The following is a 99,635-nucleotide window of genomic DNA, read 5'->3' on the forward strand; positions in this document are numbered from 1 at the left end:
GCCTATGCCGGAATCTCTCCCACAGAAACCACCGAAGAGCCAAATCTTATCAGACCCGAAGCCGGACATGCTCGCCATGCCGCGGTTCGACGACGGTGCCATCGACATGCAGGAGCTGCTCAGGCGCCTCGCCGAGCAGGTCGTAAACGCCGTGATGGACGCCGAGGCCGACCAGCTGTGCGGCGGCGGGGCGAACAGCCGCAACGGCTACCGGGAGCGCGGCCTCGCCACCTGCGTCGGCACGCTGACGCTGCGGATCCCCAAACTGCGCTCCGGCAGCTTCTTCCCGGAGGACGTGCTCGAGCGCTACCAGCGCGTCGACCGCGCCCTCGTTGCCGCCGTCGCCGAGATGTACGCCACGGGCACGAGCACCCGCAAGGTGCGGAGGGTGGCCGAGAAGATGGGCGTGTCCAGGCTCTCCAAGGACCAGGTGAGCGCCATCGCGTCGAGCCTTGACGCCGACATCGAGGAGCTCTGCGCGAGGCCCCTCGACGGCTCGCCGGTGCCCTACGTCTGGCTCGACGCGACCTACGTCAAGTGCCGCCGCGAGGGGCGCGTCGCCTCCACCGCCGTGGTCACCGCCATCGGCTGCGATGCGGGCGGCTGGAGGCGCGTCCTGGGCGTCGACGTGGTTGACACCGAGTCTTACGACTCGTGGCTCGCCTTCCTGCGGGCTATCCGCTCGCGCGGGGCGGCGGGCGTGCGGCTCATCGTCTCGGACGCCCACCCGGGGCTCGTCCGGGCGCTCGGCGAGGTCTTCCAGGGCGCCGCGTGGCAGCGCTGCGCCGTCCACCTCATGCGCGACTGCATGCGCGAGGCGGGCTCCTGGCAGCTCAGGCGCCGCGTGGGTAGGATCGTCTCGCAGGTGTTCCGCGGGCGCGACGCCGCCACCGTGACCGCCATGTACCACGTGGCGTGCGACATGCTGGAGGGGTGCTGCCCGAGGGCGGCGGCGATCCTCGAGGAGGCCGAGCCGGACGCCCTGGCATACCTCGACTTCCCGCCGTCGCACTGGAAGCGCCTGCGCACCAACAACGTCCAGGAGCGGACGAACCGCGAGATAAAGCGCAGGTCGAGGGTGGTGCAGGCGTTCCCCTCGACGGCGTCGCTGGTGCGGCTGGCAGGCGCGGTCATGTGCGAGCAGGACGAGACATGGCAGGAATCCAGGTACTTCTCGGAGGCGAAGATGAGGGAGCTCTACGACGAGGGCCGCACGCGCGGGCTCGACGGGACGGTCGACTGGTCGCGGCTGGAGGCTGAGGCCAGGAAGATGATCGAATCCGGCCTCGAGCTTGCGGACAGGATCGAGGCGGCATAGGATATCAACCGTATTCCAGGTTCCTGGACGCCGGGCCGACTCGCTTCGGATCGGACGCTACACCAACTTTCGCGACACTACCGATGTGATGACGTCGGGAACCGAATGGACGGACTTTATCGGCTTTGATTCGGGCAAGGGGTCCGCGCTTGCCGATTATGGCCGTGCGCTGGGGATCTCACCCAACGAGATGATGGCATTTGGCGACAATGAAAACGACCGCGACATGCTCAACGTGGTGGGTCATCCCTGCCTGATGGAGAACTGCAACCCCACTATGCGCGGTATCAATGACCGCGTCCGCTATGTGCGTACGGTCGAAGAAGAGCTGCATCGCTTGCTTGCTGAGTAGATATTTGGGACATGCCTAGAAATCTACTTTTGCCGTAATCGGTGGAAAGGTAGATTTTAAGGCATGTCCCAAAAACTACCTACAGTTAGGGCAGAGGCCCTCGAAGATCGTGTAGTGCGAGGTGACGTTCCAACCGATTTGTTCGGATGCCTTGGTATCGAGCTGGGCATCGAAGGGGAGCGGCACATCGATGACGCGGCCGCACGAGGTGCAGATGATATGCGCATGCGGCTCGATGGTGCGATCGAAACGGCTGCCGCCCGGCGTCTTGATGGAGAGAATCTCCCCGGCATCGGCCAAGAGGTTGAGGTTGCGGTACACCGTGCCGCGGCTGATCTTGTCGTCCTGTTCGCGCACGGCGTTGTAGATCTCATCGGCGGTGGGATGGTTATAGCTTTGGCGCACGGCATCAAGAACCAGCTTCCGCTGCTTGGTGTTTCTTCTTTGCACGGCCATGCGCCTCACCTCTTTTCCGTCACGGTAGGTAAGTAAATGATACCGTATTTAGCACACAATACTAATAGTGAGGGTCGAAACCATCTTCACCGGTAAGCGTGGCGCGGGCTTGTGCGTCCTCGAGGCGAAAACGAATGCCCATTCGCTCGTAGGAGGCGTGGAGTGCTTCGAGGTGAGACAGGATATTCGCAGGCGCGCCTTGTACCTCCATTTCGACCGAACCGTCTTCCATATTGCGTACCCAGCCGGTGAGTGCGTGTGCCTGTGCGAGATTGGTGTTGGTAAAGCGAAAGCCGACGCCCTGGACTTGGCCCTCCCACCGAAGAAAATAGCGCTGAGGGGCGTTTTGAGTGGCCGTGTCGCTTACCAACACCGTAAGCCTGCGCCGCAGTTCGAGCTCAACGCCGGACGGTTTTTGAGGCTCTCGATTGACGCCGGAGAAGAACTTGTCAAGAAAGCCCATCGCTAGGCCTGCTTCTCAGAGTCTGCGGGGAAGGCGATGCCGGCCTGCTGGCGCACGGCATCCATGATACGCAGCGAGACAAGCGTGACATCGCGATAGTGGCCAAGTTCATGGCGCCCGGCCGGCGTTTCCCAAATCTCTTCGTTGACGTTGTCGATGCCGCTGATGGCGGTGATAAAGTCGGCGAGCTCGTACTCCATGGTGTTATTCGATTTGGGCAGGTCGAGCACAATGCCGCTGTCATCCTGCTCGCGTGGGGCCTCGGTCGCCGATCCGCGCACGACGTCACCGCGATAGTCGATGCGTACGTTGCGGGGCGTGGACAGATGGTCGATCTGGATGGTGCCTCGCTCGCCTTCGATTTGCGAGGGCAGCAGGTCATTCGTGATCTTGGAATGCGCGAGTTCAACCGAGATGCGACCGCCGCCGTAACTGGCAAGGATGGAGCCGCAGCCGTCAATGGGCCCGTGCGTGAGCTTTTGCGTGGCAGGGTCGAGCAGCGTGGTCATGCTGGCGATGCCGGAGGGCATGCCGAAGATCTCGACCATGGGCTCGACGGTATAGACGCCGATGTCCATAAGGGAACCCGATGCCATGTGGCAGTCGAAGATATTGGTGGCGCGTCCTGCGAGAATCTCGTTGTAGCGCGAGGAGTACTTACCAAAGCGCAGCGAGGCGCGGCGAATGGGCGCGATTTCGCCCAGGGCGTCCTCGATGGCATGGAAGGCGGGGTCGTGGAGCGGGCGCATAGCCTCGAGGGCAACGACGCCGGCGGCCTCGGCGGCACGGAAGACCTCGAGCGCCTGTGCCTCGGTGGCGCAGAAGGGCTTTTCGACGATGACGTGCTTGCCACCGGCGATGCAGGCGAGCGCCTGTTTGTGGTGAAGTGCGTTGGGACTGCCAATATAGACGGCGTCGACGTCGTCGGCGGACGCAAGCTCGTCAAGTGCGGTGAAGTTACGCTCGCCGCCGTGCTTAGTGGTGAAGGCGGCGCCGCGATCTGCATCGCGCGAAAGCGTGCCCACAAACGCGGCTTGGTCGTTGGCGTTGACGACCTGGATAAAGTCGTCGGTAATCATGGATGTGCCGATGGTCGCTATACGCAGCATGTATCCCCCTCGTGCCGTTCGGTTTACAGGATGAGTGTAGCGCGAGGGGGCAGGAAATAGCGTGCGAAAACGCCGTTACAGGTCGCTCTCGATAAAGCCGGCGTCGATATCGAGGTTGCTGCCGTCGGCCGCCGTGGTGGCAAGCTCGTCGCAGCGCTCATTGAGCTCATGGCCGGCGTGGCCCTTAACCCAGATGAACTCCACTTTGTGCTTGCTCTTTGCGGTGAGCAGGCGCTCCCACAGATCGCGGTTCTTGACAGGCTGCTTGTTGGCGGTCTTCCAGCCGCGTTTTTTCCAGCCGTCGATCCAGTGCTTGTTAAAGGCGTTGACGACGTACTGCGAATCGGAATGGACTTCGACGTCGCAGGGGCGGTTGAGCGCCTCGAGTGCCACGATGACTGCCATGAGCTCCATGCGGTTGTTGGTGGTCTTGGCGTAGCCGCGTGAAAGCTCGGAGGTGAAGGTCTTGCCGGCGGGGTTGGTGTATTTGAGCACGGCGCCGTAGCCGCCGCGTCCCGGATTTGATCGGGCCGAGCCGTCGGTATGGATGATGACCTTCACATGGTTCCTTTCGTTAGGCGCTTCTCGCGTGGGTGTCCATTGTAGCGCCGCGTTCGGCGAGGGCTAGCAATCTATGATATCTATCCCGTCTCCAGATGGCTGGCTTTCGTGGATGATGCGGCCGAGCTCGTTGAGGTATTGCTGCAAGAGGGGAGAGGGCTTGCGCTCGTCGTGCATGATATAGCCCACATGCATCGTCGGGGCGTCTGCCAACGGGATCGATGCCATGCCCCATTGCATTTCATTGGAGAGGACGCCGGTCGACAAGGTGTAGCCGTTCGACGTGATGAGCAGGTTGGTGAGCGTTCCGCGGTCCGAGATGCGAATGTTTCGATCGCAGGGGATATAGCTAAACGGTTCCTCGGCGTAATAGAAGGAATTTGAGGTTCCCTGCTCAAAGCTGTAGCGCGTGTAGGGCGTGAGGTCGGCAAGCGATAGCTGGGCACGACGTGCGAGTGGGTGGCGTTCGCTCACGAAGACGTGGACTGTTGCATCGAAGAGGGGATGGAAGCTCGCGCGGGCGTCGGTAAAGGTCTTCTGCAGGACGCGGGCATTAAAGTCATCCAGATACAGAATGCCGATATCGCTGCGAAATGCGCGGACGTCGTCGATGATTTGCGACGTGGTGGTTTCGCGCATGATGAACTCGAACTTGCTGTCGCGGCAGCGCTCGACGACGTTGATAAAGGCCTCGACCGAAAAAGCGTAGTGCTGGGCCGAGATGGCAAGGCGCGCCTGGGGTGTGCCGCCGTCCTCGTAGCGGGCCTCGAGCATATCGGCCTGCTCTACGACCTGGCGCGCATAGCCCAAAAGCTCGGTGCCGTCGTTGGTGAGCGTGACGCCGCGGCTGGAGCGCGTGAAGATCTCCAGATGGAGCTCCTGCTCTAGGCTTTTGACGGCGTTGGAGATATTGGACTGCGCGGTATAGAGGCGCTGGGCTGCGGCGTTAATTGAGCCAGACTCCGCCACGGCGATAAGAAAACGAAGCTGCTGGAGGGTCATCGGCGCCCGTCCTTTCGATAGCTATCTAAAAAACCGATAACAGGTTAGCGCTTTTAAGTGATTGACCGAGCGATGCAACGCTCGTACTATTCAAAACACACAAATGCGGTAGGTAATTAAGACGACCACGGAACCGGGACGTCAAAAAGGGGGACCGCATATGCACTGCTTACCAAGACGAATGCCGGGCTCCTGTTTGCGCCCGTTGGCGTGATCAGGAGGCAGCGACTAACTTCTCTCACTCTTAGTTACTTTTTATTCGATCAAGGAGATCGTCATGAGCCAGTTCATCAACAACCCCGAGCACACCTTTGGTTTCGACACCCTGCAGCTTCATGTTGGCCAGGAGAGCGCCGACCCCGCATCCGACGCCCGCGCTGTGCCTATCTACCAGACCACGAGCTATGTGTTCCGTAACTCCCAGCACGCCGCTGACCGCTTTGGTCTTGCCGACGCCGGTAACATCTACGGCCGTCTGACCAACTCCACTCAGGGCGTCTTTGAGGATCGCATCGCCGCGCTCGAGGGTGGCGTGGCTGGTCTCGCTGTCGCTTCGGGTGCTGCCGCCATCACCTATGCCCTGCAGGCCCTCGCCCAGGCCGGTGACCACGTGGTCGCCCAGAAGACCATCTACGGCGGTTCCTATAACCTGCTGGAGCACACGCTCTCCCAGTTTGGTGTCGAGACCACCTTTGTCGACGCCCACAACCTGGACGAGGTCGAGGGTGCCATTAAGGACAACACCACGGTTATCTACCTCGAGACGCTCGGCAACCCCAACTCCGATATCCCCAACATCGACGCCATCTCCGAGATCGCCAAGAAGCATGGCCTTCCGGTCGTCGTCGATAACACCTTCGGCACCCCGTATCTGTTCCGTCCGCTGGAGCACGGCGCCAACATCGTCGTTCACTCTGCGACCAAGTTTATCGGCGGCCACGGCACCTCGCTGGGCGGCGTGATCGTCGACGGTGGCAACTTTGACTGGAAGGCGAGCGGCAAGTATACACAGATTGCCGAGCCCAACCCCTCCTACCATGGCGTTTCGTTTGCCGAGGCTGCCGGCCCTGCCGCCTTCGCGACCTATGTCCGCGCCATCTTGCTGCGTGACGAGGGCGCCTGCATTAGCCCGTTTAACGCCTGGGTCCTGCTCCAGGGCACCGAGACCCTGTCGCTGCGCGTTGACCGTCATGTCGAGAACACCAAGAAGGTCGTTGAGTTCCTGGCTGGTGACAGCCACGTCGCCAAGGTAAACCACCCGAGCCTGCCTGAGCACCCCGATCACGAGCTCTATCAGAAGTACTTCCCCAACGGCGGCGCTTCGATCTTCACCTTTGAGATTAAGGGCGGCCAGGAGGCCGCCTGGAAGTTCATCGATCATCTGCAGGTGTTCTCGCTGCTCGCCAACGTGGCCGACGTTAAGTCGCTCGTCGTGCACCCGGCTACCACCACGCACTCCCAGCTCTCTGCCGAGGAGCTCGCCGAACAGAACATCACGCCCTCCACGATCCGTCTTTCCATCGGTACCGAGAACGCCGAGGATATCATTTGGGATCTGAAGCAGGCTTTCGCCGCGCTGGACGAGTAAGGCGACTTGTGCAAGGACCCCTTGCGACTCGATAGGTATAACTGCATAAAATGCCTGCTCAAGGCGCCTGCGCAAGCAATGGTTGCGCAGGCGCCTTTTTTGCATAGGGAAGGCGATATTACAGGGTTTTTGGCATGCTTTATGCATTCGAGTTGTGGAAAACTCCTGTTGAGAGGATGTGAGTTTTACGCAATTGACGTGCGCCTTTTGAGTAAAACCGCAGGTCGCGATTTGCTCGGGGTACTATGCAGCGCGATCGAATCACACACAGCTCAAACGCAGCAAAAACGCACTACGGAGGTTTCCAGCTACATGAGGATCGATTCACGAAAACCGAAAGCCGCCGCCCTTTCCGCCGCTCTGACCGTGGCACTTTTGGTGGGCGCCGGCGCAACCGATGCCCACGCCGCAACACTGTCCGATACGGTTGGATCTACGCCGTCCGAGACGACACTGGTACAGCCCGTTGACTATCGCGGCGATGGTTATGGCTCTATGCAGGAGTGGAACGCCTCGATGGAGGCCAAGCGCGATTCCTTGGAGATGCGCGCTCAGATCATTATGAATATGTATGGCGACTATGCTACCGATGACGAGCGCGCTGTGCTGCAGGGTTGCATCGACGGTGCGGGTAGCCTTTTGACGATGGGGGAGGTCGACGCCAGGTCGACCGAGCTCGATGAGCTGCGCACTGCGCTTGAGGATGCCAAGTGCGAAGCGCTCGAGGCTGCCGCGGCCGAAGCCGAGGCTGCCGAGGTCGCCCAGGCTTCGTACTACAACGCCGGTTACAATCCGTCCTACGCGTCTGCCGCGTCTTACGCGAACGGATCGGGCCTGACGCGCTCTGCGGGTGTAAATTACTACAACGGGCGTCGTGAGACCTATTACAGCAGCAACGTGCTTTATCACTATCGCACGGGCGAATGGACTCAGGATTCTGAGGGCTTTTGGCGCGATTCCGACGGCTATTACGTTGTTGCCGCGGGCGATATGGCCCAGGGCTCGACCTTTACGGGCTCCAAGGGTGATTGCAAGGTCTATGACTCCGGCTGCGCTGCCGGAACCACCGACTACTACACCGGTTGGTAATTATTCTGCATCACGGATATTTGGCGGATGGGCGTCTTTACCGAGCTTTAGGGCAACGTAAGGACGCCCGTTTTTTTGTGCGTGCTTGAGTTAACAGAGCGCTTACCGTGGCAGTACACCGCGCATATGGGAGCGGGGCACACTAAGTCATGAGAAGCAAGGTCTTTCCCGTGGAGGAAGTGGTCTCATGAACGCTCGAGATATCGCTATTGCCGCCGTTGCACTTGCGCTGGGTTGTCTTGGTCCTACAGCCGCGCTTGTCGCGGGCATGCAGGGCTTGTGCGGAGCTGCTCCTATCGTTGTGGGGGCCCTGATTGCTGTCGCTGCGCTGGGAAGCGCCGGCGTCGTCCTTTGCCGTGAGGATGAGGACGAGATGCGGGGCTCGCAACTCTAACAGCCGTGAAGCTGGTTTTAGCTATAGATGAAGCAGGAAACCGCCGCAAGTGGAATGTCCCTTGCGGCGGTTTTGCCGTTGAGTCTGTTGGCTGCGGTATGTCGAGCGCTACCAGCTGGCCTCGATTTCGCGGATGCGCGAATAGAGCCATTCGTTTTGCGGCACTTGGATATCATGCTTGGCCGCGAGGTGACAGATGGTACCCGCAAACTCCTCGACCTCGGTCTTGCGTCGTGCGATGCGGTCCTGCGCCATCGAGGGCATGCCGACGGGATCGAGCCCTTCGATGAGGTGCACCATCTGCGTCAGATCCGCTTCGGTGAGCTCGATGCCCTCGGCGTTGGCGACCGCAAGCGTCTCGCGCATGGCGGAGACAAAACTGCGGAGCTGCTCGGATCCCTTCTCCGTGGCGCTTCCGTAGGTGCCGCCGTAGGCCATGCAGGTTTGGTTGATGCCGTCGTTCAGCATGAGCTTGGCCCACATACGATGTGATATGTCGTGCTCGACGGTGTGGGCGATACTGCAACGCGTGTAGAGCTCGTCGATGGCGGTGACGGTTGCGAGCTCGGTGCCTGCTGCCGCGCCAAAGCAGATTTCGCCGGCATTGGCATAGGTGAGCTCTCCGTTGAGGAATACGGCGTCCATGCCCTGGCAGATGCCCAGGACGGTGTGCTTCCAGCCAAAGCGTTCGGCAATCTTTTGTTCGCTCGTGATGCCGTTGCACAGTGACGCAATCAGCGTGTCGGGACCCACGACGCTTTCCATGGTTTTGAGTGCCATATCGAGCCCGGTTGTCTTGACAGTGAGAATGACCAGGTCGACGGGCGTCGCCTCGCTCGCGCGGACGGACTTGAGCGCGCAGGGCTTGCCGTTGATATTGAGCGCATCGCCCGCGTGGCGCTCAAAGCGTGCGTCGTCCATGACATATTCAACAGCGTCGTTGCCGAGCGCTTGGGCGATCATGCTGCCGTAGAGTAGGCCGACACCGCCCTTGCCGATGAAGGCGACCTTGTTGATCTGCATATGAATCATCTCCCCATAAAAAGGCGCCCACGTACGGGGCGCCTGATGGATTGTATGCTGTCGGGGTATGTTGTGTGCGCCGGATAGCGGTATTTAGAAGAACGAACGCATGGGAACACGGGAACTTATGACGCGGGGCAGACCGCAAAGACGCGTGCGGGGTATCCGACGCCATCACGCACTTTGGGGAAGGTGCAGAAGATGACAGCACCCGTGGCGGGAAGCTCATCCAGATGATCCATGACTTCGATTTGGTAACGGTCGACCGAAAGGATGTATTGCTCGCCCGGGTAAGGGTAGGCGTCCTCGCGCGTGGTCACGGTCGCGGGGTCGGTGTCTGCCGGTTCGTGGCCGATGGCGCCGATGTTGCGCTCTCCCACGAGCCATTTGATGGCGTCGAGGTCCCAGCCGGGGTAGTGAGGCTGGCCAGCTTCGTCCTTGTTTTCGAGGTCGGCGAGCTTGGACCAGTCGGAGCGGAAGGCGACAAAAGCGTCCTCGGGAATGCGGCCGTGCTCGGCCTCCCAAGCCTTGAGGTCATCGACGGTCAGGATAAAGTCGGGGTTTGCGGCGCACTCCTCGTGCTTGTCGATTACGCAGAGCGGATGCATAAACTCGATAGGTTTAATCTCGCCAAGGGAACGGCCATCGACATGGAAGTGGCGCGGTGCGTCGACGTGGGTGCCGTACTGCGAGGCGACCGAATACTGGAAGCATCGCATGGGCGCGAGCATGTCTTCGGGCGTATCGGGCAGGTAGTCGAAGAGCTTGGTGGACTCAAACGGCTTAAAGCCAAACCAGTGTGGGGTGTCGCACGAGAGCGTGTGGGTGAGGTCGACCCAGCGATAATCGGTGCTTTTGAGCTGGGATGCGAGGTTCCAAAGGTCGAGCGCGGGCATGGGTGGCTCCTTTCATCGGGCTTTTTGCTGATGTTAAAGCGGTGCCGTGACGGCTCGATTTCTGCTGCGTTACGATACGTTCTCGATTGCGATTCCACGATGTTTCGGCTGCGTGACCATTGTGTTTCTCCTTGCCGGGGCGCTTATGGCGAAGGGAGGGTCTGTGCAATACCGCGTTGACCCCAAAAGTGGTAACCGATTATCCGCTCTCGGTCTGGGCTGTATGAGATTTCCCGGTACACCGGGTCATCCGGACGCGAAGGCGGCCGACGCCATCATTTCCCGTGCGGTGGGGCAGGGGATTAATTACCTGGATACCGCATATCTCTATCCCGGCAACGAGACATGCGTGGGCGCTTCGCTTGAGCGTTTGGGGCTGCGTGACCAGGTGCTGCTGGCGACCAAGCTGCCGCACGCTTCGTGTGCATGCACCGGGGATTTCGACCGTTTCTTTGACGAGCAGCTGCGTCGTCTGCGGACCGACCATATCGACTATTACCTTATGCATAACATCACCTCGCCCGTCCAGTGGGAACGTGTGGTGGCGTTGGGCGTCGAGGATTGGATCGCGCGCCAAAAGGCGTCGGGGCGCATTCGCCAGATTGGTTTTTCGTATCACGGCAGCGCGGCGGATTTCTTGACGATGCTCGACGCATACGATTGGGATTTTTGCCAGATACAGTACAACTATGCCGGCGAGCGCTACCAAGCGGGAACGGCAGGACTCATGGCGGCTGCGGAGCGCGGGCTCGCGGTGTTTGTGATGGAGCCGCTGCTAGGCGGGCGTCTGGCGGGCAAGCTGCCGCCGCGGGCCCGCGCTGTGCTCGAGAGCGTCCGTGATCCGCATTTGCGCACCCCTGCCGCCTGGGGGCTTTCGTGGGTGTGGAACCATCCTCAGGTGACGATGCTGCTATCGGGTATGACCGATACCGCGCAGGTGGATGAGAACGCGGCGTTGGCGGATCGCGCACTGCCGGATTCGATGACAGCTACTCAGCTCGATGCCATCGCGCACGTGCTGACGGAGTTTGAAAAATCGAATCGCGTGCCCTGCACGGGATGTGGCTATTGCATGCCGTGTCCTAAAGGCATCAATATCCCTGGATGTTTTGCCGCCTACAACGCAAGCTATGCGCACAGCTGGTTTACGGGTCTATCGCAGTACTTTACGGCGAGCGCGGTGCGCACAAGCGAGCCCAAGTTGGTGAGCAATTGCGTCAAATGCGGCAAATGCGCGCGGCATTGTCCGCAGCACATCGATATCCCCGGGCGCTTGGACGCCGTACGCCGCCGTTTTCAGCCCGGCCCCGTGACGGCGGCGCTTAGGGCCTTCGGCAAAACGCGCTCCTCATGACCCTTTTATAACGTGCGGTGGAATACGGTCTGTTTGCGCCAAAATAAGGCATCAATAGACCGTATTTCACCGCAACTGATGAGGGGGAGCTGGGGATGCTGACGATCGGGTGTCACCTATCCACGACGAAGGGCTATCGGGCAATGGGGGAGACGGCGCTGTCCATTGGCGCCAATACCTTTGCATTCTTTACGCGCAACCCGCGCGGCGGCAAGGCGAAAGACCTTGACATGGATGACGTGGCAGCCCTGCGCGAGCTTATGGAGCAAAACGATTTTGGTCCGCTCGTGGCACACGCCCCGTATACCTATAACCCCTGTTCTGCCAAAGAGCGGGCGCGCGAGTTTGCCTTGGAGGCAATGGCCGAGGATTTGCAGCGCCTGGAAGCGCTGCCCGGCAACTACTACAACTTCCACCCCGGCGCGCATGTGGGGCAGGGGACTGATGCCGGCATTCAGATGATCGTCGACACCTTGTGTCAGGTGATGTTTGAGGGGCAGCAGACGACGGTGCTGCTCGAGACCATGGCGGGAAAGGGTACCGAGGTGGGCCGTAGCTTTGAGGAGCTGGCGCTCATCATCCAGGGCGTTGCCGGCAAACGCCCCGAGCTGTCGGTCAAGTTGGGCGTTTGCCTAGACACCTGCCATGTGAGCGATGCCGGCTACGACATCATCCATGATCTGGACGGCGTACTCGACGAGTTCGACCGCGTGGTGGGTATCGACCGCTTGCGTGCCGTACACATCAACGATTCGAAGAACCCCTGTGGCGCCCATAAAGATCGTCACGAGTGCATCGGTAAGGGCTACCTTGGTAGCGAGGAGCTTGGCGGCGGTATGCAGGTTATGCAGAATATTGTATCGAATGACCGTCTGCGTGCGTTGCCTTTCATTTTGGAGACACCGAACGAACTTGCAGGTTATGCGGCTGAAATAAAACTCTTAAGGTCTTTGCGCAGTAATTAACAGCCACAAAGTGGGTGTTTCATTCACGTTATGGGCTTGTTTCAATCAGTTTTCTCATTGCAGATTCCTACAAGCGGGTGCATAATAGCCAACAGTTTTTGCAGACCTCTGAATCAAACGGGGTCACTGGAAGGAGACTGATTATGAAGCTCAAGAAGCTTGGCGCGTTTGCAGCCACGGGCGCCATGGCGCTCGCTCTTGCACTGACGGGCTGTGGTTCGTCCAACGCCACCTCTGGTTCCGATGCCGGTTCCAGCAGCCCTGACAACGCGAAGGTCGAGAAGGTCGACGGCTCCAAGGAGTATGCGCTCGTCAAGGACGGCACGCTGACCGTCGGCACCTCTGCCGAATACGCTCCGTTTGAGTATAAGGACGACAACGGCGACTATCAGGGCTTTGACCTTGAGCTCATCAAGGCTATCGCCGACAAGCTGGGTCTGGATGTCGAGTACGTCAACAACGACTTCGACACGCTCGTCCCCGGCGTTGCTTCGGGCGCCAAGTACGACGTCGCCATTGCGGCTATCACTGACACACCCGAGCGTGAGAAGGAAGTCGCTTTCTCCGACTCCTACTACATGGATGACCAGGCTATCGTGACCAAGGTCGATAACACCGACATTACGGCCGATAACTACAGCGAGAAGCTCAACAACGCCGACGCTACCATCATCGTCCAGTCCGGCTCGACCGCCGAGGCCTTTGCCCAGGAGAACTTCCCCAAGGCCAAGATTGTTCCCTACAAGGACGCCACCGAGTGCTTCAGCGCCCTGCAGTCTGATAAGGGCGATGCCGTAGTCACCAACCGCTCCGTCGCCAGCCAGCTGACCGCCGAGCAGTTCAACACCTGCCAGACCATCAAGCAGATCAGCACTGGCGAGGAGTACGCCATCGCCGTCAATCAGGGCAACACCAAGCTCAAGGACGACATCAACCAGGCCATCAAGGACCTGACCGATGACGGTACCGTTGACGCCCTCATGGCTAAGTACAACATCAAGTAAATTAATGCTTGATTGCGTGCGGGCCCTTTCCGTTTTGCGGAGAGGGCCTTTGCGCTTCTCTCGACGGAGAGCGTTTCCGTCTTGTTTTGCAGGCAACTTCTACGATAGGAGCCACCTTGTCTCGATTGAACAAAGGGACCGCGGAGCAGCGTTCTCCACGGTCCGCCTTGCTCCAAAAGCTAGCCTGCGCCATGGCCGTGGCGCTCGCGCTGGTGTGTGCGGGGACATATGCACCCTCGACCGCCCAGGCGCTTGAGACCGCAAAGATCACTGCCCGACCCAACACCGGCTCGGGCAGCGATGTGGTCGGCGGCACCGAGACGCGCATTACCTGGGAAGTCCAGGCCGATGCCGACGAGGAGCTGAGCGGTCTTTCGCTGACGTTTGTCGATGGCACGACGTTTAGTGCCGACGATACGCGCCTGACGATGCTTTCGGGCGAGGACCTTATGGACCGTACCCCCATGAAGCCCACGTGCAAGGCGGATGGCCAGACGCTCAAGATCGACTTTGGCGAGACGGCGCCTGCCGGCGGCTTTTTCCGTGTCGAGGTTTACGGCGTGACCTTCCCCCTCGAGGGCGGCGACGAGGCCTTTAGCGGAACCTATACCCTGGCCGACGGCTCAACCAAGAAGATTTCCAAGATGTCCTCGGTGGAGATCAAGAGTGTGACGGCTTTCGATAACTTCCTGGCCGACCTTAAAGAGCAGCCGTGGGTCGAGGCTTGGAACTCCAATATGTTCCTGCGCCTGTTCCTGAACCCGGTCATTTTGGTCCAGAGCCTGCCGATCGTCTTTAAGGGCTTCCTCATGTCGCTCTCGATCGTGCTTGTGGCGTTTCCGTTGGCAATTCCCTTTGGCTTCGCCCTGTCGCTCATGCGCATCTCCAAGTCGCGCATCCTGCGTTGCCTTGCCGGCATCTACGTGAATATCATCCGCGGTACGCCGGCGTTCCTGCAGATCTATATCGCGTTCTTTGGCCTGCCGCTGGCCGGCGTCAAGGTAGATGATTATGCCCTGGGCGTCATCGTCATGGCCATGAACTCGTCTGCGTACCTGTGCGAGATCTTCCGTGCCGGTATTCAGTCGATCCCCAAGGGTCAAAACGAGGCTGCTCGCTCGCTGGGCATGAATGCCTTCCAGACGTTGCTCTACGTTATGATTCCGCAGACGTTCCGCAATGTCCTGCCTACGCTGACCAGCGAGTTTATCCTGCTTTACAAGGATACGTCGCTGCTTGCCGCCGTGGGCGTGGTCGAGATCGTCATGAACGCCCGCACCATCGTGGCTACGACGGGATCCATTACGCCGTATGTGGTTGCCGCCCTGTTCTATCTGGTCATCACCCTGCCGCTTGCCCGCTTGGTGAGCGGTCTTGAGGCGAGGCTTTTGGGTACGGCCGAAGTCAAGAAGAAGCGTCCCGCCAAGAGCGCCGGACAGGTCGTCGCGACGCCCGCCGATCACATCGCCGGTCTGTAAGGAGGTCCTATCATGAGCGAAACCAATAACTCGAACGAGGTCGTCGTCAGCATCAAGAATCTCCAGAAGGCCTTTGGCGATAACGTGGTCCTGCGCGACATCGATCTGGATGTGCACAAGGGTGAGGTCGTCGTGGTCCTGGGCCCCTCGGGCTCGGGTAAGTCGACGATGCTTCGCTGCATCAATCGCCTGGAGCATCCCACGAGCGGCTCGATTGTCGTTGAGGGCGTGGATGTGTGTGCCAAGGGCGTCGACCTCAATAAGGTACGCACGCACTTGGGCATGGTGTTTCAGCAGTTCAATCTGTTCCCGCACCTGTCGGTCAAAAAGAACGTCATGCTTGCGCAGCAAAAGGTGCTCAAGCGCAGTAAGGAAGAGGCCGAGAAGATCGCCATCGAAGAGTTGACCAAGGTCGGTCTTGCCGAGCGCATCGACTTTATGCCGAGCCAGCTGTCGGGCGGTCAGCAGCAGCGCGTTGCCATCGCCCGCGCCCTGTCGATGAACCCGCACGTGATGCTCTTTGACGAGGCGACGTCGGCACTCGACCCCGAGCTCGTCCGCGATGTATTGGGCGTTATGCGCGACCTGGCCCGCGACGGCATGACCATGATCGTCGTGACGCACGAGATGGGCTTTGCCCGCGATGTTGCCGACCGCGTCGTCTTTATGGACGGCGGCGTTATCGTGGAAGAGGGCACGCCGAGTGAGGTCTTCGACCATCCCAAGAGCGAGCGTACCAAGGCGTTTTTGGGCAATATCTCGTAGTCGGTTAAACGCAATTTTCGTTACAGGAAACGGGGGCTGGATGTGGATTCAGTCCCCGTTTTTGTTAGGACACGTATGCGTATTGTCATGACTCGGCTTTGTCGGCCCGTGGCGTGTTAAGCCAGCTCGGCTCCAAGGGCGCGACAGGCGGCCTCGCCCTCGTCATCGGGGGCGTCGAAGCAGATTACGGAATCGACGACGTTGACACCCGCCTCGTCGGCGTCTGCCTTCCAGTTGTCCATCCATTCGCCCTCGGCCCACGAGTAGGAACCAAATAGGACGACCTTCTTGTCGCCGAGAATTTCCTTGACTTCGTCCCACATCGGCTGGAACTCGTCGTACTCAAGCTCTTCGGAGCCCATGGCGGGGCAGCCGAAGGCGAAGGCGTCATAGTTGGCGACCTTGTCGGCGGAGAAGTCGGCGCAGGGGACGACCTCGGCCTCGGCTCCGCCTGACCTCGCGCCCTCGGCGACAAAGTTGGCCATGGCTTCGGTGTTGCCCGTGCCGCTCCAGTAGACGACGGCGATCTTGCTCATGTTGTTTCCTTTCGAATGTGCGGCGTGTGGCCGCGGTTTGTACGTTCTATCGGGCCGCCTGGGCAAGTTGTGCCAGGCTGTAGCCCTGCTGATAGACATGGGTGAGGTATTGCGTGCAAGCGCGGTAGGACTCGAACGTCGTAAGCGCTTGCTCGACATTTGTGTAGACCTTCCAAGCCCCAAAGACCTTGTAGTTCTCGCCATGATGGACGATGAACTGATGGAGGTCGTCGTAGGGGTATCCCAAAAAGTAGCCAATTTCGTGGGGGAACTCACAGGTGCAGCTGTTATTGCAGCGGGCTTGATGGTCCAATGCACACCGTGCCTGGTCACAGGCGCATTCCGCGGCGTTAGTGCTCGCGAGCGCGATGCGTGATGCCAGGTGTGCGAGACATATTGGCAGATTGTCGGTGTCGTAGCCCTCCTTGGCGAGCGCCGTTTTGGCGCGCGGGTCCGCAAGGTATGTGGCGAGGCTATGGGGCCGATATGCGTACACAAGCGCCCCGCAGGGGTGCCAGACCAAAACACTCAGGTGGATGCCGAGCGGGTCGAGTTTGTGGTTGCACTGGGCGATGACGTTGAGCAGGCGTGCGCGTTGATCGGCGATCGGCGCGGTCGCACTCGAGCCATCCTGATGGGCATAGATGCCGGGATAGGTAAAGAGCGATGCCGGTTTGATGCCTGCGAGGGTGGGGGAGCGGTTGCGCACGACTGCTGCCTGAAGCGTTGGAATGTCTATGGTTCGAGTCATGGTTCCCCTTTTGAGTCCTCACTTGTTAATCTAGGAAAACTTATACACGAAAGTAAGTATAGGTAAACTAAAAAGTAAGAAATAGGAAACTATTTGATTGAACTGACATGAGCATGGGGTAAGATGGGCCCACCCCATGGGGGTATCTCTGATGTGGACTATAAGGAAAGGGGAGCGCATGGAAGATCTGCTTAACCCTGCGAATATCATCGTACTGGCCGTAATTGCCGTCGGTATGTTCTTTGGACTGCGCCGCATTGTCGCATCGACGCGCGGCAAAAGCTGCTGCAGCGATGGTTCGAGTGGCAAAAAAGTTAAAAGGGCCGTGGTGGCCGATACCGACAAATCTCACTACCCCTACTGCGATGAGCTGCTCATTGGCGGCATGAGTTGTGATGGCTGCGCGCACAACGTTGAGAATGCCCTTAATGCGCTGCATGGCGTGTGGGCAACGGTGACGTTTGCGGACCACACAGCGCGCGTGCGCTCGAAGTATCCGATTGGCCGCGAGACGCTTGAGGCCGTGGTAAGGGGCGCGGGTTATTACGTCATGAGGCTCTAGTCGCTCGCATCGAGGCCGAGGCGTTCGATTGGGCTCGGCCGCGCAGCTCCACGTCTTGGATATCGTCGAAGTTAATGGCGATATCCTTAAGTTTGAGCAGCTTGAATGCGGGGAGCACTTCATCGAGAATGCCGGTACGGCTACGATAACCGTACGTATCGTAATAGGTGACGCGAACCAAGTCGCCGCGTTTGAGGCCCTCGAGCTTTTTCGAAAGCTCGAGGGCTTTTTCTTCCGTGAGTTCGCATTTGGGCTCGACAGTGATTTCTTGCTTGCGTACGAGCTCGTAGTATCCCGTGAGAGCGGCGAAGGGCATAAACTGCGCGGCGCGCCCGGCGCGAACGGCGCCGTTGGCGGTGAGTTTGGGGTCGGCGGAACGACGTCTTCCCTCGGGGTCCGCCAGGCGCTCAAATGGTGTCGGCGGCCGCATCGGTTGTTGTTGGGGCTTAGGCACGATGTCCTCCTACCTGATCGTTGCGCTCGCGTGCGGTGGCGCCGGCGGTAAAGCTCAATCCTTTGACCAGGGCGTTCTTGCCGTACTTGCCTTTCACGGCCAACACGGCGCGCGCCAGATCGCGTTCGCGCTCGTCGGCCTCGACGTCGCTGAACAGATCGACGGTAGCGAATTCCTCGGGCATGAGATTGCCAAAGCCCAGGTTGATGCGCTTGATCGGTCGTTTGGGGTCGACAGTCTGCGCCCAGAGCTCATCGAAGTAACCCATGATCTTCTTAAATGAATTGGTGCGCTCGGGCAGTTTTCGCGAGGCGTTGGAGTGCGCGAAGAGTGCGGCATAGCCACCGCGCGGTTTGCCGCCGTGTTCCCCCACAAAGATGCCGTCGATTGCCTGCGCCTCGCGCACCAGGCGACGCCGTTCGTCATCGCGCTGGACGGGCTTGGGCGCACGGGGCGCGAGTTCGGGGCCGGCGGTCGCGGTAGGCTCGATACCTGACGTGCTCGAGCGCAGGTGTCCGCATCCGTCTACATATTGCGCCGTGCCGCTGGCATCGAGTCGGCGTATGTCGGCTCGCTCGCTCGCGTAGCCCACGAAGAGCGAGATGCTGTCACACACCACGTGCTTATCGACCAAGTCCAGTACGGCGTTGTCGACCATCTCGCGCAAGACGGTGTAGGCCTGCTCGTAGGCATAGCCCTTTGAGAGCACCTGTCCTGTGGTGGTTGAGGTTGCCTGCGGGCGATAGGCTTGGATATCGGCGATGGTTGTCGGCTCGCGCCCGAAGGCGTGGTCGATGAGATATTCGGCATTGACGCCGAGTTCATCGTAAAGCAGGTTTTCGTCGAGCGCGGCTACGCCCATCAGGTCGTAGACGCCGTACTTTTCGAGCCGGGCCGCCACGCCGGGGCCGATACCCCAGATATCGGTGATGGGTCGATGCGGCCAGATCTCCTTGCGAAAGGTTTCGTTATCGAGTATGCCGATGCGGCTGGGTACGTGCTTTGCGGTAATATCGAGCGCCACCTTAGCCTGGAATAGGTTGGGGCCGATACCGACGGTGGCCGTGATGCCGGTGCGCGCGAGGACCTCGTCGCGCAACATGCAGGCGAACCCTTCGGCATCGGTGTGGTAGAGGTCTAGATAGGGCGTCACGTCGATAAAGCACTCGTCGATTGAATAGACGTGAATGTCTTGCGGGCTCACGTATTCCAGATAGATGCCGTAGATTTTCGCCGACACCTCCATGTAGTGCTGCATGCGCGGTACGGCCTTGATGTAGTCGATGCCGTCGGGAATCTCGAACAGACGGCAGCGGTTGTGTATCCCGAGGTCTTTCATGGCCTGCGTGATGGCAAGACAGATGGTCGTGCGTCCGCGCGATTCGTCGGCAACGACCAGGCACGTGGTGAGTGGGTCGAGCCCGCGGTCGACACACTCGACGCTGGCGTAGAACGTCTTAAGGTCGATGCAGATATAGGTATGCTGCTCGTGCTCCACGCGTGCCCTCCCATCAAACACATGTTCTTATCGAATACCTGTTCGATAATACCTGCTTGCGCGGACATCGTCAAAACCTGCCAAAAAGGGACTGGTTTGTTTTGGTAGGTATGGTCGTGCGGCTGCATCGGGTTTTTAACGCGGCTCTAAAGAGTGCGAAACAGCTCGGAAAACCTCGCTTCGTAGCATGGGCCTAACGATTGATACCGCCTATACGCACGGAGGGGTTGTGGGAAAGATGGTCAATTATGGGTTTGGTATGCCGACGCGCCTTGTTGCGGATGGAGACGTGGCTCGCTGGTGCGGACGATTGGTCGCTCACTACGGTGGCACCAAGGCGTTGGTCGTGCTGGGTGGCGACAAGCATACGCGCGATGAGCTTGTCTCGGCGGCACTCGGCTCGCTTGATCGAGCTCTGCTCGAGCGCGTGCTTTTCCGCTGCGGCTCGGTTGAGGGCGACGGGGGAGACGAGCCGATCGACGAAGCCGTGGCCCTGGCGACCGACGAAGGCGTGGACTTTGTCTTGGCGATTGGCGATGCCGATACTGCCGGCTTTGCACGCGAACTCGCCCGTCGCATGGCGACGCTCGATGCCGGCGAAGACGGCTTTGTGCCTTATGGATGCATTGTCTCGGAGGGCAAGGTGCCTGCTGTCGTGGGCACCGGTGAGGTTCCGGTTTTTGCCATTATCGCGCCCGAACTGCTGGAGGGCATTGGGTCTCCTCTGCGCGAGCTGCTCGGCAGTGTGTGCGCCGCGGCCTAATATTTGCCATAAAGGGACGGGTTATTTTTGGTTGATAAAGCGTTTGACCTGCCAAAATAAACCTGTCCCTTTTTGGTCGGTTGCCGTTTGGGGGCCGATTGGCAACGCTCGCTGATTGTAGTCTTGACCTGCGTTAGAATAGTGGAATCTGAATGTCCGGGCGCATGGAGGCGTGCGCCCGTATGCCGAGGAGGACTTTATGGCAACTGTTGCCGCACCTATCGATGCTACGTCGACTGACGCTTGGAAGGCGCTCGAGGCTCATCAGGAGAAGCTCGAGGCCGAGGGTATCGACCTCAAGGCCTGGTTCGCCGCCGATCCCGAGCGTGTGAACAAGCTGAGCTTTGACGCCGGTGACCTGCACTTCGACCTGTCTAAGAACCTGGTGACCGACGAGACCGTCAAGCTCCTGTGCGACCTTGCCCGCGAGGTGAAACTCGAGGAGCGCCGTGACGCCATGTTCTCCGGCGAGCACATCAACACCACCGAGGACCGTGCCGTCCTGCATACCGCGCTGCGCCGCCCGGCCAGCGAGAAGGGCCAGCTCATCGTCGACGGCCAGGACGTTGTCGCCGACGTGCACGAGGTCCTTGACCGCATGTATGCCTTCGCCGAGCGCGTGCGCTCCGGTGGGTGGAAAGGCGTTACCGGCAAGAAGATCGAGCACCTGGTGTCCATCGGCATCGGCGGCTCCGATCTGGGTCCGGTCATGGCTTACGAGGCCCTGCGTCCCTATGCCGACGCCGGTATCGATTGCCGCTATATCTCCAACATCGACCCCAACGACCAGGCCGAGAAGCTCAAGGGCCTCGATCCCGAGACCACGCTCGTGATCATCGTCTCCAAGACCTTCACCACGCTCGAGACCCTCACCAACGCCCGCGAGGTCAAGACCTGGATGCTCGAGCAGCTCAAGGCTCAGGGCGCCATCGATGGTTCCAATGAACAGAACGCCGAGGCCGTGGCAAAGCACTTCGTCGCCGTTTCCACCGCACTCGAGAAGGTTGAGGCCTTCGGTATCGACCCGGCCAACGCCTTTGGCTTCTGGAACTGGGTCGGCGGCCGCTATTCCGTTGACTCCGCCGTGGGCCTGTCGCTGATCGTCGTGCTCGGCCCCGAGCGTTTCCAGCAGTTCCTCGAGGGCTTCCACGCCATCGACGAGTACTTCTGCAACACCCCGCTCGAGAACAACGCCGTCGCGCTGATGGGCCTGCTCAACGTCTGGTACGTTAACTTCTTTGGTTCCAAGAGCCACGCCGTGCTTCCGTACTGCCAGTACCTGCACCGTTTCCCGGCCTACCTGCAGCAGCTCACTATGGAGTCCAACGGCAAGCATGTCCGCTGGGACGGCAGCGCCGTGACCTCCGACACCGGTGAGATCTTCTGGGGCGAGCCCGGCACCAACGGCCAGCATGCCTTCTACCAGCTGCTGCACCAGGGCACCGTGGTGGTCCCGGCCGACTTCATTGCCTTCGCCAACACTGCCAACCCCGCAACCGACAGCGGTCAGGATGTCCACGAGCTGTTCCTGGGCAACTTCTTGGCCCAGACCAAGGCGCTCGCCTTTGGCAAGACGGCCGACGAGGTGCGCGCCGAGGGCACGCCCGAGCAGATCGTTCCGGCTCGCTGCTTTGAGGGCAATCGCCCGACGACCTCGATCTTCGGCGATACGCTGACCCCGTTCGCACTCGGCGAGCTCATCGCCCTGTACGAGCACATCACGTTTGTCGAGGGCACGGTCTGGGGTATCGACTCCTACGACCAGTGGGGCGTCGAGCTGGGCAAGCAGCTTGCCAAGCAGATCACTCCGGCCTTCCATGACGACGCCGCCAAGGCCGAGCAGGACGCTTCGACTCAGGCGCTTATCGAGTTCTATCGCGCGCATCGCAAGTAGTCGCTGCTGTTAACGCATCGCGTCTTATAGTCAGGGGCCCGTATCCTATCGGATGCGGGCCCCTTTGCTTTGCCGTGGTCCCGGGGCGCACGGCCTTTGTGGAACATCGCCGGGGCGCCGCGCGCCGCGAGAACCCTGCGCCTAGATCTCGGCCTCCGCATGGCCTCGCTGCGCCTCGGGCAGCTCCCCGTAGAGCGGATGGTCTTCGAGCCTAAAGCGCTCGACCTGTTCGGGAGTGCGACCGCGTACAAAGAGCCACGAGCGATCAATCGGCGTCGCCATGAGCGTGCTGGGCAGCGCGTCGGCGCGGTCGGAAAACGCCCGGGCACTCTCGGGATCCTGGAACGCCAGCACCAGATGCGTGTCGCAGTTGCCCATGATGGAGCGTGCGCGTGCCTCGCCATAGAGCGCATCGAGCTGGTTGGTCGACTGCAGCAGCAGCGTTGCCCAGATGTTGCGGCTTCGGATAATCGAGAGCACGTTGTCGATCTGGGGGATCTGCAGATTTGCGAAGTCATCGAGCATAAAGCGCACGGGCACGGGCAGGCTGCCGTCGGGCTGCCTATCGGCCTCACGAATGAGGCCCATAAACGCCTGCGAAATAAAGAGGCCGGTCAGCGGATCGAGATTGCGGTCAATATCGCTCACGGTTACAAACAGGGCGCAGGGGGTGTGTCCCATGGAAGCGAAGTCCACCTGGTGGCACTCACGATAGAGCTGTGCCGCACCGTCGAATCCCAGACACATGACCTTTTCGGCAAGGATGCCGACGATGCTCGCGTGCATGCGCTCGGCATTTTGCGTAATGGCGTAGCGCCGCCATAGCGAGAGGGCATAGCTTTGGGGGTCGGTCGTGATCAGGTCGTCAAACAATCGACCCGTGGCACCGTCCTGCAGGTGCTCGATCAGCTTGATGACCGAGCTGATCGTCTGCTCCTCGGCGGGTAGCTGTTCGGTGACGTAGGCGATAAGACACGACAGCAGGTTTGCCGCCGCATGATCCCAAAAAGGCTGGTTGTTGTCCTCGATGGGGCAGATGGCCTTTGCCACCGAGAGGATGTCCTGCTGGTTGGGCCTGCCGTCCGCCTTGCGGCGAATGTGCCTTAGGGGGTTGTAGCCGCAGCGCTCGATGCCGCATGCAAGGACCGGGACGGTGTTGAGGTCGGCGAAGTTGAGACATTGCACGCGGTAACCGTGGGCTGCCAGCACGGGTCCCACTTCGCGACAGAGCGTGCCTTTGGTGTCGAGCACGATGTAGCTTGCGTTCATTTGCAGCAGGTTGGGCTTGAGGACGTTTCGGGTCTTGCCGGCTCCCGAGGGGCCGATCACAAGTGCATTGTTGTTGAGTCCCGTTTGGCGGGTGTCGCAGGAAAGCGTTCGATCCTTGGCGAGGATGGTGGACGATGCGGACTCAGATGCGGCGAGGCGGCTGGCGAGGTTAGACATGGGCGACCTCCTTGGTGGTCGAGAGGATTTCGTGGGCAAAGCCGAGTTCGACGGCGCGCTCGGCCGAAAGGTAGGTGTCTTTTGCAGTGAGGGACTGGATGCGCTTGGGCGTGAGGCCGCTGCGGTCCGAGAGGATTTGCGTGAGGGTCTTGCGGGTCTGCATGAGACGCCGGCTGGTTTCCTGCAGCGCAAGTGCCGAGCCGCCTGCCCCCTGGGGGATCAGCGGGTCGTGAATCATGAGCTCTGCATGGGGCGCCATACGGCGATCGTCGCCGCCCATAAAAATCACGGCGCCCATGGACGCGGCGAATTCCAGGCAGACGGTGCGGATGGGGCACGATGCGAGGCGCATGGCGTCATAGATAGCAAGACCCGATCGAACGCTTCCCCCGGTGCTGGCGACAAATATGGTGATGGGACGGCTGGGGTCGGTGGCATCGAGCAGGCGGATTTGCTGGCACAGGTCGTGGGCCATCGGGGTTTCGATGTTTCCCATGACGGAGAGCTCGCGACGGGCGAGCATCTCATCGTAAATGCTGGTGAGCGTGATACCTCGGGCGGATTCACGCATGGTGAGGGGACTGATGACGGGGGAATGATTGGTGTCCATGGGGACTCCTTTCTGTTGGTGGTGTTGTGGAATAGGGTCGCTGCCCGCGGAGGGGCTGGCGGGCTACAGGGTTCGTCCGAGCCTAAGATCGAGCTCGGTTGCGGGGCAGACTGCCTGTCCGTGCGGCTCGCAAGCGCCAAGGGCTCCAAAGCGATAGAGCGTTGCGACGGGCGTGGTGTAGGCGAGCTGCAGCTGATGCTCGACGGGGGTGCATCCGTCATTTTTGTAATGAGCCGCGTAGTACTGCGCGATGCTGGCGTTCATCTCGCTGCCATTGCGATGACGCTCAAACTGGCGTCTGCAGGTCTCGATGATCTTTGCTACCGACTTGGGTGCCGTCGCGGGAACAAGGGCGAGATAGCCCTCAAATAGCTCGTTGATGCTCAGGAGGCACAGCAGGTCGATCAGCGTCCTTATGGCTGCTCCCTCGGCGGAAAAGTGCGCGGTCATGCGGTTATATCGGTTGCGGTCGACGACGGCCGCATGGGGTCTTGGAGTTTTCTGCCCCGCGGTGCCGGGCTTTTGCCGTACCTGTGTATTGAGCTCGACGTTGCAGCGCTTGAGGCCGTCCAACGGAAGGAACAGTGCGGTGCGCAGGGTGTTCCGCTTGCTTTCGAGTTCATGACGCTCGTCGGGTTCCCATTCGAGCTTGAGTTTCGTGTCGAGCGCCGTAAGCATATGGGCTAGGCAGCCTACGGTAAGAACGTACGAATCGTTGTCGCGTTTTGGGGCATAGGGGTCTGTCAGCTTGCGAATGTCGGGGTCGCCCATGATCTTTGTGCAGCGCTTCAGCAGTTGAGGGTGGTCGGCCAAGATCGTCGCGAGCGGTAGCGACGCGTAGTTCTTGATGGTCGCGGCGGCAAAGGCAGCGTCATATTCGTTTGCATATGCTCGCTCAATGCGGGCATCCAGAATGCTTTTCTTATCTCCGTCTTCAGCGTGGCGGTTTGTCATAGCTTCTCCAATCGGTTGATGTTCGTGCTGTCTGTTGATGTGTTGGTTGTCGTGAGTGATGTGCTTGCCGTGGGTGATGTGCTGACGTTGGGGTGCTATGCGGTTTTCAATGAGCCCGTGAGGCAGTTGCTGCAGGGGCGGGATGGAACGGCCCATGCAAGGCGGAAGGCATCGTGCTCAAAATCGAGACAGCAATGCCCTAGGTGCCTCACATGTGGCAGTTACCTCATTAAGTTGTCATTGCGTTTGGGGTTGTACTTTGCCGATCTTCCTTCTCTTACACGCTAAAACTCAAACTTCATATGCTCGATCTACTTAAAACCGCAACGGCGGCCTTTTATGAACTTATATGTCGGAACGCGTCTTTGCAAGTACTTTTTTGCGTTTGTTTCAAATGGGGTGGTTTTGCAACCGTCACGCGCCACGCTATGCGAACGTGCCCCGGCTCGGATAAGATGGTGCGATCGAGTTCTACCGCGCTCACCGCAAGTAGTCTTTGTTGCTGAGATAGGTCATGGCCGAAAGGGGCCCGTATCCCAACAGATACAGGCTCCCTTGCTCTTTAAATGGGCATGAGGGTGTATTGAGGGGGATGTCTTGAGGGGGGGTGCCTGGCTGTCGGCATCCGCATGCGGCGCCATTCGCTTTCCGTAGATATACTTCTACAGCTAATTTCATACCGCTTGCCGGAATGCGGACGCTGTCCTTGCGTATCGGGCGTACATTGAACGTGGTATTTCGCGTGAAACCACAAATCGGTTGTCGGTCCTGAACAAGGAGGCCCAGCATGACGCTTGCCAAACCCATCAATAAATACATCGACTATATCGACGCTCCCGAGGACACATTTGAGCAGTATGTCGAGAAGGCGCTAAAGTACAACTTCCGTTGTGTATTTGCGAACCTGCAGGAGTACGAGACGGGTCGCGCAATGCTCGAGGGCTCTGACATTATCCTTGCCGGTGCTATCGACTTTCCCCAGGGCACTATGACGCTTGAGGAGAAGCTTGCGAGGTTTGAGGAATACGCTGCGTGCGGCTTTACCGAGATTGACTACGTTTTGAATCAGGAGTCGGTTGAGAACCGCGATTTTGATGCCATCGAGCGCGAGATGACTGCCATTGCTGATTTTTGTCGCGTGCATGGCATCACTGAGAAGGTGATCGTCGAGATGTGCAAGCTGGACGGCGATGATGCCGCCAAGCACCGTGTGTGTGAGATTGCGCTGGAGGCTAAGCCGGGATTCCTTAAGACATCGACTGGCAGAAGCTTTGGCGGCGCTAAGCTCGAGGACGTGCGGCTGATGCACGAGGTGCTCGGCGATTCCGTGGCAATCAAGGCGGCGGGCGGTATCCATAATTACGAAGAGGCTTGCGCATTCATCGAGGCCGGCGCTAGCGCGTTGGGTGCATCGGCGGGCATTGCGATCGTCGAGGGTGCACCGACGGAGGAGCGTCGTTAGCAGGCGAATTTGACCTGAGCGATAAAGCTTCACGACCACGCGTCGTTCATGTTCGGGACAATATGACTTTTTACCCGTTGCAGACAGAGCTGCCGTGGGTGTTCTGTATGATGGCTCAGACAAGGTTGTTCAATGACAGGGAGGCACATATGGCAATTAAAGCCATCGCAATGGATATCGACGGTACGCTTACCAACGATCAGAAGGTGATCAGCCCGCGTACGCGCGAGAAGCTGCTCGCGGCACAGGAATCGGGCATTAAGCTCATCTTGGCTTCGGGTCGTCCCGCCTGGGGTCTTCGCGCCCTGGGTCAGGAACTCGATCTTCACAACCACGATGGCCTGCTGGTCGCCTTTAACGGTGCGCACGTGGTCGATGCCCAGACCGATGAGGTGCTGTTCGACCAGGCCATGCCGGTCGACGAATTGCATCGCCTAATTGACCATCTTCGCAGCTTTGACGTGATCCCTATGATTTCGCTCGGGCGTGACCTGCATGTAGAGGACTCGTATCGCTGCATGATTACGCTGCCGGACGGCTCGCAGAAGAATATCGTCAAATACGAGCGCGACGCCTGCGATCTTAAGATTCGCGAAGTCGAGAGCCTTCATGAGGTGGCGGATGCCTATCCGGTGGACAAGCTACTCACCGCGGGCGATCCGGCCTATCTGCAGGCGCATCACGAGGAGATGTACGCGCCCTTTACCCAGACGCTGTCGGGTATGTTTACGGCTGACTGGTACTTTGAATATACGGCGCCCGGCATCGACAAGGCTCGTGCGCTCGAGGGTGCCCTGCCCAAGCTCGGCATCGATGCCAGCGAGGTCGTATCGTTTGGCGATGGCCAGAACGACAAGTCCATGATTGAGTGGGCCGGCACCGGTGTTGCCATGGGCAACGCCGTCGATGAGGTTAAGGCTGTAGCCCAGATGGTGACCGCCAATAACAACGAAGACGGTATTGCGGTAGCGCTGGATAAGCTGCTGGGTTAGAATCGCCGATTAATGCATGGTTCGGGCGCCTGCTCGCGGGCGTCCTTTTGTTAGGGAGGGTGCCGTGTCCGCATTTCCGTTCGACGCCGTTATCTTTGACATGGATGGCGTCATCGTCGATACCGAGTATTACTACCTGGGGGAGACTGCCGCGTTTGCCAAGGAGCTTGGGTTGAACCTGACCCAAGAGGAGCTGAACGGGCAGATTGGCACCTCGCATCAGTTCTTCCTGCATATGCTGGTCGATTGGTTTGAACGCGCCGGTAAAGGGCACTTCACTGGCGAGGAAGCGTTGGCCCGTTGGGACGAGTGGGCGCATAAGCGTCCGCGTGACTACCAGGCTTTGATTAACCCGGGCGCTGTGGATACGATTCGAGAGTTGCCGCGCCGCGGCGTTCGCGTGGCGCTGGCGAGTTCGTCTCCCATGGACAGCATCGAGGAAGTGCTCGATGCATGCGGGCTGTCGGATGCCTTTGAGTATGTGGTGAGCGGCGAACAGTTTAAGGAGAGCAAGCCCGAGCCCGACATCTACCTGCATGCGCTGGATCTGTTGGGGCTGCCTGCGGACCGTTGCTGCTGTGTTGAGGATTCGGTGCCTGGTATCACTGCCGGCAAACGCGCGGGGTTAACGGTGATTGCCAAGCGCGAGGAGCGCTTTGGCTTTAGCCAGGATGCCGCGGACAAGATTATCGACCAGCTGCCGGAACTGCTCACGCTTTCTTAGGAGCGCGGTAGTTGCGCGTTTTTCGGGTCTGATGAGTAAATTGCCGACATTTTGGTGCGACACCTAGCATACTTTAAGCTAATGCGGGCTTAAGGACTTGTTGAATGCCCCTAAGCCCGTTTTAGACTTAATTGCGCTTGGAGAGGGTATATGCCACCGACTGAAGGGCTAACTGACGGTAAAGCAGCGATACCGCTGTACCAACAGGTTATCGATATCATCAAAAACGAAATCAACTCCGGTGCCTACAAGGCAGGCACGCGGATACCCAACGAATTCGAATTGGCTGAGAGCTATAAAGTTGGCCGCGTTACCGTGCGACGCGCTATTGAGGAGCTCGTCCAACAGGGCTATCTAACGAAGCGACAGGGGAAAGGCACGTTTGTCAATGCCCCCAAGCTCAAGCGCAAGATTCGCCAGAAGGATGACGTCCAGAGTTTTTCGGACGCATGCCGCGCTAACGGAATGGAACCGGGGGCGCGTGTCATTTCGAGAAAGATACTGCCGGCGGATTCCACCGAAGCACAGTTCTTTGGTGTTCCCGTTGGAACTGACTTGATCTGCGTTGAGCGCGTGCGTACTGCCGATGGCGTCCCTGTCATGCTCGAGAACAACATATATGTTTACGAGGACAACGCCTATCTATCAACGGCACCTCTATCTAACCAATCCATTTTTGAGTTCGTGCGCAACCGGACGGGCCGCACGCCCGCGTTTACCGACCCATGCACGCTTGAGATCGCGTGCGCGTCGCCCGAGGTCGCTCGGTTGTTGGCAGTTCCCGTTGGCGAACCCATGTTTTATATGGAAGCCTTCTTTTTCGATGAGCAGCGGCGGCCGTTTATCATCGGTCGTCAGCGGATCGTTGGGTCTCGCTACGTTTTTGACATCTAGGACATTGCGTATGGAAACGTCCGGCGAATCATCTCACCGGACGTTTCCATACCGTTCACGGCGCAAACGCAACCGTTCAACCGCGTTGCGGCAATCAGTTTGAAATTATCTTGATGACGAGAAAAGCTGCTGGTAATCTATAGAACGTCGTAGAACGTTTGCCTTGTGCAAACGTTGAAGCGAGATGCGATGCAGTCTCGAGTTCTTTGGAGGTATCTATGTCAGATACGAAGGCGAAGAAGACAAACAGACGTTTTAAGTTCAAATTACCGCATGTCTATACGATCATGTTCTTGCTGATCGTTGTCTTTGCGGTCTTGACTTGGATCGTTCCCTCTGGTCAGTATCAGCGCAAGACGATTTCGACAGCGGCGGGCGAGCGTGAAGTCGCCGTTGCTGGAACCTATGAACAGGTCGATAAGAACTACACAGATTCCGAGACCGGCGAGACCATCAATCTGGGTCAGGATATCTTCGCGGTCCTGCAAGCGCCCACTAAGGGCATCCAGGAGGCTGCCGACGTCGTTGCGTTTGTCTTATTGATTGGCGGATCGTTCGCAATTATCACCAAGACCAACGCTTTGAATGCCGGTATGAGCCGTGTGATTAAAAAGCTCAAGAACAAGGACATCCTCATCATTCCCATCACGATGACGTTGCTGTCCATTTGCGGCACCACGTTTGGTATGTCTGAGGAAGCCCTGCCGTTCTATGCCATCTTCATTCCCATCATGATGGGTATCGGTTATGACTCGATGACGGCATTCATCATCTGCTTCCTTGGTCCTAACCTGGGATATTGCGCTTCGACCATCGACCCGTTTAATGTTTTGATCGCCCAAGGCATCATTGGCATCGAGGGCAATCCGCAACTGTGGCTGCGCGCCGTTTCTTGGGTCATCTTCACTGCCGTCGGTATCGCATGGGCCATGCGCTACGCCATGCGCGTCAAGAAAAACCCCGAGTCGTCCATTACGTACGAGGACGATAAGCTCAAGCGTATCGAGTTTTCCGTGATCGATGCCTCCATCGAGGAAGAGTTCACTATCCGTCAGAAGCTCGTGCTTATCGATTTTGCTTGCGGTATGGGCATTATCGTCTGGGGTCTTGTTACCCAGGGTTGGTACATGAATGAGATTTCCGCCGTGTTCCTTGGCATGGGCTTGCTTGCCGGTATCCTGGGCGGTCTTGACCAGCAGACGATTGCTGAGGAGTTCGTTAAAGGCCTCGCCGACTTTGCGTACGCCGCCATCGTTATCGGTATCGCTCGCGGTATTCTGGTCATCGCCGAAGGCGGCATGATCATCGACACCATCCTCCAGGTGCTCGCTACTGCGCTCGCCGGTGCACCCGCCGCCGTCTACACCACGTTTATGTATATCGTCCTTGGCCTGCTCTCTTTGCTGGTTCCCTCGAGTTCTGGCCTGGCGGCACTCACCATGCCCGTTATGGGCCCCCTGACCGAGCTCATGGGCCTCAATCCCGAGGCGGCCGTTACCGCGCTCCAGTTTGCCAACCAGACCATCAACACCATCAGTCCCGTGGCGGGCATGACGGTTGCCGGCCTTGGCGTGGCTAAGATTTCGTTTGGCCAATGGTGGAAGACCATTTGGAAGTTCTTCATCTTCATGGTCGTGTTTGGCTTGGTCATTACTGCCATTTCTGGCATGCTTCCGGCGTAGGTGATTATAATGTCCGATCGTTTGACGGTCCTGACGTCTAAGAGCGTCTTTACCGGTACGGGGGACCTGCCGTTTGAAGGTTTCGTAGCGGTCCGTGACAATCGAATTGAGGCGGTTGGCACCAAGTGTGAGGTAGCTTCGTATTTGACCCAGGCGGACGAGGTAGTTGACCTGGGCGACCGCACTGTCATGCCTGGCCTGATCGATGTGCATACCTTCTATACAGGCTGGGCGCTGCGGACGTTGGGGTCTGATCTGTCCGGCATCGCTGATGCCAAAGAGGCCGTGTCGCTCTTGCGTGCATGGAAAGAAGATCATCCGGATTGCGCGGCGGCTTTTGGCCACAACCTGCCCGAAACGTTGGCATCGGATGCCGAGAACGCAAATACGGCAGCTGTGTTTGACGATTGTTTTGGCGATATCCCTGTCGTCTGCTTTACACCGGGTGCGGAGACCTGCGTTCTCAATGCTGCCGCCAGTGCGCGATACGGCTTCACACCCCAGGCGTGTTATGCCGAGAAGATCTGGCGCATGATGAGCGATTTCCTCTCGCTGCCCGAGGTACGTGCGGGGTATTCGGACTACATGGGCATGCTTAACGAGCGCGGCGTTACCGCCATCAAGGAGATGGCGTTTGATGACTACTACGGTTTTGCCGACGAAATGGCTCGCCGTGAGGAATCTGGTGAGCTGACGGTTCGCGTCTCTATGATGTCGCAGCCGGTGGGTGCCGGTGCAAATCTGTCATATGCTCGCGAGGCACGAGAGCGCTTCCGGGGTCCGTTCGTTCGTTTTTCTGGCTTCAACCGTATGACCGATCGCGGCGTATGGGCGGGGCTTGCCGAGATGATTGACCCCTATGAGGACACGGCCGATGCGGGCGCTGCCGGCAAGACGGTTGTCGAGGAGCCCGAGTGGGATCTGATTGAGAACGAGCTGCGCGCAATTGATGCTGACGGCTTCCGATATTCCTTGCATTGCCAGGGCGATGGCGCCGTTCGTCGCACCGTGGCGCTCTATGCCTCGCTGCCTCGAGACGAGCATGGACGGTTGCTTCGCCGCCATGCGATTACCGATCTCGAGAACTCTGATCCGACCGATCTTGTCGAGTTTGGCAAGTTAGGTGGAATTTGCGAGGTCTATCCGCAGATTTTGACGCTGGACCGGCGCGAGGATTGCCTGTCGATGATGTGTCGACAAATTGGCGAGACGCGACTTTTGCACAGCTGGAATCGCCGCGGCATGGAAGATTCCGGATGCACGGTGTGCTGTGGTACGGATTTGCCGCTGCTGATTCCGAGCCTGGGCGAGTCAATCTACAGCGCGTGCGGCGGATACTTCGACGATGGACTGCCCGTGAATGAGGCCAACGCGCTGACACTTGTCGAGCTCTTGCGCGCTTGGACTGCCGGCGGCGCGTACGATCTGATGCGCGAAGACGAGCTGGGTACGCTCGAGGTCGGCAAGCTTGCCGATATCTGCGTGCTCGATCGGGATGTGTTCGACCTCGATTATCACGACGCACGCAATCTTGCGGTTGATATGACGATGTCGGACGGACAAATCGTGTTCGATAGAAATAGGGAGGCATAAGATGTCTGAATCCAAGCCGACGCTGCGCCGCGAACAGATTGCGGGCATGAATATCCACTACATCATGTGGTCGCTCGATTACTTCCTTGATGTGCAGCAGCGTTTGGGCTTTGAGTCCATTGAGCTGTGGTGTGCAGAGCCGCATGTGACACTCGACCATACGGGCTACTTTGAGGCTGAGGCCCTGGCGAAAAAAGCTGCAGACCGTGGGCTTAGGTATCGTACTCTGTGCCCCGAGAATGTTGTCTATCCTTGGCAGTACTGCGCACGCAAACCGCTGCATGAACAGCGCAGCCTGGCGTACTTTAAGCACGGCATTGAGCTTGCCGGGGTACTTGGGTGCGACCGTATGTCCGTCAACTCGGGCTGGGGCGACTGGGACGAGGACCGCGAGGAAGCCTGGAAGCGCAGCCGCGAGCACTTGTCCATTCTGGCGGAGTATGCCGGCGAGCACGGTCTGGTGCTTACGATGGAAAGCCTGCGTCCCGAGGAGAGCAACCTTGTGACGACGGTTTCCGATGCGAAGCGCATGATTGACGAGGTCGCGAGCCCGTACTTACAGCCCATGGTTGATACAACCGCGATGGGCGTTGCAGGCGAGACGCTTGAGGACTGGTTTGCCGCCTTTGGTGATGGGGCAATTCACGAGATGCACTTTATCGACGGCGACCCGTATGGCCATCTGGTGTGGGGCGATGGCAAGCGCGATATGGACGCCTTCGTCGCCACACTCAACGCCCATGGTTTCGACGGCATGCTGGGCCAGGAAATCACGGACGGCCGTTACTACGATGACCCGGCGGCGGCAGATGCCAAGAACATGGCCGCATTCGAGAAATATCTGATTGACTAAAACAACTATCGGCCACGCAGCCAACGTCATTGATTGCGGACTAAACAAGAAAGGAACTGGATATGAACGCACACGATCTGATCAAAGAGGCAATTGCCGAGAAGGGCAAGTTTGACAGCGTCTACTGGATTGCTTGCGGTGGTTCCATGATCGATTTGATCCCGGCTCATGAGCTTCTGCAGCGCGAGGCAACCACCTTCACTTCGTATATCTATACGGCTCGCGAGTTTGATATCATGCGCCCACGCCGCTTGGGTGAGAAATCCCTGGTCATTGCTTGCAGCCACAGTGGCAACACCCCCGAGGTCGTCGAGGGCTGTGAGATTGCCCTTGCTGCCGGCGCTACGGTAATCGCCCAGACCGACAACGCTGGATCCAAGATTGACTCCGGCAAGTGGACCACGTGGGTCTACCCGTGGGGCGAGGGTGTGCCGCAGGCCGAGGTCCCCGCTGGCATTTCGCTGTCGCTTGCGGCAGAGCTGCTCGATCAGCAGGAGGGCTACGCCGATCTTGCCGATATGTATGCCGGTATCGCCGAGATGGATAAGATTCTTCCCCCGGCACGCGAGAAGGTAAATGCCGAGCTGGGCGATCGTTTTGCCAAGCTTTGCCAGGAGCATGAGTTCTTCTATATTCTGGGCAGCGGTCCCAACTTTAGCCAGACCTACGGTTTCGCTATCTGCTCTCTTATGGAGATGCAGTGGCAGCACTGCAGCTACATCCACTCTGCCGAGTACTTCCATGGCCCCTTCGAGGCTACTCAGGATGGCGTTTTTTACTTCCTGCAGATGGGCTCCAGCGAGTGCCGTGCTATGGACGAGCGCGCCCTGGCGTTCCTTAAGACGCATACCGATACGCTGATGGTGCTCGATGCCAAGGAGTACGGTATGGAAGCCGTGCCGGCGAGCGTCCGTGCCTATCTGGACCCGGTGCTGTTCTACGCCATGAACTGCGAGCTGCGTGCCGCACGCGGCAAGGTGTTTGACCATGATCCCGATTTCCGTCGCTACATGGGCGTCGTCGAGTACTAGAGGGGTAAATACCATGGCATTTAACGTTAACGCGCTCGGATTTGGCGACAACGTCGTCGATCGCTACGAGCATATCCACACCATGTATCCTGGCGGCAACGCGGTGAACTTCGCCGTTTATGCCAAGAAATGCGGTGCCGCACGCTCCGCATACATGGGCATTTTTGGCAATGACGCCGCTGCCGAGCATGTCATTGCAAGCCTCGAGGATGAGGGTATCGAACTTGACAAGTGCGAGCAGATGATTGGCGAGAACGGAGCGGCTCGCGTGACCGTCGTTGACGGTGACCGTGTCTTCCTCGGCTCCAACGAGGGCGGTATCCGTGGCGATGCGCGCTATGTCCTCGATCGCTTTGACCTTTCGTACATGAAGCAGTTCGATGTGGTTCATTCGGGCAACTATTGCTTTACCGAGCGCGAGCTGCCCAAGTTGAAGGCTGCGGGCGTCACGGTCTCTTTTGACTTTTCGGACGACTCCACCGACGAGTACTACGAGCAGATTGCGCCCTACGTCGATTTTGCTTTCTTTAGTGCGGCGGATGCCGCGAGTGAGGACGAGATTCGCGAGCGTCTGGCATGGGTGAAGGGCCTGGGTCCGCGTTTTGTGTCGGCTACGGCGGGTGCCGAGGGCTGCATTGCTTACGACGGCGAGCGTTATTACCGCCAGCTGGCTAAACCGGTAACGGACATGAAGGACACCATGGGGGCGGGCGACTCGTTCCTCACCTCATTTTTGATGTGCTATCTCGATTCCGCCAAGCGTGGTGAGGATGGCGCCGAGGCCATCGAGCGCGCGCTCGATTTTGCTGCCGGGTTTGCCTCGACCGTGTGCGGCATGGAAGGCTCTTGGGGCCACGGAGCACCAATCGTCGAATAGCTTAAGAAAGCGTACGGCGGTCTGGCTATGAGGCCTTGGACAGCCGATGCAAAACAATAAGCGAAACGCAAAAAGGGGGCTCGCCATGTGGTGGGTCCCCTTTTGAACATTGGAGAAGAGTATGGGTATTAAAGCGTGTGCGGCTGGTTTTTGCTGCGCGGACGTCTATCAAAACATCGGCGTGTTCTATCCGACTGGTAACGGCATTGACTGGGGTATCCATCTTGCACGAATGGGCGTTTCGGTATCCGCCGTGTCGGTTGTCGGCAAGGACGAGTACGGAGACAAGATGAGGGAGGCGCTGGCCGCTGAGGGGTTCGATATCTCACACCTGCGGGTGGAGGATGGCGACACTTCGGTGATGCTCATGGCATTGAAAGACGGCGTCGATCGTGTGCATCTCGAGGCAATCGATGGCGTAATGGAGACATATCGACCGAATGAAGACGACCGGGCGTTTATCCTAGAGCATGACATCATTCATACCGACCTGTTTGGCAATTGTTTGGACCTCCTGCCCGAGTGGCATGATGCGGGCAAGACGGTGGTTATGGACTTCTCGGTGTTCAGCCAGGATCCCGAATATGCCTGCGAGAATCATTTTCCCTACGTTGACTACGCATTTATGTCGTTTGAAGATGACACTCCGGAGCTGCGAGACTGGGTACGTCACGCGCAGGAATTGGGGCCGCGCGTTGCGGTTGCCACGCTTGGCGAGAAGGGAAGCATTGCCTATGACGGTGAGCGCTTCTATGAGTGCGGGATCGTGCCGGCGGAGAAGGTCGTTAATACCGTGGGTGCCGGCGACTCGTATATCGCCGGGTTTACCAAGGGCGTGATCGATGGCCTTGATATTCCGGCGTGTATGAAGGCGGGCGCCGAGCTGTCGTCCCGAGTGATTGGTTCTTTTGAGCCGTACTAGGGTCAAATGCCTGGAAAGGAGTACGAAATGGTTATCGACATGTTGGTCCATCCTATGCTCTACGGCGAGATCTGTACGCCGGGTGATGAGCCTGATGGATTCGGTTTTTGGTCACGAGAATTTGGTATGGGGCATATGGGCCCCATGGATTGGGATGAGCTTCAAGTCGAGATGGACGTCTGCGATGTGCAGAAGAGCGTGCTCATGCCGCTCGATGTAACCACGGCATGCGGAGGGCACTTTGGCACCAATGACCAGATTGCCATGCTGGTTGCCGCACATCCCGATCGTCTGTGGGGATTTGCGAGCGTAGACCCGCAGATGAGCGGTGCCGCAGACGAATTGGAGCGCGCTTTTACCGAGTTGGGGGCAAAGGGGCTTTGCCTGCATCCTGCAAAGCAGGGTTTTGCCCCCGATGATGCTGTGGCCGAGCCGCTTTACGAACTGTGCGAGCGCTATAACAAGCCGGTGGTTTTCCATGCCGGTATGTCTTGGGAGCCGGGCGCAGAGCTCTCGCGCAGTAACCCGCTTGCATTTGAGCACACAATCGCAACGCATCCAAATGTGCGTTTTAGTTTGACCCATTTTGGCTGGCCGTGGGTGCGCGAGACCGTGGCGATGCTGCTCAAGTATCCCAACTGCTACGCGGACACCTCTATCACTTACATCGATTCGCCCGAGGAGATGATGCAGCGTCTTTTCACGGTCGATATGGGGCCGCTGTGGTATGAGCGCGCGCTATCGCACCAAGTGATGTTCGCCAGCAATACGCCGCGCTTCCGTGCATTCAAACTCAAGCGGGCGCTCGATACCGTGCCCATGCGCGATGATGCGCGAGAAAGGCTCTACTGGGGTAATGCCCTGCGTTTTCTTGAAGGGGATGAGTGAACATGGTGACGCTCGAGACATTGAGCTATCTATCGACTGCTCCGGACCAGTTCATCGATATTACCGAGGACGTGCACGCTGCCATCGAGCGCAGCTCGGTGACCAATGGCTTGGCGGCGATTATTTTGTCGCATACGACCTGCGGAATCGTGGTAAACGAGGGGCTGCCCTGCGTGGAGACGGATCTTATGGAGACGCTTGATCGCATCGCCCCACTCGATGCCCCCTATGCGCATGCACACTTCCTGCCGAGCTATGGAGCCACCGGTAACAACTCCTGTGGGCATATCAAGAGCATGATTTGTGGAAACAGTTGCTTCTTTCCCGTCCAAGATGGCCACATCGTGTGCGGAGGTGCCCAGAACATCTATCTTGCGGAGTTTGACGGTCCGCAGAAGCGAAAAGTGTACGTCGAGGTGCTGGGGGAGTAACGTCCCTGCAATAATGAGCTGCACCCCAAAACTTGGACGGCTTAAATAAGAACTACGCCGCAAGGGACTGGCTCCGGAACTCCTCCGGGGTCAGTCCCTTCAGTTTAGTCTGCGTCCTCTGTCAGGTGATCCGTTGTATTATCCGGGTGGAATCGTATCGCGGGTCGTGGAGGCCGCCAAGCGCAGTTCACGCGCTGCATTTTTTGCGGTGCCTGGGCCGGTGATCTCGGGCTGATTAACCGAGATTATGCTAACAACATGCGTCGCAAGGCGGCGCTGCGCTTGGACGACCTTAAGCTTTTTCACTTCATCACGAGCGGGGGGGGGGTATCTCAACGACCGCTCGACTGTGGACGTTGCCGATTCACTTCTCCTTAATTGCCTACCGGATGCGATGGTCGTCGGCGGTTCGGCTGCCGGTCGTGGCGCTTCGGGCGAGCTTGCCGATGAGGTCCGCGAGCGTCGCAGCGTGCGGCTGAGGCGACGGGGCTCGCGGCGGGGACACCTGTCTTAGTGGGAACGGGCGACTCTGGTGCCGAGGCCATTTCGACGGGTGTATTCCGTCCCGGCGATATGATGGTTCAGTTGGGGAGCACGGCGTATTTCATCTACTTAGCTGATCATATGGTCGATGATGCCCGCCTGTGGTCAGGGACGTTTATCATTCCCGGAACTTACGGGATCTGCGCGGGGACCAATACGGCGGGTGTGCTCGCATCGTAGCTGCGCCAAGAGCTGTATTGCGACGCCGTAGAGGCCGAGGGCCACGGTGGCCCCGATGCATATTCGGTTATGGCGCATGATGCCGCCGATGTGGCGCCGGGTGCCGATGGGCTCCTGTGTCTGCCGTACTTTACGGGGGAGCGTACTCCGCTCAACGGTCCCGAGGCGCGCGGCGTCTTCTTTGGCCTGACCGGAAGGCATACGCGAGCCCATATGGTTCGCGCCGCCTTGGAAGGCGTCGCGTATACCGTTGCATCCCATGTCGACATTATCGAGCGAGAGCATGGGCTGCCAATTGGGCGCATTATGCTTGTCGGAGGTGGAACCAAGAATCCAGTTTGGATGCAAGCTATCGCCGACGTATGTGGGCGCGAGGTCTCGGTTGCCAAGGTTACAGTGGGCGCATGCTTCGGTGATGCCATCATGGCAGCTCTCGCAGGTGGCGCCCATGCATCATGGGATGAGCTCGCCCAAGTCCTTGGCGTTGCGCAAACAATCGTGCCCGATATGGCTGCCCGCGAGTTATATGCGTCGCGCCGTCATATCTTTGACGAATTGTATGCGCGCAACCGTGATCTCATGCACGAATTGGTGTAATGCTGCCGAATTGTACTGCCTTCCAATAGGGACTGCGTGGTGCGATTCGCATGTCCCTTGGCATTTTTTCCCACAGGGGTTAGCGAAGGTCAAAAACAGAGTGCGCATTTGCTAAAACTGCCGACTCGATGCGCTTTGCGTCACAGTCTTTGAGCGAGGCGATGCGTTCTGAGGTTCTTGTGAGCGATTTGATGAGCGATTGCGCGCTTGTTTCTGCGTTTGGCTCGGCCGGCGCATCGGTCTCGAGCAGTAAACGATCGAGTGGAATCTGCCGGGCATATTCGCGTCCACGTTTAGACGCAAGCATGCGTTCGTTGACGGAAAAATTACAGCCCGCATTACGCGCGCGGGCGAGTTCGTCCGAAGTGCCGCTAAACCAGTGGAAGATGATAGCGGGGGAGTTGGAGTTTGGGATGAGTAGTCCATGCGATTCGAGGACGTCCAGTACGGCTCCTGCCGAACGAACGGCGTGAATTGATATTACGCGCCCGGTAAGAGGATGCTGCACGAGCGCATCGCAGAGTCGGTCAAATGCCTGTATTTGTAGCGGCTCACTTCCAGCAAAGCGCGCGGAAAGGTCGAGTCCGACTTCGCCGATGTAGCGCTCTTGGACGGCAATTTGACAGAGCAGGTCAATTTCTGCGTTGCCGCATCGCCCGTCGGCGAGCCACCAGGGATGGAGGCCGATACCCTTGATGACGGTAGGAGGGCGACGGGTTCGCCCATGTGCGCTAGCGAAGTCGCGTGGATCGACGCCGCAATCAAATAGACCCAAGCCCAGCGCCGTTGCCTCATCGGCAACGGCGTCCGGGTGAGCCATCAAATCAAGATGGCAGTGTGCATCAAATAACCGGGGCTCCATCTCGGCGCACTCCGCTAGTCCAGGCGTTGGCCGTCGGCGCGCACACGCTCGGTGCCGCGTCCACTGATCTGGCGGATAACCTCGCCGGCAATCATCTGACCCATGATGGGCGGCATAAAGCTGGCGGTACCCAACTCGGTACGCTCGTGGATGTTGGACGGGTCGCGGGGTTGGGTCTTAACCGATTCCTCGCAGCTAAACAGCACGTGCAGACTCTTGATTCCGCGCTTCTTACATTCTTTGCGCATGATGCGGCTCATGGGGTCACGTACCGTATCGAAAATGTCGGCAAAGCGGAGGCACTCGGGATGGAGCTTGTTGGCCCCGCCCATGGAGCTAACCAAACGAATGTCGTGGTCCTGAGCATATTTGGCAATGGTGAGCTTGGCCGAGATGGTGTCGATGGCGTCGACGACGTAGTCGAGCTTGCCGTCCGTCTGCTCCAAAACGCTCGCGAAGAACTCGTCGATGTTGTCGCTCAGCAGGTATTCGGTGCGTTTGATAACGGTGGCGGTGGGATTGATGTCGTGGATCATGGCTTCCATAACATCGACCTTGCGCTTGCCGATGGTGCTGTGAAAGGCGATAGCCTGGCGATTGATATTGCTGGGCGCGACGATGTCCTTGTCCAGAATGACGAAATGACCAATGCCGCCGCGGGCGAGTGCCTCGCAGCAGTTGGAGCCCACGCCTCCGCAGCCGAGCACCAACACCGTAGCATCGGCGAGCTTATCGAGTGCCTCGCGGCCCATGATGATCTCGAGCTTGGTGTCGCGTGTCTCGACGAGAGCGGCAGCGGTTTCGGTCATAAACATCCTCCGATGGGGAAGCGAATCGTGTTTTAGCTATCACCATTATAGGTATTATCGCGATTCCATTTGAGCCCTTGGGCTTGTTGAAATGGGATCGGGGTTCGCATAAGATTGAAGCAGATGGCACCCGTTGCAGCGGGTTGGCCAACTCCAAAACACGTTTGTAGCGTGAGAAGTGGCCGTCTTCGCATTACGCGGGGGCGGCTATTTTTTTGAGTGTAAGATTAGATAATTAGACAAACATCTAAATAAACAGTATACTGTGCGCGTCGTGATAGATAGTGAGAGGAGGTCCTATGCCGGGAGAGGGTTTTAAGGCGCTGGCCGATCCTACACGGCGTCACATTTTGGAACTACTACGCGAGGGCAATTGTACGGCCGGAGAGCTTGCCGAGCATTTTGACATCAGCAAGCCGTCGCTCAGCCATCATCTGGCAACGCTTAAAAACGCCGGGCTGGTGACCGATGAGCGCCATGGCCAAAACATCGTTTACAGCTTAAATACCACCGTCATGCAGGACTTGATTGGCTGGTTTATGGGCTTTACAAACACTGAAGGTGATAAGGATGAATAACGAAAACAAGGGCATTCACGCCACGGGGGTATCGTCGCGCGTGTGGATTGCACTGGTCGCTCTGTGCGTTGCCAATGTCGCAGCGCATCTGATAGTGATGCCGAGCCTGCCGGCGCAGATTCCCACGCACTGGGGCGCGAATGGCGCCGTCGACGGTTGGGGCCCTAGCTGGATGGCCTCCGCGCTCGGCGTGTTGCCTCTGGCGCTTCTCGCGATGTTCTACGTCGTGCCACGCATTGACCCCAAGGGCGAGGCGTATCGGACCTCGGGTAAGTTCTATCAGGGCTTCGTAATCGCCTTCACGCTGCTCATGTGTGCCATAAGCTGGCTGGGGGAGCTAACGGTGTGGGGCATCGTGCCGGTGGTAGGAACGGTCAATTTGCTGGTATCAGGCGCTATCGGCTTGCTCTTTATTGGTATGGGCAACTACTTGCCGCGTGTGAAGCAGAACTATACGCTCGGTATCAAGACGCCTTGGGCGCTTGCCGATCCCGAGAACTGGCGCCGTACGCAGCGTTTTGGCGGCGCCTGCTTTATGGTGCTGGGTGTTGGTTTGATTGTGATGGGCGTGGCGGGTAGCGTGCTTTCGAGTGAAGTCGTCGCCGCGGTGATTGCGGTTCTGGCGTTTGGTTCAGCTGGAGCTGCCTACGTCTATTCGTATCTGCTGTGGCGCAAATCGCAGCGAGCCGCTCGCTAAGGTTGCGGAAAACTAGCGTACGCAGTTCATAGTGTGTTAAGGGGGACTTTTCCCAGGTAGTATTAGGGGGTGTGGGCAACCATGCCCCTTTTTCGTTAAGTTTCAGAGCTGGTTTCCTCATTTCGTTTCCACTAAAGCGAATCAAGAATAGGGAAACAGCAGGTAGAAAGGATAAAACAGGCAAATGGCGGAGTTTATCTACCAGATGTATCAGGCTCGCAAGGCCCATGGCGACAAGGTAATCCTTGACGACGTGACCCTGAGCTTCTACCCCGGTGCCAAGATCGGTGTCGTGGGCCCCAACGGCATGGGCAAGTCGACCCTGCTCAAGATTATGGCCGGCATTGAGGAGGTCTCCAACGGCGATGCCAGGCTCACCCCCGGCTACACCGTGGGTATCCTGCAGCAGGAGCCGCCGCTCGACGACGACAAGACCGTCATCGAGAACGTGCGCATGGCGTTTGGCGACATGATCGCCAAGGTCGATCGCTTCAATAAGATCGGCGAGGAGATGTGTGACCCGGACTGCGACATGGACGCCCTCATGGCAGAGATGGGCAAGCTCCAGGACGAGATTGACGCCGCCGACGGCTGGGATATCGATTCCAAACTCGGCCAGGCCATGGACGCCCTGCAGCTGCCCGATTCCGACATGCCGGTCAACGTGCTTTCCGGCGGCGAGCGCCGTCGCGTGGCCCTGTGCAAGCTGCTGCTCGAGGCTCCCGACCTGCTGCTGCTCGACGAGCCCACGAACCACCTGGACGCCGAGTCGATCCTGTGGCTCGAGCACTTCCTGCACAACTACCAGGGCGCGGTGCTTGCCGTCACGCACGATCGCTACTTCCTGGATAACGTTGCCGAGTGGATCTGCGAGGTCGACCGCGGCCACCTTTATCCCTACAAGGGCAACTACTCCACGTATCTGGAGACCAAGGCCGCCCGTATCGAGGCTCAGGGCAACCGCGACGCCAAGCTCGCCAAGCGCATGGAGGCCGAGCTCGAGTGGGTACGCAGCTCGCCCAAGGCTCGCCAGGCCAAGAACAAGGCCCGTCTGGCTCGCTACGAGGAGATGGAGGCCGAGGCCCGCGCCAGCCAGAAACTCGACTGGACCGACATCCGCATCCCTGTGGGCCCGCGTCTGGGCAACAAGGTGCTTGAGGCCCATCACCTGCATAAGGAATTCGACGGTCGCGTGCTCATCGATGATCTGTCGTTCACCCTGCCGCGCAACGGCATTGTGGGCGTGATTGGCCCCAACGGCGTCGGTAAGACCACGCTGTTCAAGACGATCGTGGGCCTGGAGCCGCTCACCTCGGGCGAGCTCGAGATTGGCGAGACCGTCAAGATCAGCTACGTCGATCAGAACCGTTCCGGCATCGACCCCGATAAGAACCTGTGGGAGGTCGTCTCGGACGGCCTGGACCACATGATGGTCGGCGAGACCGAGGTTCCGAGCCGCGCGTACGTGGCGAGCTTTGGCTTTAAGGGCCAGGACCAGCAGAAGCGCGCCGGCGTGCTCTCCGGCGGCGAGCGCAACCGTCTGAACCTGGCACTCACGCTCAAACAGGGCGGCAACCTGCTGCTCCTCGACGAGCCCACGAACGACCTCGATGTCGAGACGCTGTCCTCGCTCGAGGCGGCGCTGCTCGAGTTCCCGGGCTGCTCGGTGGTCATCAGCCACGACCGTATGTTCCTGGATCGCGTGGCCACGCACATTCTGGCGTGGGAGGGCACGGACGAGAACCCCGGCAACTGGTATTGGTTCGAGGGCAACTTTGAGGCCTACCAGGAGAACCGCGTCGCCCGCCTGGGCGAGGACGCAGCCCAGCCGCATCGCGTGCATCGCAAGCTCACGCGCGACTAGATGTGACAAAGGGACAGTCCCTTTGTCACATGGACTTCTGCTCAACCTGAGAAAAAACGCGGCGAACGTTTTTGTGACGTTCGCCGCGTTTTCCTATTCGTTGGCTTCTTCGACCTTGTCGATGGCCCAGGTGGCTCCGAGGCCGCCGGCGGTGTTGCGGCGAATGCGCACGGTAACCTCGCGGCGCTCGCCGGCCTGCGTGTAGCGCAGGGGAAAGCTCGCTCGGTTACGGCCGGCCTCGATGGTGCCGAGCTCGCGGGCGATCCAGTAGTACTCGCCGACGATGCCGAGGGTATCGGCGCCGTAGGGGAGATAGGTCGACAGCTGGTGCAGAAGCGGGCCGGGGCAGAAGACCTCGGTTGCGAAATCGACGGGGAAGTCCTCGGGGATGGCGGACGCTACGGGTGCGGGGGTTGGGGCCGCTATGGGCGCCGAAGCCGGTGCTGGTGCGGGAATTTGGTCGCAAGCAGCGGTGGGCACGGACTCGATGACGGGTGCAGACTCAGGCACCGGTTCCGGCTTAGCTGTGGAATCTGTCGGTTCCACGGAGACGGATGTGCCTTCAGCCTCGGTTGTGGCATCGGTTTGCGGGGCGTCCTCTGCCTCGACAGACGGCTTTGTCTCGACCGGCGTGGATGCCATGGTGGTGATGCCGGCGTTGGCGTTCTCGGGGTCATAGACGACCGTGAGCGAGATGGCGGGCTGCGGCGTCTCGGGCTCCGGTGCCGACTCGGTAGCGCCTTGATCGGCGGGCTCGTCGGACTGATCGTCCTCGGCCTCGTTGCCAAAGACATCGCTGTTTTGGAACGCAGGCGTCTCATGTTGGTCGGCGGCTTCTTCGGTTGTCGACTTGGGAGCCTCGCCGAGCTCCGCAGTGGCTTCCTGCTCAGCCATGACTTCGGGATCGGTCGTGGCGGCGATTTCGGTTTCGGCTTCTGCTGCTACCTCAATAGCGACTTCGATCTCTGTCTCGGGCTCGGGCTCCGGAGCGACTTCGGCCACGGGCTCGGGACGCTTAACGTGCTTGGGGCGCACGGCCTTGAGGTCCTTCTCACCGCGTTTCTTCTTTTTGTAGGACTGCTTGGCGCCCTTGGCAGCCTTGGGCTTGTCCTCGCCCTTGGCAAGGGCGGCATCCCATGCCTCGTTGGCGATGACGGTGGCATACAGGCGACCGCCCTTAAAGACGGTCAGCTTAATGCAGTCGTCGAGTTCCTCGAGCAACTCGCGCGTGGACTCGAAGCCCAGGTCATAAGCAGTCATGTCGCCAGCGGCGAGAGCCTCTTCGACCTGCGTCATAAACGTTTGCTTGCCGCATCCAATCGCATCGCGCAGCAGGCGATACAGATAGATGTGGTTGCCCAGCGAAAGCGTGGGCCTAACTATTGTCTTGCTCATGGCAAATCTCCTCTTTACACATGTAAAGCATCTTACCATCGCATGGCGCTCGCCATGACGGCGCCCAAGGCAAACGGGCGCGAACCGCTGTCGATTCGCGCCCGTTGTACAGGTTGCCTATCTGGGGATGCAGTGCCTAGTTGCCCGATGTCGTGCCTTGGCTTGAACTGTCAGATGCCGTGCCCGATGTGGTGCCACTCGAATTGCTGTTGCTGCTGTTTGCTGTGCCCGTTCCCGACGTGGTGTCGCTCGTCTGGTCGCCCGTGCTCGGCTGAGAACCGTCGGTCGTTTGGCTTGAGTCGGTCGTGCCGGACGGCGTGCCACTGTTGGCCGTAGAGGAATCGGTGCCCTGCGATTGGTTTTGGGTGTTCGAGGACGAATTGGCAGAGGTGGAACTGTCTTGCGTGTCGTCCGTCTGTGCCTGCTGATCCTGCGACTGGGTGTTGCCATTTGCATCGCTCTCGGTCGTGCGCGACGACAGGATTGGCTCGGGACGCTCGCCCAGACCCTCACCGGCGGTGGTGATAAGGATGGCGCCGGCGCAGGCGATGACCGCGACGATGGCGATAGCGATCGAGAAGACGATGACCTTCTTTTGCGTCTGGCTGCGCTCTGCAGCGGCCTTGGCGCGCAGGCTGTTGGGGGCGACGCGCGCCGTGGTCGCGCGCCCCGCAATCTGGCGCATCTCCTGCGTAGTCGCGGCGCCGCCCAGGTGCTCCTCGACATTGGGCTCAACGGGCTCGTAGGCGCCGGCAGGGTAGTCGACAGCGGCGTGCGTGCTCTTGATTGCTTCGGCGCTGGCGGAGATAAAGTGGCGGTAGACCTGCGAGGACACAACGGTGATGACCGAGCTCACGGCGGCACCAATTACTGAACCAGCGATGCCGATCTTGGAAGCAAGCGCGACGCTCGTGGCAGCAGCTGCGGCGCCGGCGATGATTTGGGGAATGGAAATGTCGTCGAACAGGCCCTTTTTGGGCGCGATGGCCATGGTTTGTCCGATGGAATGGTTCTCGTGCACGCCGTTGTTGAGCGCGGCCGGTGTCATGACGCGCGTGCGCGGCGCGTCGGTGTACTTGGTCGTCATACGGGGTCCTCCCGGTGTAAATCTGCTTCGTTTTATGTAGCCATCAGGGTACCCACCAGATGTGAATCGTACGTGTCATTTAACAGATACCATCAACTCATCAAGGGTCCCTGCTGTCTTTGGTGCAATAGCTTGATGCTAAACTGGTTTTATGTTTGCGAGGTGGTTTACGTGATGTACCCGTATATGACATTCGAAGATGGAACCGAGGTCATTCATTCTGACCTGATTACAGATGGCGATATCGAAAAGGTTATCGTGCATTTTGAACGACCGACGGCAGAGGGCTTCGACTCTGCTCGTTGTGAGCTGCCTTCTTACAATTGGACCATGTGGGAGGGGCGTTTCACCGACGAGGAGAAGCGAGGCTTTGAGACTTTTCTGAGCAATAACGCCCATCTGCTGTATCGCTACGCCGCAAGCGGAGGAGCAAAAGTTGCCTAGCCTATTTCTTATTGGCGGCTATCGGGTCTTCTTTTGGTCCAACGAAGCGGGCGAGCCGATACATGTTCATGTTTGCAAGGGGGCGCCTTCAGATAACTCAGCAAAATCTGGCTGACTCGCAGGGGTGGTTGCATTGTCGCTGGTAACAAAGCGAAGATCCCCCGGAGCACGCTAGACGATCTCTGCGAAATTATCGCCGCTCAGCATGAATTGATCTGCTCTAAATGGAAGGCGTTTTTCCTTTTGGACGAGATTTCGTTCTACTGTTAAACGCTATTCTGACTTCTCTTTTTCAATTTTAATCATGAGCCCGCCCCATCAGCACTGATTGAACTTGACAGTACAATGGAGGCGACCGTCGCCCGCGCCCTCTTGGCGCTGTGGGATACCCTGAAAATGAGAATCGAGACTCGCCTTGCAAGGGCTTTTCCTAACGGTGCCTGTTGACCGATTTTGATTCTGCATGAAATAATCAACCACGTGGCACTCCCGTGCCAAGTGGGGAGCAGCATGAAGATTCTTAAGCGAATAAACAACAATACGGTTATCTGCGTCAACGCTAAGGGGCGCGAGCTTGTGGCGCTCGGGCGTGGCATCGGGTTTCCCGACGGCCCCGACGAGGTCACGCTCGACAAGATCGAGCGCACGTTCTACGGCGTCGACTCTCGCTATCTGGCGCTCCTCGACGAAATTGATCCGCAGGTGATGGAGTTTTCCGCTCAGATCGCCGATATCGCGCGCTCCAACATCTCGCGTGAGCTCTCGGCCAACCTGCCCTTTACCATGGCCGACCACATCGCCTTTGCCATCAAGCGCTGCCGCGAGCACATGTTTGTTCAGATGCCGCTTTCCTATGACGTGCAGCAGATGTATCCCATCGAGTACAAAATCGCAAAGTTTGCGCTTGGGGGCATCAATCGCGAGTTCAACATCAAGATGCCGCCGAGCGAGGCGAGCGGCATCGCACTTTGCATTGTCAACAGCGTGGTGGCATCTTCCTCCAAGGCCAAGTCCAACACTGTCCGCAAGGATGAGGCGCTCCTTGAGAAGTTTACCAAGATTATTGAATCTCAGCTTGGTGTGAGCGTCGACCGTGACGGCTTTGACTTCTGCCGTTATGCCACGCACGTGCGTTACCTGCTTGAACGCGTGCAGAGCGGCGAGCCCCTCAATACTGAGAACGGCTCGCTCTATGGGCCGCTCTGCGAGCAACATCCCGATGTGGCCGTGTGCGTGGACCGCATGGCCGAGCTTATCGCCGAGCGCTTTGGTGCCGAGCTCACCGACGAGGAGAAGGTCTACCTGATGCTCCATGTCAACCGCGTCTGCGCGGGATCGCGTATGTAGGGCACCGTTTGCCGCCGTATTTTGACCGTTTGCCGGATTGGACAACCTTTTTGGTGAACGCCTTGGAGATTCCGGCCTTAAAGTAAGCCACACATAAGGTGTTATTCGAGAAGAGTCTCGAAGCATGACGTAGACAGTTCCCTGTCCGTATTGTGCTTCGGGGCTCTTCTGTTTTTGTCATTCTTCCTTCTTTTTGGATCGCCTGGTGTCAGGCCTGTCGTTATTGACGTGCCCCGCAAATGCGCAAACGTGGGGTGCCGGAAAAGCAAGGGAGTTCAGCTATGGCTGACAACAAGAAGATCGCGGCCGATGTGCTCGAGGCCGTCGGCGGCAAGGAAAACGTAACGTTTGTTGCGCACTGCATGACGCGTTTGCGCTTCAATCTCAAGGATATCGATGCCCCCGATATCAAGGAGATCAAAAAGATTAACGGCGTGCTTGGCGCCCAGATTTCGGGAACGCAATTCCAGGTGATCGTGGGACAGAACGTGCCCAAGGTCTACGATGAGCTCTGCAAGCTCGGCGGTTTTGCCAAGCAAGACGCCATCGACGAGAACCTTGATAAGCCCAAGGAAAAGCTTACACCCAAGGTAATCGGCAACAATATCCTTAACTACCTGTCGAGCTCCATGGTCCCCATGATTCCTGTGCTCATGTGTTCCGGTCTCTTCAAAACCATCGCCGTGGTGCTCGGTCCTACGATGGCAAACGCCATTTCCGAAACAAGTGACCTGTATGTTCTGATGAACATGCTCTATAACTCCGCGTTCTACTTCCTGCCGATCTATCTGGGCTATAACGCTGCCAAGAATATCGGCGTGACGCCGGTGCTCGGTGCGTTTATGGGCGGTATTCTCATTAATCCGACGATGATTCAACTGGCTGCGGACGGTGCTCCGTTTTCCGTCTATGGCATTCCCTGCGTTGCGGGCAACTACACACAGTCGGTGATCCCCATCCTGCTCTCCGTTTGGGCAATGAGCTATATCGAGCGCTTGTTCAAGAAGGTCATGCCCGATACTCTCTCCACTGTGTTCACCCCGTTCTTTACAATGCTCGTAACGGTGCCGGTGTCGCTTTGCGCTCTTGCGCCACTTGGCTCTTGGCTCGGTAACGGTTTGGCGGCATTCTTCGAGATGTTCGGTTCCACGGGTGGTGTTGTCGCGATTCTCGGTGCCGGCTTGTTGTCGGCTGCTTGGCTTCCCATGGTAATCTCGGGCATGCACGTGGCTGTCATCATGATCGCCATCGCCAACTTTATGGCCACTGGTGTCGACTCGTTTATCCTGCCTGCCACCACGCTGAGCCTCTGGGCAGCATACGGCGTTGAGGTCGCATCTTGGTTCAAGCTCCGCAACAAAGACGAGAAGGCCCTCTGCCTGGGCTACGTGATTGCCAACATGGTCGGCGGCGTGGGCGAGCCCTTTATCTACGGTGTGATGCTGCGCTATCGCCGCACTTTTGCCATGGCTATCGCTGGCGCGTTTGTCGCGGGCGCCGTGGGCATGTCTCTCGGTGTGAGCGTCTACGTTGCCGGTGCTGCCTCCAATGTTCTCAATCTGCTCGCCTTTGTGGGCGGTGACGTGCAGAACTTCATCAACGCCTGCATCGCCGGTGCTGCAGGGTTTATCGCGGCCTTTGCCCTTACGTTCTTCTTTGGGTTTACCGAGGACGAGCTCGAAAATGGTCCTGTTTCCGAGCGCTAGTATCAACTCAGTGGTGTTTAAACTTGGAAAACGGCCCTGCGGGGTCGTTTTCCACTATCGATAGGAGCGCATATGACCATCAACGATGTTATCGAGGCCGTGAAGGGGTATTGTTCCAGTACGGATGCCTTTACCGGCAAGCCCATCGATCCGGCGACGACGCGCGATCAAGTGACCTTTGGCGCCGGGGCGCTCGGCTGCGACTGCACGGGCGTTGTGACCTGCATCTGGCCTACGGTCGAGGTGGTGCGCCGTGCGAAGGAGCTGGGCGCCAACCTGATTATCTCGCACGAAGCGATCTTCTGGAACCATGGCGATCATCGCGATGTCGTGGCTGGTAATGCCTCTTTTAAGGCTAAGGTTGCTCTGCTTGAAGAGTGGGACGGCGCGGTTTGGCGCTGTCATGACTACATTCATGCCGGTGTGCCGCTCGAGGCGGACGGCTCCCTTGCTGATGGCATCTTCTACGGGCTTGCCGATAAGCTCGGCTGGCTCGATTGTCGCATCGAGCGTGATTGCATGGATTTCGAGATTCCCGAGATGCCGGCGCGCGAGCTAGCGGCATATGTTGTCGAGCGTTTGGGGCTTGCCGGTACGCGTGTGATTGGCGACATGGATGCTCCCGTGCGCCGCGTGCGCATTCCCATGCATATCTTGGGACATCCTGCGGGTGATACCGAGACGCTCAACAAGATGGACGCCGAGGGCATCGATTGCCTGCTTGCCATGGAACTTATCGATTTTACGGCGAGCGAATACGTGCGCGACGCCGCGATGCTCGGCCAGGGCAAGTGCATTATTCACATGGGGCATTTCAACGGCGAGGAACCAGGCATGGAATACATGGCAACCTGGGTGCCGCGTGCGCTCGAGGGGGCGGGATTGGATTCTGCCAAGGTGCCGGTGAGCTTTGTACCCATGGGGGATACCTATCAGTACGTGCTGGCACGCTAGCTGAGAGTGGGGAGGCGGCTTTTGTGGCCACCTCCCGCTGTACGTATTTCAGGTAACTATTCGTGCCCCATCCTGCTGTCCTAGATATGCGCAGCGCGCCTAAAACGACGGCGCGCAGGCAAGGCGCTACAATGGTGCCCATAAGAATCGCCTTTATGCGCAAGGAGCATGCTATGGATACAGAGCTCAACCAGACGGGCGCCGTGTGCGCGAAAGCAAACGACGGCTTTCTGCGGGTCGCGGCGGCGTCGCCGCAGATTCGCGTGGCCGATGTCGAGGGCAATGCCGAGGTTGCGCTGGCGGCTGTTCGCGATGCTGCCGAGCGCGGCGTTCGTGCGCTCGTGCTGCCCGAGCTCAACCTGTGCGGCTATACCGCGGCTGATTTGTTCCATAACCGCACGCTGCTGCATGCTTGCGAGGCGGCGCTGGTGCGCATTCTCGATAAAACCCGTGAGCTGCCGATCGTCTTTACCATCGGTCTTCCCGTTGCAGTTGCCGAGAACATTTACAATTGCGCCGCTGTGTGTTGCGCGGGCGAGCTTTTGGGCCTTACGGCCAAAAAGTATCTGCCCAACTACGACGAGTTTTATGAGCGCCGCTGGTTTGCTCCGGCGCCTATCGATCCCGTGTGGGTTGAATTTGCCGATCAGGGTCCGGTGCCGCTTGGTTCGGGACTTGTCTACCGCTGTTGTGATGAGGGTGCCGAGGATCTGGTGCTGGGCGTCGAGGTGTGCGAGGACCTGTGGGTGCCGGCGCCCCCCTCGACTGAGATGGCACTTGCCGGTGCCACGGTGATCCTTAACCCGTCGGCCTCGGACGAGATTATCGGCAAGGCAGATTACCGCCGCAGCCTCATCTCCAATCAGAGCGCGCGCCTGTACTGCGCCTATGCTTACGCGGACGCGAGCGAGGGCGAGTCCACGACCGACATGGTCTTTGCGGGTGAGAACCTTATCTATGAAAATGGCTCGAAGCTCGCTGCTACCAAGCTGCTCACCTGTGATATGGCGGTTGCCGATGTCGACCTCGACCGCCTGGTTGCCGAGCGCCGTCGCTCGACGACGTGGACACGCGCGGACGATGCGCTGGAGGCCACGACCGTTGAGTTTTCGTTTGAGGGCGTGCTGGCCAAAGAGCCTGTTCTGCGCGATGCCTGCGATATCGACCGCGTTTTCCCTCGCGCGCCTTTTGTGCCGGCCGACCACGGTGATCTGGCCGAGCGCTGCGAGACTATTCTCAATCTGCAGACTGCTGGCCTCAAGACTCGCCTTGCCCATACGGGCACCAAGGCGGCCGTCATCGGCCTTTCGGGCGGCCTGGACTCCACGCTGGCGCTCCTCGTGACCGTGCGTGCGTTCGACGCCTTGGGCCTGCCGCGCACCGGTATCACGGCCGTGTCCATGCCCGGCTTTGGCACCACGCACCGCACTAAGTCCAATGCCGAGTCGCTCGCTCGCGACCTAGGCGTGAGCTTCCGCGAAGTCTCGATCCATGCAGCCGTGGAGCAGCATTTTAAGGACATCGAGCACGATCCGACCGTCCAGGACGTGACCTACGAGAACAGCCAGGCCCGCGAGCGTACGCAGATTCTGATGGACCTGGCCAATCAGGCCGGCGGTTTTGTCATCGGTACGGGCGACCTGTCGGAGTTGGCGCTTGGCTGGGCTACCTATAACGGCGACCACATGAGCATGTATGCCGTCAACGCGAGCGTGCCCAAGACGCTTGTGCGCCATCTGGTGCGCTATGCGGCTGATGTCTTTGGCGGGCGTATTGCCGAGACGCTGCTCGACATCCTCGATACACCGGTGTCCCCCGAGCTTCTGCCGCCCACGGGCGACGGCGAGATTGCGCAGAAGACTGAGGATTTGGTGGGCCCGTACGAGCTGCACGACTACTTCCTCTACTACCTGCTGCGTTTTGGCTTTGAGCCGGGCAAGATCTACCGCATGGCGCTCAAGAGCTTCGAGGGCGTCTACGACGCCAAGACCGTCCACACGTGGCTGCGTACGTTCTACCGTCGCTTTTTTGCCCAGCAGTTTAAGCGCAGCTGCCTGCCCGATGGTCCTAAGGTGGGCTCGGTGACGCTCAGCCCGCGCGGCGATTGGCGTATGCCGAGTGACGCCAGCTCGCGTCTGTGGCTTGCGCAGATCGACGCGCTCAATCCAATTGACTAAGGTTGGCTAAATTGAACCAATACGGGGGTGGCAAGCGTTACACTTTTGCAATCTGATGGCCCGTATCGCGCGGCGCTCTTGTCGGAGCGCCGCGTTTTTTTATATCGAAAGGTGGCACCATGCAGGCATCGCAGCGTCTCGATCGCTTTGGCGCGGAGGTCTTCGCCTCGCTCAACAACAAACTTCTCGCGCTGAAGGCTCAGGGCAAGACCATTTACAACATGAGCGTGGGCACGCCCGACTTTAAGCCGTATGACCACGTGGTCGAGGCGCTCACACAAGCCGCCCAGGATCCCGAGATGTGGAAGTACGCCCTGCGCGACCTGCCCGAACTCAAGCAGGCCGTGTGCGATTACTATGAGCGCCGCTTTGGCGTTTCGGGCATTACGCCGTCTATGGTGCAGTCGTGCAACGGCACGCAGGAGGGCGTGGGCCATTTGGGCCTGGCCCTGCTCGATCCGGGTGACACCATTCTGGTTCCCGATCCGTGCTACCCGGTCTTTGAGGCGGGTGCCAAGATCGCCGATGCCAAGCTCGAATACTATCCGCTGGTTGCCGAGCATAATTACCTGCCCTATGTGGCGGGTATCGATCCCGAGGTTGCTGATCGTGCCAAATATATGATCGTGTCGCTGCCCGCGAACCCGGTCGGCTCGGTGGGTACGCCCGAGGTCTACGAGGAGATCATCGCTTTCGCCCGCGAGCACGACCTGCTCATCGTCCATGACAACGCGTACTCCGACATCGTGTTCGACGGCGAGCCGGGCGGCAGCTTCTTGCAGTATCCCGGCGCGCTCGAGGTGGGCGTTGAGTTCTTCTCGCTCTCCAAGTCGTTTAACGTCACCGGTGCGCGTATCGGCTTTTTGGTCGGCCGCGAGGATGTGGTCTCTGCCTTTGCCAAGCTGCGCGGCCAGATCGACTTCGGTATGTTCTTCCCGATCCAGAAGGCCGCCATCGCCTGCCTGAACGGTCCGCGCGATGAGGTCGAGGCGCAGCGTCTGAAGTACCAGGAGCGCCGCGATGCCCTGTGCGACGGTCTTGAGGGCCTGGGCTGGGAGCGTCCCAACGCGCATGGCTCTATGTTTGTGTGGGCCAAGCTTCCCGGTGGTCGCACCGATTCCATGGCGTTTTGCGAGGAGCTTATGGAGAAGGCCGGCGTCGTGGTGACGCCGGGCGCGAGCTTTGGTCCTTCGGGCGAGGGGCATGTGCGCATGGCGCTGGTCTTGCCGCCCGACCAGATCGCTTTGGCTGTCGAGGCCATTCGCGAGGCGGGCCTGTATTAGAAAGCTATTTCGGCTCGTCAATAGCTCGAAACCGATTTCGTGCAGTTATTTTACGAATCCTGCAAATAATTTCGGTAAACGGTCGATATTTGGCTGCGAATAGGAGCATAATCAAAGTCCCGATTGGATGTATTGGGATTACGGCAAGCCGCTCGGGTCGTTCCCGGGCGGCTTGTTTGTGGAGAGAGATGGGAGTTTCTAATGGTTAACGAGAAGAAGGTCGCTATTGTCGGCTGCGGTTTCGTCGGTTCGTCTTCGGCGTTCGCGCTGATGCAGAGTGGTCTGTTCTCCGAGATGGTCCTCATCGACGTGGACAAGAACCGCGCTGAGGGTGAGGCTCTGGATATCGCGCACGGCATGACGTTTGCCGAGCCGATGAAGATCTATGCCGGCGATTATTCCGATGTCGCCGACGCCGCCATGATCGTCGTCACCGCTGGAGCTGCCCAGAAGCCCGGCGAGACCCGCCTAGACCTGGTCAACAAGAACGTCAACATCTTTAAGTCCATTATTCCCGAGATTAAGAAGTCCGGCTTTGACGGCATTCTGCTCATCGTCTCCAACCCGGTCGACGTTCTGACCTATGCCGCCATCAAGATGTCCGGTCTGCCCGAGGGCCACGTCATCGGATCCGGCACCGTGCTCGACACCGGCCGTCTGCAGCAGATGCTCGGCGCTCACGTCGAGGTCGATCCGCGCGACGTTCAGGCCTACGTCATGGGTGAGCACGGCGACTCCGAGTTTGTCGCTTGGTCCAGCGCTCAGGTTGCCGGCGTTCCGCTGAACACCTTCTGCGAGCTTCACGGCCATCTGGAGCATGAGGCTGCCGAGAAGCGCATCGCCGAGGACGTCAAGAACTCCGCCTACACCATCATCGAGAAGAAGCACGCCACCTACTACGGCGTCGCCATGGCCGTTAAGCGCATCTGCACTGCCGTCATGCGCGATGAACAGACCGTTCTGCCCGTCTCCTCGCTCATGGTGGGCGAGTACGGCCTGTCCGATCTTGCCATCTCCATGCCGACCGTCGTTGGCCGCGACGGCGTTGTCTGCCGCGTTCCCGTGCCGCTGAACGATGACGAGCAGCATGAGCTCACCGTCTCCGCCAAGGCCCTCAAGGACATCATCGACAGCGTCGACTTCTCCTGCTAAATTAGGCTCGTTTGCCAGCAAGCTACAATGAAGGCGCCTGGGTCCACACGACCCGGGCGCCTTTTTGGTGCAAGGGGGACAGGTTGCTTTGCGCCATTGTTGATGGGAGAGCCATGTCGGATTCGCCTAATTTTTTGACCTATGCCCAGACGGCGTTTGATCCGTTTGAGGAACGGTCGTTCTGCGCTGTGGATAGCCTGGTCTTTGCGTGGCTGTCCTATTTGCGTTTGCCGGGGGATATGCCGGAGCTTACCGGCTGGCAGGGTCTTGACGTACGCGAGCTGCTGCGTGCCGAGTGCTACCGGGACATGATTGGCGACCTGTGGGATTCGGAGGGGAGCAGGGCCTTGTTGGAGGCCGCGGCAGCAAGCCCTCGCTACCGTGGCGTGCACGTTTGCGGCTATCGTGCCGTGAGCGATGTGGTGGTGACAGAGCAGTTTGCGGCTATGACGTTCCGATTTCCGGCGGGGTTTAGCTATCTTTCCTTCCGGGGGACCGACAGCACGATTGTGGGCTGGAAAGAGGACTTTAACATGGCGTTCCGGTGTCCTGTGCCGGCCCAGGAATCCGCGGCGCGTTATGTGGACGAGGCAGCGGATACGATTGACGGGCCGCTTTTGTGCGGAGGTCATTCCAAGGGTGGAAACCTTGCGGTGTACGGTGCGGCGATGTGCTCCGATGTCGCCCGTGAGCGAATCGAACGGGCGTATTCCCATGATGGTCCGGGCTTCGTCGAGGAGTTTCTGAACGGCAGCGCCTTCGCTGATCTATCCAGTCGAATCGACAAGACGCTACCTCGGTCGTCGATTTTTGGCATGATGTTCGAGACGCAGGAGGACTATGCCATCGTTGAGAGCACCGAGTTCAGCCTGCTGCAGCACAATCCCTTTAGCTGGGTGGTTGATGGTCGCGACTTCGTGTACTGTGAGCGCCTGTCCGCCGGTGCTCGATACGTTGATGGCTCCATTCGCGAGATGCTGCTTGCGGTGTCGCCTAGCGAGCGCGAGCGTTTCGTAGATGCGTTGTTCTCCGTGCTTGAGGCTACGGGTGCTGAGCGGTTTGCGGATATCGCCGGGAATCTGCGCGAGAGCCTGCCCGTGATGCTCCAGACTGCGCAAGGCTTTGACAAGGATACGCGACGCTTTGTCTCGCAGACCATCGCGGCAATCCTTAAATGCGCACTGCTGCCCAAACGACCCCAGATCGACATGCCCGCTGCCGGCAAGAGTTTGGCAGAACAGCTCGAGGCTTGGCAGTCCGAGCTCCTGCGCTAGCCATTGGTGCAAAGCAACCTGTCCCCGATGCACCAATCTTCGATGCGCCTGGGGCGGGCTCGACCGCTATACTGGTTCGTGCTCAATTCGATCTAGAACGGAATGCCGTATATGAAAATCAATCACGCGATTCTGCATATCCTGGACTTTGACTCTGCCGTCAACGTCATGAGCCAGCGAGAGCTCGATATCGAGAGCCGCACCGTGCGCAACTTTGTGACCACACATTTGCGCCGTGCCCGTACATCTGCCGATAACAAGCGCGCCACGTTTGCCGAGAACTCCGCATTCGGCGGCGAGCTCAAGGGCTATTTCTTTGGCGAGCGCGAGTTCGTGGACCTGTCGCAGCAGATTGCGGAGTTCATTTCCTCCGAGCTCACCAAGGCCGAAAAAGCCGAGTCCACCGATGTGCTCGTGGCCGACTTTGACGACGACGAGGATGCCCGCTGGTTTGCCGTGATGTTGCTGGGCTCCAAGCAGGCTTTTATGCACGAAGTGGGCCGCGAGGAGGGCGAGGTGCGCAACGACATCACGCGCCACTATGCTATCCTGCCGAATCCTTCACAAAAGGTGCCAAGCTATGCCATCGTGCGCGCGAGCACCATGGAGATCGGTTATGTGGACAAGAAGCGCAAGATTGCCGGTGAGGACCGTATGCTTATCCCCGATGGCCTGCTGCAGTGCGACACGGGCGTATCGGGCAAGGAGGTCATCGACACCGTGACGCGTGTGGTCGAGGAAGTCGCCGAGGAGCACGGTGCTAACACAGCTGTGGCACTGGCTAAGGTCAAAGCTGCCGTTGCCGAGAAGGTCGAGGATGACGAGGAACTGCCGCCTTGGGATATCGTCGACGAGGTCTTTGAGGACGAGCCGGTCATCAAGGAAAGCGTACGCGCGGCACTGACCGAAGAGAAGGTGCCCGAGCGCGTGCCCGTGGAGCGCAAGCAAGTCGAGCGCGCGGCCGTACGCAATCACAAGATTCGTACCGACACGGGTATCGAGATCAGCTTCCCGGCCGAGATGGGTTCGAACTCCGAGTACATCGAGTTCGTCAACGAACCCAACGGCCTCATCTCCATCGAGCTCAAGAATATTGGCAGCATCGAGAATCGATAAAGCTTTTTACTCTTGAATAAAAGTCTGGATTATATTTCGATGTATACTTGGAAATATAATCCAGACTATTTTTTTGGAGGTCAAAAATGTCCCCACTTGTTCTGGAAAAACCGGTGTTTACGAAAGACCAGGTTGTTTCTGCTACCGAAGCAAGCAAGTCTTTATCCGCCATACGCAAGCGCGCCAAGCGTGCCCCGCAATTCATTGCAGACCATAACGATATCGATACCGTGATTGTCGATTATGCCGCCTATGAGGAAATGTACGGTGCGCTGCAGTATCTGCGCGAACTTGAGATTGATCGCATCGCGGCGGACCGAATCAAGAACGGTCCGCACGAGTTTATTCCGTTTGAGGACGCCTTAACTCCTGAGGAGCTCGCAGAGTTTGAGTCAATGGATCCCGACGCGATTTCCGACGAGGACCTTTTCGAATGAGTGGACATTTTGTCATCGGCTTTTTGAATCGAGATGTCGAGAAGGAATATCAAAAGCTTGATGGTTCTCAGCGAAGACTCGTGCGCATTGCAATAGAAAAATTAAAGACGCGCGCCGATGAAATCGGAACGCCGCTTCACGGCGAGCTCGCCGGCTGCAAAAAGATCAAATGGCGAAACGCGGGACTCCGAATGATTTTTCGAATTCGAGAGGACGGAACAGTTGAGATTGCCGAGATTGTAGCAATTGGGCGGCGTGACCGTTCCGAGGTCTATAAGACGGCCGCAGGGCGCCTGTCAAAGCGACCCGCCATGGTTGAATACGACGGAACCCTGAGATAGGGAAGGCCGAAGCCTCGGACGAGGGCTTCGGCCTTTTTACTTGGGGCTTAATCACGTTGCAGGTTGAGCATAAGTCAGCGAAAACGACCCAGAGCGAGCAAGGTGACATGAAAGAGGAGGGAAGCGTATTTCGGTACGCGACCGACGATTGAACGTCAGATTGCCGCTCTGGGTCGTTTGGAGCGTCGAGCCGTTACGCGGTTTGGTAAAACCGCGTAACCCTACAGCTGGCGCAGGCCTTCCTCGAGGCCGGTCTTGCTGTCGGTCTTCTCGTCGCGCATCTTGATGACGCGGGCGGGGACACCGGCCACGACGGCGCCGGCGGGGACATCCTCGACACATACAGCACCGGCGGCCACGACGGCACCCTTGCCCACGCGCACGCCTTCCAGGACTACAGCGTTGGCGCCGATCATGACATCGTCCTCGATGATGACAGGTGTGGCGCTGGCGGGCTCCACGACGCCTGCCAGCACGGTACCGGCGCCGATGTGGCAGTTCTTGCCCACGGTGGCGCGGCCGCCCAGCACGGCGCCCATGTCGATCATGGAGCCCTCGCCAATGACGGAGCCGATGTTGATGATGGCGCCCATCATGATGACGGCGCGATCGCCGATCTCGACGCGGTCACGGATGATCGCGCCCGGCTCGATGCGGGCGTTGATGCCCTTAAGGTCGAGCATGGGCACGGCGGAGTTGCGGCAGTCGTTCTCTACGTCGTAGTAGTCGATGGAGTCGGCGTTGGCGTCGAGGATTGCCTTGAGCTCGTCCCAGTCGCCAAAGACGGTCTTGCCGCGACGGCCGCCGTAGACATGCGCGTCGCCCCAGGCAACCTCCATGCCGGGCTTTTCGCGCACGTACAGTTTGACGGGCGTCTTCTTGGGCGCGGTGGCGATGTAGTTGATAATCTCCTGTGCATCCATCTCGGCTGCGTTGCTCATATGCTGTCTCTCCTTTGGGTGGATCCGGTTGATACCTGGTTAGGCAAACATGATCTGGTCGAACGTGTAGAAGCCGGGCTCGCGGGTGACGAGCTTCTGGGCGGCGGCCAGGGCGCCGTTGACGAAGATCTGGCGGCTCGTGGCACGGTGCGTGAGCGTGACCTCCTCGTCCTGGCCAAAGAAGCTCACCTCGTGCACGCCGGCGACGGTGCCGCCGCGCAACGAGTGCATACCGATTTCCTTGGGGTCGCGCGCGCCGCACATGCCCTCGCGTCCGTAGACGGGGTGGTAGCCTGCCTCGGGCTCGGCCTCGACTACGGCGTCGAGCAGCAGCTTGGCGGTGCCGCTGGGGGCGTCAACCTTTTGGTTGTGGTGCGTCTCGACAATCTCGCAGTCAAAGCCGGGCAGCTCACGCGTGGCCTGGGCCACTAGATGACGCAGGGCAGCGATGCCGATGGAGTAATTGCCCGAGTGCATAACGCGGGCGTTCTGGCCCAGCTCACGCAGGCGGTCCATCTGCTCGGGAGTGTAGCCTGTGGTGCCCGAGACCAACGCCGTGCCCGTGCGCTCGACATGGGCGACGACGGCGTCGAAGGTCACGACGTTCGAGAAGTCGATAATCACATCGGCAGCCGGTGCGTTCTCGAGCTCGCTCAAATCGAAGCCAATCTGGGCCACGATATCAAAAGCGGGCTGCCCGGCGGCGTCGACAATTCCTTCGGCGGTAGTGCGGATGAGCGAGCCCATGCGGCCCGTTCCCATAATGACGGTCTTAATCAAGCAGACCAGCTCCCTTCAGAGTATCGGTAAGTGCGGCTCGCGTGTCGTCTGCCATGGGGCATAGCGGCATACGGTAGTTTGCCTCGATCATGCCCATCTGGGCGAGCGCTTCCTTAACGGGGATGGGGTTGACCTCGCTAAAGAGGGCGTTGATGAGCGGCTGGCCGGCAATCTGGATATCGCGGGCGCGCGCTACGTCGCCGTCCAGATAGGCGCGGCACATGTCGTGCACGAGCTGCGGCTGTACGTCGGCCCACACGCTGATGGTACCCGAAGCGCCTAGGCTCATGAGCGGCACGGTGAGTGCATCCTCGCCCGAGTACATGCGGAAGTCATCGGACAGCAGGTGGGCGATCTTGGCCGCGTAGGCGACGTTGCCCGAGGCCTCCTTGATGCCCATGATGTTGGGGTGCGCGGCCAAGCGCTCTACGTTGCGCTCGCTGATACCGCAGCCACAGCGGCCGGGGATGTTGTACAAAATGCAGGGGATGTCCACGGCGTCGGCCACGGTCTTAAAGTGCTGGTAGATGCCCTCTTCGTTAGATTTGTTGTAGTAGGGGGTAATGAGCAGCAGACCATCGGCACCCAGGCCCTGGTAAGTGAGCGACTTAGTGAGCATGGTTTGCGTGGAGTTAGAGCCCGAGCCGGCAATAACGGGGACGCGGCCCGCAACCTGCTTGACCACTGCGGCGACAACGGAGTTGTCCTCGTCGTCGGTCATCGTGGCACTCTCTCCGGTGGTGCCCAGGGTGAGGATGGCGTCAGTGCCATTTTGCAGGTGGAAATCGATAAGGCGCTCAAGCGCGTCAAAGTCGACACTGCCGTCCTTTTTAAACGGCGTGACAAGGGCGACGATTGAGCCCTCGAGATTGCGGATATCCATGTTCTTCTCCTTCGCTTCCGCGATCTGGACGCGTTTGTTCCATTGGGCGGCGACTGCTAGGCGCTCGTCCTGAGCGCGACGGCGGGCGGCATCGGCGCGCGATTTGGCCAGCAGCTCGCGGCCGCACGGCAGCACGTCGAGCGTGGCAAAGTAATCGCCCGGGCGCTCGGCGCGGCGGATGAGGTCTGCCGAGCCATCGGGGCGCAGCAGGACCTCGGCGGAGCGCAGACGGCCGTTGTAGTTGTAGCCCATGGAGTAGCCATGCGCGCCGGTGTCGTGAATCACGAGCAGGTCGCCCATGTCGATATGCGGCAGCTCGCGGTCGATGGCGAACTTGTCATTGTTCTCGCACAGATTGCCCGTGATGTCGTAGGTGTCCGTAACGGGCGTTGTGGTCTTGTCGTCGCCACCCGGCTGGCCCATCACCGTGATGTGGTGGTAAGCGCCATACATGGCGGGACGAATGAGGTCGACGGCACTGGCGTCCACGCCGATATAGTCCTTGTAGATTTGCTTCTCGTGGATGGCCTTGGTGACCAGGCACCCATAGGGGCCCATCATAAAGCGGCCCATCTCGGTACAGATCGCCACATCGCCCATGCCGGCGGGAACCAGAATCTCGTCGTAGGCCGTGTGTACCCCTTCACCGATGGCGTGGATGTCGTTGGCTTGCTGCTCGGGCAGATAGGGGATACCGACGCCGCCGGACAGATTGATGAAGGCGACGTGTGCGCCGGTCTCGCTCTCCAGGCGCACGGCAAGCTCAAAGAGGATGCGCGCGAGCTTGGGGTAGTAGTCGTTGGTGACGGTGTTGCTGGCAAGGAATGCGTGGATACCAAAGTCCTCGGCGCCCTTGGCCTTGAGCATGCGGAAGGCCTCGAAAAGCTGCTCGGTGGTCATGCCATATTTGGAGTCGCCCGGGTTGTCCATGATGCCGTTGGAGAGCTGGAACAGACCGCCCGGATTAAAGCGGCAGCTGACCGTCTTGGGGATTGGCCCCGCAACGTGCTCAAAGAACTCGATGTGGCTGATGTCGTCAAAGTTGACGATGGCACCCAGCTTGTCGGCGAGCTCAAAGTCGGCTGCCGGCGTGTCGTTGGACGAGAGCATGATGTCGTGGCCGGTGATGCCCAGTGAGCGGGCGATCATGAGCTCGGTATAGCTCGAGCAATCGCAGCCGCAGCCGTATTCGTTGAGGATGGAGATAAGTGCCGGGTTAGGGTTGGCCTTGACGGCAAAGTATTCCTTAAAGCCCGGGTTCCATGCAAAGGCGTCGCGTACTTCTTGCATGTTGCGGCGGATGCCCGCCTCGTCGTATAGATGAAACGGCGTGGGGAACTGCTCAACGATATGCTCGAGCGTTTCCTTGTCCACAAACGGCTTCTTTGCCGCATATGCCTCGTTGGGAGTCAATGACATGTCCCGTAAACCTCGCTATCCAGACGGCGCTACCTGCGCATCGAATCCGCATAGCGTGGACCCAATGTCCGGATAGCGCTCCCGCATTGCTGCAGACAGTCCTGCGGGTGTTTCCCGCAGGCCCACCAGGCTGTTCGTGCCCGAAAAACCCAGTTCGGCGGGTTTCGCCTCCCCACGGGGTCAAAGTCTGCCGACTCGCCCGCGGCTCTTCGTGCCCGCGCCTCTATCAAGTGGTAAAGACCCTACCACGTTGCACTTTACCAAACAAGAGTATTCGTATATAACGTTTAAAAAATGCAGGGATATGCTGGAAACATGTGTGCCACAATCCTGTATCACAATAAGTTGCAACAGATGTGCCTTACGAAGGGATTTTCTATGACCGAGCTCCAAGAACTCCGTCGCTATCGCCGCGATCTCCATCGCATTCCGGAGCTCGATTTCGATCTTCCGCAGACTATCGCCTATATCGAGGGCGTGTTGGCGCCGCTCGACTGCGAGCTGACCCATCCATGCCCCAGCTGCGTCTGCGCTTTCTTTGACGCTGGCGTTGGTGCCGCGCATGCCACGGCGATTCGCGCCGACATGGATGCGCTGCCCATTGCAGAGGCCACGGGCGCTGCCTTCGCCTCGTCTCATCCCGGTAAGATGCACGCTTGCGGGCACGACGGGCACATGGCCATGGCGCTTGCCGCCGCGACGTATGTCGACCGTACGATTCGCGAGCAGCCGGGCACCATTAAACGTAACGTGCTCTTTGTGTTCCAGCCGGCCGAGGAGACGACCGGTGGCGCCAAGACGGTGTGCGAGAGCGGTGTATTCGAGCGCTATGGCGCCGACCGGATCTTTGGCTTTCACGTGTGGCCCGACCTTTCCGCCGGCACGCTGGCGAGCTGCCCCGGTCCGCTGCTGGCACGTTCGAGCGAGACGCATGTGCACATTCACGGGACGAGCATCCATATCGCCAAGACCTATGGGGTCCCGGTTGAGGAATCGCGCGATGCGGCGCTGGCAGCTGCCAAGTTCTTGGTCGCCGAGCGCGAGCTGATGGACGAGCTGGGCGTCGATGGACCCTGTATCGGTAAGTTTGGCCTGCTGCAGGCCGGCACCGTCTGCAACGCCGTGGCGGGGGAGGCCCACGTGGCCGGCAGCCTGCGCGTGTTTACGGACAATATGTTCGACCGTGCGCGAGAGGGCGTGCGCCGCGTGCTCGATGAGGCGTGCGCCGCTACGGGCTGTACGTACGATCTCGACTTTGCTGAAGGGTATCCGCCGGTCGACAACGACCCCGAGCTGTTTGCCAGCGTCGCACCTGCTTTGCCCGAGCTGCAACTCGTGGATGAACCGCTGTTAATTGCCGAGGACTTCGCCTTCTATCAGCGCCATCTGCCAGGCGTGTTCTTCTTGCTGGGCGCGGGTGTGCCGGAGGGACAAGAAAACCCGATCGATTCTGATGGCTGCCCAGCCTATGCGATGAGCGCTCTGCATACCGATACCATGCTCTTTGACGAGGAAATCCTACTCAAAGGCCTCAATGTCTACAAACGACTGCTTGTGATGGAGTGACGATGAGGCGACGCCGACAGTCTGCCGTATATAGTCCGGGTGGATGCGGGCGCGGTTTGTTGCTGCTTCCGGTCATCGCTGTGAGCATTGGCGTGATGTTTGTGCTTGCTGGGCTGGCTGTGGCGGCACTCGTACTGTTTATCACTGCCATCGGCGTGACGATTTGGCTTTATCGCAGTCGTGAACAGCGCCGCGCCGACGGTAAGACCAATGTAGAATGGATTGCCTTTTTGGTCATCGCCTACCTGCTGAGCATCAGCTATTTGGCCTTCTTTATCCTGTTGGTTGTGAGCACCTTTACCGGGGAATCCGTCACGGTGGGTTGATGCACTGCCAGCAGACGGTCGCGTAAAGTGCGTTTGCTCGGCGTTTGGATAACTGCATTGGCCGTTTACCGCAGCCTTAGCTCTCAGCTAATGAATCCAAGTTCAATCCTTTCTACGATGTGCTGTGTGCCGGCACGGTAGCCGGATAGTTGGAAGGATGCATAATGGCAAAAGAGGGAAAGAAACCGATCGGCAAGATCATTTTGGGCGTCATCGTGGTGCTCGTTGTTGTCGGGGCCGTAGGTTCTATGGGTGGCAACTCGTCTGGTTCTTCTACGGGTGATGCGGCAAAATCTGCTGAGCAGACCCAGCAGGTCGAGGAACAAAAAGAGGCACAAGAGCCCTATACGGTTTCGGATGAGGCAGGGGATACGTCTAATCAGTTCGCATATAAGATCACCGGCACGTTGACCAATAATACGGATAAAGAGCAAAGCTACATTCAGATTGAGTATGTTCTGTATGACGCGGACGGCAATCAGGTGGGAACGGCTCTTGCGAACACTAACCATCTAAAAGCGGGCGGCACCTGGAAGTTCGAAGCGTTGAGTACGGTATCTCCCGACCAGGTTGCTAGCTGGGAGCGTTCTGATGTGAGCGGCTTTTAACTAGAATTAATAACATGATTACTGTGCGAGCTGGGGAGGCGAAGCCGCGTGCCCGATAAAAAACTGACCGAGGAGCTGCTCGACGAGCTTCTCGATGCGCCAAGTATCGATGGCTACATAAGGGAACACGACTTTGCCGCCCCATCGCTTTCTGATTACCTAAAGCAGCTGCTGCAGGAAAAGGGACTGGAGCGTTCGCGCGTGGTCCGTATGGCCGACCTCAACGAGACGTTTGGCTATCAGATTTTTACCGGCACGCGGCATCCGAGTCGCAATAAAGTGCTGCAGATTGCCTTTGCCATGGCGCTGACGCTCAAAGAGGCCAACCGCGCCTTGACGGCGGCGGGCGCCAACGTCCTCAACTGCAAGGACCGCCGTGATGCGATCATCATTTTCTGCATCGATCGCGGCTGCAGCTTGCAAAAGGTAAACGAGGAGCTATACCGCTTTGGCGAGGAGACGGTGAGCTAGCGGCTGTCTGCCGGCGGAAGAGTCGGTCACGATATTTCGAACGTGCAGGGCATGGGCGTCATGGGGCGCCCGTGCCCTGCGTTATTATGGACGCTATGGATACTCAGAGCCCAACATATTCCGATGATGAGCTGACCGCCGCGCTCGCCGGCCACCTGGCGTCACTCGAGCGCGATGATAGCTATCGCGTAGACCGGGTGCTCAAGCGCTCGGATGTCGAGACGACCGAGCTCGTGTACTTTGAGGGCTCTGGCGGAGGGTCTCTCGGCCCCTTTGTTCGTAAGCGTATCGACGCATCGGCCCAGATTGGCGGGGTATATGAGCGTCTGTTTGCGGCCCAGCGCGCCGGACGACGCTATGAGCACTTGCCCCGGATTGTCGATTGCCGCCGCGTGGGCGACGAGCTTTGCGTGGTCATGGAATATATCGAAGGCGAAACGCTTGAGGCCCTGGTGGGACGTTTGGGCGCGACACCCGATTATGCGTGCGATCTGTTTGGCGCCCTTTGCGATGCAGCCGCTGAGCTCCATGCCGGCTTTGCGGCGGCCGGAGAGCGTCCGGTGCCGGTGATTCATCGTGATTTCAAACCCTCGAACATTATCGTCTCGGGTGTGCGATATACGGCCGACGCGGGTATGACCTTTTCGTCACTGGTGATTATCGATTTGGGGATTGCGCGGGTATGGCGTGACGGAGCCGATGCCGACACGGTTAAGTTTGGAACGCGACCCTATGCGCCGCCCGAGCAATATGGTTTTGGGCAGACGAGCGTGCGTAGCGATGTCTATGCGCTCGGCGCACTCCTGTTCTTTTGCTTGACGGGGATCGATCCTAAGCCGGGACGGAACATGCGCGAGCAATGCGAGGCGCGTGGCGTTCCCGCCCCGCTTGCCGATGTTGTCTGCATGGCGATGGCGCTCGATCCGGCCAAGCGCTTTGCAAGCGCGGAGGCGCTCGGGCACGCTGCGCGCGCGGCATATGAGCTGTGCCTGCCTGGGCCTGGCTCGATTGGCGAGACGGAGCCTTCAGCGACGCAGACTGCTCCGCAAACGGCGGCATCCACCGCGCGACAGTCCCAAGATGTCTCGATGGTGGCCCCTTGCCACAAGGGCCTGCTTTCGCGGATCCCGGAGCCCATCGGGCGTATATGGAACGGCTTTATCTATGCAGCAACCTTGCTGCTGCTCGTCGGAAGCCATTTTGCCGTGTTCCAGCCCACGGGAGCCAACCGTAGCTATCCAACGTGGTTTTTGGCCCTTGAGTATTTTCTTATGGTCGATGGCATGGTGGTGCTCATTGCGTTTGGCATGCTCGACCGCCGCAGGCTTCGGCGCCGCTTTCCCGTGCTCGATCGCTATCGGGGTCGCGAGTTTGTCACGCTGTGGCTCAAAGCGTTGGGGATTATAGTCGCCATAATGATCGTGGTTATTGTCACCGGCAATGCGACTGGCATTGTTGCCTAATGTGGCGTACTGCTCAAAGAAGACGATATGAGAAAGCCATTTGGGTCGCCTCCCCCGCGGCGCAGCTTCTTTCCGCGGGCTCGGGATGCCACAATGGGCTTTGAGTATCGGCCCGTGCGGTAGCCCTTACCGCACCTGCGGGGAGGAGGCTTCCCATGCCCCATGTTACCTCCATCGGCCTGGACGTCCACGCGCGATCGGTCGCCGCCGCGGCGTTCAACCCCTTCACCGGCGAGGTGGTGCACCGTGACTTCGGGACGGACGCCGCCGAGATCGCGGAGTGGGCCCTCGGGTTCGAGGAGCCCAGGGCCTGCTACGAGAGCGGCCCCACCGGCTTCCACATGGCGCGCGAGCTGCGCGCGCTCGGCCTCGACTGCGCCGTGGCCGCCGTCTCTAGGATGCAGAGGCCGGCGGCGGACGCGCGCCGCAAGAACGACCGGCGCGACGCCGAGTTCATCGCCCGCATGCTCGCCACCCACAACATCGTGGAGGTCCCGCTGCCCGATGCGGCCGTCGAGGCCGCCCGGGACCTCGACCGCGCCCTCGACGACGCCACGGTGGAGTACCGCCGCGCCAGGCAGCGCCTCAACATGTTCCTGATCAGGCTGGGCCACGTCTGGGACGAGCGCAACGCCGACGGGACGAGGAAGGGATCCTGGACGCGCGCCCACTGGAGGTGGATATCCGGGATCAGGCTCGAGGGGCCCCAGCGCGACGCGCTGGAGTACTACGTCACGGCCGCGAGGTGCGCGGAGTCGGACCGCCGGCAGCTCGAGAAGAAGGTGCTCGCCCTCGCCCGGACCGACCGGTGGCGCCCGGCCGTCGAGGCGCTCTCCTGCATCAAGGGAATCGACACCCTGACGGCCTTCAGGCTCGCAGCCGAGGCGGGCTCCTTCACGAGGTTCCGGACGGCCCCGGCCTTCGCGAGCTGGTGCGGGCTGGTCCCGTCGGAGCGCTCGAGCGGCGAGACCGAGCGGCGCGGCGGGATAACCAAGACGGGCAACCGGCTCGCCAGGACGGCACTGGTGGAGTCGGCGTGGCACTACCTGACGTGCACGCCCCGCCCGAAGGCCCCGGCGCCCGGCGCGGACGTCCCCGCGGCGATCCGGGCGCGCGCCGACGACTGCACCGCCAGGCTCTGCCGCCGCCGCGAGGCGCTGGCGGCGGCGGGCAAGAGCTCGTGCAAGGCAAACGCCGCCGTCGCGCGCGAGCTCGCCTGCTGGGTCTGGGAGATCGGGCGCCGGGCGGAGGGGACCCTCGGCTGACCCCGTCGGACAACAAGCCTCCCGCCGGGAGGGCCCGCGCCTCGACGCATCGCCGGCGCGCGTTCACGAGCCCTTTTTGGGCAGCCCAAGGGCCGCGCCCGTGAACAAGACTGGTTTCGGACGAGCGCGCCGGACGGAGAATCGAAATGCGGTGGGGTGCGCGGACATACCGGGCTGACCGCCGGCAGCGCGCCCGCAAGAGCCCGCGGATATTAGCTTGCCAGGCAAGCGTCGACTAAACGTGCAGCGTGCGCGGGCCCTCCCGACGGGAAACGAAAAAGCCCGGTTTAAAACCGGGCTCGAACAAACACGCCTATTGACAATGGCTTTCTCATATTAAAAGGGCCCCGATTGGGGCCCTTTGCAGCTATAGCTAGATGCGGTTCATCTGGCCGGCAACCTTGTTGTACCAGTCCTGCCACGTGGGCGGGCAGTACTTTTTGGCGGCAGCCGGGGTAAGCGTGGAGCCGTAGTTGCGACCAAGATAGGCAACGTGGGCTGAGATGCCCTCGCCCCAGCTGCCAAAGCTGCGCCAACCGCCGCCAACGGCGCTCCAGCCCCAGGCGTTGTAGGAATTAGCGCAATAGAGGCCCTTGCTGCTCTCGATGCAGGCGATGGCGGGGGACCAGCGAGGGTCAACACCGGTGTTCCAGGCGGCCACGGCAAAGTTGTAGCCCTGGCCTGCCAGGGGGGAGCCGGCGAGGTAGTTGTCGATACGGCTGGTCCACTCGTTGATAAACGAGTCGTAATCGGAGTTGCCGGTATTGGGGTTGTTCACCGTGGTATCGATGGTGGTGTTGGAGTTATTTGCCTGGCTGTTGGAGTTGTTGCCGCTCACGCCAGTGCCCGCGAGCTTCTCGGCGGCAGCAGCCTTGTCGGCCTCGAGCTTGGCCAGCTCGGCGGCGTTCTCCTGCTCGGCCTTTGCCTGGGCTTCGCTGCGAAGCTGCTGGGCCTGCGCCAGTGCATCCTCGGCGGTTTTCTGCTCGGCCTCGAGCTGGGACTTGGCCTGCTCGAGCTCAGTCTTGTTCTGCTCGAGCTCGGTCTGCATCTTGTTGAGCTCATCGATTTCATCGACGCTCGAGCTCGTGATCTGGTTGGTGTACTTGCAGGTCGTGATGAACTCGCCCAGGCTCTGCGCGTTGACCAGGAAGCTCACGATGGGGTTGGTGCCCTTCTGGTACTTGTACAGGTCGCGCATGGCGGAGCTTGCCTTGGCCTGCTGATCGGGAAGCTCGGCTTCGATCTCCTCGATGCTTGCCTCGTTGGTGTCGATTTGCTTCTGCAGATCCTCGAGCTTGGTGCGGGCCTCGTTGTAGGCGCTCGTGGCGGCTTCGATTTTCTGCTGGGCGGCGGATAGCTGATCCTGCGTTGCCTGCGAGGCGGCATATGCCGCGACGGGGGAGAGCATCGGCGAGGCCGTCAGTGCAACGGCGAGCGCGGCGCTCGTGATGATACGAGCCGGCTTCGACGCGATGAGCGCTGCGGTGCGATGGTTCGAATGCTGCATCCAGTCCCTCTGCAATCAATCGTAGGTTATGGTTCGAAAGGTATTCTACTACTGCTTTCGACCTCAACTTGAACCTTAAAGGTTCTAAAGGGTCAAGTTGAACTTGAGGCTTTGGCTTTGACCTGCAGTTATATCGAATTGTTGAGAAACCATAGAGTTCAACTTTAACGTTACGAGGACCTGTTTGTGGGCGAGTTTTGGGCTGTGAAAGCTCTCTTAACGTGGGGTTTTGCAACTACAGGCCCTATCGCGGTGAGCGTGGCTTTCATACTAGATAATTGCGTTGATTGCCATAGATACGGTGGAGCTTTAGGAGGAGACGGCCCGACACGTTAGAATAAACAGGTTGCATAAAGACCGCTCAGCGTATGGGCAGTTGATGATAGGAAGTATCCATGGCATTGCAGTTTACAGAGCGTGAGTTTATCCCCGTGCTGCTCGGTGGCGACATCAACGCCTATTCGGTGGCGCGCGCCTTCTATGAGGAGTACCAGGTCAAGAGTCTGGTCTTTGGCAAGTATCAGACGGGTCCCGCGTACCGCAGTCAGATTATCGACTACACGCCCAACGTGGATATCGATACCATGCCCGTGATGCTCAGGACCGTCAACGGCATTGCCCAAGCGCATGCCGATAAGACGATTGTCCTTGTGGGCTGTGGAGATAACTATGTTGCCCTCGTGGCTCAGGCCAAGGATGCCCATGAGTTGGCGGATAACATCGTCGCGCCTTACGCTCCCTATAGCATGCTTGAGCAGTGTCAGAAGAAGGAGATCTTCTACGAGCTGTGCGAGAAGCATGGCGTGCCCTATCCGCATACCTTTACCTTCACCATGGCGATGCTGAATGCCCAAGGCGAGGCACCTGCCGAAGTGCTCGACCAGATCGATTTTCCTTACCCGATGATCCTGAAGCCTTCCGACGGCATCATGTGGTGGCAGCACGAGTTCGAGGGCCAGAAAAAGGCCTATGAGATTGCCGACCGTGCTGAGCTGGAACAGGTCATTCGCGACTCGTATGCCAGCGGCTACACCGACGACCTGATCTTGCAGGATCGCGTGCCCGGCAACGACGAGTACATGCGCGTGCTCACCAGCTATTCCGACCGCAACGGCAAGGTCCGCATGATGTGCCTGGGCCACGTGCTGCTCGAGGAGCATCAGCCCCATGGCGTCGGTAATCACGCCTGCATCATCACCGAGCCCAATGACGAGCTTATGGGTGGCGTGCGCAAGTTGCTCGAGGACCTTCACTTTGTGGGCTATTCCAACTTTGACGTTAAGTACGACGAGCGCGACGGCTCGTTTAAGTTCTTCGATTTCAACACGCGCCAGGGTCGCAGCAACTACTACGTCACCAACAGCGGCTTTAACGTTGCCAAGTATGTGGTGGACGAGTATGTGTTCAACCGCCCGTTTGAGCCGGAGTTTGTGACGGCGCAGGACGAGGCCCTGTGGATGGTCGTTCCCATGGGCGTCGTCGACAAGTACGTCAAGGATCCCGAGTTGCGCGCGAAGGTGCATCGCCTGGACAAGGAAGGCAAGGGCGCCGACCCTTCGTTTATGAAGGGCGACTTTGTCTTTAACCGCTGGCTGCGCATGTGGCACACCAAGCTGCGCCACTTTAAGCTGTTCAAGACGTATTACAAGTAGATGAGTGCGGCGCCCGTCCGGTTTACATCGGGCGGGCGCGGGTATGATACGCGCAATTGCGCAAGCGTCACCAAGGAGGCGGCGATGGAAAAGCTGGGAGTTATCGGCGGCATGGGCGCCGAGGCCACGTCGTATTACTACGACCAGGTGGTGCGTCATACGGCTGCTGCCTGCGATCAAGAACATATCGACATGGTGGTGCTCTCCAAGTCGACCATGCCCGACCGCACGCTGGCCATTAAGACCGGCGAGCATGCCAAGCTGCTGGCGACCATGAAAGAGTGTGCTCAGGCACTCGAGTCGCTGGGCTGTGCGCACATTGCCATTCCCTGCAACACGTCACACTACTTCTACGACCAGATCCAGTCGTTTACCAGGGTGCCGATCATTCACATGCCGCGCGAGTCGGTTCGCTATGCCCTTGCGGGTGCGGTGATGGGGGAGTGCGAGTTCGACCCCAACTTGAGCATGCCGGCCGAGCCGGTGCGCAAGATTGGCATTATGGGAACCGACGGCACCGTGGGTGCCGGCGTCTACGGGCGCGAGTGCGAGGCGGCAGGTGTCGAGGTTGTCTATCCCAGCGAGAAACGTCAGAACGATGTGATGTCGCTTATCTACGATGATGTGAAGGCCGGACGTGAGCCCGATATGGATAAGTTCGATCGCGTGATGTGGGAGTTCGCCCGCAGTGGCTGCGACCGTGTCATTTTGGCTTGCACGGAGCTCTCGGTGCTGCAAAAGTATCGCGAGATGCCCGAGATCACCCTCGACGCCATGGACGTGTTGGTGCGCGAATCCATCATCCGCAGCGGCGCACTCTATCGCCTGTAGCCCTCGACCTGCCAAGAAGGGACAGGTTTATTTTGGCAGGTTTTATCTGGGGAAACAGTAAGGCCCCGGCTCGTTCGATGCGATCCGGGGCCTTTTGCGTTTGTCGGTTGCCGTTGGCGATGGGCTAGAACAGGAAGCCGAGGACGATGAGCACAACACTGGCAGTAAGCACAGCAATGTCCAGCCCTGTGATGGGATAGCGCTTGTACGAGCTTGCGCGCGTGCGCAGGTAGAAGCCGCGCTGTTCGGCTGCTAGGGCCGTGGCATCGGTTTTGCCCACGCTCGAGATGAGCAGTGGCACGCACAGTGGCAGCATGAGCTTAAGCTTCTTGATGGGGTTCTTGGTGTCGTACTCGACGCCGCGTGCGGTCTGCGCCTCCATGATGGCGTTCATCTCCTGACCAAACACCGGCACAAAGCGCAGCGCCGTGGTAAAGGTGAAGGCATAGCGATACGGCACGTGCAGCACCTCGACGCAGGCGTTGGCAAGGTCGTTGAGCTTGGTCACCATGAGCATGAGGATGAGTGGTAACGCCACGCCCAGCAGGCGCAGACAGGCCTTCGATCCTGTGATGAGGCCCGTGTCGGTGATAAGGCCCCACACCACGTTGCCATCGCGCATAAAGGCCAGCTGGAGCACCAGCATGATAAGCGCGAGCGGAATCAGCAACTTGAGTAGCGAGAACAGACGGTTGACGACGCCGGCATAGGCACCCAGAGCAAGGGTGAGTGCCAAAAAGCCCAGCAGCGCCACATAGGTGTCGGATAAGAAGATGCCGACGACGATGGCGGCGGCGAGGCCCAGCTTGACAACGGGGTTCAGGCGATGCAGCAGCGTATCGCCCGGCATGTAGTCGATGACGTTAACCACGGTGGACCATCTCCTTGGTAATTCGAACGACATCGGTGACCTCGCTCACCTGCGCAAAAGCGGGCGAGACGGAAGATGCCAGACGGCGCGAGAGTTCAATAACCTGGGGAGGCTCCACGTAGGCACGCCGCATGAGATCGATGTTCGAGAATAGCTCGTGCGTGCGGCCGCGGTCGAGGATGCGGCCGTTTGCCATCACCACGATGCGCTCGGCAAAATCCGAAACGACTTCCATATCGTGGCAGACCATGATAACGGCGCAACCGCGCTCGGCCATGGTGCGCACCGTTTCCATGACGGTCATGCACTCGCGGTAATCAAGGCCGCTCGTGGGCTCGTCGAGCACGACGATCTTGGGCTCTACGACCACGACAGAGGCGAGTGCCACCATCTGGCGCTGACCGCGCGAAAGCGAGAAAGGTGCCTCATCGGCAGGCAGGCCAAAGCGGTCGATGACGAGTTGAGCACGACGCAGAGCCTCGGCGCGGTCCATGCCGCCAAGCTCCAAGCCAAAGGCGACCTCGTCGAGCACAGTGTCCTTGCAGATCTGACGGTCAGGGTTTTGGAAGAGGGTTGCGACTTCGCGGGCGATACGGCTCGTGGGAACGGCTGCGGTATCCAGTCCCGTGACGCGCACGCTGCCCGAGACGGGCTTAAGCAGGCCTGTGAGCAGCTTGGTGAGCGTGGTCTTGCCGGCACCGTTTTGGCCGACGATGCCCACGAGCTCGCCGGGATAGAGGGTCAGGTTGAGGTCGTGGACGGCGGCGCCGCCATTGGGATAGGCAAACTCAACATGATCGAAGGTGAGCACGGGTTCGGCGTCCTTGGCGTGCGGGCGCAACGACGGTGCGTGCGGTGAGCCGGCGGGTGCCTGAATGTCGCTGCTTGCGTGTGCGGGGTCGACGATGCCCGAAATCAGGCGCTCGGCCTCATCGACATCCAAGCAAGGGGTACCGCTTACCAGGCCATCGGCCTGGAGGCTATTGAAGATACGCGTGACGCGAGGGCAGTCGACGCCGATGGCACGGAGCTCGTCGGTATGCGCGAAGACCTCGTGTGGCTCGCCCTGCAGCGCGATTTCGCCATGGTTGAGCACGAGCACGCGGTTGCAGTACTCCGAGAGCAGGGCGACCTTTTGCTCAACGACGACGATGGTGATTCCAAGTGCGCGGTTTGCCTCACGTAGCGTCTCGAAGACCAGCGTGGAGCTGGCGGGGTCGAGTGCCGCGGTGGGCTCGTCGAGAACCAAGACGCGCGGACGCATGGCGAGGATGGCGGCGATGGCTACCTTTTGCTTCTGTCCGCCCGAGAGGGTGGCGATCTCGCGGTCGCGCAGGTCGCTGATGCCGACGGTCTCGAGCGTTTCGCTCACGCGCTGCTCGATCTGGTCGTGGGGAACGCCAAAGTTCTCGAGTCCAAAGAGCATCTCGTCCTCGACGACCGAAGCGACCATCTGCGTGTCGATATCCTGCAGCACACTGCCGGCGATTTGCGACACGTCGGTGAGCGAGACTTCGCAGGTGTCGTGTCCGTCAACCATGACGGACCCAAAGAACGTGCCGGTGTAGTGGTGGGGCACGGCGCCCGACAGGCAGGCGGAAAGCGTGGACTTGCCGGCGCCCGAGGGCCCGATGATGCCGATGAAATCTCCCTTGTTCACGCTGAGCGAGATGTGGCTAAGCGCCTGCTCGGTCTGCGTGCCATAGGAGAACGAGACATCGTCGACGTTGATGATCGTTTCCATGGATACCTTTCATAGTCATTGGGGACGTTCTTACATGACTAGTCGTTTAAGAACGTCCCCAAGAGCTAGTTGTTTGGGACAGTCTTTGTTGGTGGAGTGCGGAGACGGCTTTACGAGGGCCCCAGGTTGGCGCGAAAGAGGAGCGAAGCGTACTTGGGTACGCGAGCGACGAATGAACGCTAAGATGGGGTGGCTCGTAAAGCCGAGCGGGTTAATGGAGCCTAAGGGCCTTCTGGATGGGCAAGTAGAGGGCACCGACCAGAATGGCGTTAAAGACGGCGGTCATGGCGACGACGGGCAGCATAGCGGCGGCGAGCTCGCCCACCACGCCGAGCATGGCCATCTTGATGACCATGAAGATGACGCCCGAGACAAAGGTGGTCACGAACGTTGCGACGATGGCGACGGCAGACTTGACCTGTCCGTCCTTGGCAGCAGCGTTGACGATGACGGCCATGAGCATGGCGGCGATGCCCTCGGCGGCAAAATCGACGAACGGCGAGGTGGTGGTGATCTGGATCACGGCAGCCGAGATGAGGCCAATGACGAGCGCTTGGCCGATGTTGGGGCGAACGACCAGGATGGTGAGGCAGAAGGCCGAGATGATGAACTCGGGGCTGATCATGCCGCCCGAGATGCCCGAGATTGCCTTGCCGACGGTGAAGTTGAGGATGAAGCCGGCGGCGAGCAGGATGGCGAGCAGGACGAGGGCGCGGACATCGAGCTTGCCGCGGTCGGCGGTCTGGGCGGTGCGGGGCTGGGCGGCGGTGGTGTTCTGAGACATGGTGAAAATCCTTTCGGAATGGGAGTGCAAGAGAAAAGCGGAGGCGCGTGATGCGAATGCGATCGGGCTCGAGATAGAAAAAGGCCCCCGGTCGAAACCGGAGGCCTTCCAATCACCTAGAGCGAAAAACAGGCGTGAGGGACTCACTGTCGACCGATCGAATTCGCATCACGCCACCACCAGTTGTTGAGAGAGTTCATCGTGTTCTTCATGTTGGTGGCTCCTTTCGTGATGTCGTGGCGCGGTCGCACCTAGTTGCTGTTGCGCTGCACTATAGCACAGCGAAGTGTGTGCGGGGAAATCTTTTTTAAAAAGATTTCAGCGGTGTTTCCCCCTGTTATAAAGAACGGGCGGGGCAGCTTGTGCTGTCCCGCCCGTGCCCTGGGAAGTGTCACTTCCTGCGCGGAGTATTACTCCTTGTTGCGGCGATAGAGGGCATAACCGCCAGCGGAGATGACGACGACGCCGGCAGCGGCGAACGCAGCCACCATGCGGCCATCAAAACGGTCACCGGTGGTGGGCAGGTTGCCCTTGGTGTTCGTCTTGTTGGTGGTCACAGTGGTCGTGGTGCTCGGTTTGGCAGGCTTGTCGGGGGTGCCGGGCTGCTCGGGCTTGTCGGGGGTGCCGGGCTGCTCGGGCTTGTCGGGGGTGCCGGGCTGCTCAGTGGTGAGGGCGTCCTTGGCGTAGGTGATGGACTCCTTGAGGCCGTGGGTCTCGGTGTTCAGGTCGCTCGGGGTGAAGGGCGTGCTGAAATCCTCAGCCTTCAGATAAGCGCGCATCTCCTGGAGAAGGGCCTTGCACTTGACGTAGGTGTTCTCAGTGGCAGCCTTGCCGGCCTTGTTTGCCAGGGCGGTGCGGCCCTCAGTGGTGGTCTCGGCCTGCATAGCAGCATCGACCTCAAGGTTCTGCTCGACGAGCTCGTTCTGGAGGGCGTCGAGATAGGTGCGGACGCTGACGCCGAGCAGCTCGGGGTGCTCGAAGCAGAGGGAACTAATGTCCATGAGGACGTAGTTGATGGAGTTCTCGGGCTCCTCGTTGTTCACGATGTCCGTCTCTTTGCAGTGGTCGAAGGAGACGGTCTGGTCGCTGAAATACGGGCTAACCTCGGTGAGCAGCGCGGAGTAGAAGGGGATGGCGACGGAGTACGCGGCGCGGGAGAGCATTTCCCACTGGATTGTTGCAACCTGGGGATCAAGACCGTTGCGAACCTGGAAGACGTGAATCTCGGTGTTGCGCTCGGTGCCGATGGCATAGGCACCGTCAGTGTTGGCGTTAAGGCCCGGGGTATTCTCGCCACGGTTACCGAGAGAGCGAATCATCTCAAAGGTAGTCCAGTCTGTCTTTCCGGGCTGGAAGAACAGCGGCTGCATCTCGTGGACCAAGGCGCCGGTCGTGGCGCGAGCCTCTTCGCGCTCGTCCTTGACGATCTCGTAGTCGGTGCCCTCCTGGAGCTCGTTGCCAAAGTAGTTACGGCCCTGGACGTAGCGGGTCCACTGGTGCATACCGGAATTCTGAATGGTCTCGCCATAGGTTGCGGCGACGTCGAACTTGCCGTCGGTGTACTTGGCAAAGCCCTTCTCCTTAGGCATGGACTCGATGCCCTCGGAGTGCAGGCAGTTCTCGGTGTCGTTGAGGTCGACATCGTAGTTGAGGTTGCCGATGTTGGGGTTGATCGAGGCGACGTCATCGGCGAGCTTCATGCCGATCCACTGGTGACCGGAAAGCGCGGCAAACAGCCAGGTCTCGTTGTTGTCGGCGATGATGATCTGGTCGTTGGAGCAGACGCCCTGCTCGTCAATCAGGCTGCCGAGGAGCTCGACGCCCTCGCGGGCCGTGGCGCTCTCGCCCAGGATGACGCTGGCGTAGTTGTACTCGCCGATGCCGGTGTTAGTCAGGGGGTCTGCTGTCTCGGCATCTGCATTCATACTGGTGCTTAGCGTGGCGGAGCAGGATACGCCCTTCTCGTTGATGCCTGCTTCAGAGTAGGCATCCCAGCGGTTGTCCCACTGGGAGGGATGGTCGCGTACATAGGTGTAGCGATACGTGGTCTTGGTCGAGGTGTACATGAACGAAGACTCGTCCGAGCTGTACGTATGTCCCGGGCCGTGAGAGGGCTCAATGCCAAAGTGCTTAAGATAGCGCGGGCCATAGTCCTCGGAACGGCCGTAGTACGTGTTGCCGTCGGCCGTAAGGTTTTTGCCCATGTAGACCTGCGTGCAAGCGAGTGCAGAGGTTGGCATGGACATGATGGTTGCAGCTCCAAATGCAAGGCCTATACCAAGCTTCTTGAGCGCGTTGACGGGATGAGTTTTACTCATGTTCCCTCCCAGCGTGCGAAAGCCCTCTGTCTCCAGAGGGCTTCAGCCAATAAATACACTCCCCAAGCGTAACGAATTCGAAACAATATACATTTATGAAAGATTTTTACTCGATAAGCGTAGTGAAAAATGCGATGAACGGTTAATTGTACTCATTTACTAGGTAATTCAATCTGCATATCGCCAGCAAATGATGTAGCTAAGTAAAGTGTCGCAAAAAATGATGAACCCCTCGCCGCCACGTTGTGTCATGCCGATGAGGGGTCCGGGTTTGCGCGTGCTGTGAAAGAGCGGCGGCTACTTCTTCCGGCGGTGAATCACGTTAATGGCGTAGCCGACGAGCATGGCCAGAACGATGACGATAAAGCCAAGGATGGGGTTGTCGTTCATGGGGTCCTCCTATTTTCCGAGCGGGGAGAATTCGTCGACGATGAGGTCGAGGCATTGCGGAAGCGCGCGGGCACCAAAGACGCCCGAGTTGCTGGAGATGATCTCGCCATCGAACTGCATGCCCAGCGACGGCGTGCAGGTGATCTTGGCTTCTTTGGTCTGGATGATCTTAAACTGCGGGCGGCCGAGCACCTTGCCGGCGGGATCGAGCGCGGCGGTGATTACCGTGGGAAGCAGCTGTACCGTGCGTACGGGCTCGATGACCGCGATGTCGACCATGCCGTCGTTCATGCGGCAGTTGGGGAACAGGTTGATGTCGTTTTGGATGACAGACGTGTTGCCCGCCATGCAGCAGATGCCGTCGAGCTCCTCGACAATGCCGTCATGCTCAATGGTAAAGTGCGCCACCGTGGGGTTGGGTGTGGCGAGCGCCGACAGGAAGTAGGCGATCTCGCCGATGTCGTTTTTAGTGGGGGCGGCCTTCATCATAATCTCAGCGTCAAAGCCCGAGCCGGCGATGATGATAAAGCCATGGCGCTTTTCGTTGCCGTTCTCGTCGAGCCAAAAGAGCTCGCCCATGTCGACTTTGACCGTGCGGCCGGCGCGGCATGCCTTGGCGAGCGCCGCTGCCTCGGGGGCATTGCCGATGTTGTTAAAGAATAGGCAGGCCGTGCCGGAGGGGAAAACGAGCGTGGGAACGCCGCAGCCGCGCATCTGGTCGAGCACGTTGGAGACGGTGCCGTCGCCGCCCGAGACGACCACGCGGTCGAACTCGCGAACGTCTGCCACGGCGTCCTCGGGCTCCATGCCATCGCCGATAAAGCGCATCACGACCTCGTCGCCGCCCTGTGCAAGGGCGTGCGTGAATGCGTAGATTTCATCTGAGCTGGGGCCCGATGCCGGGTTGTGGATGATAAGGCAGCGCATACTTACGTTCCCGTTCTGTGACTAACCGAGTATAGTTGTAGGGCAATGCCGATATCCTACCCGTGTTTTTCGGGCCTAACCTTATTCGATGGGTTGATATGTACATTTCCACACATCAGGCTCTGCTCGACTTTTGCCAGCGCGCCCGCAAGTTCGACGCGATCGCCGTCGACACCGAGTTTTTGCGCGAGCGCACGTTTCATCCGCGCCTGTGCCTGGTCCAGATTGCCACCCCTGCCGAGAGCGTCGCGGTCGATCCTCTGGTGATCGACGATCTATCGCCGCTGGCAGAGCTTATGGCCGACGAGAGCGTGACCAAGGTGTTTCACGCCTGCTCGCAGGATATGGAGGTCATGCTTCATACCGTAGGCGTGCTGCCGCGTCCGATTTTTGACACGCAGGTGGCCGCCTCCTTTTTGGGCGAGCGCCAGCAGATTTCCTACGGCGCGCTCGTGCAGACGTTTTGCGGTGTCTCATTGCCCAAGACCGAGTCACTGACCGATTGGTCGCGTCGCCCGCTGACCGATAAGCAGATTGAGTACGCGATCGATGACGTCAAGTACTTGATCGTCGCCTATACCGAGATGATGAGTCGCCTGCGCGAGCTGGGCCGGGTGGACTGGGTGCTCGACGAGTTGCGCCCGCTGGCCGACGAGTCGCACTATCGCGCTGATCGCCACGAGGCGTTCCGCAAGGTCAAACGCATCAATTCGTGCAGCCGTCACCAGCTGGGTATCGCGCGCGAGCTCGCCGCCTGGCGCGAGGATCGCGCCGAGCGCCGCAACATCCCGCGCAAATGGGTCATGTCCGACGACACGTTGCTGGCGCTCGTCAAGCGCAATCCCGTGCGCGTTGAGGAGTTCCGCAGCATCCGCGGCACCGACCAGCTGGGGGAGCGCGATGTGGACGGCGCGCTCATGGCCATCAAGCGCGGCGCGAGCTGCCCGCACGATCGCCTGCCGCTCATGGTGCGCGGGCATCGCCAGATTTCGCCGGAGTTGGAGAGCGTGACCGACCTTATGTATGCGCTTATTCGCTTGGTCTCCGAGCGCTCGGGCGTGGCGACCTCGGTCATTGCCTCGCGCGATGACCTGGCCGACTACATCGAGCATCCCGAGCAGAGCCCCCTGCGCGAAGGTTGGCGTTTTGAGCTCGTGGGCTCGCGTCTGGACGATTTACTCTCGGGCAATATGGGGTTGACGGTCAAAGATGGCAAAATTGAATTGCTATAGGTATATAGTTACGCGGTTTTACCAAACCGCGTAACAGCTCGACGCTGCAAACGGCCGAGAGCGGCAATCTGACGTTCAATCGTCGCTCGCGTACCAAAGTACGCGACGCTTCTCTTTCACGTCACCTTGCTCGCTCTCGACCGTTTTCGCTGACATTGCCAAAACATCGATGTTGATTTGCTGGTCAGTCGAGTGGGTAGAATGCCTCCAACGTGTAACTCGATTCGGAGGAATTCGCATGCCTTATTACTATGGATACGGCTTTGGCATCGACCCGCTGTACCTGCTGGTTGTTCTTGTCTGCACAGTGCTTGGCCTTGCCGCGCAGAGCTATATCAACTCGACGTACAAGACGTGGTCTAAGGTGCGCTCGGATGGCGATACGGGCGCCACGGTCGCTCGTCGCATGCTCGATGCCAACGGTTGTAGCGCCGTGGGCATAAAGGGCGTTGCCGGCGAGCTTACCGATCATTACAACCCGCTGGATAACAACCTGTATCTCTCGGATGCCAACCGTTCGGGCGGGTCGGTCGCAAGCGTTGCCGTCGCCTGCCACGAGGCGGGCCATGCCGCCCAGCGTCAAAGTGGTTATGCCATGATGAAGGTACTCACCGCTTTGGTCCCCGTCGTCAACTTTACCCAGAACACCTGGACGATCGTGCTGCTCATGGGCCTGTTCATGAACATCGCGGGGCTCACGACCCTCGCGCTGGTCTTCTTCTCGTTTAGCGTGCTGTTCCAGCTGGTTACGCTGCCGGTCGAGATCGATGCCAGTCGCCGTGCCGTGACGTATATCGAGCAGTCGGGCATGAGTTCCAAGCAGGTCAACGGTGCCAAGAAGGTGCTGACGGCAGCCGCGCTCACCTACGTGGCGGCGGCGCTCACCTCGATTATTCAGCTGCTCTACCTTATGGCTCGTTACAACAGAAACTCCAACCGATAAGAACTTGGACTGACAGGCGCCGCGGGGATTTGTGTCCCCGCGGCGCTGTACTATGTGTGGGACTTGAATTTGCGCAGGGCCGGAGCCTTTGTGCACGATGACGAAAGGAGGCTGCGTGGCAGGCTGGAATCTAACCGGCAATGCCGTTTCCGCCGAGTTTGACGGGTCGGACGAGCAGGAGCGTAAAGAGCTCAGCGTGAGCCAGGCGGTCGAGATCGCCGCCGGTGCGCTCGATGCCATTCCGCAGCTGAGCGTTTTAGGCGAGGTCACGGGCTTTCGTGGCCCCAATGCCCGAAGCGGCCACTGCTACTTCCAGATCAAGGACGACTCGGCCGCCGTCGACTGCATCATCTGGAAGGGTGCCTATCTTAAGCGCACCTTCGATTTGCGCGATGGTATGCAGGTGAGCTTTAAGGGCAGCTTCAATCTCTATAAGCCCACGGGCCGTATGAGCTTTGTCGCCCGTTCGTTCTCGCTGGCGGGGGAGGGCCTGCTGCGTCAACAGGTGGCACAGTTAGCCGAAAAGCTGCGCCGCGAGGGGCTGATGGACGAGTCCCGCAAACGTCGCATTCCGGTGTTTTGCTCGCGCGTGGCGGTCGTCACCTCGCTTTCGGGTGCCGTGATCGACGACGTCAAGCGTACGCTGCGCCGTCGAAACCCACTTGTCGAGCTCGTTTGCGTGGGTGCCAAGGTCCAGGGCGAGGGTGCGCCAGCAGAGCTTATTGAAGGCTTGCGCCGCGCCGCCACCATTACGCCGGCGCCCGATTGCATTTTGCTCGTGCGTGGCGGCGGTTCCTTCGAGGATCTTATGACCTTTAACGACGAAGAGCTTGCTCGCGCGGTGGCGGCCTGTCCCGTGCCTGTGGTGACCGGTATCGGCCACGAGCCCGATACCTCGATCTGCGATATGGTGAGCGACCGTCGCGCCTCCACGCCAACGGCGGCGGCAGAATCCGTGGCACCGGCTATGACAGAGCTGGAGGATGTGCTCGAGACGCGCCATCAGCGCCTAGGTGCTGCGATGGCTTCGATAATCGGGTCGGATCAGGTCGATCTGGAGATGCTCGATCAGCGTGGTCGACGTGCCTGGGATACCTATACGGCGCGCTTGGGCGATGCGCTCGATGCGGCCGCGTGCCGCCCGTGCCTGAACGATCCAACGTTTATGGTTGAGCGTCGCGAGTCGGAGCTTGCCCTGACCGCTGACCGCCTGTCGGGCGCCATTGCGCGCTCGGTCGGGGTGTTCCGTTCGAACTATGAGCGCCTGCCCGAGCACTTGGTCGCAAGCACCTCGGGGCTCGATGGCAAGCACCATGCGCTCACGCTCGCGAGCTCCCGTCTGGAGCATCAAGGGCGCACGATGTTGAGCAAGCCTGCGTCTGACTTAGGCCGTGCAGCGGCCTCGCTCGACGCCCTGTCGCCGCTCAAGGTGCTCGCCCGTGGTTACTCCATCGCGTACAGCGATGACGGCGTGGCTACGAGTGCTAAGACGTTTAAGCCTGGTGACGCTATCCGCGTGCGCATGGCGGACGGCAACGTGGCGGCAACCGTCGATGCGGTTGAGTAGGCCGCGTTTCACAGTGACAGACCTTTAGGAAAGGAAACAGATATGGCAGAGAAGACCCCGGTCGAGCAGCTTACGTACAAGCAGGCTTCGCAAGAGCTGGAGCTCATCATCCGCAGCTTGGAGTCGGGCGACATGGAGCTCGAGGAGTCGCTCGAGAGCTACACCCGCGGCGTCGAGCTCCTCAAGAGCCTGCGCACCCGCCTGTCCGATGCCGAGCAGAAGGTCTCGGTGCTCCTTAAGGACGTCGACGGCAACGACGTGCTCGCCGACGGCGAAGCCGCCAACACCGACGACAACCTTTCGTTCTAGCCAACTTACAGCCTGCTTTGGGGTAGTCTGTTTGGGACGGGGCTTTTTTGACTACCCTTGCGCGACGGCTCGCCGAGCGCTTGCGTTTGCGAAAAAGTAGTCAAAAAGCCCCGTCCCAAAAAGACTACCTTGGTCTGTGAGAAAGGAACCAACCATGTGTGATTGCATTTTCTGCAAAATCGCCAACCACGAGATCCCCTCGACCGTTGTCTATGAGGACGACCAGGTCATCGCTTTTGACGACCTCAACCCCCAGGCGCCGGTCCATACGCTCGTGATCCCCAAGAAGCACTACAGCGATATCGCCGACAACGTGCCCGCCGAGACCATGGGCGCCATGGCTCACGCCATCCAGGAGGTCGCCAAGGCCAAGGGTCTGGAGGACGGTTTCCGCGTCATTTCCAACAAGGGTGTCAACGCCGGCCAGACCGTCATGCACTTCCACATGCATGTCCTCGGCGGCAAAAACCTGGGCGAGAACCTCATCTGAGGGCGCGTAGCCCGTCGACTTGGCTGCCTTTGGAGTAATCTATGCAGCTTTCTCAACTCGAATACCTTCAAGCGGTAGCGAACTATGGCGGCGTGCGCAAAGCAGCTCGCGCCGTTCATGTGAGTCCGCAAGCCGTTTCGTCGGCAATCAAAAAGTTGGAATCTGAGTATCAGATTGTTTTGCTCGACCGATCGGCGGGGGAGGCTGTTTTGTCTCCGGCGGGCAGAGAATTTGCGCGTCGTGCACGCGTGATCCTGGCACAAGTCGACGATCTCAAAAAGTACGCACAATCGAGGGGCGACGGCGTCTCGCCCGACGGCCACTTCCGTCTTTACGCCCCCTGCCTTCATGGACGGGGGCGCCTTTTTGCCGAAAACTGGTATGACTCGTTTGAACGCTCGCACCCTCAGATTCATCTTGATGTGTGGCATCAGCCAACGGCAACATGCTTTGAATCACTTGTGCTTGGCATTTCGGACGCGGCTATCTCGTTTGAGGAACCACGGGACAGCGTCCTTTCTTCAAAATATTTGGGTGAAAAGGAGCTCAAGGTTCTTTCATACCCAGCGGGTCATCAATCTGTTGACGCTATGACCATTCGTGAGTTACTGGGCGGCAGGCTCGCTGTTCCCATTAATTTGTCACCCTGTCTCAATGCGATTAACCAATGCCCTGAAGCCCAGCTCGTCAATTTTCGCTTCCGAGATGTCGAATACGAAAACAGGGCGCAGGCTGAGTTTCTTCAAGCCGGGGGATTGATATTGGGTTTTTCTGGCTCTTCTCTCGCATCGGATGGATCGGAAGTGAGCGAGTGCTCCATTGAAGCCTCACATGACGTAGCCTTGCCCATCTACTTTTGCTATCGACAAAATGCCTGGACCGATCGACACCAGACGGTATTTCTTCACCTATTGCGTCATCTCGCTTCGTGAGGCCATTTGGCCTCGTGTCGTCAAGTGAATGTTGACGCCCTGCAACGCATAGCTGACAGCTTTACCCTCATGCTTTTCCAAGATTCCGATTTAGATTGCTGACTCTTGGAGGGCGGAGCATGAAAAACCGTACGGTTTTGCTTTATATGACGTTCGTTTTTCTGTCGAACTTCAGCACCATTTTGTATTTTCTGACGGTTTACCTTGAATTCGTCGGATTCTCGATGGTGGCGATTTCTAGCATGATGATTGCATATCAAGTGAGTAAGTTCATCCTCGAAGTTCCCACTGGCTATATTGCTGATAGGTTTGGACGAAAGACAAGCGGTCTCGTTGGCGGCGTGGGGATGCTTGGATACTACGCCGCCCTGCTTCTCGTCCGTTCCCCTCTGCTTTTAATCGGTGCGTTCGCTCTCAAAGGTTTTGCCGTTGCATGTCTGAGCGGATCCATAGAAGCGATTTACATTGACAGCGTCTCTCAGGACCAGCTCGTAAGACTTAATGTCGTTGAGCGATTTGTTTTCTATGCCTCTTATGCCATCTCCGCTTGCGTGGGCGGTTTCATTTCGTCTGTCGGTGCATATCTCATTGGTCTTTCGGCAGATATCATCGCAATGGTGTTGACGTTGGTTGTCGTTGTCTGCATTCCTGAGATGCGAAGAGGGGGCACTGCGGGGGCACCTGAGCGTGGAATTAGCCCGAAGATGATCGGTGCCGCTATTGCGTGTAATGGCATTCTTCGTTCAGCGTTCATCATGGACTGTTCTCAGGCATTTGCTTTTGTCGCCCTGGAAGACTTTTTCTCACTGCTGCTTGCGGGTCGCGGAATGAATGCCGTCGGTTCGGGTGTGACCATTGCGGTCCAGCTCCTTGCCTCGGCCTCCATGGGGCTTATTGTGCCCAGTGTGATTGCTCATGTCGACAAGGGCCGTTTTGCGCGTATTTGCGGCATCATTCGCTTAGTATTGACAGCTTTGTTTTTGATCCCCCTTGCTCCGGCTAATTTGCTGCCCGTGTTCTATGTGCTGCAGACGGTTGCGTACTCGTTGTTTGCCCCAATCAAATACTCAGTTTTCCAAAATGCTGCCGATTCATCGATGCGCTGTTCACTGATTTCGGTTCAAAGCCAGATGGTGGCGGTGGGTGCTGTTCTTTTCTATCTGCTCAACTCTGTGCTGAGTAGCGTTGCGGGCATTCGAGTCGTATTGCTTGTTGCGCTCGGGATTTCTTCCCTGGTGTATATCCCCGCGCTATTTTGTCTTACAAGTCAAAGGCCATGAGTATTTAGGCACCGATAACTTATATATCAACGCAATAAACCCGAGCGCGAGGGCGTTTAGGTTTATTATTGATGCGTATGTAACCTGGCGGCGCCACACCGCCTGTTAGTAGGGAGACACATGAACGTTCTGGTCGTCAACGCGGGATCTTCGACCCTTAAGTATCAGGTCATCGATACCAAGTCCCATAAGGTGTCCGCGAAGGGCTCCTGCGAGCGCGTCTGCTTTACCGGCGGCACCTTCACCCACGCTGCCAACGGCTCCAAGAAGGTGACCGAGAACATCGAGTTCCCCGACCACAAGGTCGCCATCGAGGTCGTCCTGAAGGACCTCGAGGCCAACGGCGTCAAGATTGAGGGCATCGGCCACCGCATCGTTCAGGGCGGCTGGTACTTTGGCGATTCCTCCCTCGTCGACGAGGACGTTCTCGCCAAGATCCGCGAGGTTGCCCCGCTCGCCCCGCTGCACAACAACCCCGAGGCTAATGTTATCGAGTACTGCCTGGAGCAGTATCCCGACCTGCCCAACGTCACGGTCTACGACACCGCTTTCCACTTCAACATGCCCGAGGTCGCCCGCACTTACGCCCTGCCCAAGGACGTCTGCGACAAGCTGCACATCCGCAAGTATGGCGCTCACGGCACCAGCTACCGTTACATCTCCAAGAAGGTCGCCGAGATGACCAACGGCGAGGCTCGCAAGGTCGTCGTGTGCCACATTGGCTCCGGCGCTTCTCTGTGCGCCATCGAGGACGGCAAGTGCATGGACACCACCATGGGCTTGACGCCGCTCGACGGCGTCATGATGGGTACCCGCTGCGGTTCTATCGACCCGGCTACCGTGTGCTACCTGCAGCGCGAGGGTGGCTACACTTTTGACGAGGTCGACGAGATGATGAACAAGAAGTCCGGCCTCATGGCCGTGACTGGCGACAAGACCAACGACTGTCGTAACGTCGAGGAGCTCGCCGCCGCTGGCGACCCCGAGGCTCAGCTCGCCTTCGATATGTTCGTCTACAAGATTGCCGCCAAGGCCGCTGAGATGGCCACCTCCATGTGTGGCATGGACACCCTGGTCTTTACTGCTGGCATCGGTGAGCACGCTCCGGCCGTTCGCGCCGGCGTGGCCGATCGTCTGGCTTTTATGGGCGTCAAGATGGATCATGCCCGCAATGCCCTGCGCGGCGACGGCGCTTGGTGCCTGTCCGCCAAGGATTCCAAGGTCAAGATTTTTGTCATCCCCACGGACGAGGAGTTCATGATCGCTTCCGACGTCGAGCGCATCGTCAACGCCAAGTAGTTGCAAGAGGGGAGGGGCTGGACAGCAACATGCCGTTTGGCCCCTCTTTTGCGCTCGTTGGGCGATATGCATGATAGCTATTTATCAAGCTGTGATAACTTCTTATTAACATACGGCCGCCTTAAGGGGCATGCCGACCGTATTGCACTGCAAAGGAGTCTCATGAACGTACTTGTTGTTAACGCCGGCAGCTCAAGCCTTAAATATCAGCTCTTGGATACCGATACCCGCGAGGTTTTCGCCAAGGGCAACTGCGAGCGTATCGGCTCGGACATGGGCATCTTTGGTCACGCCGAGAACGGTGGCGCCAAGCAGACCGAAGAGGTTCCCTTCCCCGATCATCGCTCGGCCATTGCGCGCGTACTCGAGGAGCTCGAGAAGACCGACTTTACGATCGATGGCATCGGCCACCGTATCGTTCAGGGTGGCTGGCATTTCGATGATTCCGCGGTCGTCGACGATGAGGTCATGGCTAAGATCCTTGAGGTGGCCCCGCTCGCCCCGCTGCACAATTACGGCGAGGCCGCGGCAATCGAATATTGCCGCGAGAAGTATCCGGAGCTGCCCAATGTGGCCGTCTTCGACACCTCGTTCCACATGACCATGCCCGAGGTCGCCTACACCTACGCCCTGCCCAAGGACGTGTGCGACAAGTACCACGTGCGCAAATATGGCGCGCACGGTACGAGCCACCGTTACGAGTGGATGATGGCCAAGGAGATCCTGGGTGCGCGCTGCCACCGTCTGCTTTCATGCCATCTGGGCAACGGCGCCTCGCTTGCCGCCATCGAGGACGGTGTGTGCCGCGATACCACGATGGGCCTCACGCCGCTTGACGGTCTGATGATGGGCACCCGTTGCGGTTCCATTGACCCGGCTACCGTGTGCTACCTGCAGCGCGAGGGCGGCTACAGCTACCAGGAAGTCGACGACATGATGAACAAGCAGTCTGGTCTGCTTGCCATCTCGGGCATCTCCAACGACGCCCGCGACATCCGTACGCGCGCCTCCGAGGGTGACGAGCGCTGCCTGCTCGCCTTCGATATGTTCGCCTATAAGGCCATGCAGCAGGCCGGTTCCATGATCGCCTCCATGGCGGGCGTGGACACCATTACCTTTACCGCCGGCATCGGCGAGAATGACTGGTCGATCCGCAAGGCCTTCTGCGACTGCTTTGAGTGGCTGGGCGTGCGTATCGACAACAACAAGAACCGCGAGGCCGTGGGCAACGGCCCGCAGGTCATCAGCGCCGCCGGCTCTTCCGTCACGGTTATGGTCATCCCCACCGACGAGGAATACATGATCGCCCACGACGTCGAGCGCCTGACCAAGAACAACTAGCGCTCATTTGCAATTGAATGAAAGGCCTCCAGAGCAAACGGCTCCGGAGGCCTTTTTGTTGGCAGAAGGACGACGACCCAAGCTTTGCCGCTCAGATCCAAAGTGATCGATTCCAAACACATACGCCCTCAGCAACGTCACCCATGCATTCAGATCCTCAGCTCCAGCTCGTAGCCAAGCCGCCGTCCATTCCAGATTCCCTGAATATCACGTAGCGGCAGGGACCCCACAGGGTAAGGCTCTGAAAACATCCCGCAGGACGGAGGAAGCCCCCGCCGCACGTAGTGCGCAGCGGGGGCTTCCGACATGTCCGAGGACGTTTTCAGAGCTTTACCCTGTGGGGTCCCGAGGGGATACGTCCGCTACTCAGCCATCTGAGCCTGGACGGCGGTGATGGCCACGACACCCACGATGTCGTCGGCAGAGCAGCCGCGCGAAAGGTCGTTAACCGGCTTGGCAATGCCCTGCAGGATAGGGCCGTAAGCGTCGGCGCCGGCGAAGCGCTGGACCAGCTTGTAGCCGATGTTGCCGGCCTCGAGGTCGGGGAACACAAGCACGTTGGCCTTGCCGGCAACGGAGGAGCCGGGAGCCTTGAGCTGGGCGACGGTGGGAACGATGGCGGCGTCAAGCTGAAGGTCGCCATCGATGGCGAGCTCGGGGGCCTTCTCCTTGCAGAACTTCACGGCCTCTTGGACCTTCTTGGCGACCTCGCCGCCGGCGGAGCCCATGGTGGAGTAGGAGAGCATGGCCACATGCGGCTCGACGCTGCTCATAAAAGTGGACCAGGAGTGAGCGGAGGCGATGGCGATCTCGGAGAGCTCGTCGGAGGACGGGTTGATGTTGAGGCCGCAGTCGGCGAAGATCAGCGTACCGTCGGTGCCGAACTGCGGGGTGTCGGTGCACATCACGAAGAAGGCCGAGACCAGCTTGGTGCCCGGGGCGGTCTTGAGGATCTGCAGCGCGGGGCGCAGGGTGTCGGCGGTGGAGTGGCAGGCGCCGGAGACCAAGCCGTCGGCGTCGCCCATCTTGACCATCATGGTGCCAAAGTAGGTGGCGTCCATCACCTGGGCGCGAGCCTGCTCGATGGTGACACCCTTCTTGGCACGGAGCTCGGCAAACTTCTGCGCATACTCCTCGTGCTTCTCGGCATTGCGCGGATCGATGACGGTGGCGCCGGGAACGTTGATCTCGTCGGGGTTGCCCAGGATGACGATCTTTGCCAGGCCCTCCTCGATGATCTTGGTGGCCGCGACGATGGTGCGCGGATCCTCGCCCTCGGGCAGGACGATCGTCTTAAGGTCGGCCTTGGCGGCAGACTTCATACGGTTAAGGAAATCGCTCATGTTACTCCTTACAAGCGTTTCACTAAGCTCCAGGCGCCCGGCTGTTCACGAATAAACCCGCTGCTAGCGGGTTTACCTTTCAAATTTGTACGCCGCGGTGCTTGAGCTTTCCTTGTGTGGCAAGCTCATTATAGGACGCATTAGCGCTATAATCGCTCTGATAAATATGTCTCGAAGAATGTTCGAGAAAAGCCCAGCTAACGAGCCCGTGGCTTTTGACAAGGAGTATCGATGCAGATTACCTCAGGCCTGCCTGAAGGCTTTAACGCCGGCGCGTACGACATGATTGTCGTCGGTGCTGGATATGCCGGTGCCGTTTGCGCCCGCCGTCTTGCCGAGACCATCGGCTATCGTGTTGCCGTTTTGGAGCGCCGTAGCCACATTGCGGGCAATGCCTATGACTGCACTGACGAGGCCGGAATCCTGATCCACGAGTACGGTCCGCATATCTATCACACCTTTAACGAGCGCGTGCACAATTTCCTGTCGCGCTTTACCAAGTGGACGGATTATCAGCACAAGGTGCTCGCCAACATCAACGGCACCCTTATGCCCGTGCCCTTCAACCATGCGAGTCTCAAACTCGCCTTTGGTGACGAGCGCGGCGAGGAGCTGTATCAGAAGCTCGTGGAGACCTTTGGCAAGGATGTCAAGGTGCCCATTATGGAGCTGCGTAAGAAGAACGACCCCGACTTGGCCGAGGTCGCTGATTACGTCTACGAGAACGTCTTTTTGCATTACACCATGAAGCAGTGGGGCCAGACACCCGACCAGATCGATCCCTCGATCACCGGCCGCGTTCCCGTCTTTGTGGGCGACGATGACCGCTACTTCCCGCAGGCTCCTTTCCAGGGCATGCCGCAGGACGGCTATACCGCGCTGTTCGAGCATATGCTCGATCACGATCTGATCGACGTGTTCTGTGACGTAGACGCCCGTGACCTCTTTGAAATCGACGAGACCACCGTCAAGATCGACGGTAAGGTCTATGGCGGCGAGATCGTCTATACCGGTCCGCTCGATGAGCTGTTCAACCTCGACCTGGGCGCTCTGCCGTACCGTACGCTCGATATGAAGTTCGAGACGCTCGATATGGACCAGTTCCAGCCCGTGGGCACCGTCAATTACACCACGAGCGAGGATTACACGCGTATCACCGAGTTCAAGAACATGACCGGTCAGGTCCTGCCCGGCAAGACCACCATCATGAAGGAGTACTCCAAGGCCTATACGCCCGGCTCGGGCGAGACGCCGTATTACGCCATCCTGGAGCCCGAGAACCGTGAGCTCTACGAGCGCTATCTTGAGCGCGTCCAGAACCTGACGAACTTCCACCCAGTTGGTCGCCTGGCCGAGTATCGCTACTACGATATGGATGCTGTGACCAACTCCGCCCTCGACCTATCGGATGAGATTATCGCCTGCCATGCATAAAGTTATTACATTCGGTATTCCCTCGTATAACGCCGCCAAGGACATGGACCATTGCATCACCTCTATTCTGGAGGGGAGCAATTACGCCACCGATATCGAGATCATCATCGTCGATGACGGTTCCAAGGACGAGACGGCCGCTAAAGCCGACGAGTGGGAGGCGCGTTACCCCGGCATTATCCGCGCGGTGCATCAGGAGAACGGCGGCCACGGTATCGCCGTCCTTTCGGGCTTGCGCGAGGCGCAGGGCACCTATTACAAGGTTGTCGACTCGGACGACTGGCTCGACGGCGCTGCCCTTTCGACCATGCTTTCGATCATGCGCGGTTTTGAGGAGCGCGACCAGCGCGTGGACCTGTTTATCTCGAACTACGTGTACGAGAAGGTTTACGAGGGCACGCATACCGCTATCGGTTACAAGTTTGCCCTGCCGCGCAAAAAGATCTTTACCTGGGACCAGATCGGTCATTTCCGCCTGGACCAGAACCTACTCATGCACAGCCTGTGCTATCGCACGGATGTACTGCGCGAGTCCAACCTTCCCATGCCGCCGCACACGTTCTATGTGGACAACATCTACGCCTACGTGCCGCTGCCGCGTTGCAAGACTATCTATTACGCCGACATCGACCTCTACCGCTACTTTATCGGTCGCGAGGGCCAGAGCGTCAACGAGGCGACGATGGTTAAACGCCTGGACCAGCAGTTCCGCGTTACGCGCATCATGATGGAATCGTTCCACCTGTACAGCGATGTTGAGTCGTCGCGTCTGCGCTCGTACATGATGGGCTATTTCACCATGATGATGGCGATTTGCTCGGTGCTTACCAAGCTTTCCGATGAGGATTGTGCCGATGAGCGTCTGAAGACGCTGTGGGGCGATTTGAAGTCCTACGACGAGCGCATGTATCGTCGTGCGCGCTACGGCGTGGTCGGCTTCTTTACCAACCTGCGCGGACGGGCCGGGGACAAAACCACAATCGGCATATACCGTCTTGCCTCAAAGATCTTCAAATTCAACTAACTGCTGAGTAATCGCTGCTGATAGGTTGACTGGGCCCCTTGGCCTTTAGTTTGCTACTGCGAACAGTCCTGCTCGCACGGAAAGCACATTAAGTGCTTTCCGGCTCGTGCGGAACTTGTATCAAACTAAAGGCCAAGGGGCCTCTGCTATAAGAATCGATTGTCAGACTGCCTGAATTTGAAGATCTTCGACGCGCGGTACAAAGGTGCCTAGGCAGTAAATAATTGGGTTGGTAGTCGGTCGGAGGCGGGCGGACATTACGCTTGTCGCGAGTTCCGCATGCAAAGAAGGCCACTTAATGTGGCCTTCTTTGCATGGGACTGTAGAGCAGCAAACATAACCAAGACCCACCGGGCAACCGGACGAGCTGGTTTACTTGGCGGCACCGGGGATGCCGTGGGAGGTTTTGGCGGTTTTGGCTCCGTTTACGATTGCGGTTTCCAGCGCCCTTACGGCGAGCATGCCCAGCAGGTCTAGGGGAATGGCGGCGCTTGCCTGGGCGCCCAGTTTGCCACTGGCGAGGGTGTAGATGGTGTCGCCGTCGTTGGTGGTATGCGTGGGGCGAATGGCGTGCGCGTAGGCGTCTGCTGCCATCTGGGAGACCTTGGTGGCCTGGGCCTTGGTGAGCTCCACGTTGGTGACGATGCAGCTGATAGTGGTGTTGGTGCGGTCGAGCGGCATCTGCATGGATCCGGCGGCGGCAAAGGCTGCGAGTTCCATGTCGACGATCTGGTCGCTATCGGCTGCGGCGCGCATACCGGCGACCCACTCGCCGGTGAAGGGGTCGACAACGTTGCCGCAGGCGTTGACCGAGACCACGGCGCCCACCTTGATGGGGCCGAGCGCCAAAGCGGCAGCGCCAAGGCCGGCCTTCATGCAGGTAGCGGGGCCCATGAGTTTACCCACGGTAGCGCCCGTGCCGGCGCCTACGTTGCCCTGCTCGAGCTTGGTGGGGGTGTTGTCGAGTGCTTCGCGCACGGCGGCGATGCCGGCCTCAATGTCGGGGCGCACGGTGGGGTCGCCATAGGCAAGATCGAAGATACAGCTGGAGCACACGATAGGCACCTGCGTGGGGCCGACGGGAAGGCCGATGCCGCGGCTCTCGAGCTCGCGGGCGACGCCGCTTGCGGCCTCCAGACCAAAGGCCGATCCGCCCGAAAGGCAGACGGCGTGGACCTTGTCGACGGTGTTCTCGGGTCGCAGCAGGTCGGTTTCGCGCGATGCTGGAGCACCGCCGCGAACGTCAACGCCGCCGGCGGCGCCCTCGGGTGCCACGATTACGGTGCAACCGGTGCCGGCCTCCTCGTCCGTATAGTTGCCATAGCAAAAGCCATCGACATCGCAGACGTCAATGGCCTCGAGCAGTGTATCCATGATTAACTCCTATCGGTTTTCCGCCGCGCCATGTGCCCGGTCGGGATCCGTACGGTACGCCAAAATTGTAGGCGCTGGGGGATACCCAGCGCCAGGTGCAATTACGAGAGTTTTTGAATCGCGCGCGCGACGCGAGCGATGGGTAGGCCCACCACGTTATAGAAGTCGCCCGATATGTCATGCACGAGCATGCGTCCTCCTGTGCCCTGAATGCCGTAGGCGCCGGCCTTGTCCATGGGCTCACCCGAGGCGACGTAGTGCTCGATCTGCTCGTCGGTGAGCTCGTAGAATGTCACGTCGGTCACATCGACAAAGGATAGGCTCTCGGCGGCATGCGGGGCGGCCGTGTCGCCTGCCTTAACGATGCAGACGCCGGTTGCGACCTGGTGCGTGCGGCCCGAAAGCTCACGGAGCATGGTACGCGCCTCGTCCTCATTTGCGGGCTTGCCCAAAATTCTACCGTCAAACGTGACGATAGTATCGGCAGCGACGGTCAGCTCGTTGGGCTCGGCGTGTTCAGCGGCGACGGCAGCGGCTTTGGCACGTGCCAGGCGCTCGACGAGCGTAAGCGGAGCTTCGCCATCAAAAGGCGTCTCGTCGATATCTGCTGGAATCACGCGAATGTCATAGCCCGCTTCGCGCATCAACTCGATGCGGCGCGGTGATTGCGAAGCCAAAATCATAGCTGAATGCCCTCGGCAACCTTCTCGACGGCCTTGTCGCCGGCGAGCGTGCGCAGCAGCTCAAGCGCAAAGGGGAGCGACTGGGCCATGCCGCTGGCGGTGATGATGTTGCCGTCTTGCGTAACCTTCTCGCCGGTATAGGCGCCCTCGGGGAAGCTTTTCTCAAAGCCAGGGAAGCAAGTGGCGTGGCGCCCCTCGAGCAGGTCGAGCTCACCCAGGATAAACGGGGCGGCGCAGATGGCGGCGACGTGCTTGGTCGCAGCGAACTCGCAGACCACGTCGCAGACGCGCTGATCGGCGCGCAGGTTGGTGGCACCGGGCAGGCCGCCGGGCAGCACGACGCAGTCGTACTCGTCAAAATTGATCTCATCAAAGAGCGCATCGCAGGTCACGGGGATCTGCAGCGAGCTTACGACCTCACGCGTGGGCATGATCGAGACGAGCGTGGCACGCACGCCGCCGCGACGCATGACATCGACCATGGTCAGGCATTCAATAGTTTCAAAGCCATCGGCGGCGAGAACGGCAACGCTGGGCATGAGGGTTCCTTTCATAGGGCGGCATACAATTAGCCGTCTTATACCCCGAAGACTCATGCTTGCCATGCCCCATTCTCAAATGATTTTTCTGGGACGGGGATTTAATAATCATTGTGTACCGAATGATTATTAAATCCCCGTCCCAGAAAAATCATTTGGGCGGTGGGTTCGAGCAGTTGGGTTAGTTGCGCTTGAGGTGGACGACGGTTTCGCAGTGGAAGGTTTGCGGGAACAGGTCGACTGGCGTGATCTTTACGGGGGAGAAGGTGCCTTCTTCGACAAAGCGTTTGAGATCGCGCGCCAGGGTGGCCGGGTCGCAGCTCACGTAGGCGACATCGCGAGCACTCGTGCTGGCGATAAGGTCGATCGCCTCGGGGGCGAGGCCTGCACGCGGCGGGTCGACCACCAGGACATCGGCGTCCTGATCGGGGAACTCGCGCACGGCATCGCCGCCGATGACGTCGACGTTGTCGAGTTTGTTGATCTCGAGGTTACGGCGCAGGTCGCGCACGGCCGGACCGTAGGCCTCGACGGCGGCAACAAAGTCGCAGCGGCGGGCGAGCGGCAGGGTAAAGGTACCGGCACCGCAGTACAGGTCCACGGCCAGCTCGTCTTCCTGCGGGTCGAGGGCGTCCATAACGAGCTCAATCAAAATCTCGGCGCCCTTGGTATTGACTTGGAAAAACGATGGGGCGGACAGGCGCATCTGGCCGTCAGCGATGTTCTCGGTCCACGAGCCCTCACCGGCGAGCATCTCAACCTTGGAGACGCGGCGGGCCTTCTTCTCACCCTTGCTCATAACGCGCACTATGCTCGTGGGGTGTGCGGCGTCCGCCAGCACGCGCGAGACTTGCGAGCGCGGGAACGAGCCCGTGGGCGTCCAGAGCGCGACCTCGAGCGCTTTGGTGCGACGCGAGGCGCGAATGCCCACGCGCTCCAAGCCCAGGTCGTGGCTGCCGCTCAGATAGTTAAGCGCGCCGACGACCGATTTGAGCGCCTTGGGAAAACGCTTATCGAACAGCGGGCACGAATCGACGGTCACGATCTTGCTGGGATCGACGCCGTGCATGCCAAGACGAACGCGGCCGTTAACGACGGTCGGTTCGAGCTCAATTTTATTGCGGTAGCCCCAATCGTCCTTGGTGTGGCGGATGGGCTGCACCAGCTCGTCGACTTGCTCAGGGGTGAACTTGCCGATGCGCTCGAGCGTGGAGCGCAGGTTTTGCTCCTTGGCGGCAAGCTGAGCGGTGCGCGAGAGATTGCCCCACGAGCAGCCACCGCAGACGCCCACGAAGGGGCAGGGAGGCTGAATTCGATCGGGGCTCGGCTCAAGAATCTCGGTGGCGCGGGCGCGCATAAACGACTTGCCGTCCTGCACGATTTCGACCTCGACGGTATCGCCCGCCACGGCGCCCTGCACAAATACGGCCTTGCCGTTGTCGGCGTGCGCCAGACCATCGGCGCCATACGTCATCGATTCTATGGTGAGCTTCATATTCCTGCCTGTCATTCGCGTTGTTGTCCGCAACCATGGTAGCAGGGAAAAGCGCCCCGTACCTGAGGCATTCCTCAAATACGGGGCGCTTCTACAAACGTCTATTTCGTCTTGCCGGTAATGAGCGTCTTAAGGCCTAAGCCGATCAGGCCCAGACCCATACGCACGCGGCCGGGGCGATGGCGCTCGATGGCCTTGGTCTTGCCGGCGGGTTTCTCGCGGCGGGCGCTTGCATGGGGCGCGGACTTGACGGTCTGCGGCCGAGGCTGGGGCTGGGGCTGGGGCGCAGGCTCAGGTTCGGATTCCAGGTCGGGTTCAATGACGGTTGCCTGGACCTTCTGGACCTTGGGAACGTCCGCCTGGGGCTTGGGCTTGGGGCCCAGAACAGGTGCGGATTCCGGTTTTGCTTTGGCGACGGGCTCCGAAGCCACGGCTGCGGACTCGGCGTTGCGATAAGCGCGCTCCAACAGGAACTCCTGCGAGTTAAAGGGCTTCTCACCCTCTTTTCGCTCTACGGGAACCCAGGTGCCGTCGCTCGTCAGGCTGCGTGCCTTCACGTTGTCGCGCAGCTGCACGCCCATGTACTCGTGCACCAGCGCGCGGCAGGTGGGGTCGAGCACGGGGAAGGCGATCTCTACGCGATGCTCGGTGTTGCGCGTCATCATGTCGGCAGAGCTCAGGTAGATCATGTCCGAGTCCACGCCGAAGGCATAGACGCGCGCGTGCTCCAAGAAGCGTCCGACGATAGAACGTACGTGCACGTTTTCGGTCTTGCCCGCAATGTTGGGCTTCAGGCACGAGATGCCGCGGATGATCATGTCCACGCGCACACCGGCACACGATGCCTCGGCGATCTTGTCGATGACCTCGCGGTCAGTCAACGAGTTGAGCTTAAAGAATACGCGCGCGGGCTCGCCGGCGAGAGCGCGTTGGATCTCGCGGTCCAGACCGCGCATGATGAGTGGCTTAAGGCCGACGGGCGCCACGCCCAAAAAGCGGTAGTCGCCGCGCAGGTTGCCCAGCGACAGGTTGCGGAAGAACAGGTTGGCGTCTTCGCCGATCCCGGGATGGGCGGTCATGAGCATAAAGTCGCTGTAGAGCTTGGCCGTCTTCTCGTTAAAGTTACCGGTGCCCAAAAGCGTGAGTCGGGTGAGCGCCATGCCCTCGCGATAGGTGAGCTGGCAGATCTTTGAGTGGCATTTAAAGCCCTCGGAGCCATAGATAACGGTGCAGCCCGCTTCTTCCAGACGCTCTGCCCACTCGATGTTATTTTGCTCGTCAAAGCGCGCGCGGAGCTCCATGAGCACCGTGACCTCTTTGCCGTTCTCGGCGGCGTCAATCAACGACTCGCACAGACGACTCTGCTTGGCCACGCGGTAGAGCGTGATGCGCAGCGAGATGCACTCGGGGTCGTAGGCGGCCTCGTGTACCAGGTCCAGGAACGGATTCATGGCCTCGTAGGGGTAAAAGAGCAACTTGTCGCCCTGCAGCACCTGCTCGCGAATGGAGCGGGACATGTCGATGGTGGGGTTGGGCTGCGGCTTAAACGGCGTAAAGAGGAGCTCGTTGCGCAGGTGCTCGGGAATTTTGCCCTCGATGCCAAAGACGTAGTCCAGGTCGAGCGGGATATCGCAGGTAAAAACCGAGCGGCGCGAAAGCTCAAGCGCTTTGCGGATGGTCTTGAGCGTCGCCTTCTCGAGCGAACCGGAGACGGCAAGCACCACCGGCTGCAGGCGCAAGCGCTTTTTGAGGATGCGCTTCATGTGCTGGCGGTAATCCTCTTCCTCCTCGACGCCCTCGCCGTCCGGGTCGATATCGGCATTGCGGGTGACGCGGATCAGAGCGCGGTCGAGCGGCTTATAGGAGCCAAAGCAGCTGTCCAAGCAGGCAAGAATGACGTCCTCGAGCAAGATGTAGGAGTAGGTGCCGGCGGGCGAGGGAATCTCGACCACGCGGTTCATCGAGGCGGGAATCTCGATGAGGCCCAGCAGACTTTCCTCGTCCGTGACACCGTCCAGTCCGCAAGCTAGATAGAGTGCGCCGTTGCGCAGGTTGGGGAAGGGGTGGCGCGGGTCAATGACCAACGGCGAGATGACCGGCGACACGTAGGCCTGGAAGTAGCGGGTGACAAAGGTGCGCTCCTCGGGCGTAAGCGAATCGACGCGAGCGCGGTGAACGCCCAGGGCGTCGAGTTTGCCCTCGATGCTCTTGAAGATGGACTCCCAACGGGTAAGGAGCCCGGGCATTTCGGCCATGACGGCATCGACCTGTTCGGAGGCGGTCATATTGCTCTTGTTATCGACAGGCTGTTTTTTGAGCTCTGCCAGGTCGGACAGGCCGCCCACGCGCACCATGAGAAACTCATCGAGGTTGGACTCGAAGATCGACACGAACTTTAGACGCTCGAACAAAGGAACGGTCTCGTCGAATGCCTCGTCAAGCACGCGGTTATCAAAGCGTAGCCAGCTGAGCTCTCGGTTCTGCGTATACGAGAAGTCGCGCGGCGGTTTGCGCAGCTTTGCGGCGGCTTGCTTCTTTTCGATTTTGCTCGGCATATGCATCTGTCCGTTCAGTCCCTACAGGGGACGGTAGCCTAACACTGTTCTCTATTGTCTCAATTTAGTCGACCTATGGCACGGGCGTATCGCGCGAACGGTATCTTTACCTACTTCTAACGCTGACGAGCCGAAGCACTTACGTCCGGTGCTTTGAGTAAGCGATCTATATCCTCACTCAACTGGTGAGAATGTATGAATAAGAATGATAGCAAGCTGAATATAATCGAATGTAGGTCGAATCGAGGACAAGCGTCATATATATGCAGAAAACCGTTTTTGCTATGCAATTTTGAATCATGGATAACTTTGAGTGTTCAATCTTGATTTCTTAGAAAAATAACGTTTACCTAGGAAAATCTGCTTTACGAAACTGAAGTGCATCATGGGAAATCATATGCGATATACCGTTCATCGTACTTTGCTGACCGTTCGGGGGCGAGGTGGAATTGCGGGTGGAAATTGGATATAACTAGAGCTGTCAGCAAGCAGCGTCCCATATGGAGGGGCGCTGATACATTCGGCCAGTAAGGCCCGAAAGAAAGGTAGGAGGCCATGACGAAAGGTCTGCA

The 99,635-nt window shown here is 59.2% G+C and carries 93 protein-coding genes, 1 pseudogene and 1 riboswitch; of the genes and pseudogenes, 60 read left to right on the plus strand and 34 right to left on the minus strand.

Annotated elements, in window-relative coordinates:
* Window positions 1–4 precede the first annotated feature (4 nt).
* Both DXD49_RS05920 and DXD49_RS05925 read left to right on the plus strand, forming a co-directional pair.
* Complete coding sequence (locus tag DXD49_RS05920; RefSeq protein ID WP_199568974.1) at window positions 5–1,318, plus strand: IS256 family transposase; 1,314 nt, start codon at window positions 5–7, stop codon at window positions 1,316–1,318.
* The gene (locus DXD49_RS05925; protein ID WP_255413639.1) at window positions 1,293–1,670 is read left to right on the plus strand and encodes an HAD family hydrolase; all 378 of its coding nucleotides are present in this window, start codon (window positions 1,293–1,295) and stop codon (window positions 1,668–1,670) included. The genes DXD49_RS05920 and DXD49_RS05925 overlap by 26 nt, the downstream gene beginning before the upstream one ends.
* Before the next feature lie 75 nt (window positions 1,671–1,745).
* Here the strand turns inward: DXD49_RS05925 and DXD49_RS05930 are convergent, their stop codons facing one another.
* The 5 genes from DXD49_RS05930 to DXD49_RS05950 form a co-directional block, all read right to left on the minus strand.
* Window positions 1,746–2,126, minus strand: coding sequence for a Fur family transcriptional regulator (locus DXD49_RS05930; protein WP_117799023.1), 381 nt, complete (start codon window positions 2,124–2,126; stop codon window positions 1,746–1,748).
* 61 nt (window positions 2,127–2,187) lie between these two features.
* Complete coding sequence (locus DXD49_RS05935) at window positions 2,188–2,589, minus strand: acylphosphatase (protein ID WP_117743875.1); 402 nt, start codon at window positions 2,587–2,589, stop codon at window positions 2,188–2,190.
* A 2-nt stretch (window positions 2,590–2,591) separates the two neighbouring features.
* A complete protein-coding gene (locus tag DXD49_RS05940; RefSeq protein ID WP_117763795.1) occupies window positions 2,592–3,698 on the minus strand; it encodes a Gfo/Idh/MocA family protein in 1,107 nt (368 codons plus the stop codon).
* Between the two features lie 75 nt (window positions 3,699–3,773).
* Window positions 3,774–4,259: a ribonuclease HI gene (gene rnhA / locus DXD49_RS05945; RefSeq protein WP_117763794.1), complete on the minus strand. Its 486-nt coding sequence runs from the start codon at window positions 4,257–4,259 to the stop codon at window positions 3,774–3,776.
* 63 nt (window positions 4,260–4,322) lie between these two features.
* Entirely contained in the window at window positions 4,323–5,261 is a 939-nt protein-coding gene (locus tag DXD49_RS05950) for a LysR family transcriptional regulator (protein WP_117743872.1), read from the minus strand.
* A 277-nt stretch (window positions 5,262–5,538) separates the two neighbouring features.
* Here DXD49_RS05950 and DXD49_RS05955 point away from each other — a divergent pair, with 277 nt between their 5' ends.
* The 3 genes from DXD49_RS05955 to DXD49_RS05965 all read left to right on the plus strand — a co-directional run bounded on the left by DXD49_RS05955 (window position 5,539) and on the right by DXD49_RS05965 (window position 8,332).
* Window positions 5,539–6,849, plus strand: coding sequence for an O-acetylhomoserine aminocarboxypropyltransferase/cysteine synthase family protein (locus DXD49_RS05955; protein ID WP_117743871.1), 1,311 nt, complete (start codon window positions 5,539–5,541; stop codon window positions 6,847–6,849).
* Between the two features lie 312 nt (window positions 6,850–7,161).
* Window positions 7,162–7,938, plus strand: coding sequence for a hypothetical protein (locus tag DXD49_RS05960; protein WP_117743870.1), 777 nt, complete (start codon window positions 7,162–7,164; stop codon window positions 7,936–7,938).
* Window positions 7,939–8,125: 187 nt separating this feature from the next.
* Window positions 8,126–8,332, plus strand: a complete 207-nt coding sequence (locus DXD49_RS05965) for a hypothetical protein (protein ID WP_117735313.1) — start codon at window positions 8,126–8,128, stop codon at window positions 8,330–8,332.
* A 108-nt stretch (window positions 8,333–8,440) separates the two neighbouring features.
* Here DXD49_RS05965 and DXD49_RS05970 read toward each other — a convergent pair whose 3' ends face one another.
* Both DXD49_RS05970 and DXD49_RS05975 read right to left on the minus strand, forming a co-directional pair.
* Window positions 8,441–9,355: a ketopantoate reductase family protein gene (locus DXD49_RS05970; RefSeq protein ID WP_233540159.1), complete on the minus strand. Its 915-nt coding sequence runs from the start codon at window positions 9,353–9,355 to the stop codon at window positions 8,441–8,443.
* Between the two features lie 125 nt (window positions 9,356–9,480).
* Complete coding sequence (locus DXD49_RS05975; protein ID WP_117794480.1) at window positions 9,481–10,251, minus strand: cyclase family protein; 771 nt, start codon at window positions 10,249–10,251, stop codon at window positions 9,481–9,483.
* A 145-nt stretch (window positions 10,252–10,396) separates the two neighbouring features.
* Between DXD49_RS05975 and DXD49_RS05980 the strand changes: the two genes are divergently transcribed.
* From DXD49_RS05980 to DXD49_RS06000, 5 genes are all read left to right on the plus strand, one after another.
* The gene (locus tag DXD49_RS05980) at window positions 10,397–11,605 is read left to right on the plus strand and encodes an aldo/keto reductase (protein WP_255413640.1); all 1,209 of its coding nucleotides are present in this window, start codon (window positions 10,397–10,399) and stop codon (window positions 11,603–11,605) included.
* Between the two features lie 95 nt (window positions 11,606–11,700).
* On the plus strand, window positions 11,701–12,570 hold the full coding sequence (locus tag DXD49_RS05985) for a deoxyribonuclease IV (RefSeq protein WP_117735309.1): 870 nt from the start codon (window positions 11,701–11,703) through the stop codon (window positions 12,568–12,570).
* A 143-nt stretch (window positions 12,571–12,713) separates the two neighbouring features.
* Complete coding sequence (locus DXD49_RS05990) at window positions 12,714–13,574, plus strand: ABC transporter substrate-binding protein (protein WP_117794482.1); 861 nt, start codon at window positions 12,714–12,716, stop codon at window positions 13,572–13,574.
* A 167-nt stretch (window positions 13,575–13,741) separates the two neighbouring features.
* The gene (locus tag DXD49_RS05995; protein WP_117794483.1) at window positions 13,742–15,052 is read left to right on the plus strand and encodes an ABC transporter permease subunit; all 1,311 of its coding nucleotides are present in this window, start codon (window positions 13,742–13,744) and stop codon (window positions 15,050–15,052) included.
* A gap of 12 nt (window positions 15,053–15,064) precedes the next feature.
* Window positions 15,065–15,817 (plus strand): amino acid ABC transporter ATP-binding protein, encoded by a 753-nt coding sequence (locus DXD49_RS06000; RefSeq protein WP_117629740.1) that lies wholly within the window; start codon window positions 15,065–15,067, stop codon window positions 15,815–15,817.
* A 116-nt stretch (window positions 15,818–15,933) separates the two neighbouring features.
* Here DXD49_RS06000 and DXD49_RS06005 read toward each other — a convergent pair whose 3' ends face one another.
* Together DXD49_RS06005 and DXD49_RS06010 are read right to left on the minus strand one after the other, a co-directional pair.
* On the minus strand, window positions 15,934–16,353 hold the full coding sequence (locus DXD49_RS06005) for a flavodoxin (protein WP_117794484.1): 420 nt from the start codon (window positions 16,351–16,353) through the stop codon (window positions 15,934–15,936).
* A 46-nt stretch (window positions 16,354–16,399) separates the two neighbouring features.
* The gene (locus tag DXD49_RS06010) at window positions 16,400–17,104 is read right to left on the minus strand and encodes a DUF3793 family protein (RefSeq protein ID WP_117794485.1); all 705 of its coding nucleotides are present in this window, start codon (window positions 17,102–17,104) and stop codon (window positions 16,400–16,402) included.
* A 178-nt stretch (window positions 17,105–17,282) separates the two neighbouring features.
* Between DXD49_RS06010 and DXD49_RS06015 the strand changes: the two genes are divergently transcribed.
* A complete protein-coding gene (locus tag DXD49_RS06015) occupies window positions 17,283–17,666 on the plus strand; it encodes a heavy-metal-associated domain-containing protein (protein ID WP_117735304.1) in 384 nt (127 codons plus the stop codon).
* Here the strand turns inward: DXD49_RS06015 and DXD49_RS06020 are convergent.
* Both DXD49_RS06020 and DXD49_RS06025 read right to left on the minus strand, forming a co-directional pair.
* Window positions 17,653–18,120 (minus strand): hypothetical protein, encoded by a 468-nt coding sequence (locus DXD49_RS06020; protein ID WP_233502234.1) that lies wholly within the window; start codon window positions 18,118–18,120, stop codon window positions 17,653–17,655. The two genes, DXD49_RS06015 and DXD49_RS06020, sit on opposite strands and share 14 nt — an antisense overlap.
* Window positions 18,113–19,618 carry a DNA repair protein gene (locus DXD49_RS06025; protein WP_233502232.1) on the minus strand — a complete coding sequence of 502 codons (1,506 nt, stop codon included), beginning with the start codon at window positions 19,616–19,618 and terminating at the stop codon, window positions 18,113–18,115. Before DXD49_RS06025 ends, DXD49_RS06020 begins: the two co-directional genes overlap by 8 nt.
* Window positions 19,619–19,856: 238 nt before the next feature.
* Between DXD49_RS06025 and DXD49_RS06030 the strand changes: the two genes are divergently transcribed.
* Complete coding sequence (locus DXD49_RS06030) at window positions 19,857–20,381, plus strand: iron-containing alcohol dehydrogenase (protein ID WP_233540166.1); 525 nt, start codon at window positions 19,857–19,859, stop codon at window positions 20,379–20,381.
* Between the two features lie 199 nt (window positions 20,382–20,580).
* The gene (gene pgi, locus DXD49_RS06035; RefSeq protein ID WP_117763779.1) at window positions 20,581–22,275 is read left to right on the plus strand and encodes a glucose-6-phosphate isomerase; all 1,695 of its coding nucleotides are present in this window, start codon (window positions 20,581–20,583) and stop codon (window positions 22,273–22,275) included.
* A 141-nt stretch (window positions 22,276–22,416) separates the two neighbouring features.
* On the opposite strand, the gene DXD49_RS06040 is transcribed toward pgi, so the two are convergent.
* From DXD49_RS06040 to DXD49_RS06050, 3 genes are all read right to left on the minus strand, one after another.
* Window positions 22,417–23,721 carry a VirD4-like conjugal transfer protein, CD1115 family gene (locus tag DXD49_RS06040; RefSeq protein WP_117763778.1) on the minus strand — a complete coding sequence of 435 codons (1,305 nt, stop codon included), beginning with the start codon at window positions 23,719–23,721 and terminating at the stop codon, window positions 22,417–22,419.
* Entirely contained in the window at window positions 23,714–24,331 is a 618-nt protein-coding gene (locus tag DXD49_RS06045; protein ID WP_117763777.1) for an ATP-dependent Clp protease proteolytic subunit, read from the minus strand. The genes DXD49_RS06040 and DXD49_RS06045 overlap by 8 nt, the downstream gene beginning before the upstream one ends.
* Before the next feature lie 63 nt (window positions 24,332–24,394).
* A complete protein-coding gene (locus DXD49_RS06050; protein ID WP_117794487.1) occupies window positions 24,395–25,285 on the minus strand; it encodes a hypothetical protein in 891 nt (296 codons plus the stop codon).
* A 787-nt stretch (window positions 25,286–26,072) separates the two neighbouring features.
* Here DXD49_RS06050 and deoC point away from each other — a divergent pair.
* The 12 genes from deoC (at window position 26,073) to DXD49_RS06110 (ending at window position 37,634) form a co-directional block, all read left to right on the plus strand.
* Window positions 26,073–26,747 carry a deoxyribose-phosphate aldolase gene (deoC, locus tag DXD49_RS06055; RefSeq protein ID WP_117794488.1) on the plus strand — a complete coding sequence of 225 codons (675 nt, stop codon included), beginning with the start codon at window positions 26,073–26,075 and terminating at the stop codon, window positions 26,745–26,747.
* Window positions 26,748–26,896: 149 nt separating this feature from the next.
* Window positions 26,897–27,739 carry a Cof-type HAD-IIB family hydrolase gene (locus tag DXD49_RS06060; protein ID WP_117735297.1) on the plus strand — a complete coding sequence of 281 codons (843 nt, stop codon included), beginning with the start codon at window positions 26,897–26,899 and terminating at the stop codon, window positions 27,737–27,739.
* A gap of 64 nt (window positions 27,740–27,803) precedes the next feature.
* On the plus strand, window positions 27,804–28,463 hold the full coding sequence (locus tag DXD49_RS06065; protein WP_369831507.1) for an HAD family hydrolase: 660 nt from the start codon (window positions 27,804–27,806) through the stop codon (window positions 28,461–28,463).
* Between the two features lie 150 nt (window positions 28,464–28,613).
* Window positions 28,614–29,357, plus strand: a complete 744-nt coding sequence (locus DXD49_RS06070) for a GntR family transcriptional regulator (protein ID WP_117763775.1) — start codon at window positions 28,614–28,616, stop codon at window positions 29,355–29,357.
* Between the two features lie 218 nt (window positions 29,358–29,575).
* Window positions 29,576–31,039: a YfcC family protein gene (locus tag DXD49_RS06075; protein WP_117763774.1), complete on the plus strand. Its 1,464-nt coding sequence runs from the start codon at window positions 29,576–29,578 to the stop codon at window positions 31,037–31,039.
* Between the two features lie 9 nt (window positions 31,040–31,048).
* Window positions 31,049–32,632 (plus strand): amidohydrolase, encoded by a 1,584-nt coding sequence (locus DXD49_RS06080; RefSeq protein WP_117735293.1) that lies wholly within the window; start codon window positions 31,049–31,051, stop codon window positions 32,630–32,632.
* A 1-nt stretch (window position 32,633) separates the two neighbouring features.
* A complete protein-coding gene (locus DXD49_RS06085) occupies window positions 32,634–33,485 on the plus strand; it encodes a sugar phosphate isomerase/epimerase (protein WP_117763773.1) in 852 nt (283 codons plus the stop codon).
* Window positions 33,486–33,547: 62 nt separating this feature from the next.
* A complete protein-coding gene (locus DXD49_RS06090; protein WP_022094440.1) occupies window positions 33,548–34,516 on the plus strand; it encodes an SIS domain-containing protein in 969 nt (322 codons plus the stop codon).
* Between the two features lie 13 nt (window positions 34,517–34,529).
* The gene (locus tag DXD49_RS06095) at window positions 34,530–35,393 is read left to right on the plus strand and encodes a PfkB family carbohydrate kinase (RefSeq protein WP_035138847.1); all 864 of its coding nucleotides are present in this window, start codon (window positions 34,530–34,532) and stop codon (window positions 35,391–35,393) included.
* 121 nt (window positions 35,394–35,514) lie between these two features.
* A complete protein-coding gene (gene frlD / locus DXD49_RS06100) occupies window positions 35,515–36,315 on the plus strand; it encodes a fructoselysine 6-kinase (protein ID WP_117637477.1) in 801 nt (266 codons plus the stop codon).
* Between the two features lie 27 nt (window positions 36,316–36,342).
* Window positions 36,343–37,203 carry an amidohydrolase family protein gene (locus DXD49_RS06105; protein ID WP_233539374.1) on the plus strand — a complete coding sequence of 287 codons (861 nt, stop codon included), beginning with the start codon at window positions 36,343–36,345 and terminating at the stop codon, window positions 37,201–37,203.
* 2 nt (window positions 37,204–37,205) lie between these two features.
* On the plus strand, window positions 37,206–37,634 hold the full coding sequence (locus DXD49_RS06110; RefSeq protein ID WP_117735290.1) for a secondary thiamine-phosphate synthase enzyme YjbQ: 429 nt from the start codon (window positions 37,206–37,208) through the stop codon (window positions 37,632–37,634).
* Window positions 37,635–37,686: 52 nt separating this feature from the next.
* Here DXD49_RS06110 and DXD49_RS10060 read toward each other — a convergent pair.
* A pseudogene (locus DXD49_RS10060) lies at window positions 37,687–37,752 on the minus strand (IS3 family transposase); the annotation flags it as partial.
* Window positions 37,753–38,369: 617 nt separating this feature from the next.
* Here DXD49_RS10060 and DXD49_RS09895 point away from each other — a divergent pair.
* Window positions 38,370–38,954, plus strand: a complete 585-nt coding sequence (locus DXD49_RS09895; RefSeq protein ID WP_369831606.1) for an FGGY-family carbohydrate kinase — start codon at window positions 38,370–38,372, stop codon at window positions 38,952–38,954.
* A gap of 79 nt (window positions 38,955–39,033) precedes the next feature.
* Here the strand turns inward: DXD49_RS09895 and DXD49_RS06120 are convergent, their stop codons facing one another.
* Both DXD49_RS06120 and DXD49_RS06125 read right to left on the minus strand, forming a co-directional pair.
* Window positions 39,034–39,816, minus strand: a complete 783-nt coding sequence (locus tag DXD49_RS06120) for a TatD family hydrolase (RefSeq protein WP_117735288.1) — start codon at window positions 39,814–39,816, stop codon at window positions 39,034–39,036.
* Between the two features lie 14 nt (window positions 39,817–39,830).
* On the minus strand, window positions 39,831–40,625 hold the full coding sequence (locus DXD49_RS06125) for a ThiF family adenylyltransferase (protein ID WP_117794489.1): 795 nt from the start codon (window positions 40,623–40,625) through the stop codon (window positions 39,831–39,833).
* A gap of 299 nt (window positions 40,626–40,924) precedes the next feature.
* Here DXD49_RS06125 and DXD49_RS06130 point away from each other — a divergent pair, with 299 nt between their 5' ends.
* The 3 genes from DXD49_RS06130 to ettA all read left to right on the plus strand — a co-directional run bounded on the left by DXD49_RS06130 (window position 40,925) and on the right by ettA (window position 43,764).
* The gene (locus DXD49_RS06130; protein WP_117794490.1) at window positions 40,925–41,203 is read left to right on the plus strand and encodes an autorepressor SdpR family transcription factor; all 279 of its coding nucleotides are present in this window, start codon (window positions 40,925–40,927) and stop codon (window positions 41,201–41,203) included.
* A complete protein-coding gene (locus DXD49_RS06135; RefSeq protein WP_117655297.1) occupies window positions 41,196–41,900 on the plus strand; it encodes an SdpI family protein in 705 nt (234 codons plus the stop codon). The genes DXD49_RS06130 and DXD49_RS06135 overlap by 8 nt, the downstream gene beginning before the upstream one ends.
* Window positions 41,901–42,084: 184 nt before the next feature.
* On the plus strand, window positions 42,085–43,764 hold the full coding sequence (gene ettA, locus DXD49_RS06140) for an energy-dependent translational throttle protein EttA (RefSeq protein ID WP_117794491.1): 1,680 nt from the start codon (window positions 42,085–42,087) through the stop codon (window positions 43,762–43,764).
* A gap of 93 nt (window positions 43,765–43,857) precedes the next feature.
* Here the strand turns inward: ettA and DXD49_RS06145 are convergent, their stop codons facing one another.
* Entirely contained in the window at window positions 43,858–45,159 is a 1,302-nt protein-coding gene (locus DXD49_RS06145) for a hypothetical protein (protein ID WP_117794492.1), read from the minus strand.
* 136 nt (window positions 45,160–45,295) lie between these two features.
* On the minus strand, window positions 45,296–46,246 hold the full coding sequence (locus DXD49_RS06150) for a hypothetical protein (RefSeq protein WP_117794493.1): 951 nt from the start codon (window positions 46,244–46,246) through the stop codon (window positions 45,296–45,298).
* 174 nt (window positions 46,247–46,420) lie between these two features.
* On the opposite strand from DXD49_RS06150, the gene DXD49_RS06155 reads away from it, so the two are divergent.
* The 12 genes from DXD49_RS06155 to DXD49_RS06210 all read left to right on the plus strand — a co-directional run bounded on the left by DXD49_RS06155 (window position 46,421) and on the right by DXD49_RS06210 (window position 58,477).
* Window positions 46,421–46,690 (plus strand): hypothetical protein, encoded by a 270-nt coding sequence (locus tag DXD49_RS06155; RefSeq protein WP_117735274.1) that lies wholly within the window; start codon window positions 46,421–46,423, stop codon window positions 46,688–46,690.
* The gene (locus DXD49_RS10065; protein ID WP_199568968.1) at window positions 46,683–46,805 is read left to right on the plus strand and encodes a DUF4160 domain-containing protein; all 123 of its coding nucleotides are present in this window, start codon (window positions 46,683–46,685) and stop codon (window positions 46,803–46,805) included. Before DXD49_RS06155 ends, DXD49_RS10065 begins: the two co-directional genes overlap by 8 nt.
* Window positions 46,806–47,200: 395 nt before the next feature.
* Window positions 47,201–48,037, plus strand: coding sequence for a PRD domain-containing protein (locus DXD49_RS06165; RefSeq protein WP_117794494.1), 837 nt, complete (start codon window positions 47,201–47,203; stop codon window positions 48,035–48,037).
* A gap of 281 nt (window positions 48,038–48,318) precedes the next feature.
* On the plus strand, window positions 48,319–49,743 hold the full coding sequence (locus DXD49_RS06170; protein ID WP_158564867.1) for a PTS transporter subunit EIIC: 1,425 nt from the start codon (window positions 48,319–48,321) through the stop codon (window positions 49,741–49,743).
* Between the two features lie 72 nt (window positions 49,744–49,815).
* Window positions 49,816–50,697 carry a Nif3-like dinuclear metal center hexameric protein gene (locus DXD49_RS06175; protein ID WP_117794496.1) on the plus strand — a complete coding sequence of 294 codons (882 nt, stop codon included), beginning with the start codon at window positions 49,816–49,818 and terminating at the stop codon, window positions 50,695–50,697.
* A 173-nt stretch (window positions 50,698–50,870) separates the two neighbouring features.
* A complete protein-coding gene (locus DXD49_RS06180) occupies window positions 50,871–52,874 on the plus strand; it encodes an NAD(+) synthase (RefSeq protein WP_117794497.1) in 2,004 nt (667 codons plus the stop codon).
* 119 nt (window positions 52,875–52,993) lie between these two features.
* Window positions 52,994–54,157, plus strand: coding sequence for a pyridoxal phosphate-dependent aminotransferase (locus DXD49_RS06185; protein ID WP_006234344.1), 1,164 nt, complete (start codon window positions 52,994–52,996; stop codon window positions 54,155–54,157).
* Between the two features lie 201 nt (window positions 54,158–54,358).
* A complete protein-coding gene (locus DXD49_RS06190; RefSeq protein WP_117735270.1) occupies window positions 54,359–55,309 on the plus strand; it encodes an L-lactate dehydrogenase in 951 nt (316 codons plus the stop codon).
* A gap of 113 nt (window positions 55,310–55,422) precedes the next feature.
* Window positions 55,423–56,583, plus strand: coding sequence for a DUF2974 domain-containing protein (locus DXD49_RS06195; RefSeq protein WP_117794498.1), 1,161 nt, complete (start codon window positions 55,423–55,425; stop codon window positions 56,581–56,583).
* 111 nt (window positions 56,584–56,694) lie between these two features.
* Window positions 56,695–57,699 (plus strand): nucleoid-associated protein, encoded by a 1,005-nt coding sequence (locus DXD49_RS06200; protein ID WP_117743492.1) that lies wholly within the window; start codon window positions 56,695–56,697, stop codon window positions 57,697–57,699.
* 86 nt (window positions 57,700–57,785) lie between these two features.
* The gene (locus DXD49_RS06205) at window positions 57,786–58,136 is read left to right on the plus strand and encodes a hypothetical protein (protein ID WP_117794499.1); all 351 of its coding nucleotides are present in this window, start codon (window positions 57,786–57,788) and stop codon (window positions 58,134–58,136) included.
* Window positions 58,133–58,477 (plus strand): type II toxin-antitoxin system RelE/ParE family toxin, encoded by a 345-nt coding sequence (locus DXD49_RS06210; RefSeq protein ID WP_117794500.1) that lies wholly within the window; start codon window positions 58,133–58,135, stop codon window positions 58,475–58,477. Before DXD49_RS06205 ends, DXD49_RS06210 begins: the two co-directional genes overlap by 4 nt.
* A 221-nt stretch (window positions 58,478–58,698) precedes the next feature.
* Here the strand turns inward: DXD49_RS06210 and dapD are convergent, their stop codons facing one another.
* The 3 genes from dapD to dapA are packed head-to-tail and all read right to left on the minus strand — an operon-like array spanning window position 58,699 to window position 62,500.
* Window positions 58,699–59,418: a 2,3,4,5-tetrahydropyridine-2,6-dicarboxylate N-acetyltransferase gene (gene dapD / locus DXD49_RS06215; RefSeq protein WP_117763758.1), complete on the minus strand. Its 720-nt coding sequence runs from the start codon at window positions 59,416–59,418 to the stop codon at window positions 58,699–58,701.
* A 39-nt stretch (window positions 59,419–59,457) separates the two neighbouring features.
* Window positions 59,458–60,198 (minus strand): 4-hydroxy-tetrahydrodipicolinate reductase, encoded by a 741-nt coding sequence (gene dapB / locus DXD49_RS06220; RefSeq protein ID WP_199568970.1) that lies wholly within the window; start codon window positions 60,196–60,198, stop codon window positions 59,458–59,460.
* Entirely contained in the window at window positions 60,191–62,500 is a 2,310-nt protein-coding gene (dapA, locus tag DXD49_RS09900; RefSeq protein ID WP_117794501.1) for a 4-hydroxy-tetrahydrodipicolinate synthase, read from the minus strand. Before dapA ends, dapB begins: the two co-directional genes overlap by 8 nt.
* 65 nt (window positions 62,501–62,565) lie before the next feature.
* Window positions 62,566–62,734: riboswitch (Lysine riboswitch) on the minus strand.
* Window positions 62,735–62,878: 144 nt separating this feature from the next.
* Between dapA and DXD49_RS06230 the strand changes: the two genes are divergently transcribed.
* The 6 genes from DXD49_RS06230 (at window position 62,879) to DXD49_RS06255 (ending at window position 68,199) form a co-directional block, all read left to right on the plus strand.
* Complete coding sequence (locus DXD49_RS06230; RefSeq protein ID WP_233541756.1) at window positions 62,879–64,066, plus strand: N-acetyldiaminopimelate deacetylase; 1,188 nt, start codon at window positions 62,879–62,881, stop codon at window positions 64,064–64,066.
* Between the two features lie 56 nt (window positions 64,067–64,122).
* Window positions 64,123–64,392 carry a hypothetical protein gene (locus DXD49_RS06235; protein ID WP_117794502.1) on the plus strand — a complete coding sequence of 90 codons (270 nt, stop codon included), beginning with the start codon at window positions 64,123–64,125 and terminating at the stop codon, window positions 64,390–64,392.
* Window positions 64,393–64,556: 164 nt separating this feature from the next.
* On the plus strand, window positions 64,557–65,000 hold the full coding sequence (locus tag DXD49_RS06240) for an FxLYD domain-containing protein (RefSeq protein ID WP_117735262.1): 444 nt from the start codon (window positions 64,557–64,559) through the stop codon (window positions 64,998–65,000).
* Between the two features lie 48 nt (window positions 65,001–65,048).
* Window positions 65,049–65,471 carry an XRE family transcriptional regulator gene (locus tag DXD49_RS06245; protein WP_117735261.1) on the plus strand — a complete coding sequence of 141 codons (423 nt, stop codon included), beginning with the start codon at window positions 65,049–65,051 and terminating at the stop codon, window positions 65,469–65,471.
* 71 nt (window positions 65,472–65,542) lie between these two features.
* Window positions 65,543–66,934: a protein kinase gene (locus tag DXD49_RS06250; protein WP_117794503.1), complete on the plus strand. Its 1,392-nt coding sequence runs from the start codon at window positions 65,543–65,545 to the stop codon at window positions 66,932–66,934.
* A 155-nt stretch (window positions 66,935–67,089) separates the two neighbouring features.
* A complete protein-coding gene (locus DXD49_RS06255) occupies window positions 67,090–68,199 on the plus strand; it encodes an IS110 family transposase (protein ID WP_117794504.1) in 1,110 nt (369 codons plus the stop codon).
* A 373-nt stretch (window positions 68,200–68,572) separates the two neighbouring features.
* On the opposite strand, the gene DXD49_RS06260 is transcribed toward DXD49_RS06255, so the two are convergent.
* Window positions 68,573–69,706 carry a glucosaminidase domain-containing protein gene (locus tag DXD49_RS06260; protein ID WP_117794505.1) on the minus strand — a complete coding sequence of 378 codons (1,134 nt, stop codon included), beginning with the start codon at window positions 69,704–69,706 and terminating at the stop codon, window positions 68,573–68,575.
* Window positions 69,707–70,101: 395 nt separating this feature from the next.
* Here DXD49_RS06260 and DXD49_RS06265 point away from each other — a divergent pair, with 395 nt between their 5' ends.
* Both DXD49_RS06265 and DXD49_RS06270 read left to right on the plus strand, forming a co-directional pair.
* The gene (locus tag DXD49_RS06265; protein ID WP_099431498.1) at window positions 70,102–71,358 is read left to right on the plus strand and encodes an ATP-grasp domain-containing protein; all 1,257 of its coding nucleotides are present in this window, start codon (window positions 70,102–70,104) and stop codon (window positions 71,356–71,358) included.
* A gap of 84 nt (window positions 71,359–71,442) precedes the next feature.
* Window positions 71,443–72,189 (plus strand): aspartate/glutamate racemase family protein, encoded by a 747-nt coding sequence (locus tag DXD49_RS06270; protein WP_233502225.1) that lies wholly within the window; start codon window positions 71,443–71,445, stop codon window positions 72,187–72,189.
* Window positions 72,190–72,313: 124 nt separating this feature from the next.
* Here DXD49_RS06270 and DXD49_RS06275 read toward each other — a convergent pair whose 3' ends face one another.
* The 5 genes from DXD49_RS06275 to DXD49_RS06295 form a co-directional block, all read right to left on the minus strand.
* Window positions 72,314–73,060: an energy-coupling factor transporter transmembrane protein EcfT gene (locus DXD49_RS06275; protein WP_117794506.1), complete on the minus strand. Its 747-nt coding sequence runs from the start codon at window positions 73,058–73,060 to the stop codon at window positions 72,314–72,316.
* Entirely contained in the window at window positions 73,053–74,804 is a 1,752-nt protein-coding gene (locus DXD49_RS06280; protein ID WP_117794507.1) for an ABC transporter ATP-binding protein, read from the minus strand. Before DXD49_RS06280 ends, DXD49_RS06275 begins: the two co-directional genes overlap by 8 nt.
* 211 nt (window positions 74,805–75,015) lie before the next feature.
* Window positions 75,016–75,588: a hypothetical protein gene (locus DXD49_RS06285; protein ID WP_117794508.1), complete on the minus strand. Its 573-nt coding sequence runs from the start codon at window positions 75,586–75,588 to the stop codon at window positions 75,016–75,018.
* A 410-nt stretch (window positions 75,589–75,998) separates the two neighbouring features.
* Window positions 75,999–77,906, minus strand: coding sequence for a dipeptidase (locus DXD49_RS06290; protein WP_117794509.1), 1,908 nt, complete (start codon window positions 77,904–77,906; stop codon window positions 75,999–76,001).
* A gap of 399 nt (window positions 77,907–78,305) precedes the next feature.
* Entirely contained in the window at window positions 78,306–79,223 is a 918-nt protein-coding gene (locus DXD49_RS06295) for a diacylglycerol kinase family protein (RefSeq protein ID WP_117735253.1), read from the minus strand.
* Window positions 79,224–79,321: 98 nt separating this feature from the next.
* Here DXD49_RS06295 and rnd point away from each other — a divergent pair, with 98 nt between their 5' ends.
* From rnd to DXD49_RS06340, 9 genes are all read left to right on the plus strand, one after another.
* The gene (rnd, locus tag DXD49_RS06300; protein ID WP_117794510.1) at window positions 79,322–80,455 is read left to right on the plus strand and encodes a ribonuclease D; all 1,134 of its coding nucleotides are present in this window, start codon (window positions 79,322–79,324) and stop codon (window positions 80,453–80,455) included.
* Window positions 80,456–80,693: 238 nt separating this feature from the next.
* On the plus strand, window positions 80,694–81,398 hold the full coding sequence (locus DXD49_RS06305) for a zinc metallopeptidase (protein WP_117794511.1): 705 nt from the start codon (window positions 80,694–80,696) through the stop codon (window positions 81,396–81,398).
* A gap of 115 nt (window positions 81,399–81,513) precedes the next feature.
* The gene (gene xseA, locus DXD49_RS06310; protein ID WP_369831605.1) at window positions 81,514–82,965 is read left to right on the plus strand and encodes an exodeoxyribonuclease VII large subunit; all 1,452 of its coding nucleotides are present in this window, start codon (window positions 81,514–81,516) and stop codon (window positions 82,963–82,965) included.
* Between the two features lie 42 nt (window positions 82,966–83,007).
* On the plus strand, window positions 83,008–83,274 hold the full coding sequence (xseB, locus tag DXD49_RS06315) for an exodeoxyribonuclease VII small subunit (RefSeq protein WP_006234311.1): 267 nt from the start codon (window positions 83,008–83,010) through the stop codon (window positions 83,272–83,274).
* 154 nt (window positions 83,275–83,428) lie between these two features.
* Window positions 83,429–83,764: a histidine triad nucleotide-binding protein gene (locus DXD49_RS06320; protein ID WP_035137921.1), complete on the plus strand. Its 336-nt coding sequence runs from the start codon at window positions 83,429–83,431 to the stop codon at window positions 83,762–83,764.
* Between the two features lie 41 nt (window positions 83,765–83,805).
* Window positions 83,806–84,696: a LysR family transcriptional regulator gene (locus DXD49_RS06325; RefSeq protein ID WP_117743479.1), complete on the plus strand. Its 891-nt coding sequence runs from the start codon at window positions 83,806–83,808 to the stop codon at window positions 84,694–84,696.
* Between the two features lie 119 nt (window positions 84,697–84,815).
* Window positions 84,816–85,976 (plus strand): MFS transporter, encoded by a 1,161-nt coding sequence (locus tag DXD49_RS06330; RefSeq protein ID WP_117794512.1) that lies wholly within the window; start codon window positions 84,816–84,818, stop codon window positions 85,974–85,976.
* 120 nt (window positions 85,977–86,096) lie between these two features.
* The gene (locus DXD49_RS06335) at window positions 86,097–87,275 is read left to right on the plus strand and encodes an acetate/propionate family kinase (RefSeq protein ID WP_117794513.1); all 1,179 of its coding nucleotides are present in this window, start codon (window positions 86,097–86,099) and stop codon (window positions 87,273–87,275) included.
* 162 nt (window positions 87,276–87,437) lie between these two features.
* Window positions 87,438–88,616, plus strand: a complete 1,179-nt coding sequence (locus DXD49_RS06340) for an acetate/propionate family kinase (protein WP_117794514.1) — start codon at window positions 87,438–87,440, stop codon at window positions 88,614–88,616.
* A 362-nt stretch (window positions 88,617–88,978) separates the two neighbouring features.
* On the opposite strand, the gene pta is transcribed toward DXD49_RS06340, so the two are convergent.
* Window positions 88,979–89,959 carry a phosphate acetyltransferase gene (gene pta, locus DXD49_RS06345; protein ID WP_117735246.1) on the minus strand — a complete coding sequence of 327 codons (981 nt, stop codon included), beginning with the start codon at window positions 89,957–89,959 and terminating at the stop codon, window positions 88,979–88,981.
* A gap of 231 nt (window positions 89,960–90,190) precedes the next feature.
* Here pta and glf point away from each other — a divergent pair, with 231 nt between their 5' ends.
* Together glf and DXD49_RS06355 are read left to right on the plus strand one after the other, a co-directional pair.
* Window positions 90,191–91,393 carry a UDP-galactopyranose mutase gene (gene glf / locus DXD49_RS06350; RefSeq protein WP_022094097.1) on the plus strand — a complete coding sequence of 401 codons (1,203 nt, stop codon included), beginning with the start codon at window positions 90,191–90,193 and terminating at the stop codon, window positions 91,391–91,393.
* Window positions 91,386–92,417, plus strand: a complete 1,032-nt coding sequence (locus DXD49_RS06355) for a glycosyltransferase family 2 protein (RefSeq protein WP_117794515.1) — start codon at window positions 91,386–91,388, stop codon at window positions 92,415–92,417. Before glf ends, DXD49_RS06355 begins: the two co-directional genes overlap by 8 nt.
* 372 nt (window positions 92,418–92,789) lie before the next feature.
* Here DXD49_RS06355 and DXD49_RS06360 read toward each other — a convergent pair whose 3' ends face one another.
* The 5 genes from DXD49_RS06360 to ppk1 all read right to left on the minus strand — a co-directional run bounded on the left by DXD49_RS06360 (window position 92,790) and on the right by ppk1 (window position 99,063).
* Entirely contained in the window at window positions 92,790–93,791 is a 1,002-nt protein-coding gene (locus tag DXD49_RS06360; protein WP_117794516.1) for a P1 family peptidase, read from the minus strand.
* Between the two features lie 101 nt (window positions 93,792–93,892).
* The gene (locus DXD49_RS06365) at window positions 93,893–94,474 is read right to left on the minus strand and encodes a nucleoside triphosphate pyrophosphatase (RefSeq protein ID WP_117794517.1); all 582 of its coding nucleotides are present in this window, start codon (window positions 94,472–94,474) and stop codon (window positions 93,893–93,895) included.
* Window positions 94,471–95,013 (minus strand): DJ-1 family glyoxalase III, encoded by a 543-nt coding sequence (locus DXD49_RS06370; protein ID WP_055287259.1) that lies wholly within the window; start codon window positions 95,011–95,013, stop codon window positions 94,471–94,473. Before DXD49_RS06370 ends, DXD49_RS06365 begins: the two co-directional genes overlap by 4 nt.
* A gap of 181 nt (window positions 95,014–95,194) precedes the next feature.
* Window positions 95,195–96,523, minus strand: coding sequence for a 23S rRNA (uracil(1939)-C(5))-methyltransferase RlmD (rlmD, locus tag DXD49_RS06375; protein ID WP_117794518.1), 1,329 nt, complete (start codon window positions 96,521–96,523; stop codon window positions 95,195–95,197).
* Window positions 96,524–96,609: 86 nt separating this feature from the next.
* Complete coding sequence (gene ppk1 / locus DXD49_RS06380; protein ID WP_233541758.1) at window positions 96,610–99,063, minus strand: polyphosphate kinase 1; 2,454 nt, start codon at window positions 99,061–99,063, stop codon at window positions 96,610–96,612.
* Between the last annotated feature and the right edge of the window lie 572 nt (window positions 99,064–99,635).

Origin of the sequence: Collinsella sp. TM05-38 (genome assembly GCF_003466445.1) — a bacterium.
Classification (GTDB): Bacteria; Actinomycetota; Coriobacteriia; order Coriobacteriales; family Coriobacteriaceae; genus Collinsella.

What these genes read in the sequence shown, in the direction of transcription:
- pgi (WP_117763779.1), top strand. Translation starts at nt 20,581, where the DNA reads ATGGCAACTGTTGCCGCACCTATCGATGCTACGTCGACTGACGCTTGG.
- DXD49_RS05985 (WP_117735309.1), top strand. Translation starts at nt 11,701, where the DNA reads ATGCTGACGATCGGGTGTCACCTATCCACGACGAAGGGCTATCGGGCA.
- DXD49_RS06080 (WP_117735293.1), top strand. Translation starts at nt 31,049, where the DNA reads ATGTCCGATCGTTTGACGGTCCTGACGTCTAAGAGCGTCTTTACCGGT.
- DXD49_RS06030 (WP_233540166.1), top strand. Translation starts at nt 19,857, where the DNA reads ATGGTCAATTATGGGTTTGGTATGCCGACGCGCCTTGTTGCGGATGGA.
- DXD49_RS06125 (WP_117794489.1), bottom strand. Translation starts at nt 40,625, where the DNA reads ATGACCGAAACCGCTGCCGCTCTCGTCGAGACACGCGACACCAAGCTC.
- ettA (WP_117794491.1), top strand. Translation starts at nt 42,085, where the DNA reads ATGGCGGAGTTTATCTACCAGATGTATCAGGCTCGCAAGGCCCATGGC.
- DXD49_RS06145 (WP_117794492.1), bottom strand. Translation starts at nt 45,159, where the DNA reads ATGAGCAAGACAATAGTTAGGCCCACGCTTTCGCTGGGCAACCACATC.
- DXD49_RS06330 (WP_117794512.1), top strand. Translation starts at nt 84,816, where the DNA reads ATGAAAAACCGTACGGTTTTGCTTTATATGACGTTCGTTTTTCTGTCG.
- DXD49_RS05980 (WP_255413640.1), top strand. Translation starts at nt 10,397, where the DNA reads ATGGCGAAGGGAGGGTCTGTGCAATACCGCGTTGACCCCAAAAGTGGT.
- DXD49_RS06305 (WP_117794511.1), top strand. Translation starts at nt 80,694, where the DNA reads ATGCCTTATTACTATGGATACGGCTTTGGCATCGACCCGCTGTACCTG.
- DXD49_RS06165 (WP_117794494.1), top strand. Translation starts at nt 47,201, where the DNA reads ATGAAGATTCTTAAGCGAATAAACAACAATACGGTTATCTGCGTCAAC.
- DXD49_RS06265 (WP_099431498.1), top strand. Translation starts at nt 70,102, where the DNA reads ATGGCATTGCAGTTTACAGAGCGTGAGTTTATCCCCGTGCTGCTCGGT.
- DXD49_RS05970 (WP_233540159.1), bottom strand. Translation starts at nt 9,355, where the DNA reads ATGCAGATCAACAAGGTCGCCTTCATCGGCAAGGGCGGTGTCGGCCTA.
- DXD49_RS06095 (WP_035138847.1), top strand. Translation starts at nt 34,530, where the DNA reads ATGGCATTTAACGTTAACGCGCTCGGATTTGGCGACAACGTCGTCGAT.
- DXD49_RS06170 (WP_158564867.1), top strand. Translation starts at nt 48,319, where the DNA reads ATGGCTGACAACAAGAAGATCGCGGCCGATGTGCTCGAGGCCGTCGGC.
- DXD49_RS06060 (WP_117735297.1), top strand. Translation starts at nt 26,897, where the DNA reads ATGGCAATTAAAGCCATCGCAATGGATATCGACGGTACGCTTACCAAC.
- DXD49_RS06290 (WP_117794509.1), bottom strand. Translation starts at nt 77,906, where the DNA reads ATGAGTAAAACTCATCCCGTCAACGCGCTCAAGAAGCTTGGTATAGGC.
- DXD49_RS06005 (WP_117794484.1), bottom strand. Translation starts at nt 16,353, where the DNA reads ATGAGCAAGATCGCCGTCGTCTACTGGAGCGGCACGGGCAACACCGAA.
- DXD49_RS05920 (WP_199568974.1), top strand. Translation starts at nt 5, where the DNA reads ATGCCGGAATCTCTCCCACAGAAACCACCGAAGAGCCAAATCTTATCA.
- DXD49_RS06070 (WP_117763775.1), top strand. Translation starts at nt 28,614, where the DNA reads ATGCCACCGACTGAAGGGCTAACTGACGGTAAAGCAGCGATACCGCTG.
- DXD49_RS06015 (WP_117735304.1), top strand. Translation starts at nt 17,283, where the DNA reads ATGGAAGATCTGCTTAACCCTGCGAATATCATCGTACTGGCCGTAATT.
- DXD49_RS06270 (WP_233502225.1), top strand. Translation starts at nt 71,443, where the DNA reads ATGGAAAAGCTGGGAGTTATCGGCGGCATGGGCGCCGAGGCCACGTCG.
- DXD49_RS06260 (WP_117794505.1), bottom strand. Translation starts at nt 69,706, where the DNA reads ATGCAGCATTCGAACCATCGCACCGCAGCGCTCATCGCGTCGAAGCCG.
- DXD49_RS06040 (WP_117763778.1), bottom strand. Translation starts at nt 23,721, where the DNA reads ATGTCTAACCTCGCCAGCCGCCTCGCCGCATCTGAGTCCGCATCGTCC.
- DXD49_RS05955 (WP_117743871.1), top strand. Translation starts at nt 5,539, where the DNA reads ATGAGCCAGTTCATCAACAACCCCGAGCACACCTTTGGTTTCGACACC.
- deoC (WP_117794488.1), top strand. Translation starts at nt 26,073, where the DNA reads ATGACGCTTGCCAAACCCATCAATAAATACATCGACTATATCGACGCT.
- DXD49_RS06340 (WP_117794514.1), top strand. Translation starts at nt 87,438, where the DNA reads ATGAACGTACTTGTTGTTAACGCCGGCAGCTCAAGCCTTAAATATCAG.
- rlmD (WP_117794518.1), bottom strand. Translation starts at nt 96,523, where the DNA reads ATGACAGGCAGGAATATGAAGCTCACCATAGAATCGATGACGTATGGC.
- DXD49_RS05990 (WP_117794482.1), top strand. Translation starts at nt 12,714, where the DNA reads ATGAAGCTCAAGAAGCTTGGCGCGTTTGCAGCCACGGGCGCCATGGCG.
- DXD49_RS06365 (WP_117794517.1), bottom strand. Translation starts at nt 94,474, where the DNA reads ATGATTTTGGCTTCGCAATCACCGCGCCGCATCGAGTTGATGCGCGAA.
- DXD49_RS06000 (WP_117629740.1), top strand. Translation starts at nt 15,065, where the DNA reads ATGAGCGAAACCAATAACTCGAACGAGGTCGTCGTCAGCATCAAGAAT.
- dapD (WP_117763758.1), bottom strand. Translation starts at nt 59,418, where the DNA reads ATGAGCAACGCAGCCGAGATGGATGCACAGGAGATTATCAACTACATC.
- DXD49_RS06050 (WP_117794487.1), bottom strand. Translation starts at nt 25,285, where the DNA reads ATGACAAACCGCCACGCTGAAGACGGAGATAAGAAAAGCATTCTGGAT.
- pta (WP_117735246.1), bottom strand. Translation starts at nt 89,959, where the DNA reads ATGAGCGATTTCCTTAACCGTATGAAGTCTGCCGCCAAGGCCGACCTT.
- DXD49_RS05935 (WP_117743875.1), bottom strand. Translation starts at nt 2,589, where the DNA reads ATGGGCTTTCTTGACAAGTTCTTCTCCGGCGTCAATCGAGAGCCTCAA.
- DXD49_RS06285 (WP_117794508.1), bottom strand. Translation starts at nt 75,588, where the DNA reads ATGTCTCAGAACACCACCGCCGCCCAGCCCCGCACCGCCCAGACCGCC.
- DXD49_RS05975 (WP_117794480.1), bottom strand. Translation starts at nt 10,251, where the DNA reads ATGCCCGCGCTCGACCTTTGGAACCTCGCATCCCAGCTCAAAAGCACC.
- ppk1 (WP_233541758.1), bottom strand. Translation starts at nt 99,063, where the DNA reads ATGCCGAGCAAAATCGAAAAGAAGCAAGCCGCCGCAAAGCTGCGCAAA.
- DXD49_RS06325 (WP_117743479.1), top strand. Translation starts at nt 83,806, where the DNA reads ATGCAGCTTTCTCAACTCGAATACCTTCAAGCGGTAGCGAACTATGGC.
- DXD49_RS06175 (WP_117794496.1), top strand. Translation starts at nt 49,816, where the DNA reads ATGACCATCAACGATGTTATCGAGGCCGTGAAGGGGTATTGTTCCAGT.
- rnd (WP_117794510.1), top strand. Translation starts at nt 79,322, where the DNA reads ATGTACATTTCCACACATCAGGCTCTGCTCGACTTTTGCCAGCGCGCC.
- dapA (WP_117794501.1), bottom strand. Translation starts at nt 62,500, where the DNA reads ATGTCATTGACTCCCAACGAGGCATATGCGGCAAAGAAGCCGTTTGTG.
- DXD49_RS05960 (WP_117743870.1), top strand. Translation starts at nt 7,162, where the DNA reads ATGAGGATCGATTCACGAAAACCGAAAGCCGCCGCCCTTTCCGCCGCT.
- DXD49_RS06180 (WP_117794497.1), top strand. Translation starts at nt 50,871, where the DNA reads ATGGATACAGAGCTCAACCAGACGGGCGCCGTGTGCGCGAAAGCAAAC.
- DXD49_RS06105 (WP_233539374.1), top strand. Translation starts at nt 36,343, where the DNA reads ATGGTTATCGACATGTTGGTCCATCCTATGCTCTACGGCGAGATCTGT.
- DXD49_RS06130 (WP_117794490.1), top strand. Translation starts at nt 40,925, where the DNA reads ATGCCGGGAGAGGGTTTTAAGGCGCTGGCCGATCCTACACGGCGTCAC.
- DXD49_RS05930 (WP_117799023.1), bottom strand. Translation starts at nt 2,126, where the DNA reads ATGGCCGTGCAAAGAAGAAACACCAAGCAGCGGAAGCTGGTTCTTGAT.
- DXD49_RS06010 (WP_117794485.1), bottom strand. Translation starts at nt 17,104, where the DNA reads ATGACTCGAACCATAGACATTCCAACGCTTCAGGCAGCAGTCGTGCGC.
- DXD49_RS05965 (WP_117735313.1), top strand. Translation starts at nt 8,126, where the DNA reads ATGAACGCTCGAGATATCGCTATTGCCGCCGTTGCACTTGCGCTGGGT.
- DXD49_RS06135 (WP_117655297.1), top strand. Translation starts at nt 41,196, where the DNA reads ATGAATAACGAAAACAAGGGCATTCACGCCACGGGGGTATCGTCGCGC.
- frlD (WP_117637477.1), top strand. Translation starts at nt 35,515, where the DNA reads ATGGGTATTAAAGCGTGTGCGGCTGGTTTTTGCTGCGCGGACGTCTAT.
- DXD49_RS06370 (WP_055287259.1), bottom strand. Translation starts at nt 95,013, where the DNA reads ATGCCCAGCGTTGCCGTTCTCGCCGCCGATGGCTTTGAAACTATTGAA.
- DXD49_RS06240 (WP_117735262.1), top strand. Translation starts at nt 64,557, where the DNA reads ATGGCAAAAGAGGGAAAGAAACCGATCGGCAAGATCATTTTGGGCGTC.
- DXD49_RS06255 (WP_117794504.1), top strand. Translation starts at nt 67,090, where the DNA reads ATGCCCCATGTTACCTCCATCGGCCTGGACGTCCACGCGCGATCGGTC.
- DXD49_RS06120 (WP_117735288.1), bottom strand. Translation starts at nt 39,816, where the DNA reads ATGGAGCCCCGGTTATTTGATGCACACTGCCATCTTGATTTGATGGCT.
- DXD49_RS06355 (WP_117794515.1), top strand. Translation starts at nt 91,386, where the DNA reads ATGCATAAAGTTATTACATTCGGTATTCCCTCGTATAACGCCGCCAAG.
- DXD49_RS06320 (WP_035137921.1), top strand. Translation starts at nt 83,429, where the DNA reads ATGTGTGATTGCATTTTCTGCAAAATCGCCAACCACGAGATCCCCTCG.
- DXD49_RS05940 (WP_117763795.1), bottom strand. Translation starts at nt 3,698, where the DNA reads ATGCTGCGTATAGCGACCATCGGCACATCCATGATTACCGACGACTTT.
- DXD49_RS06150 (WP_117794493.1), bottom strand. Translation starts at nt 46,246, where the DNA reads ATGACGACCAAGTACACCGACGCGCCGCGCACGCGCGTCATGACACCG.
- DXD49_RS06230 (WP_233541756.1), top strand. Translation starts at nt 62,879, where the DNA reads ATGACCGAGCTCCAAGAACTCCGTCGCTATCGCCGCGATCTCCATCGC.
- DXD49_RS06110 (WP_117735290.1), top strand. Translation starts at nt 37,206, where the DNA reads ATGGTGACGCTCGAGACATTGAGCTATCTATCGACTGCTCCGGACCAG.
- DXD49_RS06195 (WP_117794498.1), top strand. Translation starts at nt 55,423, where the DNA reads ATGTCGGATTCGCCTAATTTTTTGACCTATGCCCAGACGGCGTTTGAT.
- DXD49_RS06045 (WP_117763777.1), bottom strand. Translation starts at nt 24,331, where the DNA reads ATGGACACCAATCATTCCCCCGTCATCAGTCCCCTCACCATGCGTGAA.
- DXD49_RS06210 (WP_117794500.1), top strand. Translation starts at nt 58,133, where the DNA reads ATGAGTGGACATTTTGTCATCGGCTTTTTGAATCGAGATGTCGAGAAG.
- DXD49_RS06295 (WP_117735253.1), bottom strand. Translation starts at nt 79,223, where the DNA reads ATGCGCTGCCTTATCATCCACAACCCGGCATCGGGCCCCAGCTCAGAT.
- DXD49_RS06335 (WP_117794513.1), top strand. Translation starts at nt 86,097, where the DNA reads ATGAACGTTCTGGTCGTCAACGCGGGATCTTCGACCCTTAAGTATCAG.
- DXD49_RS06185 (WP_006234344.1), top strand. Translation starts at nt 52,994, where the DNA reads ATGCAGGCATCGCAGCGTCTCGATCGCTTTGGCGCGGAGGTCTTCGCC.
- xseB (WP_006234311.1), top strand. Translation starts at nt 83,008, where the DNA reads ATGGCAGAGAAGACCCCGGTCGAGCAGCTTACGTACAAGCAGGCTTCG.
- glf (WP_022094097.1), top strand. Translation starts at nt 90,191, where the DNA reads ATGCAGATTACCTCAGGCCTGCCTGAAGGCTTTAACGCCGGCGCGTAC.
- DXD49_RS05950 (WP_117743872.1), bottom strand. Translation starts at nt 5,261, where the DNA reads ATGACCCTCCAGCAGCTTCGTTTTCTTATCGCCGTGGCGGAGTCTGGC.
- DXD49_RS06155 (WP_117735274.1), top strand. Translation starts at nt 46,421, where the DNA reads ATGTACCCGTATATGACATTCGAAGATGGAACCGAGGTCATTCATTCT.
- DXD49_RS06075 (WP_117763774.1), top strand. Translation starts at nt 29,576, where the DNA reads ATGTCAGATACGAAGGCGAAGAAGACAAACAGACGTTTTAAGTTCAAA.
- DXD49_RS06280 (WP_117794507.1), bottom strand. Translation starts at nt 74,804, where the DNA reads ATGGAAACGATCATCAACGTCGACGATGTCTCGTTCTCCTATGGCACG.
- DXD49_RS06205 (WP_117794499.1), top strand. Translation starts at nt 57,786, where the DNA reads ATGTCCCCACTTGTTCTGGAAAAACCGGTGTTTACGAAAGACCAGGTT.
- DXD49_RS06190 (WP_117735270.1), top strand. Translation starts at nt 54,359, where the DNA reads ATGGTTAACGAGAAGAAGGTCGCTATTGTCGGCTGCGGTTTCGTCGGT.
- DXD49_RS06085 (WP_117763773.1), top strand. Translation starts at nt 32,634, where the DNA reads ATGTCTGAATCCAAGCCGACGCTGCGCCGCGAACAGATTGCGGGCATG.
- DXD49_RS06090 (WP_022094440.1), top strand. Translation starts at nt 33,548, where the DNA reads ATGAACGCACACGATCTGATCAAAGAGGCAATTGCCGAGAAGGGCAAG.
- DXD49_RS06360 (WP_117794516.1), bottom strand. Translation starts at nt 93,791, where the DNA reads ATGGATACACTGCTCGAGGCCATTGACGTCTGCGATGTCGATGGCTTT.
- DXD49_RS06200 (WP_117743492.1), top strand. Translation starts at nt 56,695, where the DNA reads ATGAAAATCAATCACGCGATTCTGCATATCCTGGACTTTGACTCTGCC.